This window comes from Mesorhizobium sp. M3A.F.Ca.ET.175.01.1.1, assembly GCF_004791945.1.
Taxonomy (GTDB): Bacteria; Pseudomonadota; Alphaproteobacteria; order Rhizobiales; family Rhizobiaceae; genus Mesorhizobium.
Window position 1 is genome coordinate 112,163 of the sequence record NZ_SRTP01000002.1, and the last position, 102,838, is coordinate 215,000.

General features: G+C 62.7%; 81 protein-coding genes, 1 tRNA gene and 2 rRNA genes (2 of these 84 cut by a window edge). 26 read left to right on the forward strand and 58 right to left on the reverse strand.

From position 1 onward, the window contains the following. Positions 1-1,362, reverse strand: partial view of a transglycosylase domain-containing protein gene (locus tag EN818_RS05230; RefSeq protein WP_095804357.1) — the 5' portion only. 888 nt of this gene lie to the left of the window's left edge; only the first 1,362 of its 2,250 coding nucleotides appear in the window; the start codon lies at positions 1,360-1,362; its stop codon lies off the left edge, out of view. 186 nt (positions 1,363-1,548) lie between these two features. On the opposite strand from EN818_RS05230, the gene EN818_RS05235 reads away from it, so the two are divergent. The 4 genes from EN818_RS05235 (at position 1,549) to EN818_RS05250 (ending at position 10,024) form a co-directional block, all read left to right on the forward strand. After that, positions 1,549-2,994 carry an adenylate/guanylate cyclase domain-containing protein gene (locus EN818_RS05235; RefSeq protein ID WP_095804358.1) on the forward strand — a complete coding sequence of 482 codons (1,446 nt, stop codon included), beginning with the start codon at positions 1,549-1,551 and terminating at the stop codon, positions 2,992-2,994. 172 nt (positions 2,995-3,166) lie between these two features. After that, positions 3,167-4,261: a branched-chain amino acid ABC transporter substrate-binding protein gene (locus EN818_RS05240; protein ID WP_095804359.1), complete on the forward strand. Its 1,095-nt coding sequence runs from the start codon at positions 3,167-3,169 to the stop codon at positions 4,259-4,261. An 81-nt stretch (positions 4,262-4,342) separates the two neighbouring features. Then, the gene (locus EN818_RS05245; RefSeq protein ID WP_095804360.1) at positions 4,343-6,814 is read left to right on the forward strand and encodes an adenylate/guanylate cyclase domain-containing protein; all 2,472 of its coding nucleotides are present in this window, start codon (positions 4,343-4,345) and stop codon (positions 6,812-6,814) included. Between the two features lie 285 nt (positions 6,815-7,099). Next, positions 7,100-10,024: a glycosyltransferase gene (locus tag EN818_RS05250; RefSeq protein WP_129553789.1), complete on the forward strand. Its 2,925-nt coding sequence runs from the start codon at positions 7,100-7,102 to the stop codon at positions 10,022-10,024. Positions 10,025-10,085: 61 nt separating this feature from the next. Here EN818_RS05250 and EN818_RS05255 read toward each other — a convergent pair whose 3' ends face one another. Then, positions 10,086-10,766 (reverse strand): redoxin family protein, encoded by a 681-nt coding sequence (locus tag EN818_RS05255; RefSeq protein WP_095804362.1) that lies wholly within the window; start codon positions 10,764-10,766, stop codon positions 10,086-10,088. An 18-nt stretch (positions 10,767-10,784) separates the two neighbouring features. Further along, the gene (locus tag EN818_RS05260) at positions 10,785-14,081 is read right to left on the reverse strand and encodes an adenylate/guanylate cyclase domain-containing protein (protein ID WP_129554082.1); all 3,297 of its coding nucleotides are present in this window, start codon (positions 14,079-14,081) and stop codon (positions 10,785-10,787) included. 240 nt (positions 14,082-14,321) lie between these two features. Between EN818_RS05260 and EN818_RS05265 the strand changes: the two genes are divergently transcribed. Then, complete coding sequence (locus EN818_RS05265) at positions 14,322-16,091, forward strand: adenylate/guanylate cyclase domain-containing protein (protein WP_095804364.1); 1,770 nt, start codon at positions 14,322-14,324, stop codon at positions 16,089-16,091. A 54-nt stretch (positions 16,092-16,145) separates the two neighbouring features. Here EN818_RS05265 and EN818_RS05270 read toward each other — a convergent pair whose 3' ends face one another. The 3 genes from EN818_RS05270 to EN818_RS05280 form a co-directional block, all read right to left on the reverse strand. Further along, positions 16,146-17,531: a hypothetical protein gene (locus EN818_RS05270; protein ID WP_095804365.1), complete on the reverse strand. Its 1,386-nt coding sequence runs from the start codon at positions 17,529-17,531 to the stop codon at positions 16,146-16,148. Positions 17,532-17,605: 74 nt separating this feature from the next. Continuing rightward, positions 17,606-18,130 (reverse strand): GNAT family N-acetyltransferase, encoded by a 525-nt coding sequence (locus EN818_RS05275; RefSeq protein ID WP_095804366.1) that lies wholly within the window; start codon positions 18,128-18,130, stop codon positions 17,606-17,608. 154 nt (positions 18,131-18,284) lie between these two features. Then, the gene (locus EN818_RS05280; RefSeq protein WP_245420268.1) at positions 18,285-19,298 is read right to left on the reverse strand and encodes a hypothetical protein; all 1,014 of its coding nucleotides are present in this window, start codon (positions 19,296-19,298) and stop codon (positions 18,285-18,287) included. 34 nt (positions 19,299-19,332) lie between these two features. Here EN818_RS05280 and EN818_RS05285 point away from each other — a divergent pair, with 34 nt between their 5' ends. Next, positions 19,333-20,751: an adenylate/guanylate cyclase domain-containing protein gene (locus EN818_RS05285; protein ID WP_095804368.1), complete on the forward strand. Its 1,419-nt coding sequence runs from the start codon at positions 19,333-19,335 to the stop codon at positions 20,749-20,751. A gap of 21 nt (positions 20,752-20,772) precedes the next feature. On the opposite strand, the gene EN818_RS05290 is transcribed toward EN818_RS05285, so the two are convergent. The 8 genes from EN818_RS05290 to EN818_RS05325 form a co-directional block, all read right to left on the reverse strand. Continuing rightward, a complete protein-coding gene (locus EN818_RS05290) occupies positions 20,773-21,252 on the reverse strand; it encodes a class I SAM-dependent methyltransferase (RefSeq protein ID WP_095804369.1) in 480 nt (159 codons plus the stop codon). 202 nt (positions 21,253-21,454) lie between these two features. Continuing rightward, positions 21,455-22,636 carry an ABC transporter permease gene (locus EN818_RS05295; RefSeq protein WP_095804370.1) on the reverse strand — a complete coding sequence of 394 codons (1,182 nt, stop codon included), beginning with the start codon at positions 22,634-22,636 and terminating at the stop codon, positions 21,455-21,457. After that, on the reverse strand, positions 22,633-23,631 hold the full coding sequence (locus EN818_RS05300) for an ABC transporter permease (protein ID WP_095804371.1): 999 nt from the start codon (positions 23,629-23,631) through the stop codon (positions 22,633-22,635). Before EN818_RS05300 ends, EN818_RS05295 begins: the two co-directional genes overlap by 4 nt. Before the next feature lie 2 nt (positions 23,632-23,633). After that, a complete protein-coding gene (locus tag EN818_RS05305; RefSeq protein WP_095804372.1) occupies positions 23,634-25,532 on the reverse strand; it encodes an ABC transporter substrate-binding protein in 1,899 nt (632 codons plus the stop codon). Further along, a complete protein-coding gene (locus tag EN818_RS05310; protein ID WP_095804373.1) occupies positions 25,529-27,424 on the reverse strand; it encodes an ABC transporter ATP-binding protein in 1,896 nt (631 codons plus the stop codon). Before EN818_RS05310 ends, EN818_RS05305 begins: the two co-directional genes overlap by 4 nt. Before the next feature lie 140 nt (positions 27,425-27,564). Continuing rightward, the gene (locus tag EN818_RS05315; RefSeq protein WP_095804374.1) at positions 27,565-28,905 is read right to left on the reverse strand and encodes an adenylate/guanylate cyclase domain-containing protein; all 1,341 of its coding nucleotides are present in this window, start codon (positions 28,903-28,905) and stop codon (positions 27,565-27,567) included. Between the two features lie 264 nt (positions 28,906-29,169). Beyond that, positions 29,170-30,513, reverse strand: coding sequence for a nucleotide sugar dehydrogenase (locus EN818_RS05320; protein WP_095804908.1), 1,344 nt, complete (start codon positions 30,511-30,513; stop codon positions 29,170-29,172). 63 nt (positions 30,514-30,576) lie between these two features. Next, positions 30,577-31,755 carry a DUF3095 domain-containing protein gene (locus tag EN818_RS05325; protein ID WP_095804375.1) on the reverse strand — a complete coding sequence of 393 codons (1,179 nt, stop codon included), beginning with the start codon at positions 31,753-31,755 and terminating at the stop codon, positions 30,577-30,579. Positions 31,756-31,830: 75 nt separating this feature from the next. Between EN818_RS05325 and EN818_RS05330 the strand changes: the two genes are divergently transcribed. Then, positions 31,831-32,919 carry a glycosyltransferase family 4 protein gene (locus EN818_RS05330; RefSeq protein WP_129553788.1) on the forward strand — a complete coding sequence of 363 codons (1,089 nt, stop codon included), beginning with the start codon at positions 31,831-31,833 and terminating at the stop codon, positions 32,917-32,919. Then, positions 32,916-33,692, forward strand: a complete 777-nt coding sequence (locus tag EN818_RS05335) for a polysaccharide deacetylase family protein (RefSeq protein ID WP_135904109.1) — start codon at positions 32,916-32,918, stop codon at positions 33,690-33,692. Before EN818_RS05330 ends, EN818_RS05335 begins: the two co-directional genes overlap by 4 nt. A 50-nt stretch (positions 33,693-33,742) precedes the next feature. Here EN818_RS05335 and EN818_RS05340 read toward each other — a convergent pair whose 3' ends face one another. From EN818_RS05340 to EN818_RS34275, 4 genes are all read right to left on the reverse strand, one after another. Next, positions 33,743-34,588 carry an MBL fold metallo-hydrolase gene (locus tag EN818_RS05340; RefSeq protein ID WP_129553786.1) on the reverse strand — a complete coding sequence of 282 codons (846 nt, stop codon included), beginning with the start codon at positions 34,586-34,588 and terminating at the stop codon, positions 33,743-33,745. 38 nt (positions 34,589-34,626) lie between these two features. Continuing rightward, positions 34,627-35,073 carry a cyclic nucleotide-binding domain-containing protein gene (locus EN818_RS05345; RefSeq protein ID WP_095804379.1) on the reverse strand — a complete coding sequence of 149 codons (447 nt, stop codon included), beginning with the start codon at positions 35,071-35,073 and terminating at the stop codon, positions 34,627-34,629. 297 nt (positions 35,074-35,370) lie between these two features. After that, positions 35,371-38,085 (reverse strand): ABC transporter ATP-binding protein, encoded by a 2,715-nt coding sequence (locus tag EN818_RS05350; protein ID WP_129553785.1) that lies wholly within the window; start codon positions 38,083-38,085, stop codon positions 35,371-35,373. A gap of 17 nt (positions 38,086-38,102) precedes the next feature. Then, positions 38,103-38,234: a hypothetical protein gene (locus EN818_RS34275; protein WP_281036002.1), complete on the reverse strand. Its 132-nt coding sequence runs from the start codon at positions 38,232-38,234 to the stop codon at positions 38,103-38,105. A gap of 246 nt (positions 38,235-38,480) precedes the next feature. On the opposite strand from EN818_RS34275, the gene EN818_RS05355 reads away from it, so the two are divergent. Then, the gene (locus EN818_RS05355) at positions 38,481-39,152 is read left to right on the forward strand and encodes a class I SAM-dependent methyltransferase (protein ID WP_129554081.1); all 672 of its coding nucleotides are present in this window, start codon (positions 38,481-38,483) and stop codon (positions 39,150-39,152) included. A gap of 125 nt (positions 39,153-39,277) precedes the next feature. Here the strand turns inward: EN818_RS05355 and EN818_RS05360 are convergent, their stop codons facing one another. Genes EN818_RS05360 through EN818_RS05370 form a run of 3 tightly spaced genes read right to left on the reverse strand, consistent with a single transcriptional unit; the run spans position 39,278 to position 42,910 of the window. After that, complete coding sequence (locus tag EN818_RS05360; protein ID WP_129553784.1) at positions 39,278-40,453, reverse strand: glycosyltransferase family protein; 1,176 nt, start codon at positions 40,451-40,453, stop codon at positions 39,278-39,280. Then, positions 40,450-41,694: a glycosyltransferase family 4 protein gene (locus EN818_RS05365; protein WP_129553783.1), complete on the reverse strand. Its 1,245-nt coding sequence runs from the start codon at positions 41,692-41,694 to the stop codon at positions 40,450-40,452. Before EN818_RS05365 ends, EN818_RS05360 begins: the two co-directional genes overlap by 4 nt. Position 41,695: 1 nt before the next feature. Continuing rightward, positions 41,696-42,910 carry a glycosyltransferase family protein gene (locus tag EN818_RS05370; protein WP_095804383.1) on the reverse strand — a complete coding sequence of 405 codons (1,215 nt, stop codon included), beginning with the start codon at positions 42,908-42,910 and terminating at the stop codon, positions 41,696-41,698. A gap of 1,261 nt (positions 42,911-44,171) precedes the next feature. Here EN818_RS05370 and EN818_RS33510 point away from each other — a divergent pair. Both EN818_RS33510 and EN818_RS05380 read left to right on the forward strand, forming a co-directional pair. Beyond that, positions 44,172-45,539, forward strand: coding sequence for a mechanosensitive ion channel family protein (locus tag EN818_RS33510; RefSeq protein WP_245518797.1), 1,368 nt, complete (start codon positions 44,172-44,174; stop codon positions 45,537-45,539). Between the two features lie 477 nt (positions 45,540-46,016). Beyond that, positions 46,017-46,907 carry a sulfotransferase gene (locus EN818_RS05380; protein WP_165349996.1) on the forward strand — a complete coding sequence of 297 codons (891 nt, stop codon included), beginning with the start codon at positions 46,017-46,019 and terminating at the stop codon, positions 46,905-46,907. Between the two features lie 95 nt (positions 46,908-47,002). Here the strand turns inward: EN818_RS05380 and EN818_RS05385 are convergent, their stop codons facing one another. From EN818_RS05385 to EN818_RS05405, 5 genes are all read right to left on the reverse strand, one after another. Next, entirely contained in the window at positions 47,003-47,149 is a 147-nt protein-coding gene (locus tag EN818_RS05385) for a hypothetical protein (protein WP_095804386.1), read from the reverse strand. Positions 47,150-47,177: 28 nt separating this feature from the next. Further along, the gene (locus tag EN818_RS05390) at positions 47,178-47,432 is read right to left on the reverse strand and encodes a GlsB/YeaQ/YmgE family stress response membrane protein (protein ID WP_129553780.1); all 255 of its coding nucleotides are present in this window, start codon (positions 47,430-47,432) and stop codon (positions 47,178-47,180) included. Positions 47,433-47,740: 308 nt separating this feature from the next. Then, the gene (locus tag EN818_RS05395) at positions 47,741-47,935 is read right to left on the reverse strand and encodes a hypothetical protein (protein ID WP_095804388.1); all 195 of its coding nucleotides are present in this window, start codon (positions 47,933-47,935) and stop codon (positions 47,741-47,743) included. 51 nt (positions 47,936-47,986) lie between these two features. After that, a complete protein-coding gene (locus EN818_RS05400) occupies positions 47,987-48,607 on the reverse strand; it encodes a ribonuclease D (protein WP_129553779.1) in 621 nt (206 codons plus the stop codon). 136 nt (positions 48,608-48,743) lie between these two features. Then, positions 48,744-50,129: a M20/M25/M40 family metallo-hydrolase gene (locus tag EN818_RS05405; protein WP_095804390.1), complete on the reverse strand. Its 1,386-nt coding sequence runs from the start codon at positions 50,127-50,129 to the stop codon at positions 48,744-48,746. A gap of 423 nt (positions 50,130-50,552) precedes the next feature. On the opposite strand from EN818_RS05405, the gene polA reads away from it, so the two are divergent. Further along, positions 50,553-53,519, forward strand: coding sequence for a DNA polymerase I (gene polA / locus EN818_RS05410; protein WP_189523767.1), 2,967 nt, complete (start codon positions 50,553-50,555; stop codon positions 53,517-53,519). A 156-nt stretch (positions 53,520-53,675) separates the two neighbouring features. Here polA and EN818_RS05415 read toward each other — a convergent pair whose 3' ends face one another. From EN818_RS05415 to EN818_RS05450, 8 genes are all read right to left on the reverse strand, one after another. Then, the gene (locus EN818_RS05415) at positions 53,676-54,080 is read right to left on the reverse strand and encodes a Fur family transcriptional regulator (RefSeq protein ID WP_129554080.1); all 405 of its coding nucleotides are present in this window, start codon (positions 54,078-54,080) and stop codon (positions 53,676-53,678) included. A 134-nt stretch (positions 54,081-54,214) separates the two neighbouring features. Continuing rightward, complete coding sequence (mgrA, locus tag EN818_RS05420; RefSeq protein WP_129553777.1) at positions 54,215-55,261, reverse strand: L-glyceraldehyde 3-phosphate reductase; 1,047 nt, start codon at positions 55,259-55,261, stop codon at positions 54,215-54,217. A gap of 131 nt (positions 55,262-55,392) precedes the next feature. Further along, positions 55,393-56,535, reverse strand: coding sequence for a Gfo/Idh/MocA family oxidoreductase (locus tag EN818_RS05425; RefSeq protein ID WP_129553776.1), 1,143 nt, complete (start codon positions 56,533-56,535; stop codon positions 55,393-55,395). Positions 56,536-56,546: 11 nt separating this feature from the next. After that, positions 56,547-57,293: a sugar phosphate isomerase/epimerase gene (locus EN818_RS05430; RefSeq protein ID WP_129553775.1), complete on the reverse strand. Its 747-nt coding sequence runs from the start codon at positions 57,291-57,293 to the stop codon at positions 56,547-56,549. Positions 57,294-57,328: 35 nt separating this feature from the next. Then, positions 57,329-58,426 carry a sn-glycerol-3-phosphate ABC transporter ATP-binding protein UgpC gene (gene ugpC / locus EN818_RS05435; RefSeq protein WP_129554079.1) on the reverse strand — a complete coding sequence of 366 codons (1,098 nt, stop codon included), beginning with the start codon at positions 58,424-58,426 and terminating at the stop codon, positions 57,329-57,331. A 2-nt stretch (positions 58,427-58,428) separates the two neighbouring features. Continuing rightward, positions 58,429-59,358: a carbohydrate ABC transporter permease gene (locus EN818_RS05440; RefSeq protein WP_129553774.1), complete on the reverse strand. Its 930-nt coding sequence runs from the start codon at positions 59,356-59,358 to the stop codon at positions 58,429-58,431. Next, positions 59,351-60,244: a sugar ABC transporter permease gene (locus EN818_RS05445; RefSeq protein WP_095804397.1), complete on the reverse strand. Its 894-nt coding sequence runs from the start codon at positions 60,242-60,244 to the stop codon at positions 59,351-59,353. The genes EN818_RS05440 and EN818_RS05445 overlap by 8 nt, the downstream gene beginning before the upstream one ends. 82 nt (positions 60,245-60,326) lie before the next feature. Continuing rightward, positions 60,327-61,565 (reverse strand): ABC transporter substrate-binding protein, encoded by a 1,239-nt coding sequence (locus tag EN818_RS05450; protein WP_129553773.1) that lies wholly within the window; start codon positions 61,563-61,565, stop codon positions 60,327-60,329. Between the two features lie 380 nt (positions 61,566-61,945). On the opposite strand from EN818_RS05450, the gene EN818_RS05455 reads away from it, so the two are divergent. Further along, positions 61,946-62,989 (forward strand): LacI family transcriptional regulator, encoded by a 1,044-nt coding sequence (locus EN818_RS05455; RefSeq protein ID WP_129553772.1) that lies wholly within the window; start codon positions 61,946-61,948, stop codon positions 62,987-62,989. 102 nt (positions 62,990-63,091) lie between these two features. Here EN818_RS05455 and gndA read toward each other — a convergent pair whose 3' ends face one another. The 6 genes from gndA to EN818_RS05485 form a co-directional block, all read right to left on the reverse strand. Then, positions 63,092-64,516 (reverse strand): NADP-dependent phosphogluconate dehydrogenase, encoded by a 1,425-nt coding sequence (gndA, locus tag EN818_RS05460; RefSeq protein ID WP_129553771.1) that lies wholly within the window; start codon positions 64,514-64,516, stop codon positions 63,092-63,094. Between the two features lie 127 nt (positions 64,517-64,643). Then, positions 64,644-66,200: a copper resistance CopC/CopD family protein gene (locus EN818_RS05465; RefSeq protein ID WP_245518800.1), complete on the reverse strand. Its 1,557-nt coding sequence runs from the start codon at positions 66,198-66,200 to the stop codon at positions 64,644-64,646. Positions 66,201-66,330: 130 nt separating this feature from the next. Then, positions 66,331-66,849: a YcnI family protein gene (locus EN818_RS05470; RefSeq protein WP_129553769.1), complete on the reverse strand. Its 519-nt coding sequence runs from the start codon at positions 66,847-66,849 to the stop codon at positions 66,331-66,333. Between the two features lie 40 nt (positions 66,850-66,889). After that, on the reverse strand, positions 66,890-67,345 hold the full coding sequence (locus EN818_RS05475; RefSeq protein ID WP_245454885.1) for a copper chaperone PCu(A)C: 456 nt from the start codon (positions 67,343-67,345) through the stop codon (positions 66,890-66,892). A gap of 176 nt (positions 67,346-67,521) precedes the next feature. Further along, a complete protein-coding gene (locus tag EN818_RS05480) occupies positions 67,522-67,869 on the reverse strand; it encodes a hypothetical protein (protein WP_095804404.1) in 348 nt (115 codons plus the stop codon). Between the two features lie 139 nt (positions 67,870-68,008). Then, positions 68,009-68,911: a GntR family transcriptional regulator gene (locus tag EN818_RS05485; protein WP_095804912.1), complete on the reverse strand. Its 903-nt coding sequence runs from the start codon at positions 68,909-68,911 to the stop codon at positions 68,009-68,011. Between the two features lie 251 nt (positions 68,912-69,162). Between EN818_RS05485 and EN818_RS05490 the strand changes: the two genes are divergently transcribed. The 3 genes from EN818_RS05490 to EN818_RS05500 all read left to right on the forward strand — a co-directional run bounded on the left by EN818_RS05490 (position 69,163) and on the right by EN818_RS05500 (position 72,801). Then, the gene (locus tag EN818_RS05490; RefSeq protein ID WP_129553767.1) at positions 69,163-70,668 is read left to right on the forward strand and encodes an altronate dehydratase family protein; all 1,506 of its coding nucleotides are present in this window, start codon (positions 69,163-69,165) and stop codon (positions 70,666-70,668) included. 159 nt (positions 70,669-70,827) lie between these two features. Then, positions 70,828-71,823 carry an aldo/keto reductase gene (locus EN818_RS05495; protein ID WP_129553766.1) on the forward strand — a complete coding sequence of 332 codons (996 nt, stop codon included), beginning with the start codon at positions 70,828-70,830 and terminating at the stop codon, positions 71,821-71,823. Between the two features lie 147 nt (positions 71,824-71,970). Beyond that, positions 71,971-72,801: an amidohydrolase family protein gene (locus EN818_RS05500; protein ID WP_129553765.1), complete on the forward strand. Its 831-nt coding sequence runs from the start codon at positions 71,971-71,973 to the stop codon at positions 72,799-72,801. Positions 72,802-72,971: 170 nt separating this feature from the next. On the opposite strand, the gene EN818_RS05505 is transcribed toward EN818_RS05500, so the two are convergent. The 3 genes from EN818_RS05505 to EN818_RS05515 form a co-directional block, all read right to left on the reverse strand. Next, a complete protein-coding gene (locus EN818_RS05505) occupies positions 72,972-73,829 on the reverse strand; it encodes a sugar phosphate isomerase/epimerase (protein WP_135904117.1) in 858 nt (285 codons plus the stop codon). A 164-nt stretch (positions 73,830-73,993) separates the two neighbouring features. Then, positions 73,994-75,181, reverse strand: coding sequence for a Gfo/Idh/MocA family oxidoreductase (locus EN818_RS05510; protein ID WP_095804412.1), 1,188 nt, complete (start codon positions 75,179-75,181; stop codon positions 73,994-73,996). A gap of 154 nt (positions 75,182-75,335) precedes the next feature. Further along, on the reverse strand, positions 75,336-76,391 hold the full coding sequence (locus EN818_RS05515; protein WP_129553763.1) for a sugar phosphate isomerase/epimerase: 1,056 nt from the start codon (positions 76,389-76,391) through the stop codon (positions 75,336-75,338). A gap of 400 nt (positions 76,392-76,791) precedes the next feature. Between EN818_RS05515 and EN818_RS05520 the strand changes: the two genes are divergently transcribed. From EN818_RS05520 to EN818_RS05535, 4 genes are all read left to right on the forward strand, one after another. Beyond that, a complete protein-coding gene (locus EN818_RS05520; protein WP_095804414.1) occupies positions 76,792-77,679 on the forward strand; it encodes a sugar phosphate isomerase/epimerase in 888 nt (295 codons plus the stop codon). Positions 77,680-77,732: 53 nt separating this feature from the next. Beyond that, entirely contained in the window at positions 77,733-78,902 is a 1,170-nt protein-coding gene (locus tag EN818_RS05525; RefSeq protein ID WP_129553762.1) for a mandelate racemase/muconate lactonizing enzyme family protein, read from the forward strand. 2 nt (positions 78,903-78,904) lie between these two features. Next, entirely contained in the window at positions 78,905-79,621 is a 717-nt protein-coding gene (locus tag EN818_RS05530) for a FadR/GntR family transcriptional regulator (RefSeq protein WP_129553761.1), read from the forward strand. Between the two features lie 64 nt (positions 79,622-79,685). Then, entirely contained in the window at positions 79,686-80,666 is a 981-nt protein-coding gene (locus tag EN818_RS05535) for a hydroxyacid dehydrogenase (RefSeq protein WP_129553760.1), read from the forward strand. Positions 80,667-80,783: 117 nt separating this feature from the next. Here the strand turns inward: EN818_RS05535 and EN818_RS05540 are convergent, their stop codons facing one another. After that, entirely contained in the window at positions 80,784-82,079 is a 1,296-nt protein-coding gene (locus tag EN818_RS05540) for an amidase (protein ID WP_129554078.1), read from the reverse strand. A gap of 102 nt (positions 82,080-82,181) precedes the next feature. Here EN818_RS05540 and EN818_RS05545 point away from each other — a divergent pair, with 102 nt between their 5' ends. After that, positions 82,182-82,529 (forward strand): GFA family protein, encoded by a 348-nt coding sequence (locus EN818_RS05545; protein ID WP_095804417.1) that lies wholly within the window; start codon positions 82,182-82,184, stop codon positions 82,527-82,529. A 74-nt stretch (positions 82,530-82,603) separates the two neighbouring features. On the opposite strand, the gene EN818_RS05550 is transcribed toward EN818_RS05545, so the two are convergent. Next, entirely contained in the window at positions 82,604-83,818 is a 1,215-nt protein-coding gene (locus tag EN818_RS05550; RefSeq protein ID WP_129553759.1) for an MFS transporter, read from the reverse strand. Positions 83,819-83,990: 172 nt separating this feature from the next. On the opposite strand from EN818_RS05550, the gene EN818_RS05555 reads away from it, so the two are divergent. Continuing rightward, on the forward strand, positions 83,991-84,959 hold the full coding sequence (locus EN818_RS05555) for an AraC family transcriptional regulator (RefSeq protein ID WP_135904120.1): 969 nt from the start codon (positions 83,991-83,993) through the stop codon (positions 84,957-84,959). Between the two features lie 57 nt (positions 84,960-85,016). Here EN818_RS05555 and EN818_RS05560 read toward each other — a convergent pair whose 3' ends face one another. The 7 genes from EN818_RS05560 to EN818_RS05590 form a co-directional block, all read right to left on the reverse strand. Next, entirely contained in the window at positions 85,017-86,102 is a 1,086-nt protein-coding gene (locus EN818_RS05560) for an ABC transporter ATP-binding protein (protein ID WP_129553758.1), read from the reverse strand. A 110-nt stretch (positions 86,103-86,212) separates the two neighbouring features. Further along, on the reverse strand, positions 86,213-87,319 hold the full coding sequence (locus tag EN818_RS05565; protein WP_129553757.1) for an ABC transporter ATP-binding protein: 1,107 nt from the start codon (positions 87,317-87,319) through the stop codon (positions 86,213-86,215). Continuing rightward, positions 87,316-87,537: a hypothetical protein gene (locus tag EN818_RS05570; protein ID WP_129553756.1), complete on the reverse strand. Its 222-nt coding sequence runs from the start codon at positions 87,535-87,537 to the stop codon at positions 87,316-87,318. The genes EN818_RS05565 and EN818_RS05570 overlap by 4 nt, the downstream gene beginning before the upstream one ends. Continuing rightward, on the reverse strand, positions 87,534-88,490 hold the full coding sequence (locus tag EN818_RS05575) for a carbohydrate ABC transporter permease (RefSeq protein WP_129553755.1): 957 nt from the start codon (positions 88,488-88,490) through the stop codon (positions 87,534-87,536). The genes EN818_RS05570 and EN818_RS05575 overlap by 4 nt, the downstream gene beginning before the upstream one ends. Before the next feature lies 1 nt (position 88,491). Then, the gene (locus EN818_RS05580) at positions 88,492-89,397 is read right to left on the reverse strand and encodes a sugar ABC transporter permease (protein ID WP_129553754.1); all 906 of its coding nucleotides are present in this window, start codon (positions 89,395-89,397) and stop codon (positions 88,492-88,494) included. A 67-nt stretch (positions 89,398-89,464) separates the two neighbouring features. Then, entirely contained in the window at positions 89,465-90,781 is a 1,317-nt protein-coding gene (locus EN818_RS05585) for an extracellular solute-binding protein (protein WP_095804424.1), read from the reverse strand. A 355-nt stretch (positions 90,782-91,136) separates the two neighbouring features. Then, positions 91,137-91,826: a TetR/AcrR family transcriptional regulator gene (locus EN818_RS05590; protein ID WP_129553753.1), complete on the reverse strand. Its 690-nt coding sequence runs from the start codon at positions 91,824-91,826 to the stop codon at positions 91,137-91,139. A 303-nt stretch (positions 91,827-92,129) separates the two neighbouring features. Here EN818_RS05590 and EN818_RS05595 point away from each other — a divergent pair, with 303 nt between their 5' ends. From EN818_RS05595 to EN818_RS05605, 3 genes are read left to right on the forward strand one after another with little or no spacing between them, the layout of a single operon-like run. Beyond that, positions 92,130-93,326, forward strand: coding sequence for a Tm-1-like ATP-binding domain-containing protein (locus tag EN818_RS05595; RefSeq protein WP_129553752.1), 1,197 nt, complete (start codon positions 92,130-92,132; stop codon positions 93,324-93,326). An 11-nt stretch (positions 93,327-93,337) separates the two neighbouring features. Then, positions 93,338-94,177: a phosphoenolpyruvate hydrolase family protein gene (locus EN818_RS05600; protein WP_129553751.1), complete on the forward strand. Its 840-nt coding sequence runs from the start codon at positions 93,338-93,340 to the stop codon at positions 94,175-94,177. Between the two features lie 4 nt (positions 94,178-94,181). Then, on the forward strand, positions 94,182-94,595 hold the full coding sequence (locus EN818_RS05605; RefSeq protein WP_129553750.1) for a cupin domain-containing protein: 414 nt from the start codon (positions 94,182-94,184) through the stop codon (positions 94,593-94,595). A 24-nt stretch (positions 94,596-94,619) separates the two neighbouring features. Here the strand turns inward: EN818_RS05605 and EN818_RS05610 are convergent, their stop codons facing one another. The 3 genes from EN818_RS05610 to EN818_RS05620 form a co-directional block, all read right to left on the reverse strand. Continuing rightward, entirely contained in the window at positions 94,620-95,807 is a 1,188-nt protein-coding gene (locus EN818_RS05610) for a Xaa-Pro peptidase family protein (protein ID WP_129553749.1), read from the reverse strand. Between the two features lie 491 nt (positions 95,808-96,298). After that, entirely contained in the window at positions 96,299-97,498 is a 1,200-nt protein-coding gene (gene uxuA, locus EN818_RS05615; RefSeq protein ID WP_129553748.1) for a mannonate dehydratase, read from the reverse strand. Between the two features lie 219 nt (positions 97,499-97,717). Beyond that, entirely contained in the window at positions 97,718-98,608 is an 891-nt protein-coding gene (locus EN818_RS05620) for an ankyrin repeat domain-containing protein (protein WP_129553747.1), read from the reverse strand. Positions 98,609-98,962: 354 nt separating this feature from the next. Between EN818_RS05620 and EN818_RS05625 the strand changes: the two genes are divergently transcribed. Then, the gene (locus EN818_RS05625) at positions 98,963-99,745 is read left to right on the forward strand and encodes a glucose 1-dehydrogenase (protein WP_129553746.1); all 783 of its coding nucleotides are present in this window, start codon (positions 98,963-98,965) and stop codon (positions 99,743-99,745) included. 218 nt (positions 99,746-99,963) lie between these two features. Here the strand turns inward: EN818_RS05625 and EN818_RS05630 are convergent. The 3 genes from EN818_RS05630 to EN818_RS05640 all read right to left on the reverse strand — a co-directional run. After that, positions 99,964-100,040: transfer RNA gene (locus EN818_RS05630), tRNA-Met, on the reverse strand. 165 nt (positions 100,041-100,205) lie between these two features. Then, positions 100,206-100,320: ribosomal RNA gene (gene rrf, locus EN818_RS05635) — 5S ribosomal RNA — on the reverse strand. A 90-nt stretch (positions 100,321-100,410) separates the two neighbouring features. After that, positions 100,411-102,838, reverse strand: a 23S ribosomal RNA gene (locus EN818_RS05640); it runs 428 nt beyond the window's last position.

The window sequence follows — 102,838 nt, forward strand, 5'->3', positions numbered from 1 at the left end:
ATACTTGCCGCCGTAATTCTCGGGCGTCCATTTGCCGATTTTGATCGGGGCGTCGTTGCGTACGCTGTCCGGCGTGCGGCCGGCTTCCAGCGCCGCCATGTAGACGAACGGCTTGAAGGCCGAGCCAGGCTGGCGGCGCGCCTCCGAGGCGCGGTCGAACTGGCTGGTCGAATAGTCGTAGCCGCCGACCATGGCCCGCACCGCGCCGGAGTCGTCGATCGAGACCAGCGCGCCTTGCGTGACGTTGAGCTTCTTGCCGCTTTCGTCGATCAGCCGGCGGATCGACTGTTCGGCGAGCTTCTGCAGCGTCAGGTCGACGGTCGTATCGATGACGATGTCGCCGCGCACGTCGCCGATCAGGTCGGGCAGTTCCTCCATGACCGTGTCGGCGACATAGTTCTCCGAGCCGGTCCAGTAGGAAGGCGCGCGCGTCGCCGGCGCGCTCAGCGCCATCTTGTATTCCTTGTCGCCGATCTTGCCCTCCTGGCGCATGGCGGCGAGCACGAGCTGCGCGCGCTCTTCGGCCGCCTTCGGATCGCGCGCCGGCGACAGACGCGACGGCGCCTTGAGCAGGCCGGCGAGAAGCGCCGCCTCGGACAGCGTCACATCGCGCGCGCTCTTGCCGAAATAGCGCCGCGAAGCCGCTTCGACGCCATAGGCGCCGGAGCCGAAATAGACCCGATTCAGGTACATTTCGAGGATCTGGTCCTTGCTGTGCTTGTGCTCCAGCCACAGCGCCAGGAGCACCTCCTGCACCTTGCGCTCCAGCGTGCGGTCCGGCGTCAGGAACAGGTTCTTGGCCAGTTGCTGCGTCAGTGTCGATCCGCCCTGCGCGAAATGCCCGCCGAGGACGTTCGTCACCATGGCGCGCGACAGGCCGATCGGATCGATGCCGAAATGCGAATAGAAGCGGCGGTCCTCGATGGCGACGACAGCCTCGGGGATATAGGGCGACATCTCATTCAGCCCGACCGCCTCGCCGCCACTCATGCCGCGATTGGCGATCAGCTCGCCATCGACCGAAACGATCTTGATGTTGGGCGCGCGGTCGGGAATCGACCATGTCGTGGCCGCCGGCATCTTGGCGCCGTAGTAAACGACGATGCCGGCTGCAGCGATGCCGCCCCAGATGCAGAACACGAAGCACCAGTAGAGCAGGCGGGCGAAAATGGAAACCAGACCGCGGCGGTTCCGATCGCGGCCGCGCCGCGATTTCGCCTTGGCGGACCTGCGCCCCGCAGCGGATTTGCGATTGCCCGGCACGACGCGATCCTCCTCGCTCACCGAAAAACCGTCGGAGGAATTCGCCCGTGGCGAACCCTCGAAGCTCGGTTCGATGCGACTGTCTCTGCGGTTCGCCATGCGCTTTTCTTGATATCCGGTGCCGATGGCGCTCGGGGTGCAGAGTAGATGCGGCGGTTTAAAGGCGCGTTAAATTGATGACCGCACAGCCATTTGAAACGCTCTGTCGTACGACAAGGAATGCAATCCATTCGCATCGCGCGGGTTTTTTAGTAGGCTGTCGCGAGGCAAGCTTGAGGATCCGGCGTGACGGCAGTCGACGATCGTCTTCTCGAAAGCAAGATGACCAAGGTGGAGCAGGCGCGAGCCTGGAGCCCACGCGTGATCTCGAAATTCGAGACGCTGATCAGGAGCGCCGACGACCACTCACTCTATCGCGTTAACCCCCTGTCGTTCGCACGCGATCGCGCAATCGCCGAGCCTGAGGCAATCGACCTCTTCCTTCATGCCGCCCGCTGTGGCTTGTTCGACATGAGCTGGGATGTGCTCTGTCCCCAGTCCGGGATGGTGCTCGACAGTTTCGGCGCCCTGCGCACGCTGAAGACGCACTACGTCTGCGGCCTGTGCGACGTCTCGGGCGACACCAGCCTCGACGACTTCATCGAGGTCACCTTCTCCGTATCGCCGAAGTTGCGGCGCCTGCCCCACCACAATCCCGAGACGCTCCCTGTCGAGGATTTTCACTGGAAGCTCCACTTCGGGCATGACGGGCGGCTGCCGGGGCAAAATATTCGCTTTCTTGACGTTCTGCGCGGCCTGGTTCGCGGCATGACGTTTCTGCCGCCCGGCACCACCACAGTGCTCCGCGCCGAGCTGGGACCGGGCGCCCTTGCGGGCGTCAACGTGCAGACGCAGGCCGCATTCGCTGTGCCGATATCAGGCGAGCCGGTGCTGGCGCCGACACTTCTGAAGGTCGATTATGACGGCAAACGCTTCTTGCCGGCATTGCCCGCTGTGCCGCCTGGTCCGATTGTCGTTGAGGTATCGAATAAAGGGCCGGTGCGAGGTTCGTTGCTTCTCATCAACTGGCCGCCCGAGCTTGTCGCGCTCACTAACAAGCCGGCGCTCGATTTCGACCCTTATGTTTCCGGTGGAGCGCTGCTTGCGCGGCAAACCTTCCGCCAGCTCTTCCGATCCGAACGTGTCGACGAGAAGGAAGGACTAGGCATCCGGCAGATCACGTTCCTCTTCACGGACCTCAAGGGGTCGACCGCCATGTATGAGCGCCTGGGCGACCTCAACGCCTATGCTTTGGTCCGCGAGCATTTTGCTCTGGTCAACGCGGCGGTTCGGCAACATTCCGGAGCGGTGGTCAAGACGATTGGGGATGCGGTGATGGCTGCGTTCTCGCAGCCGTCGGATGCGATCTCGGCAGCACTCCACATCTTTGAAGAAATCGATCGCTTCAATGACGAGCATGACGGGCCGGGCATCATCCTCAAGATCGGTGCCCATTGTGGCCCGTCGATCGCCGTGACGCTCAACGACAACCTCGACTATTTCGGCCAGACCGTAAATGTCGCCGCGCGCGTGCAATCCCTGGCAGAGGCCGGGCAGGTCTGCATTTCCGAGGCGCTCCATTCCGCGCCCGGGGTTAGCGAAATGCTTGCCGGCCATCGTGTCGTGTCTTTCGACGCGCCTCTTCGAGGCGTGGAGGGCGATGCAACCGTCTATCGCATCATGCCGAAATAGACCGATTGCGTGCCAACTCCAATTTGCGCTGCCTTGAACCGTCCCTCTTATGGCGTCCATGAGGATCGCTTCGCCAATTGAAAGTAACAACCTCCGAGAAACTCGCGCTTGCCGAAGGGGCTGTCGGGTCTGACGGGATTAGCGTAAGCTAATGTCCACAGGGGGTGCAAGCATGCACCGGATCATCGCCCTAGCGATCGTAGTTCTGGCGGCCGTGTTAAGTTCCGCGCGGGCTGAAGTGCTGATCGGGGTCTCGTCCGCGATGACAGGACGGCTGGCCTGGATCGGCGAGCAGGGACAGCGCGGCGCGGAGATGGCGGTCGCCGACGTCAATGCGGCGGGCGGTGTGCTCGGCCAGAAGGTGAGGCTCATCTCGGTCGACGATTTCTGCGATGCCGAGCAAGCGGTCGCGGCCGCCAAGAAGCTGGTGGCTGACGGGGTGGTGTTCGTCGTCGGGCATTATTGCTCCGGGGCCTCGATCCCCGCATCAAAAGTGTACGAGGAGGCGGGCGTCGTCGAGATATCCCCAGGCTCGACCAATCCGCAGCTGACCGAACAGGGCCGTGCCAATGTCTTCCGCACGATTGGCCGCGACGACGCGCAGGGTCTCATCGCCGGCAACTACCTTGCCGATCACTGGGCCGACAAGAAGATTGCAATCCTTCACGACAATTCGACCTATGGGAAGGGTCTCGCCGACGAGACCAGGAAGCAGCTGAACAAACGGGGCGTGACCGAAGCTGTCTACGACGCATACACGCCCGGGAAGGATGACTATTCAGCCGAGGTGGCTGCGTTGCAGACCGCCGGCGTCTCAGCCTTGTACGTTGGTGGGTATCATGCCGACGTTGCGCTGATCGCTCGCGCTGCACACGACCGTGGCTACACGGTTCAGCTCATATCGGGGGATGCCTTGGCTACCGAGGAATTCGCCCTGATCGCAGGCTCAGCAGCGGAGGGAACCCTGTTCACCTTCTCGGCGGACCCGCGGCGAAATGCCGGCGCGGCCGCGATCGTGCAGCAGTTCCGTGCCGAGAACTTCGAGCCCGCGGGCTACACGCTGTTGAGCTACTGCGCGGTCCAGGTCTGGGCCCAGGCGGTCGCGAAGGCAGGTTCGCTGGAGCCAAAGGCGGTCATAGCGACACTGCACGAACAGCAATTCGACACCATCATTGGCCGGATCGATTTCGACGACAAGGGCGACCTCACGAAGCAGAGCTGGGTTTGGTACGTCTGGCGGGGCGGGGAGTACGTGCCGGTTGAATAAGGTTCGCCGAACGCCGGCGTGCCGTCTGAGACGTCTAGTCTGATGCAGACCAGTGTGGCTGGATTGTTCCGACTGACCGCGATGCTTGAACGCCTCGGCATACGCGGTCGACTGTTGCTCGCCTTCTTCGGGATCAGCGCCCTTGCGGTGCTGGCAACCGCTGCCGCTCTGTATGCCTTCCTCCAAGTCGGCGAGGTCGTCGACCGAATTACCACGGATCGGGTGCCGTCGGCGCTGGCCTCCCTCCAGCTGTCGCGCCAGGCCGAACGGGTGGCTGCTGCCGCGCCATCGGTGCTGGCGGCGACAAGCAGGGCTCAGCACAGCGAGGTCTCGGCTGCCGTGGCGCTCGAGATGTCTCGCCTCGAGGCCCTGCGCACCGAGCTTAGGGATGCCACGCTGGGCACTGTGCCTTTGGCTGAGATCGAGGAGGCCGCGGTTGTTCTGAGGCGCAACCTGAAGGAGCTCGACTCTCTGGTTGTCGCCCGGCTCGACGTGGTCGCCCGCAAGGAGGAACTCCTGAACCGCCTCGCCGCGACGACGACCGGAAGCCATCGCCTTCTTGCCACCGGCATCTTGGTGATGGATTCCAGGCTCCCGCAATGGCGGGCGATCGCCGCCGATACGTCACTGTCGCCCGATAGACGCGCAGCGGCAACGGCCGACATGGTCCAGGCGATTGCGGCTTACATCCCCCAGCAGAAGGCGCTGCTCGATATCTCGGCAGTCAACGACGCGCTGGTGAAAGCCGCGACCGCGCCCACGCCGGGCGACCTGGCGTTGATCCTGTTTCCGCTGCGCCGCTCGCTTGCCGCTCTGGAAGCGGCCTCCTCGGAGATCGACAAAAAGCTGCAGACCCGTTTCCGGCAGCGGGTGGACGAGTTCAAGGCACTGACCGATGGTGAGAACAGCATTCCGAAGGCACGGGAGGAGGAGCTTGCGGTCCTCGAGCAGGGCGAAAAGCTTCTGGCCGAAAACAATCGGCTGTCGCGCAGTCTCACCACTGCCGTCGACCGTCTTGTCGCAGCTGCGGACCGCGAGATAGCTGCCTCCGGTCGCGAAGCCGCGCTCGTCCAGCGCTACGGCACTGGTGTTGTCCTCGGCTCCGCCTTTCTCAGCTTATTGAGCTCGGTTTTGGTCGTCTGGTTCTATGTCGACCGCAGCCTTCTCGCCCGTCTGGGAGCCGTGAGCCAGGGCATGCTCGCGATCGCGGGCGGCGATCTTCGCGCGCGGCTGCCGGCCGCGGGCAGCGACGAAATCGGGCGTATGGCTGAGGCGCTGAGGCTCTTCCGGGATACCGCTGTCGAGGTGGAGGAAAAGAACCTGCGCGACGTCGCAGAAGCGCGTCAGCGGCTAGTCGATGCCATCGAAAGCATTTCCGAAGGTTTCGCTCTCTATGACAGAGAGGACCGGCTGGTCCTTAGCAACAGCCGCTACCGAGAACTGCTATATGCCGGTCTGGAGGCCGAGCTAACCCCTGGCACGGCATTCGAGGAGATCATTCGCCGATCCGCCGAGCGTGGCTACATCAGGGATGCCGAGGGGCGGGTCGATGAGTGGGTTGCCGAGCGCCTGCGGCGGCACCGCAACCCTGGCGAACCATGGGTGCAGCGGCGGGGCGACGGACGATGGATCATGATAAGCGAGCGGCGGATCAGCGCCGGCGGCACGGTCGCCGTCTATTCGGACATCACCGAGCTGAAGCAAAGGGAGGAGAACCTTGCCGAGAAGTCCACGGCCCTGGAGGCGCTTTCCAGCAAGCTGGCCAAATATCTGGCGCCCCAAGTGTACAGCTCGATATTCACCGGGCGCCAGGACGTTAGAATCGCCAGCCAGCGCAAGAAGCTGACCATATGCTTCTCCGACATCGCCGGCTTTACCGAGACCACCGACAAGATGGAGTCCGAGGACCTTACCCAGCTCCTCAATCACTACCTGACGGAAATGTCGAAAATCGCATCGGATCATGGTGCCACGATCGACAAATACGTCGGCGACGCGATCCTGATGTTTTTCGGCGACCCTGAGACGCGCGGCGTCAAGGAGGATGCGCTGGCTTGTGTACAGATGGCGCTTGCCATGCAAAAGCGGATCAGCGAGCTTACCGAAGTCTGGCGGGACATGGGGATCGAAACACCGCTGCGCTGCCGCATCGGCATCCATACCGACTACTGCACCGTCGGCAACTTCGGCAGCGAAGACCGGATGGACTACACGATAATCGGCGGCGCCGTGAATCTCGCCTCGCGCCTGGAACAGGAGGCGGCACCGGGAGCCATCCTCATTTCCTACGAGACGTTTGCGCAAGTGAAAGACACGATCGAATGTGAGGAGATGGGGCACGTCCAGGTCAAGGGGATCGCCTATCCCGTCGCCACTTACCGCGTCATTGATCTGAAGGCCAATCTAGCGGGCGCTTGTCGCGCTGTTCGGACCGAGCAGCCTCACTTCAGGCTGGAACTTGAGCCGGACCTGATGTCCGCCGACGAACGCAGCGGTGCCGCCACTGCGCTTCGAGATGCGCTGGATCGGCTTTCTCACAAGCCCGGACAGTAGGGCTTGGCTCACCACGACCCCTTCCCAAAGGAGGCAAGGAGTAGGAGGTTGGACGCCGCTTATTGGCACTGTCGATGCGAAGGCCGCAGCACGCTCGCGATTAGAATGGTTCAACATTCATTCCATGTCCGGTGCGCCTTCCTTGTTGGCAATGGATGACCGTGACGGATATGAATGGCATGCTGAACTTGCCGAAAAACGGCGGTGGTCGCACGCCGCCACTTTCCCAATGGTCTCTTTATGGCTGCTTTTGTTCTACCACGGACCGGGCGCGGGTGAGACGGCGTGGCGCATAATCCCTTGGTTTCGATCGTGGTTCCTGCGCACAACGCCGAAGCAACGCTGGCGCGCGCGCTCGATTGCCTTCTCGATCAGGAATTGGTGGATTGGGAGGCGATCATCGTCGACGACGCCTCCACTGACCGAACCGCCAAGATCATCGCCGGTTATCTGGAGCGCGATGCCCGATTTCGGACGTTGAGTTCTTGCGCGCATGGCGCCGCCGGCGCGCGCAATACCGGGATTTCGACAGCGCGCGGCCAATGGCTCATGTTTCTGGACGCGCACGATTGGGTGGATCCCAGCTTCCTTGCCAAAATGCTGGCGGCACTGCAAACCGCCCCCGATGCAGTAGCCGCCTATTGCGGTTCTCGGCGCGTGCTGCCCGATGGCGAACTCACCCCTTCGAGCAGCGCAACGCAGGTTGCGGTCCAGCCCTTCGAGACATTCGCCCGCAGATGCGCCACCCCCATTCACGCGCTGCTGGTGGATCGGAAGAAAATTGTCGAGCTTGGCGGTTTCGATGTGTCGCTGCGCACCTGCGAGGACTGGGATCTGTGGCAACGCCTCGCACGTCTCGGCAAACCTTGGGTGATGGTCGACGAGCCGCTCGCTTTCTGTCGAGCCAGCCCCAACGCGCTCAGCCGCAATTCCACGCAGATGCTGGTCGATGCGGAGATCGTGATCGCCCGCGGCTTTTCTCCTGATCCGAGGGTCAAACACCCAGCACCGGCTCACGCCAATGGGGCCAATGATGCGAACGGCACCGCTTCCGAGGCACTCGCGTGGTTCGCGCTGTGGAACGCCGCCTCGGACTGGGGGCGCGGCTCCCGCTTCAGCCCACAAGCCCTGCGCGCGCTCCCAGCAGGACGTAAGTGGGCGCGCGAGATCGCCAAGGTGGTCTTCGATGGCCTTATGGCAAGCACCCAATCGGCGCCGGCGCAGTTGGCCGCCGGGTGGGACAGGTTCGGTGGCCCCCTCACCGAGTTGATCGTCGAACTCGGCAGGATCTGGGACGATCCTGTAGCGGCTCGCCGCGTCGAGTATCAGCTTGATCAAATGCTTCTCGACTTCGACGATCTCGCCGCGCCGCGCAGACTGGCGCGGACACTCGGGATCCGCGTCGATGCTCGAAATCCGACCTCGATCGAGCTGCCGGAAGGAATCGATCAGATCTATGCCCATCTGATGTTGGACAGCCAGATCGAGGCTCGCGTGCAGTTCGGCGCGCTCGGGAAAGTGACAAGGCGCCATTGGATGGAGCTGGCCATGGATCTCGTGCCTCCTGAGCGGCTCGCATCTCAAAGGCGCGCCGGTGCCGACAAGTCGAACATCCTTGCGAGCAAGCCACCGATGTCCATGGCGGAATCCGGGTCTGATCGGGACAGCCACTTCGGCAAGCTCGCGCGATTGGCCGCCGAAGCGCAGCGACTGGTCCGGTCGAGCGCCGAAATTTCAGAGCCTCTTCCAGCGCCGCGCCGTCCACGGGCCGCGCAGGGGCGCGACAACGACCGCACGTCGTTCTGGAACCGCTATTTCGCGACGGAGGACCCCTGGAACTACGGTTCGTCTTATGAGCAGGAAAAATATGAGCGCCAGCTCGAAATTCTGCCTGCTGGTCGCATCGCACGGGCGCTCGAGTTGGCCTGCGCGGAGGGCCACTTCACGCGGCAGCTGGCGCCGCGAGTGGGCCATTTGACCGCAACCGACATCTCCAGCGTAGCCATCGGGCGGGCGCGAGCGCGCTGCAGCGATCAGCCGAATGTTGAGTTCGGGGTGCTGGATTTCTCTGCGGACACGCTTCCGGGTGAGATGGATCTGATCGTCTGTTCGGAAGTGCTCTACTACCTGGATGATCTGGCCGAGTTGCGGCGCATCGCCAGGAAATTTGTCGAGGCTTTGGCGCCTGGCGGCAGTTTCATCAGTGCCCACGCATTCGTGCTCCGTGACAATGTTGAAAGGACGGGCTTCGACTGGAACACATTCGGTGCACAAGCGATCTCGGAAACGTTGGCGATGACCGAAGGCCTCGTCCTCGAGCATTCGATCCAGACCGAACTCTATCGCATTGACCGTTTCCGGCGCCTGTCAGCAGACGAGCTAGCGGCGGAACCGGTAATTGAGAATCTGCCAATCTGTGCGCCCATCGGTGTTGGGATCGCGCGAAATATCGTCTGGGGCGGAGCGCGGGCCTTGCGCCGCGACGTCGCACGTAGCGAGCGGCGGCAGCGTATCCCGGTTCTCATGTATCACGGCGTCTCCGATGAAGGTCCGGCAGCCCTCGCCCGTTTTCGGCTCACGCCCGCCGCATTCGACAGCCAGATGCGATGGCTGCGCGCCAATGGCTTTCACGCGATTGCGTCCGAGCAGCTGGAATGGTTCATCGCCAACCGTCGGCCTTTCGTCGGCCGCCCAGTGGTCATCACCTTCGATGACGGCTTCCAGAACTTTGCCGACCACGCCTGGCCGATCTTGCGCAGGAACGACCTGACCGCCGAAGTGTTCCTGGTCACGGACTTGGTGGGTGAAAGTGCGCGCTGGGACGCCGACAGCGGTCCGCCGACGCAGCTAATGAACGCCGCGACGGTGCGACGCCTCGCCGGCGAAGGTGCGTTCTTCGGAAGCCATCTGGCCACGCATCGCGCGATCGATGGTCTGTCGAGCTCTGACTTGGCCGCCGAGCTCCTGCGCTCTCGTATGTTCATCGAACGGTGGACCGGTCGGCCGACCACGGCGTTCGCGGCACCCTTCTCTGTGACCGACCGACGGCTTGGCCGGCTGGCCAAGGAGTGCGGGTATCGGATCGGCTTCGGCGGCAGACATGGGCCGGCGGATCTCGATTGCGATCCCATCGACCTTCCGCGCATCGAGGTTCGCGGGGATCGCTCGCTCGATGACTTCGTTGCCCGTGTCGAGGCTGTGCTCGAATGATGAACTTGTCAGCACCCTACGTGCTGCCATGAGCATGCCGCCCTTGACCTTGTTTGCCAGTCTATTGGGCGACTTGCGACACGGCTGACATCAGCTCCTGCGGGTTTGGCACCCCGAACATGTATCGCCCACCTTCTGGAACCTCGGTGAAGCTCCAGCGGACGACCCCCTGCCGGTCGAGCAGGAATTGGCCGATCAGTTGGCCATGTCCGGTTGCCATCATCTGCTCGTCGGCTTCGGTGACTTCGTAATGATCCTTCTTATCGAGGAATTTGCTGGCCGAAAAAGGATCCATTGGGCCGGGCAACTCGCCTGGTACGTCGACCCGCATCTCCTTTGCCGCCGCCATCGACACCTTGTACGGCCACTCCGTCTCATCTTGGGTGAATTCGAGATTAGGCAGTCCAAAGGCCCGATGCGATGCGCGTTCAGGGTCGGAGGCCGCAAGCAGATTCGGCATCGGGTGATAGCGGAAATAGAGACGTGCCCGCTCGATCGGCGTGTTGACAACGGTCAAGCTCCCCACGCCCTTTTCGCGCAGCTCCGGATCAAGCCGTGCCTGGGCTGCGATATGGCGCCGGCAAAACGCGCAATGCAGACCTCGAAAAAGGCCGACCAGCACCGGCTTTTGTCCGCGAAAGTCGTCGAGGGCGATCTTGCCTTCCTGTGTGATAGCGTCGAGTACCACGTTGGGCGCACGATCACCCGGTTGAAGCGGTACCAAGTCACTACGCGGCGACATTTTCAACCTCCCGCCCGGCTAGTCGAGAAAAGGCAGCACCACAAGCGTTTCCGGGTCGAGCCCGTGCTGGGCGCATATGCCCTGCGCCAGGGAAAAATATCGCTCGGCCTCGACCAGGTTGTCGAGGTCGAGATTAAGCGTTGCGAGACCATCATAGCACGGAAACAGCAGTTGGGGTTCGTCCGTTTCGCGGGCTACGTCCAGTGCTTCCTCGAACAAGCCAACCGCCAGTTCCGGACGGCCGCTGCACTGGTGGATCTGCCCCAGCACGATCAACGGCACCGGCAGATGCTCGCGCTGGTCGAGCGCCTTGTCGATCTCGATGGCTTTCTCGGCAGCAGGCACGCCCTCCGTTGGACAGCGATCCGTGAAAGTACAACAAGCGACCGCCAGATTGGCGAGGAGGCGGGCCTGGAACCCGGAATCACCAATACGACGCGCCACTTCAAGACCGCGCCGGCAGACCTCGATCGCCTTCGCCGGATTGATGGTCGTGTAAAGCACGCCGAGATTGGTGTAGCCGCGGCAGGCGGCGCCCAGCAGACCGGCGGCTTCGGCCAATTCGATGCTACGCTCCACCTGACGCACCGCTTCAAGGTTACGCCCGAGCCGCGCCAGCGCAACAGCCTTGGTGTTGAGTGCCTCGGCGGTCACGAGAGTGGCTTCTCGCCCTCCCTCCGAGACATGCTCCGTTGTCAGAGTGCGCACGCTGTCCAGCGCCGCGTCTGCCCATGTGGCCGCAAGAGCGTGATCTCCGCTCCGGCACGCGTGTCGGCCGCGCTCCTGCCACAGATGCGCCTGCTCGATCGGGGCATCCGCTCCATCGAGGAGCGCTGCCGCTTCAGCATAGCGGGATTCTGCGTTCTCCCGCTTGCCGACGTCCCAGAGCAGCCGACCGATCTTACGCAAAACGCGCGCCGAAGCGACACGATCGCCTGACTCGCGATATGCCTGCAGCACCGTTTCGTAGTGCTGGTGCGCGACCTCGCGGCGGCCCGCCGGGCCGCTCAGATCGGCAATGCGCTCTGCAACAGCCAATTTGAGCGGTGTTTGCCCGATCGTGCCCAGCGCAGTCAGCGCCCGCTCGTAGAAACGAAGGGCGTCGTCGTTGGCGTATATCATGCGAGCGCGATCGCCCGCCGCCTGCAAGTACTGCGCGCCTTTCTCGCGCTCGGCGCTTTGCGCGAAATGGTGACCGAGCACGGTCAAATCCTCGAGCCGTTCCGGCTTGTCGCCGCACAGTCGCTCCAAGGCAGCTCCCACCCGCCCATGAATGTCGGTCCGGCGCTGCAGGAGCAGATTCTGGTAGATCACGTCCTGCAGCAACGTCTGCGTAAAGCGGTAGCTTTGCGACGAGATCGAGCCTGATCCGGCAACCTCCTCGATGATTTCCGCGTCGCAAAGCAGTTCGCAGCCGGCTTCCAGGCGGCCGGGATCGGCCGTCACGGATTTCAGAAGGGTCGCGTCGAAGCGCGGGCCGATCACCGCGGCTTCCTGGGCCAGCCGGCGCACCTCTTGGGGCAGCCGGTCGACACGGGCAAGCAACATTGCCTGGATGGTGGCGGGAATGCCGGTTGCGACTTCGCCTGCCACGGTCCGCCATCGATGGCCTTCGCGCATCAGCACACCGCGATCGATAAGGCCGCGAACGATCTCCTCTACGAAAAGCGGGTTGCCGCCGGCGCGCTCGAGGATCTGGTCGACAAGCTCTCCTGCCGAGTTTACCCAACCCTCGCCGAAAACCGCCGCCAGCAGTCTGCGTCCGTCATCGCTGTTGAGCGGCGAAAGCCTGAGTGCTGTGTGACTGACCCGACTTGAGTCGAGCTGGTCGTTGTCCGGCGCCGGACGATGCGTCACCAGCAACATCAACCGCGTGCGTTCCAGCCTGTCCATCACGAAGCGTAGTGCCTCGAGCGACACAGCATCGGCCCAGTGCAGATCTTCGACGACGATCAACAGCGGCGACAACGCAAGCCGCCGTTCGATGATCGTGCGGACTGCGTAGAGAATTTGCCGCCGCAACTGCTCGGGCTCGACATGCTGCAAGGTGGCATCGGGGTCGCCAAGGCCAAGCACATGGTAGAGCAAAGGCATGAGCCGCTTCGCCTCCTCGTCCTGCAGGCCGAGTTCGGTGAGCAAGCCTGCGAGCTTCGCCCGCATTTCATCCCCATTGTCGCTTTGCATCATCCCGGCAGCGCTGCGCACCACGGCGCCCAGCGCGCCAAATGATTGTTCGCCCAGCGGTGAGCACGTGGCCTGCCGCACGGCGACGTTGCGAAAACGATCCTCGTCGCCGACGCGGGCGATGAACTCCTTCACCAGCCGCGATTTCCCGATACCGGCTTCTCCGACGAGGCGCACAAGCTGGGCCGAGCCGCCGCACGCCTGGTCGAGGCTCGCCAGCATTCTGTGGAGCTCCGCACCACGACCTATGATCGGCGCGCTGAGGCCGAGCGCCTCGAGCCCACGCGCTGCACGCGGCGCCGCAAGTGGTGCATCCAGCCGATGGACGAGCACACTTCCGGCCTTGCCGCGAAGCACGACATCGCCCAGCGGCTCATATGAGAAGGCATGCCGGGTCAGCCTGTGGGTGAGCTCGCCCACCAGCACCTCACCCGGTGCGGCCAGCGATTGCAGGCGTTGCGCCGTATTCACTGTATCGCCGGTCACCGAATAGGATTTGGCGGTGCCGATGCCCAATCCGCCGGTGACGACCGGACCAGTGTTTATGCCGATGTGCAGCAGCAGAGGCGAGCCGGAGTGGGGGGCGCTTTCGCCGAGCCGCGCCGTTCGCGCCATCATGTCGAGTGCGGCGCGAAGCGCACGTTCCGGATCGTCCTCATGGGCAACCGGCGCACCGAACAAAGCGAGCAGCGCATCGCCGATGAATTTGTCGACGAAACCGCCGAAGTTTCGCACAGCCGCCGTCAATTCCTTGAACAGCTCGTTCTGCAGCGCCTGCATCACCTCTGGGTCGAGTTGCTCGCTGAGTGTCGTGAAGCCGCAAAGGTCAGCGAACAGGACCGTCACCGTCCGGCGATCGGCGTCGGAGTCGGGATGCGGCCTGTCGCCTTCGATGTTGGGAAGCAGCGACGGAGTACGGGACGGCGGCACGATGGTCCGGCTTGGTGTCGGAGCAGGCCGTTCGACGGCTTTTGCGGGCGCACCGATGCTTGCCCCACATTTCGGGCAGAACTCGAAATCAGGTGCACACAGGTAGCCGCAACTTGCGCATGGCACGGGCTGACGCCTGCCACACTTCGGACAGAAAGCGTAACCGGATTCAACCTCGAAACCGCAGCCTGAGCAGTCCATCGAACAAGACCTCACTAGGGGCCATGACGGCGTGACCTCGCTACGCACTTCACGGCCGAGCGTTCACCCAAGGATGAACCGATAGCGGTCGACCAGCAAGCGGCAGCGCAAGTGGCAATCGAGCGCCAGTGTGGTCTGGTGGCAAAACCCTGCCGATTCCCGCTGTTGCGCGGCCGTCGTTTGCGAAAGTTCCCTCTTACCTTGCGTCTCCTGCTATCGTGGAGATTGGGAGATGGACCGATGAGCGAGAATCGGAAGCTAGCCGCAATCCTGGCTGCGGATGTGGTCGGATACAGCCGGCTCGCGAGCGCGGACGAAGATCGTACCTTGGCGAGGCTGCGGGCATTGCGCAGCGACCTGATCGATCCGATCATCGCAGTGCACAACGGGCGGGTGATCAAGCGCACCGGGGATGGAGCGCTGGTCGAGTTTCGCAGTGTGGTGGATGCCGTGCGCTGCGCGGTCGAGATTCAGAATGGCATGGTTGAGCGCAATGCCGGCGTGCCGCACGACCGCCGCATCGAGTTCAGGATCGGTATCCATTTGGGGGATGTGGTCGAAGAGAGCGACGGCGACCTGATGGGCGACGGCGTCAACATCGCCTCGCGTTTGGAGGGCGTCGCAGCGCCCGGCGCCATTTGCCTATCCGAGGACGCCTATCGCCAGGTGAAGGCGAGGCTCGACCTCTCCGTCAGCGATCTCGGCAGCACGCAGCTCAAGAACATCGCCGAGCCGATTCGGGTCTACTCGCTGCAAGTCGGCAGCGCTGCGACCAGGGCCGCAACATCGGAAACCGTGACGAGCCGGCCAGCCACGGCAGCGCCCCCGGAGCTGTCGATCGCCGTTCTGCCGTTCGCCAACATGAGCGGTGACATCGAACAGGACTACTTCGCCGACGGCATCTCCGAAGACATCATCACCGCGCTGTCCAAACTGTCGCAGCTCTTCGTCATCGCACGCAATTCGTCGTTCACCTTCAAGGGCCAGAACGTCCAGGTGCAGGAGGTGGGCAGGAAGCTCGGCGTGCGGTATGTGCTTGAGGGCAGCGTACGGAAATCGGGGAACAGGGTGCGCATCACCGCGCAGCTCATCGATGCAACCTCCGGCGGGCATATTTGGGCGGAGCGGTTCGATCGCGACCTGACCGACATATTCGCCGTGCAGGACGACGTGACGCAGCAGATCGTCGGTGCGCTGGCGCTCAATCTGGCCGAGGGTGACCTTCAGCGGCGGGCGCCCGAGCAGTCGCGCAACACGCAGGCGTATGATTGTTTCCTGCGTGGCCGGGAGCTGTGGCACCGGCTGACGGAAGAAACGAATGTCGCAGCCCGAGACCTCTTGCAACGTGCCATCGAACTGGACCCGAAATTTGCCTCTGCCCACGCTTTCCTCGCCCTCACGCACGCACTCGATTACTTGAACCGGTGGAGTGCGTCGCCGCCGGAATCGATGGCGCAAGCGGAACAGGCCGCAACACAGGCGGTAGCGCTGGATGGCAGCGATCCCTGGGCGCACTGGGCGCTGGGTATCGTCAAGCTGTACACACGACGGCACGATGAGGCCATCAGCGAGGCCGAGCGCGCGATAGTCCTCAATCCGAACTTCGCCGAAGGGTACGTCATTCTCGGCGAGGCGCTGCACTATTCGGGCAGATCCGAAGAGGCCCTGGAAAGTTTCGCCCGGGGGAAGAGCTTGAATCCATACTTCCCGGATGTGCTTCTGCACTTCCAGGCTTTGGCCTTGTTTCAACTGGGAAGGTACGAAGAGGCCGTTGACCTCTTGATGCAACGGCTGGCTCGCAACGCTGTCACCGACGTCTCGCGCGCGCTTCTGGCCGCCACCTACGGCCACCTGGGCCGTTTCGCCGAGGCCCGCGCGGCATGGCAGGAGGTGCTTCGCCTCAACCCCGACTATTCGCTGGAATACCGTCGCAAAGTCTTGCCCTACAAATACCCTGCCGATTTCGAACGCGTGGTAGACGGGCTGCGCAAGGCCGGTGTCGTACAATGAAGTGAGGCCATGTCAGGTCTGAACCGGAGCCACCAACAAGGCCCGAAGCGAGAGTCAGGTTGCCTTGATCTCTGCCCGGCCGAGCTTGCGCCATCGGGCGTCTTCGCGCACCAGTCTCAGGTCGTCGGTCGTCTCGGCAAATGTCCGCAAGCGATATTGCCGCAGTAGTTCCGGGAAGACTGCCCTTTCCGGCAGGCCGGCAAGCTGTTCGCGGACCGAGATCTTTTCGTCGATGACCCGCATGCCCCAGGCACTTTCCCGAACCTGCAGCTCTGCAATCAGATCGCGCTCATCCGGCGCGTTCTCGTCTAGCCCAGCCAGCAGGATCGAGTGGAAAAGCGCCATATAGCCAATCTGTCTCAGCCCGCCCACAACCCGCACGCGCGGCAATATGGCCAGAACGAGGAACATCAGGAACAAATTCGGCAGCAGCACGCCGTCCAGCAGCCCCTGCTTGAGATGCGTCCGCTCGAACGGGACGGAAAGACCATGCGGTCTGTCAGGCTCGATCAGTCGTCCGTTCTCGAGCACGAGCTTGCGCACGCGCTCCTCGCGGATGCCCCAGAAATAGGCCGTGGAGTTGGGCAGGAACCTGCCGAAAGGGCTCGATGCGGCCTCTTGCAGGGCATGTTCGAGACGCTGGCGCCTTGCGGGCTCAAAGAGCAGCCTGGATAGAAGGCTCCCTTCATATTCCAGATGCCGAGCCATGGCAGCCGCGGCGAGCCGATCATCGATGAAAACCGGCAGGGCCGTGCCGGAACAGTCCCAACGGGCGACCAGATCTTCGTTGAGGGCTGTCAGCGCGTCGGCGGCGGTTCCAAACACCCTGTCCTGGCTGGCAAGCAGGGTGCCGAGCCAGCGGCTGGTATCCGTTTCATCGCCCACCGCTTCCAGCGCGCGCCTGTTGAGGGCGACGGGCCCGGCCACGCACGCGCTTTTGCGGCACAGTTTGTGGCGCGCCATGCCAAACAGGTTGACCTTGTCGTCGCCGACATCGAGCCAGCCCGGCCCCTCCCGGCCAATTGTCTCCATGGTCATCGTCGTTCCCATGAAGCAGATGAAGGCCGACAGCCCGTTTTCGACCGCGCCGAGCCAAGCAAGCAGGAGCGCATCGAAGGTGATCCGGTCCATCAGAAGCAGGCAGTGCAGTCCGGACTGAACCACCGGTCTGTGCTCGAACTCTTCGAGGGCCTTGCCGATCTGTTCGGGCTGCATGATCACACCAAGGCGCTGATGCAGAACTTCGCGCACAATCGAGCGGGCAGCGATCGCCGGGCCCGATGCAGGCCTCGCCACCGGTCGCCACAGATGGCGGGCATAGTCGGAAACCGCTGCATTCCAGTTCTGCTCGATATCACACGCGACTTCCGGGCAGAGCAGCGACAGCACCGCCAGAATTTCCGCCGGAGGCGTTCGGCTTGGGTCAACACCGGCCGTCATTGGTCCCATTCCTGTTCGCCGTCTCCGCATGAATTGTTAGGTTGGCTAGAGAGTTAAGGCCAAACAGCGCATCTTCAGAATCGCAGCCGGGCCATGCTCAGGAGGTCGTGGTACTGTCCGTCGGTGAAACCGGCCTTCACATGCCGGCCTTCGATTTCGAAGCCGTGGCTTGTGTAGAGACGGATGGCCGGTTTGTTGTCGGCATAGACGGTCAATTCGACCCGCTTCAGGGCGCGCCAGTTGTCGGCCACGTCAAGCAGCGCGCCAAGGATGGCAGAGCCGATGCCCTTGCCGACAAAGCTGTCGTCAAGGCCGATATTGATCTCGCCGATATGAGAACGGCGAGGCGAATCCTGCACGATCAGGCTGCCATGACCGACGACCTTGCCGTCCAATTCCGCAACGATCCAGGTGGTCTCCTGGCCGGACTTGGCGATGCGCCGTTCCACCTGCTCGACCCTTTCGAAGGGCATCCTTAGCGTGCCCCAGCGGAACCCCGGCATGTTGAAGATGGCGCAAAGCGCCTCAGCATCGCCTGGCCGGACGGGCCGGAGCTGCGGCTGGATCTTCTCGGAGAAGGACGAAGTGGTGCTGGTCATGGCGTTTCGGCCTTAGCAATCGGCCCGGCACGATGACCGGACGTCCCCTGAAAATCCAGCCGACTCTCCAACCTGCGACGCCGATTGCGAGCTACTGCATGTCGCGCAAAAGTGTGCAGCGGTTTTGCGAAAGCGACATGCATAAAATAAAGCCCTAAAGCGTATCGCCTGGATCCGTTTCAGCGCGACGCGCTTTGAAATACCGGGAGGCGGCAACGAGTTTGAAGACACCGCTGATGCCGATCCAGCCGAAAAGGGCGAGCCAGCACAATGTCCGGGCCGCCCTCCAGTCGATCCGGTGCACCGCAGCGTCGGTGATGACGAGGCCAAGAATGGCAAACAGGCCAACCAGCACCTGCGCCAAGCCGAGCACCAGCAATTCCTCGCGCGGGGCGCTTCGCCAGACAAGATATACGCCGCCCGCGCCGGCAAGGAAGATGGCGCTGTAGACTTGGGCGTGGAAGACATCGATCGGCCATGGCCAGATGCTGCTGAATAGCAGGGGAAACAGCAACAGCCCGACGCCATAGACCCCAAGGACCGCCCATTCCACCGGCATGTAGCTGCGCAATGCGGGGGTTAGAGCCACGCCCTTTGCAGAAGGACGGCCCCTGGCCCGCCACAGGAACCACCCGGATACCGCGACCGAACCAAGATAGACCAAGAACCAGAGCCAGGGCGCTTTGCGCTCGAAGTTGAAATAGCCCAGATTGATGAACGAAGCCAACGAGACGATGACGGTGAATATGAACGCCATGACGAGCACGAGCCTGCCGGGCGACCAGCGATTCCAGAACAGCAGCGCCGCCATCACGACCATTTCGGCGGTGTAGAAGCCGCCCAGGAAGCGGGCGTTGAATGGGGTGACGGCCCAGGGCCACCGCGGCTTCACCAGCACAGGCGCGAAAAACAGGCCCGCGCCTATGATCAGGACGATGATCACGGCCGCAGAGAAAAGGCGCAGCGCCGCGGGAAATGGCGGGTTGTTCGATGTCGGCATGGGAGAGAGTCCCAAAGATGAATGCCCAAGGACATCATAGTGCCGCTTGTGGCCGGTGAAAATCGGCCGAATGGAAATTGGATTATCACCAGGTTTATCTATCGAATGGCCGCGCGGTCCGTTTCGAAGTAAAATGCAGCACTCGGACCAAGGAAGCGGTCCGGTCAACACGTCACGAGGCGCATTTTCCGGAGCCTGCACGATGAACGAAGCTCAGGATCTGTTCTCGCTTCTGCGGCAATCGACTGATGTCGATCCACTGGCAATCGACGCGATCAAGCAAACCATCGCGGAAGGCGAGGACCGCGAACTGTGCCGCATCAATGCGCCTGCCTTCGCCGGCAAGCATGGCCTCGACGAGGAGCGCACCATAGGCGCCTTTCTCCATGCGGCGCGGGTGGGCATCTTCGACATTTCCTGGAATGTTCTATGCCCCGGCTGTGGGGGCGTGCTCGACACCAACGCCACGCTGAAAACCCTGCAGAAGGACGAATACACCTGCGCGCTGTGCTCCCAGGGCTACTCGCCGACCCTCGACGAGATGGTCGAGGTGACTTTCACCGTCAGTCCCCGCATGCGCAGGATTGCCGCCCACAACCCACACGAACTGCCGTTGGTGGAATATTTTCGCCAGATCTACTGGGCGTCCGGCGTCGATCTGCCGGCGGATGAGGATTTCGCCAAAACCATGGAAGCGTTCTCGCTGGACGATATCGAGCTTGCGCCCGGTGAAAGGGCGGTTCTGACCGTGCAGCTTCCGTCCGAATTCATCATTGTCTTCGAGCCGGTCACCCATTCAGTGCAGTTCATCGACGTGAAGGGCGAACCGACAAAGGAGCGGCGAAGCCTCTCTTTGGTCTTCGACCGCGACCATGTCCAGAGCCAGACGCTGGAGATGCAGCCTGGCCCGTTGCGCATTTCTCTGGAAAACAGGACCGACACCCGCGTGCTGCCGGCGGTCTTTATCGCCGGCGAGGCATTGCATGATCTTCTGCGCAAACGCCGGCCCTTTCTGACCGCCAAGCGCCTGCTCACCAACCAGACGTTCCGCGATCTCTATCGCACGGATACGGTCGACATCAACCAGCGCCTGAAGATCACCAGCCTGAGCTTCCTGTTCACCGACCTGCGCGGATCGACCGCGCTTTACGAGCGGGTGGGCGACCTTTCGGCCTTCGATCTCGTGCGCGCGCATTTCCAGGTTCTGCACGAGATCGTCGCGGCGGAGTCGGGCGCGGTGGTGAAGACGATCGGTGATGCGGTGATGGCGACCTTCGCGACGCCCGATCGTGCGGTTGCTGCGGCTCTGAGGATGCGCGATGCCATGCGTGCGCTCAACGACAAGAGCGGGCGCGAGGACCTGCTGCTCAAGATCGGCGTCCATACCGGCCCCTGCATCGCCGTGTCTATGAACGAGCGGCAGGACTATTTCGGCCAGACGGTCAACATTGCTTCGCGCGTCCAGAACCTTGCCAAAGCGCAGGCGATCTTCGCCACTAGTGCGGTGGTCGACGACAATCTCACCGCCGATCTGTTGCACAGGAATGCGCTGACGCCCGTGCCCCACGAGGTCTCGTTGCGCGGCATTGAGCGAGAGATAGCAGTATACAGGATCCCCTGAGGGCTTGGCCGTCTCGGCCTCTCACACCCGCCTGCAGATAAAATAACGATCGGCGGGCACCGAGGGCGGCGGAGGGATGCGTTGCAAGCGCGGGTGATCGATCGGCGTGCCGCTGACCGCGATGCCGCCGACGCGAAGCAGGCGCGCGATCAGATCGGGAAGCCAGGTAGCAGTCACCGCATCGCGATCTTCATAGCCGGTACCGATGTCGGCATGAACAAGAGCGGCGTCGATACCGATGAACCTGCTCGCAGTCTCGCGTATTTCGCCGAGCACGAGGTTTTCAGCTTCGGGAATCGAGCTGGCGTGTGCGGCCAGTGCGCGGTCGAACGCCACGATCCGGCGTCCGGGCAGGCGCTCGCGCAGATGGTGGAACGTCCGCCCATTGCCGAGGCCGAGTTCGATCACCGGCCCCTCCATTTGTGCCACCTCGGCGCAGATATGATCGAGAATATCGCGCTGTGCCGTCATCCTGCGGATGAAACTGTCGAGGCGACTCATATGCGATCACATGTCCTGAACCAGCTCAAGAGACGGCAATACCCGCGACGAGAAGGGCTCACGGGGCGATGCCCGAGACGTCGTATTACACCGATCGAGCTCGCCGCATAGAGGCGAACGATGAAGACTGCAACGACCGAACAGGCTGCCGACAAGGATCATCTTGGGTGCAGTCGGTCGACGGCGCGCCGGATTTGCGACCTCACTTGTAGGGATCTGCGGCATCCCGCAAGCCGTCGCCGAGGAAGTTGAACGCCAGGATGACGAGAATGACGGGCAGGATCGGCAAAAGCAGCCATGGATAGAACGCGATCACGCTGACGCTGCGCGCCTCGGTCAGCAGGATGCCCCAACTGGTTATCGGCGCCCTCAGGCCGAGGCCAAGAAAGCTCAGCGCCGTCTCGCCCAGGATCATGCCGGGTATGGAGATCGTCGCCGTCGCGATCAGATGCGACATGAAACCGGGAATGAGGTGCCGGCGGATGATGCGGCTGCTGCTGGCGCCCATCAATTGCGCGGCCAGAACGTAATCCTCCTCGCGCAAGGCCAGAAGCTTTGAACGCACGGCGCGCGCCAGTCCGGTCCAGTCGAGCAGCCCGAGGATGACGGTGATGCCGAAATAGATCAGGATCGGGCTCCAGGTCATCGGCATGATCGCCGCCAGAGCCAGCCATAGCGGAATGCTGGGGATCGATTGCAGAACTTCGATTACCCGTTGGACGATCAGGTCGAAGATACCGCCGTGATAGCCGGCCAGTCCGCCGATGACTATGCCGAGCAGGAAGCTGAAAGCGATCCCGACGAGGCCGATCGTCAATGAAATGCGTGCGCCATAGATGATGCGCGAAAACACATCGCGTCCCAGCCTGTCGGTGCCGGCCAGAAAGAGCTGGCCGTTTTCGGCAGGGCAGACAAGATGCCTGTCACCTTCGATGAGGCCCCAGAACCGGTAACTGTCGCCCTTGCAGAAGAAACGGATCCGCTGAACGTCATCCTGTTTCTCGATGTAGTTCCGCTTGAGCGTCTCCATGTCCAGCGTCATCTGGCGGCCGTAGACGAACGGCCCGACGAACTGGCCGTTGTGGAACAGGTGCACCCGCTGCGGCGGCGAATAGATGTAGTCCATGTTGCGCGTATGCAGATTGTAGGGCGCCAGGAACTCGCAGATCAGTATCCCGAAATAAAGCGCTGCCAGAAATATGCCGGATATGAGGGCAAGCCGGTGGCGCCGGAATTTCCACCACATCAGCCGCAACTGCGACGCCTGGAAGACCTTCGACTGCTCAGGCGTCATCGCCTCGACCGACTGGAGGTCGAAGGGCGCGATGGAAACATAGTGTTGCAGTGGAGCACCCGGAGCGGGCAGCGGCGATTGCGTGTTCATTTGGTGCTGCCGCCCTGCAAACGAATTCGCGGATCAAGCAGCGCCAGCGCCAGGTCGGATATCAGGACGCCGATGACCGTCAGAAAGGCCAGGAACATCAGAAACGACCCTGCCAGATACATGTCCTGGCTTTGCAGCGCCTTGATCAGCATCGGACCGGTCGTTTCCAAAGACAGCACGATCGCCGTGATTTCGGCACCGGAGATGATGGCCGGCAGGATGGAGCCGATGTCTGAAATAAAGAAATTGAGCGCCATGCGCAGCGGATATTTGACCAGCGCCTTGAAGGGATGAAGGCCTTTTGCGCGCGCGGTCACGACATATTGCTTGTGAAGCTCATCGAGCAGATTGGCGCGCAGCCGCCGGATCATGCTTGCCGTGCCCCCGGTGCCGATGATCAGGACCGGGATCCAGAGATGGGCGAGGATCGATTTCACCTTGGCCCAGCTCATCGGCTCGCCGAGATATTGCTGGTCCATGAGATGGCCGATGGACGTGCCGAACCAGATGTTGGCGAAATACATCAGGATCAGCGCCAGCATGAAATTCGGGATGGCAAGGCCAAGAAGACCCAAGAAGGTCAGGCCGTAATCGCCCCAGCTGTATTGATGCGTGGCCGAGTACATGCCGATTGGAAAGGCGATGAGCCAGGTGAAGACGATCGTGACGAAGGAAACCAGCACGGTCAGCCACATTCGGTCCCCGACGACGTCGCGAACCGGCAGCTCATATTCGAAGGAATAGCCGAAATCGCCGTGCAGCATCCCGCCGACCCAGTAGAAGTAGCGGATGACCGGCGGCTTGTCGAAACCATAGTCCTTGCGCATCATCTCGATGCGATCGGAGTCGACCGCTTCGCCCTGAGCCCGAAGCTCGGCAACATAGCTGTCGAAATAGTCGCCTGGGGGAAGTTCGATGATCGTGAACACCAGTGCCGATATGATCAGCAGCGTTGGAACCATCACGGCGATGCGCCAGACAATATATCGCAGCACGCTCAGGACTCTCCAAGCCAGAATGTATCCGGCATGTAGACACCGAAATAGGCGGTCGGGTCGTAGCCGTAGAGCGCCTTGTCAGGCAGATTGCGCAGCCGCGCGGATGCCAGAACCGGCTGATATGTTCCGTTGACCGTGCCGATCGAAAACACCTGATCGGTGTAGATCGACAGCATTGAATTCCAGATTTCGGCGCGCTCGGTGGGTTCGGTCGACGCGTTCCAGCGTTTGAGCAAAGCCATCAGCTCGACCACAGGCGGAAGATCGGGCGCCTCGCCGAGCGTGCCGTGAGACAAGTAGTGAGCACCCCAGAGCGGCCATTGCAGCTGGTCGTCCATGGTGGGGGCCAGCTGGTACGGGTTCATGTCTGCGGTCGCCACGCCATTGTCGATGCCCGACCACATCGACATCATGATCTGGCCGCCAAGCGCGCGGCTGCGGAAGATGTCGCGCTGGGAAGTGCGGATGAACAGCGCGATGCCGATCTTGCGCCAGTGATCGGTAATGAGTTCAAGCGCGTCGGTTTCCAGCGTGCTTTCGCCGGCCGTTTCCACCAGGATCTGCGCCGGGCGTCCATCGGGAAGTATCCGCAGGCCGTCATCGTCACGCGCCTGGAGCCCGACCTCGTCGAGCAGGGCATTGGCTTGGTCAGGATCGTGGGCGACCCAGGCTTTCGCGAATTCCGGCCGGTAGAGCGGGCTCTCCGGCAGGACCGTATCGGCACTTTCCTGCGCCAATCCGTAGAACACGGCCAAATTGATCTCGCGCCTGTTCACAGCGAGCGAAAGTGCGCGGCGCACCCGCACGTCGCGAAGAAGGCCACGCCACACCTGGTCGGCACAATTCAGATTGGGCAGCAGCGCCAGCCGCGAACCCTGTGTGCGTTTCCACAGATGCATCTTCACCGGGTAGCGCTTCTCCGCGTCCTTCAGGAAGGCGTAATCGGAAAAGTCGATTCCCATGCATTGCAGGTCGCTCTCGCCCGCACCGGTCTTGGCGGAAATGATCGCCGACGAGCTCACATTCAATACGATCCGGTCAACATAGGGCAGTTGCCGCCCGTTCTCGTCTATCCGATGAAAGAACGGGTTCCGCTCGAAGATGAACTGCTCGGCCGGCGGCTTGGTCCGGTTCTGCCAGGGATCGAGCGTCGGCAGATCCGGGTTTTCCGGGCGATACTGACGCGACATGCGGATATGCAGGAGCGTCCATTTCTGGGCCCGGTTCTCCTTCATCAGGCCGGCGAGCCGGAATGGATCCTGGTACTTCTTGTGGAACTGCTTGAGATAGGCGGCCGGCAGAACAAGCGACAGCGGCGAAGCAGCAGCGAGCTTGGGCAGGAAGTCGGGATTGGGCGCATCCCAACTATAGCGGACCGTCAGCGGATCGACGATCTCGAAGCGGGGCGCCTTGCCGTCCGCCAGCAAGGCCGGAGCGAGCCCGCCTTGCGAAAGCTCATCGTTCAGCCAGACATCTTCCCAGCAATAGCGAAAATCCTCAGGCGTCAGCAGGCTGCCGTCAGACCATTTATGTCCTTCCCGGATCTTGAAAGTGAAGATGCGATCATCCGCGACGTCGAAGCTTTCGAGAATGTCGGGTTGCATGTTGAGCTTTTCGTCGTAGCCGACCAGGCGAGCATACCCGTAGATGGTCATCATCCGGATATCTTTCTGGCTGCCGATGATCGTGCGCAGCGTGCCGCCATACTGGCCGGGCTGCCGGCCCATCGCAGCGAGATTCAACGCGCGCGGGCTCTTGGGCAGGCGTTCGGCGAGTGCCGGCAGCGCCTTGGCCTTCAACTGCGCCTGAAGAAATTCCGGTTCCAGATCGCCGGCGCGCAACGTGCCCGGCAGAAATGCCGAAGCCATCAGCCCAAGGACTGTGCGCCGGCTGATCAATGGCGTAGCTCGCTGACATTGGCCGAACGTCGAGCCAGCACGAGGTGGCCGCCGCCAAGATCGAGGGGTGACAGCGTATCCGCGTCGCCCTCGTCCCGGAATTGCGGTCCCCATGCGCTGGTGTCGGAAGCGCCGCTGAGCTTCAGCGTCTTGAAATCCATCGGCCGGTCGAGATCCGGGAAGGGTACTGCGGCGACCAGTGAGCGCGTGTAGGGGTGGATCGGTTTCCTGAGCAGAATTTCGCGCGGGGCAAGCTCGACGATACGCCCGCCGCACATGACCGCGATGCGGTCAGCCATGTAGTCCACCACCGCGAGATTGTGGGATATGAACAGGTAGGTCAGGCCCAATTCCTTCTGCAGGTCTTTCAGAAGGTTCAGGATCTGCGCCTGGACAGAGACATCGAGCGCCGAAACCGGCTCGTCGCAGATCAGCAGTTCGGGTCCCAGCGCCAAGGCGCGTGCGATGCCGATACGCTGACGCTGCCCGCCGGAGAAACTGTGCGGATAGCGCTTGATAAAGCGCGGATCGAGTCCGATTGCCTGCATCAGGCTTTTGACCGTGGCCAGCCGGGACGCGGCATCGCCACGTTGATGGATTTCCAGCGGCTCGCTCAAGATGTTCTCCACCGTCATGCGAGGCGAAAGCGACGAAACCGGATCTTGGAAGACCATCTGGATTTTGGCGCGCAGCATGCGCAGGGTGTCTCCCTCGCCTGCCAAGACGTCGATCGGTCCGTCGCGACCGTTGAAGGTCACAGAGCCGCCGCTTGGGGTGACAGCCCGCATGAGGATTTTGCTGACAGTGGTCTTGCCGGAACCGCTTTCGCCGACCAGGCCCAGGCACTCACCCCGCCTGATATCGAAGCTCACGCCGTCCACGGCACGCACGGAGGTTTGATGATCGCCGCCGAACCATCCGGACTTGCGGATGGTGAAGACCTTTTTCAGATCCCTGACCGACAGCAGGATGTCGTCCGGCCCCGTCGATGCCGGTGCCGTTTGCTTGCCGAGCAGGTTCCCGACATTCACCGGCACCTCGCGGAGCGCCTTTAGCCGTTCGCCCGGCTTCAGGTCGAAATGCGGAACGGCCGCCATCAGGCCCTTCAGGTAAGGGTGACCTGGCCGGCGGAATATCGCCTCGACAGGTCCCGCTTCCATGATCTCGCCATGGTACATGACCACCACCTCGTCGGCGACATTGGCGACCACGCCGAGGTCGTGGGTGATCAGCAGCATCGCCATATTGAGCTTGGTCTGAAGCCCGCGCAGCAATTGCAGGATCTGCGCCTGGATGGTGACGTCCAATGCCGTCGTCGGCTCGTCGGCGATCAACAGGGCGGGCCGGCAGATAAGCGCCATCGCGATCATTGCGCGCTGACGCAATCCTCCCGAAAGCTCAAAGGGATACATGTCATAGGCGCGCTTGGGATTGGGAAAGCCGACAAGGCCGAGCATTTCCTCGGTCCGTGCCTTGCGCTCCGCCCGAGACATGGGTGTATGAATCTGCAAGGACTCGCTGACCTGGTTGCCGATCGTGTGCAGCGGCGACAGCGATGTCATCGGCTCCTGAAAGATCTTGCCGATGCGGCTGCCTCTAAACGCCCGTATCTCGGGTCCATCGCGCGGCATCTTCAGTATATCCTGCGTCGTGCCGGGCCGTTCAGGATCGGAAAACAGGATACGGCCGCGAACATGGGCTGATGCCGGCAAAATGCCCATCACTGCCTGGCTGAGAACCGATTTTCCGGAGCCGGACTCGCCCACAAGCGCGGTAACCTTGCCGGGCAGGACGCGAAGGTTTGCGCGCCTGACGGCATGCAACGGTCCCCCGATGATGGCAAAGGAGATGCCAACATCCTCGATCCGCAGCAGATCAACACCCGAATTCATTCCACACCAGCCCCACTCTGGCAGGTCCGAGGTGAGACTAACGCATTGCCAGCCTAGAGCAACTTGGATTCGAAGCGGTCGCCTGAGGCGGAACCGGCAACCGGACTGGCTTTGGAGCCATTCGGAACAGGTTTGCCAGTTTACTGGAGCTTTCTGGGGTCACCTGCCGACAGCCGCGCGGTATCGCGATGAAGCAGCATGACCTGCTCGGCGTCCGATCTCCGGCCGTAAATCGGCTCCAGCGCAGCGTCTTCATCGACTGCGAGAGCACCCGAGAGATCGGGTGAAAGCACCGTCAGCTTCTGCTTGATGCCGGGCAGTTCTTCCTTGCCGAGCGTCAGCCATTTGCTGGCGCCGCAATAGCTGGCGAAGTGTTCGCTGGCCAGGACGCTGTGAGGATATTTCTTAGTGAAGATCTGGAGGCGCTGGACCTCGTTCACAGCCGCGCCGAAGACGGAGAATGTCAGCCGGTCGGTAAGCCCGACATTGCCGAACATCACATTGCCGACATGCAGGCCGATGCCAAACTTTATCTCCGACAGTCCCTTTTCTTTTCTATGCAAATTGAGATCCATCACGCGCGCCGTGGCCTTGTGCGCTGCTGCAAGAGCAGCTTGGCAGGCGATCTCGGACTGCGAGCGGTGCCTTTCGCAAGGATAGACCGCAATAAAGCCATCACCTATGAAACTCATGATCTGCCCGCCATTGCGATTGAACGGTGCAGCTACGGCGTCGAAAAACTGGTTCAGCGTGTCGATATAGATTTCGCGGCCGGAGGTTTCGGCGAGCCTTGACGACCCGCGCATATCGGCCATGACCAGTGCGGCCCGGATGGTATCGCCCTCGCCGCGCTTGATCTGGCCGTCAAGCACGCGCCTGCCGGCGTCGCCGCCGAGATAGGTGGTCATCATGTTGTCGGCGAGCTTGGTGAGCACCGCCATCTTGGTTGCGATAGCGAGATGGTTCTGGATGCGCAGCAGCGCCGAAATCATGCTGTCGCTGAAGCCTGCGGCGCTGTCGGTGGACCAGGAGCCCATCATGCCCTGACTGGTGCTGCCGCCGAAGGGATGGACGAAAGCCATGTAGTCGGTGATGCCCATAAGCCTGAGTTCATCGAAAACAGGAAACTCCGACGGCACGGACGTGTCCAACCGGCGCCGCAGATGGTCGAGCTTGTTGCTGAGCAGATGGAAGTATGGACTGGTCAGGAACCTGTCGGACGGCACGCCGCCCTTATTGCGGAAGCCTTCCACTTCCATGCCATGGCCGCGAAGCCAGGTGAAGCCAAGCGCGTCATAAAGCGGATGAAGCATCGAAAAGCTCAGATGCACCCGCTTCAGCGGCAGGCCGGCAGCAGCTAGCCGTTCGCAAAAGCCCTTTACCAACGTTTCCAGGTCGTTGCCCGCCAGCGCCGATTGGGTCAGCCAATCGGCAACCTTGTCCATGAGAATGGTGGAAATCTCTGCTTGCGCTGTGCTCATGCGATCTCGAAACCCGTCGAAGACGGAGCCATTATCGTTTGATCCGTCCATAAAACAGTTCGCCAACGACTTAGATACAGGACCCTCGAAGTCAATGAAGCCGGCTTCAGCTGCAAAGCCGGCGAAGAATTTCTCGAACGCTGTCCTTGCAGGCAAGGAGCAGGCGCAACTGCTTCTACCTTCCGGGGCATTATGTGTTGAGCCCGTCGGCGGAATGCAACCACGATCCTGACAGCGGGTGAAAGATTCGCCGGCTCACACGCCTCAGGCCTTCACCACCGTGTCTCGGGCCAGCCCGAGGCGACCAAAAACATTGCGTGTGTCGACGACCAGAAGAGCGTGATCAGCGATCGCCTGATAGTCGATCGCGTCGTGGTCGGTTGCCACGACGACAGCATCGAAATCCTTCAAGGCGGCCTCGGTCAATTCGATCGAGCGGCGCCCCTTGAGCGCCATATGCTCCCGTGTGGTCGGTATCTCGGCAACATGCGGATCGTGGAATTCTGCCCTGCCGCCCCATTCCTCGATGAGCTCAATGAGCCGTAATGAAGGACTTTCCCGGATGTCGGGCACGTTCTTCTTGTAGGCGAGCCCGATGATGAGAATTCGCGAGCGGCTGAGTGCCTTGCCGCAACGCCGATCCAGCGCTTTCGCCAGTTCATCGACCACATGACGCGGCATAGCCGTGTTGATCTCTGCCGCCAGTTCGATGAAGCGGGTCGGCAGTTCGTATTCGCGCGCCTTCCACGTCAGGTAGAAGGGATCGATCGGAACGCAGTGCCCGCCAAGACCGGGGCCGGGATAGAAAGGCATGTAGCCGAAGGGCTTGCTCTTTGCCGCCTCGATAACCTCCCAGATGTCGATGCCCATCGCGCCGAGCACGACCTTCAACTCGTTGACCAGGGCTATATTGACCGAGCGGAAGATGTTTTCCGTCAGCTTGACGGCTTCGGCTGTCGCCGTGCTGGTAACCGGAACGACGGTCTCGACCACGCCCTGGTAGAAAGCCTGCACCAGCGTTGCCGCTTCAATGCCGTCGCCTGCCACGACCTTGGGGATCGTCGCGACTTCAAAGCTGCGGTTGCCGGGATCCTCGCGTTCGGGCGAGAAGCCGAGGTAGAAATCTTTCTTCGACTGCAAGCCGGTTTCTTCCAGTATGGGCTTGATCACGTCGTCGGTGGTGCCGGGATAGGTGGTCGATTCCAGCACGATCAGTTGGCCGGGAAGCAGATGCTTCGCGATGGTGCCTGCCGTGTTCCTGACAAAGGAGAGGTCCGGTTCACGGTTTTTCGTCAGCGGTGTCGGAACGCAGATGATGACGACATCGCAGACGGCCAGTTCGGCAAAATCCGCAGTGGCGCGGAACCGTCCGCTCGCCACCTGGCCGGCAAGGGCTGTCGACGTCACAGCCTCAATGTAGGATTGGCCGTTGTTCAGGCTCTCGACCTTCTGGGCTTCGATGTCGAAGCCGTAAACCGGGAAGCCGGCGCGTGCGATCGCAACCGCAAGCGGCAACCCGACATAGCCCAGTCCGATCACGCCGACTTGCGCGGCGCGCGTCGAAATCCGCTTCAGAAGACGGTCATATATCGATTGTGAGGCGTCCAAAAATCTGCCTTCCGTCACCCAAGACCTCGAGGCATATTGCGGAAAATGCACCTCCGCAAGCCGTCAGACCGACACCTTCGCCTTCAGGCTCGCGGCAGCCATCGCGTAGCCGCCAGCGGCGCCATCGATGAAATGAACGTGGTCGCGCTGCAGCGGCGAGGCGACGAGACAGGTCATCAAGGCCGATTGCTGGCGGTGCAGGCCATAGCTGCAAATGCCCGCCTCTTCCGCCTGTTTCAGCCGGTTCTCGATCCGTTGCAACACATCCGCGTCCACGTCGATGGTCATCTTCAAGCCGTCGTCGAACTTCCGGAAATCCGAATTGCTGGCCACGTCGCGTTTGTAGATCCTTGGATCGAAACGGCCGATCGTCCAGCCATACCGATCGGTGACAGCCGCAAGCGACAGCAGGAACAGTATCCACAGCTTCGACAGCCACCGCCGTCCCGCCGGCGCGACGGCCCGCGCCTCCAGATCGAGGCCGGCGGGCGAAAAACTGTAGGCCGGCCCATCGGCCGGCACCGGATGGCCACCGCGTTCCTGTCCGCCGGCAAGGCCGATGATGTCGGAAGTCAGGACCTGAAAACCGCGCAAATCGCGCGAGGCACCCGGTACGGCTATGATCGAGACGATTTCGCCATGCCGGGCGTCGATCGGGCTCCAGCGGCACGAGAGACCGGTCAGATCCGGCCGCGCGTCGGCCGGCGCAGGACCGATGCGGTAGCGCCCCGCTTTCATCTGGGCCTCCGCCCAACTGCCGCCACCGCCGGCGAACATGGCATAGAAAACCGCTTCGGAGGCTTGGAACCTCGCCACGCGAACGTCGAGCCCTTGCGCTCTTATATCCGCTATCGGCACGATTGCGGCACGCAAGGTCAGGTCCAGTTCGTCCGCCGCCCATCTCTGGACAGCCGCCAGCGCCTTGCTGGTGATCTCCAGCGCCGAGCCGGGAAACGCCACGAGCGCGCCGTCGCCGCCGAAGACAAAGGGAAGATCTTGCCGACCCAGCGCGTTGAGCAACGCCGAAATGACGCTGGCGCCAGCCATGTTGACGGTTTTATAACGCCCGGCCTCGATCGCCTTGGTCGAGCCGACGATATCGGCGGTGGCCAGCGCCCAACCATCGGGGAGAGGCCGATAGTTGTCGATATCGGCAACGCTTTCGAATTTTGCGAAGACCGGCAAAGAAGCGACAAACGGGTCGGACGCCGCAGCTGTTCCCATGAGCATCAGATAGCACATTCCACTGCTTGATGGTGAAAGTCGATCATGCTTCCAAATTGACTTGCACAGGCTTTCCAATGATAGGGTCCAGCGATGCGAATTGCCTTCTACGCGCCGCTAAAGTCGCCCAATCATGCCGTTGCCTCCGGCGACCGCCAGATGGCACGGATGCTGGTCAAGGCGCTGGAGCATGAAGGACATCGCGTCGAACTGGCATCCGAATTGCGTTTTTATCTACGCGAACCGGACTCGAAAAGTTTCGATGCGCTCAAGGCCGAGGCCCGAGAGGAAGTCGCGCGGCTGACAGAGCTTTGGGATCGTGACGGCAAGCCCGATCTCTGGTTCTCCTATCATCCCTATTACAAGGCGCCCGACCTGATCGGCCCTGAGCTGGCTTCGGCCTTTGCCCTCCCCTACGTGACTGCGGAAGCCTCCTATTCGAGGCGGCGCAGCACCGGTTTGTGGGCCGAGGCGCAAGCGTTGGTGGTGGGAGCCGTCGAACGGGCAGCGCTGAACATCTGCTTCACGCAGAGGGACCGTCGGGGACTGATCGACGCGATTCCCGACGCCGCTTTCGGCATGCTTTCGCCCTTCATCGACACATCGCTATTCCGGGAAACACCGGCAAGCACTTGTCCGACACGCCTGGTCACCATTGCCATGATGCGCCCGGGCGACAAAGTCGAAAGCTATCGCATGCTGGCGCAAGCGCTCGGTCCGATCCGCCACCTGCCCTGGACCATGTCGGTCGTCGGGGACGGCCCTGCCCGAGACGAGGTCAAAGCGCAGTTCGCCGGCTTGCCCGCCGACCGTGTCGAATGGCTTGGCGCGATCGAGCCGGCCGCCGTGCCGGATGTCCTCTACAATGGAGGAATTTACGTCTGGCCGGGTTGTGGCGAGGCCTATGGCCTTGCCTATCTTGAAGCACAGGCCGCCGGCCTTCCAGTGGTGGCTCAGGACATCGCCGGCGTTCCGGAGGTGGTGCGGGATGGCCAGACCGGGCTTCTCACCCCGCCGGGCGATGTGGCGGCGTTCAGTTCTGCCATTGAAAGGCTTCTGGTCCGTGACGACGAAAGGGCGCTCATGTCCGGCGAAGCCAGACGTTTCATCCTCGAAGAACGATCCCTCGATACTGCAGCGGCGCGTCTGGCCGAACTTCTTGCGAAGATCCCCGTTGCATGACATCCGATCAGATCTGGCAGCCCTTGGTGGAAGAACTGGCGCGCTGGCAACGGGCGGACCGTAAGGCGGAGTTCTGGCTGCGCGACGATGACGCCGTGGATCCGACGCCTGCGCTTGATCGGCTGCTGGACCTCACCCGTGAATTCGCGGTTGCGCTCACTCTGGCCGTCATTCCGGCGCTGACCGATGAGAAGCTTGTCGTCCGGCTCGACGAGGCGCCGCATGTCACGGTCGCCATCCACGGCTGGGCGCATCGGAATCATGCGCCCGAGGGCCAGAAAAAGCAGGAGCTCGGCCGGCATCGGCCGCGCGAGGCGGTGCTCGATGAGCTGGCTAGCGGGCTGTCGCGCGTAAGCGGGCTGCACGGCGCTCGTGCCGTTCCGATGCTGGTGCCGCCCTGGAACAGGATCGACCCCGGCCTGGTATCCGAGCTTGGATCGATAGGATTTGCGGCGTTATCCGCCTTTGGTCCGTCGAAGCCGGCTTCAGTGGCGGTCGTCAACAGCAATGTCGACATCATGGATTGGCATGGCACGCGCGGCTGTCGCGATCATGGCCTATTGGTTCAGGCCATCGTTGCGCAATTGCAGCATGCGTTCGACGGTGGCGAACCGGTCGGCCTGCTCACCCACCATCTCGTACATGATGAATCGGCCTGGCTTTTCCTCGAACGGCTGTTCACAGTCGCCGCACAGACCGAAGCCTGCGCCTGGCTTCCGATCAGGGCATTGATCGGGCGCAGCGCCGGTACAGCAAATCCAGGAAAAATGTGAGCGGTTTTCTGTCCGGAACCGCGTCAAACAACAAGATAGAGCAAAATAACTCAGCGCTTCTTGTGCAATGAAACTGGAAACGTGAGCGTCTGGCCGTCCCGCGCGGCAAAGGCGCCGGCAAACCTGTCTTTGGCCAGTTTCTCCATCGCGTCCAGTTCCTCATCGGTGCGTGCCGGATCGTGGTGAAACAGCGCAAGCCCCCGCGCACCGGCAGCCTCACAGAGCTTGACGCCCTGTTGCCATGTCGAGTGCCCGTTGCCGCGGCGATGTTCCATTTCCTCCTCGGTGTAGGTGCAATCGTAAATGACGAGGTCGGCATCTTCGATCAAGCCGAGCACCGCCTGGTCGAGTTTGCCCGGCTCGTGCTCAGTATCCGTGATCACCGCCACGACGCGTCCGCCCCATTCGACCCGGTAGCCTATGCAGCCGCCCGGATGAAGAAGGCTGGCGGTTCGCACCACAACCCCCTCGCGCGGCCGAAGCACGTCTCCGGAAGCAAAATCGTGACAGTCGAGCCTTGCCTTGCAGATATCCAGTTTCACCGGGAACCATGGCGGCCGCATGAACTCATCGATCATCTGCCGGGTCGTCATGCGCCCTGCAAGATGCCCGGACCAAAGCGCAACCTTAACGCTGCGGTCATAGATCGGCGCAAAAGCCGGCAGCCCGATAATGTGATCGTAGTGGCAATGGGTGAAAAGCAGATCGAAATCGGTCACGCCTGACGCCCGAAGCGCTCTCCCGGCAGGCCGTAGTCCAGAGCCCGCGTCGAACAGAAGCGTATGCTTGCCGCATCGCATCTCAATGCAGATTGTATTGCCGCCGTAGCGAGCGAATTCTGGTCCCGATACCGAGATGCTGCCGCGCACGCCCCAAAACCTGACCAGGAAATCCATGCTGCTCCTTCGGCCCGTCGTAGCCAAACAAACTGCTGCTAGGCGTTTCGTGCGTCGATCAGATCCGCGGTCGTATGGCTTAGCCGATCGGCAAGAACCCGCAATATCTCGATGGTCATCTCCGGGAACTCCTTCATAAGCCTCAGGAAATGATCCTTGTTGATTTTCAAGGCTTCCAGCGGACTTGCCGCCCTGACGGTCGCAGTGCGGGAGCTGTTGCACAATATCGCGATCTCGCCAACAATCGAATTCGGCGCCAGTTCTGCAACTTTTATTGGTCCGCTATCGGAATCGACCAGAATATCCGCCGTGCCTGAAAGGATAACATAGGCGGCGTCTCCCTCGTCGCCCTGCCGGAAAAGGATTTGGCCGGCGCTGTAGCTCACCCGATCGGACGTAAATGCAAGCAGCTTGAGCTTTGTCGCTTCGATGCCGGAGAACAAGGGAACGCGCTGCAGCATTCCAACTTCATCCTTGAGCAGCATTGTCGCAACCCTTCTCAAATTCGCGTTTGCCAGATGAGAGCAACCGACGCCCAGACAGAGTGAATTCTGTTTCCGCAATGGCGGGTCGAACCATGCGAAAGATGGCGAGCCCGCAGTCGAGCCAGCGGCCCGACAAAATGGGCGTCCGCCAGCCGGCAACGCGGAGAGCCGGGTGATTTGCGCAAAATCCTTCGGGTTTTCGGCGCAGATGTGGTCCCGCTGCGCTTTTCGCCGAATTCCTTGATCTTGCAGCAAATTCCCAGCGGCAGAATTTTCCCATCCGAATGACCGTTGCTTCTACGACAGCAGTTCCTTGAAGATACTCTTCCCTGCCAAAAGTGTCTCGTGCGTTCCGTCTTCCACCAATTGGCCCGAGTCGAAGACGATAACGCGATCGAACATCATCCCCATTGCCGGATTCGTCACGACCCACACGATTGCCGGCGAATGGCCGTCGCACCTGGCTTCCTCGAGCACGTTCCGCAGCACCTTGTCCTGCACACGCTGGTCGAGCGCCGACAGCGGCCGGTTGAGAATGAGAAAATCAGGACGCTTGAGCAGGGCCCGGGCAACATCGAGCTTCTGTCGCTGTCCAGCGGTCAGCCGCCTGCCGCCGGCGCCGACGTTGAAGTCCAGGCCGACATCCAGAAGTTCGGAATAAAGCCCCAGTTCGTCAAGAATGTCATAGACGATGGAGCGTATGCGGTCCGGCGCGTCGGGATGGTTGTTGCCCACGCGCCCGAACAGGACGTTATCCATGACGGTGGCCGCGGCAATGTATTTGTCGGGATCGTACCGTTCGATCGCATTTTGCAGCTCGGGCGGCAGGTTCTCATAGAACCGGTTGCGTGCAGCGACGATCTTGCTCATCAGCTCGTCGCTCAGCAGGCCGAATCGATGCCGGGGCTCGATATAGGCAAAGCTCAAGGTGACGATCATGGCACGGTCGCTCTCCGAGACCGCCTCGTAGGGGCGGTTCTTGAGCCGTTGCAGCAAGCTTTCGTAGGCGGGTATCTCCTCGGCGCTCATGAAGGCGAGCTGCTGGAAGAAGTGATGATCGGGCGGCAAGTCGGCGAACAACTCGATCGCCTGTTCTGCGATCTCCATGCCCATTTCGTAGAGGATGCGATCGAGGCCGGCTTCCCTCAGCACAGAAGCGAAATAGGAATTGCCCGCTAGAGCCTTGTCGGCCAGTTCCGGGCCGGCGGCAGCACCGAAGAGCAGGTTTTGGCCGATGCTTGCTTCCTTGTTGTAGGCACCCGGTTCGAAAGGAACCACCAGTCCGCTCAGCCCTTCCTGTTCCAGCCGGGTTCGCAGTGCCGTACGCAGTTCGACGATCCGGCTGGCGAGTTCCGTGTGACGCGTGAGGTCAGCCGATGAGCGCAAGCCAAGATCCAGAATGTCGCGCGACAGAACAACCGCGTCGAGCACCCGGCGCACCGCTTCAAAGAGGTCCTGCTGGCCGGTGGCGCCGGCGGCAGCATAGTCGATCCAGTCGCTGTTGATGTCGATATCCGGATTACCCGACCGGCGCGCCTCGTGCATGTTCCAGCGGTGCTGGTCTGCCGCAGAACCGTCATACGACACCGGTTTGAGCGGCGCATGCTTCAACCCGTAGAGCAGATTATCGCGCAGGCTTGCATGGAACAGGAAAACGTCGGATGAGGCATAGGACATGCGCCGGCCGGTCACCGCTTCGGGGAGTTCAAGCAGGTCGTCGGCGCCCGAAGCGACCTTTCCGCTGTCCGGCCAGCTCAGCCGCGCGAAGGCTTCTGCAAGCGCCTCCGCTCCACCCGTTCCGGTACTGACCAGCGCCACCGTCTCACCCGGCTTGACCTGGAGGGAGATACGGTCGAGGAGCATTGCACCGCCATCGTCTGCGATGGACAGATTGATCGCCGACAGGGGGTTGGTCATCGGAGCGGGAGCGTCGATCGTCAATGCCCCAATTGTCGGCGCGATGAGATCCTCGACGGTGAATTGTTCAACGACCTGCTGATATTTGACTTGGACGTCCTGCCGGGCCTGATCCCAGTCGATCAGTTCCTTCATCGGTCCGGGCAGGTCCTTGTAGGCGCTGATCACGGCCACGAGCTGGCCGACGTCCAGCCGCCCCTGGATGACCAGGTAGCCGCCGATCATGTAGAATAAAAAGGGCGTGACCTGCGCGAGAAAATTGTTGAGGAACTTTACCATGAATTTCCACTGGTAAAGATCGAAGCGGATCTTGAAGATGAGCCCGAGCCGGGCAGCAATGTCGGCGCGTTCGTAATTTGAAGTATCGTGGACGTGAACCGCGCCGATGCCGTCGACGATTTCCCCAACCCGGCCCGAGAGCGCGCGCGCCGTCAGCTGCCGTTCGCGCCCCAGCACGATCAGCCGCCGCCGCATTCGCGGGATGAGCACGATCTGAATCACAACGATCACGCCCGCTATCATCCCGAGCCAGACGTTCTGGACCATGATGAACAGCATGGCCGTCAGCGCCTGGCCGCCGAGCAGCACCGGCTGCAGGAAGGCATCGCCGATGAAGCCGCCCAGCGGCTCCACCTCGTCCTTCACCATGGTCGCCACTTCGGCGGATTTCACCCGTTTGAAGTAAATCGGCGGAAACCGCAGCACACGATCGACCAGATCGAAGCGGATGCGCCGGAGCATGCGTTCGCCGAGCCGGCCCTTGTAGGTGTTGATGTAGAGTTTGAACAGGCCGTTGATGACGACCAGCAAGAGGAACACAACGCTCAGGGCAAACAGCGTCTGCGTGCGGTCGAGCTGAAAACCGGAGAAGAACTGGACCTCTCCAACCAACGGCAGGTCATAGTGTAGCCTCATGAATGCCTGGGTCGCGCCCGGCTGCTCGAAGCCCTTGCCCTGAATTGGGCCGTTGACGATCAGCTTCGGCAGGTCGAAGGATATGAAATACGGGATCATCGAAAGCAGGACGATCATCAATATCCAGACCTGCTGCTTTTTGGTGTGCGTCCAGATATAGCGGGCTAGGCTTGGTTCCATATGCGACCGTGGATCCTTCATTTGGAAGGTTGCCGGGTGTAAAAGCAGCTGTCCGCGAATGGCCTATCGGCAATTTCCGCGTCGCCGCCGACAAGATCCGGCGCATGGTCGACGACAGCGACATGGGTATCGTTGATCAGCGAAGTCATCGGCTGGCCAAACGGTCCGCGGCTTCCGCGAGGTTTGGGCGAATAGCCGGGCGGCACGGGGCCGCGGCTGCGCGGCTGGTGCCGGCGGATGGACGCCAATGGTCCGGACAGACGCAACAGGCTCTCTCCCGCACGGGCAATGGCGAAGCGACTTGCCGCAAAATCACGTCCGCGAAATCAAACAGCCTCGCGCGAGGGCAAGATTGCGTTGTGCCGCCCGAAATCCCAACATACAAGACGAATATGATGGATGTCGCGCAACCACGCAATGCCGGCATGGACTGGCACGAGCAAGCCTTGGACCTCACGCGTGGAATTGCTGCCTATGTCAGCTGCCCTCTCGTGGCAGGACTGGCGCGCGTCATCGCCAAGCACCCGCAGGCCGACATCGCCAACGCCTTCAACCACAAGCAGGTCGCCTGCAAGATGTGGGCGCTCGACGGGCTGTTCGACAGTTGCGGCGGCCGGTTCGGGCGCATATGGGTTCTGGGTGGATGGTACGGCGTATTGCCGGCAATGCTTTTCAACGACACCCGCTTCGACATCGCGGCGATCGATAGCATCGACATCGATCCCGAAGTCGCTCCGGTCGCCCGGACCCTCAACCGGGAAGCCGGCGACCGGTTCCAGGCGCTGACGGCCGACATGTACGCGCTCGATTATGCGACCGGACGGCCCGACCTGGCAGTCAATACCAGCTGCGAACACATAGCCGATCTGCGTGCCTGGCTTGCCCTGCTTCCGCAGGGCACGAATGTGCTGCTGCAATCGAACGACTATTTCAGCGAGCCGACGCACATCAACTGCGTCGCTTCGCTTGCAGCCTTCGAAGCAATGGCGGCGCTACGGGAGGTGCGGTTTTCCGGCGAACTGCCGACAAAGAATTATACGCGCTTCATGCTGATTGGAGCCGTTTGATGCATTAATGCATGTCGCTCAGAAGTGTGCGCGGTCCTGAGACAACGACATGCGTGAAGACAAGGAGTTGAAGCGCGCCGCATGAATCTCACCAGACCGCGACGCGCGCTAACACCTTGTCGCGATCACTGAACTTTTCCGAAACCAAGCCCCTCCTTCCGGGACCATCTTCGATATTGCTCGCGCAGGATTTGCGCCGAACGAGGCCCGCCTTCCAGGTCGAGGCGATGCGCGGCTGGCGCAGGTCCCAGAAGCGCCTGTGCGATCGTTTGGGCCAAACCTTCAGGCGTCAGATCCTTTTCCATCAGCACGGTTGCAAGACCGAGTTCTTCAAGCATCAGCGCGCGAACCGTCTGTTCGGTTTCGGCGCCGGCTGCAAACGGAACGAGCAGGGAGCGACAACCGGCGCGCAGGATATCGCAAACGGTGTTGTAGCCCGCCTGCGAGACTGACAGGCGGGCGCCGGTCAGCAGGCTGGCGAAATCGGCGCGGAAGCGGAAGATGGACAGACCCGGCGTGGCATTGCGCGCGATCACGTCAAACTCGTCTTTCGGCAGGTTTGGGCCGGTGATCAAACACCATTTCCAGGCATTGTTGGCATTGTGCGCCGCCGCGATGGTGGACGTGACAAGGCTTTTCCCCGCAGCCCCGCCGCCAACCGACACCAGGACGTCGAAGCGCTCGGAGGCCGCGGACGGTGGCGGCGCAGCAACGAGCCCTGTGTAGGCAACCTCGGCCCTGATCGCCCCAGCCAGTGGAAACGTCCTGTCGATGGTTGCGAAAGCCGGATCGCCGTGGACCATGACAAGGTCGAAATGCCTGTTGATGAGATCGACCGTTTCCTCGTTTCGGCCCGGCTTGACGCGGTCCTGAAGGATATCACGGACGGACGTCGCCAGCAGCGGCTTGGGCAACGTCGCGTCGATGGCCTCGATCAGCGGCAAGAGTTCGAAATGCATCTGCCGGCGTCCAAATGGAAACGCTTCGACAATGACGATATCGGGCCTGCAATCCCGAAATGCCTGCAGCAGCATCTCTGAGCGGCATTTCTTGAAAGCTTCGTCGATGGGTTTGCCCTGGAGATCGACAAGTCCGGAAAAGCCCTCATCACCGGAGGTGACAGGCGGCAGGGCTACAGATTTCACACCCGATCCCGGAAACCCCGCGATCGGCGCTCCGCCGGTCACGACGGTGACGTCAAATCCGTCATCGACCAGAGCCGCCGCAATTCGGCTGGCGCGCGCCAGATGGCCGATACCGAGGAGGTGCTGGACGTAGAAGAAAACGCGAAGTCGCTTCATTCGGCGGGCCGCCACTCGCGCTCGAACAGTTCCTTGAGCTGTCCAATGCTTGCCATATGATCGAAATTGCCGCGCACGCGCCGCTCTGCGGCGTCGCCCAGGCGGGCGCGCAACACGGGATCACGGATCAGATGCTCCAGCGCCTGTGCCAGGGCAATCGGGTCTTCCGTCGGAACCAGCAGCCCAGTTTCATTCGCCGACAAAAGCTCCGGCACGCCGGAAATGTCGGTCGACACGCAGGCCAGCCGCTGGCTGGCCGCCTCCACCAGAACGTTCGGCAGGCCGTCCCGGTCACCGTTCGCGGTGATCCTGCAGGCCAGGGCGAAGATGTCGGCGCGGCGGTAGTGCTGAAGCACCTCCTCCTGCGCCAGCGCCCCCTTCCACGAGACGCGACCATCCAGGCCGAGCTTCTGCGCCAACGCCTTGAGCCGCTCCATCTGCTCGCCGCCGCCGATATGCTCGAAACGCCACGCCAAATCGCCAGGCAAGAGAGCAAGGGCCTCCAGCAGGGTATCGTAACCTTTCTTTTCAACGGCGCGCCCGACACTCAGAACGACAACCGGTTCGTTCGGCGCCGAGCCGTCATGCTGTTTGCGCGCTTCGCTGAAACTGCCGAAGCGATCGAGATCCAACCCATGATAGCTCAGATGCACAGGCGACTTGCCGTTGGCGAGCTCTTTCAGGCGCTCGAAGCCGGTTTTCGTGCAAGTGACCGTCCAGCGCGCCGACGAAAGCTTGCCGGCCAGATCCCAATCCGCCGAAGTCCAGATGTCCTTGGCATGGGCCGAGCAACTCCAGGGCAGGCCACGAAGCTGGCTGGCATAGCGTGTCACCGACGCCGGTGTGTGCGCGAAATGTGCATGCAGCCAGGCCCCGTCTTCCGGCCATTCGGCCGCCAGCACCAGCGCCTGTCCGAAGCGGCGCACGCGGTTGCGGGTAAAGTCACGGGGGACATCGATAGCCAGCGATCCGAGCGCGCGCCAGAATCCCGGCCTCAGCAGACAAGCACACAGCGAGCGAAGCACGCGCAGCGGCTCTTCATGCAGATATTCCGGCAGATAGTGGACGGGCGCTTTGATCTCGTCATGCACAGGGTGGCGTTTTGTGTCGGTCGGCCGCCTGAGCGCGACAAGCACCAGATCGAATCCGGCGCGCTCCAGTCCGAGCAGCTCCTGCGCGATGAAGGTTTCAGACAGACGCGGGTAGCCCTTCAGAACCACGACTATCTTGCGACGTTGCAACTCAGTTCATGCCTTCAATGACCGAAAGGTGATGGCCGGCGCGCCGGTCGAGCAGATCCGCGACGATTTCGGAAATGTGAGGCAGCCCTTCCAGCGTCAGGTGCGGATTGCTCTGCGATGGGCGGCGCCGGTCTGGCAGCACCTTCAGTGTATCGGCAAATCGCTGGTAATCCGCGGCTTCCTCCGGCAAAAGCATCTCGATGAGGCCGAGTTCGGCTGCGCGCCGCGCACGGATCAGTTGTTCCTCGCGGGGCTCGACGCGCGGCACGATCAGCGCCGGCTTGTCGAAGGACAGTATCTCGCAATAGGTGTTGTAACCGCCCATCGCCACTACCGCCCGGGCGCCGGCGATCAGCTCTTCCATGCGGTTGTCGAAGTCGATGATCTTGATATAGGGGATCTTGGCCCCCTTCTTGCGCAGCTTGTTGCGCTTGCGCGCCGGCATGTAGGGCCCAAGCACGATCAACGCCCTGTGCTGCAATTGCGAATCCTGCTGGTAGGCGTCGATGACGTTGTGGATCAGTTCGGCGCCGTCACCGCCGCCACCCGTGGTGACGAGGATATAGTCGCCCTCGGGCCGGTGGCCGGGCAATTCGTTCTGCGGCAGGCTCCGTTGCAGGAAACCGACGAACTTCATCTTTGCCCTGACAGCCGGCGGCACATCCAGGCCGACCAGCGGATCATAGAAATCCGGTGGGCCATAGACCCACACCTTATCGTAGAACAGGCCTATCTTGCGCATCACGTCCCTGCGTTCCCACTCTGCTTCGAGCAGATGCGGCGCGTCCATCACCTCGCGCAGTCCAAGCACGAGCGTGGTACCCCGCGTCTTGAGGTAGGACAGCGTGTCCTCGATCTCACCGCGCAGGCCGAGCGGTTCCTTGTCGACGATGAAGATATCGGGCCGAAAGGTCTCGGCTGTGTGGCGGATGATCGACTGGCGCATCCTTAGCGTCTCATGCAGATCGATATCCTTTTCGAGCGAGGTGTATTCGCCGTTGCGCAACTTGATGACGCTGGGGATCTTCACGAAGTCGACGCGGGCGCGGTAGTCGAAGGCGCCCGCGATGGTCGCACCCGAAATGATAAGCACCTGAAGTCCGTGGAAATCCTCGACCAGCGAATGCGCGATCGTCCGGCAGCGCTGCAAATGGCCGAGCCCGAACGTGTCGTGGCTGTACATGAGAATTCGAGCGTCTTGGACGTGCTGGGTCATTGTTGAACGTCTTTCCGAACTCTCGCCTGACACCATGCTCGCTGGTCTACCGCCTGTTGTGAAACATGAGGGCGCATTTTTCAAATTGTATTACCGAAGAGGTTCATGGCGGACGTCGTGAGGATGCCTCTGCTGGGCTGCCTGCTTGCCGGTCGGTCGGGAAGAACCTGGAGGCCTAGGGCGGGGTCGGAGTGCCGCCCTGCCCCCGGCGGCTAATCGAACCCGGCCCAGACTCGGAACAAAGAGGACTTGCGCGGCAACACCGGTTTCTTCAAGGTGAAGCAACAATGGACATAGATGTCGTTGCTTGCCGATTGACCGGAAGGCTAACAGCACGATGCCGCTCATGATTCAACGATGGGCAGTCACGAGCCTGGCACGAGGTCCCGGACGTCTGGCGGCGATGTTGGTCCTGATTGCCAGGCTGCTCATCATAGGCATCGCCCTCTTGTTGGCCGGTCCGGCAAAGGCGCAAGCGCCGGCGCCGGTCCCACCCGAAAGGGTCAAGCAGCTATTCGACCTTCTCGACGATCGGTCGGTGAAGGCCTGGGTGGCTGAACAACGAGACCGGGCCGCCGGGACAACGGGGGCCAAGGCAGCAGCTTCGCCGGCCGGCGCATCGTCCGATGCAGTCGCCCCAGGCCAGATGAATACGATGGCATCCTCGACGCTCGATCGGATCAGGCATCATATCGAAAGGATCGTGCGAACCTTGCCCTTGCTGCCCGACCAGTTCGCGCGCGTTCGGGCGGAGACCATGCAGGATATGTCCGGCAGACGGCCTGCCGGCGTATTGATGGTGATTGCGATCTTCATCGCCGCCGGTCTGGCCCTCACTTGGGCAACATACAAGTTCACCGATCCATTTCGTCTTTGGGTCAGCGCGCAACCGAAGGATACGCCCATTGGGCGAGCCAAGAAGATTGGCGGTCGCACGCTTTATTCCAGCTTGCTGATCGTCTCCTTCGCATTGGGCAGCGCCGGCGCGTTCATGTTGTTCGACTGGCCAATGCTGATCCGCGAGATTGTGCTGACATTTCTGATCGCTGCAGTCGTGACATGGGGTGTGCGCATGTATCTGACGGCCCTACTCGTCCCTTCCTTCCTAAAGGTCGAGAACGCCGTCGAGGTTCGTGCCTTGCCGATCACCAACGACGCGGCTGACCATTGGACCTATTGGCTATCCTGGATCGTCGGCGTCTTCGCCTTCTTCGCCGCCGCGTTTATCCTCTTGCCGGGTCTCGGCATCGATCAGGACGGAATGCTGGTCCTGTCGGTGGGCGCCGATCTCGCCCTGCTGTTGCTCTTTCTGCTTGCCGTTTGGCGCCGGCCGAGAACACGGCGGGACGGTGCGCGCCAAAGCGGTCATACGGGAGCGACATGGCTATTGACTGCCTATTTCGTCGTCCTGTTCCTGCTGCGCATCGGCGGCCTTCATATATTGTTCTGGTTTGCTTTGGCCGCACTCTTCCTGCCGTTGGCAATCGTGCTGACGCAGCGCGGGGTTAATTTCGTCCTGCGGCCGGGTTCGGAAGATGTTGGCCGGCCTACGATCCCGGCGGTGACGATCGCTGTCATCGATCGCGGAATCCGGATGGTCTTGATCCTGGCGGCGGCCTACCTTCTCGCGCGCGTCTGGGGTCTGAACATGCAGTCCATGCAGGACAGCAACACGACGACCACGCTCATATTGCGCGGCTTGATCAATGTCGTGGTCATTGCCCTCGCGGCCGATTTCGGCTGGTCGATCATCAAAGCTTTGATCGAAAGAAAGCTGGGCATCGAGACGCCGCACGCGGTGATCGGCGACGAGGAGATGCCGATTGTCGATCCGCAGCAGGCGCGTCTGCACACGCTCTTGCCGATCATCCAAAACATTCTGCTCGCATTGATCGTCGTGATGGCGGTGCTGATGATGCTCGCCTCAATGGGTATCCAGATCGGCCCTCTGATCGCCGGCGCCGGCGTCGTTGGCGTCGCTGTGGGATTTGGGGCGCAAACCATAGTCAAGGACGTCATCTCGGGCATATTTTTTCTGCTCGATGATGCGTTTCGTGTTGGCGAATACATCTCGTCGGGCCGTTATGTGGGCACCGTGGAGAGCTTTTCGCTGCGCTCCGTGAAGCTGCGGCACCATCGTGGCTCGCTGTTCACCATCCCTTTCGGTGAACTCGGGGCAGTCCAGAACCAGAGCCGTGACTGGGTTACCGACAAATTCAACATCACCGTCGGCTATGACACCGATATCGACTTCGCTCGCAGGCTGATCAAGCGAATTGGCCTCGAACTGGCGGAAGATCCCGAGTTCAAACACTGGGTGCTCGAACCGATCAAGATGCAGGGCGTGCAGGAGTTCGGTGAGTACGGCATCGTATTGCGGGTCAAGGTCAAAACCATACCGGGAGGCGCCTTCGGTATGAAACGCAAATTCTATGTACGCCTCCGCCAGGTCTTCAAGGAGCAGGGCATCGAACTCCCATTCCCAACCGTCCAGATCCAGGGGCCGCTGAACCCGGCCGGGGCAGAGACTGCGTCCCCGGCGATCACGCCCGAATTGGTCGCCGTCGCGCAGTCGCACACCAATCGGCGCAGAAGAAGAGCCAGCACGACCGGAGTAGGAAAACCGTGACGGCTGCCGGTCACGGCCGCCTTGGCGCGCACAGCTTCAAACGTTAAGACGCCCTCTGACGCTGACGGTGTCTGAAAATTCGGCCGGCAGCATCCGGAGGTCCGTGACTTTCAAGCGGCGTTGGTCAAACACTCCGCGCCGATAGCCCACCGGCTGAAAAGTATCAGACGCCGCATATTCCCGCAGCGCGAACGAACGACAGCCAATGCCAACGGCACGTAGGCGCCGAGAGCAGTCATAAGCAGGAAGCCGCATGCCGACCTTGTCGCGCTGCCGATATCGCCGGATCGCACTGGCGAGCATCAAGCACTTGGCAATTCGCCCGGCGCTGCTTTCCCGAGGTTCCAACGGATTTGGCCCTTCCAGGGCGCCAGATCTGGGCATGATCTGAGCTTAGATCTGGTTTTAAGCTGGATAGTATATTACTCTTTTGAGTGGGGCTTGATTCAATTGAAATTCCAGGTGGATTGAATCAATTTGAAGTTGCAAACGATAGATAATGCCGGCCCCCATCTGGCTTCCGCGCTTCCACCGCCGATTGTCGTCATCAACACCGCTCACTCGGGCAGCCGACTTCTTGCTCGGGTGCTGATGGACGCTGGCGTATACATGGGCACGAACCTGAACGAGTCGCTCGATTGCCTGGAAATCCAGCCATTGGTGGAGCACGCGGTTCTCGCGTCACGAAACGGCGTGCCAGCCGGCCGCGAGCTCGACGACCCTCAAAGCCGTCGCTTGGCCGAACGCCATTTCGGCAATCACCTTCGTGACTTGGGTGCCGCGACCCGGTGGGGCTGGAAGCTGTGCGAAACGCTGCTGATCGTCCCCTTGATACGAAGGTATTTTCCGAAGGCGATTTTCATCCATCTGGTGCGGGACGGCCGCGATGTCGCGCTGAGCCCTTTTGTGGCGCCCAAAGCCGCGTTCTGGCGGAAGGTCTATTTCGGCAGTTCCGATCTCGACTCCTGGCACGGATATCCCATGACGCAGCGGGCCTATCGGGCTCGCGGCATGCTGTTTAACGCGCATCGGTGGCAATACCACGTCGATCTTGCCAGGGAGTTTTCTCAAACGCTCGGCGAACGCTATATCGAGGTCAAATACGAGGACTTGGTCCTGGACTATGAGGCTACCGTAAGTCGCCTGTTTGGCAGGCTTTCACTGTCTATGGCCCAGACCGGCAAGAAGCCCAGGCTGCCCACGTCTTCGATCGGCAAATGGCGCCAGCTCCCGCAGCGCGACCTCGATGCGCTGTGTGCCATCATGGAGCCAACGCTCTCCGAGGTCGGATACACGCAAGTCGGAGATATCCCGCCGGCTCGTCATGCAACGCTGCTGGAGAAGCTTGCCTACCGCCGGTATTTTTAGGCGTGTGAAACGGTTTTCCGTCCGGATTTGGCTTGAGACAAACAAGCCACCGCCCTGGGCGCCTGGCGAATGGCGACAGTTCTCCCGGCGCTCGATCAGTTCTGCTGGATGGAAATGCCCTTGTCGTCGATCTTGAGCTCGACGCCTTTCGGCCTTGTCTGCTCGCGATAGATGTAGACGCCAAGCGCGATGACCACGACCACGAGCGCGCCGATGATCAGGTAGAGTGCGTTCTGCTTCATGGCGCGTCTCCGATGTCCCTTTGCAAGGTCAGGCCTGCTTCACCAGTTTGATCAGCACCAGCAGGATCACCGCGCCGATCGTGGCGTGGACGATCGCGGCAAGGATGCCGCCGCCCACCGCAAAACCCAGCCTCGGGAACAGCCAGCCGGCGATCAGGGCGCCGACGATGCCGACCACGATGTTCCCGACCAGTCCAAAACCGAAACCCTTGACGATCAGGCCCGCAAGCCAGCCCGCGATCGCGCCGACGATGATGAAGAGGAGCAGACTTTCGACACCCATGCATGTCCCTCCGGTGAACGGCGACGGCGGAGACAAGCTCCGAATCAGCCATCGATTACAAGGGCTTCAGGCTAAAGCATGTCTCCCGAAAGTGGAAACCGGTTTCCGGACAAAGGGATTAGCAGATCAAAACCCAAGGCGCATCGAGCAATCGCGGCGTGCTCGGTGCATGTCGCCCGGAAGTGTGCAGCGGTTCTGGGGCAGCGACATGCATCAAAACAAGGACTTAAAGCGCGTCGCCGGAATCCCTTTCAGCGCGACGCGCTTTGGGCGAAAGTTGCGCGCCGGCGACGTCGTTCTTTTGGTCGTCACTCGTCGCCTGAAGCCGGCCGCCAGCTGGTCGGAACGACCTTCTTTTGGGTGTCGCTGTCGATGTAGACCCACCATCCGCCGTCGCGATACTGCGCGATCGATTCGTTGACCACGCCGTCGCTGTCCTTCCACAGGACGGTGACCTTCGAGCCGTCCTTCGGCGCGCTTTCGATCGGTTTGCGCTCTGCCATCTCGACTCTCCCTTGGACCGGCAGGAACGCCCCTCGACGCGCCCGGTTCCGTCAGCTGTGCGCGAAGATGTCTTCTTCCGCCCAGCCCATCAGGTCGAGCTTGGCCCGTGTCGGCAGGAAACGGAAGCAGGCGTCGGCCTCTTCGGTGCGGCCCTCGCGCGCCAGCCGTGCGGCCAGCGCCTCGCGCAGCCGGTGCAGGTAGAGCACGTCCGAGGCGGCATATTCGAGCTGTTCCGGCGACAGCGTTTCCGCCGCCCAGTCCGAGGACTGCTGCGCCTTCGACAGCCCGATGCCGAGCAACTCGTTGCAGATATCCTTCAACCCATGCCGGTCGGTATAGGTGCGCGTCAGACGCGACGCGATCTTGGTGCAGAACACCGGCTCGGCCATGACGCCGAAGCTCTGGTAGAGCACGGCGATATCGAAGCGGCCATAGTGGAACAGCTTGGTGATGGCATGGTTGCGGAGCAGGCTGACGAGATTGGGCGCCTCGCGCTGCCCCGGCGCGATCTGGATGACATCGGCGCTGCTGTCGCCGGGTGAGATCTGCACCACGCAGAGCCGGTCGCGATGCGGGTTGAGACCCAAGGTTTCCGTGTCGATGGCCACCGCCCCGACATCGTAGCGGGACAGATCCGGCAGATCATTCTTGTGGAAACGGATATCGGTCATCTTTCTCTCCGGTCCGCAACCGCAACGCCAGACATCCGTGGGATGCGCAAGCGGCGTTGCGCTGATAATCCGTCCTTGCCGTGATCAGCGCAAAAATCAACAGAAAGTTGCTTCTGAGCTTCGCGTGGTGATGAGGTCAGCGGGTCAGCGCATCGAGAATACGGGCCCAGGAGCGCTGCCCCTTGTGGAAGGAGGTCAGCTCGTATTTCTCGTTCGGCGAATGGATACGGTCGTCGTCGAGGCCGAAGCCGACCAGCAGCGATTCCATGCCCAGATAGGTCTGGAAGTCGCCGACCACCGGGATCGACCCGCCGCCGCCGGTGGTCACCGCCTGCTTCTCCCATTCGTCGGACAGCGCGTCCTTGGCCTTGGCCAGGAACGGTGAGTCGTAGGAGAGCTGAATCGCCGGCGAGCCGCCATGCGGATGGAATTCGACCGAGCAATCGGCCGGGATGCGTTCGCGCACGAAAGTCTGGAACGCGGCACGGATTTTCTTCGGATCCTGCTTGTGGACAAGCCGGAACGACACCTTGGCCGAGGCTTCCGCCGCGATCACCGTCTTGAATCCCTTGCCGGTGTAGCCGCCGATGATGCCGTTGAACTCCGCCGTCGGCCGCGCCCAGGTGAGTTCCAGCACCGAACGGCCCTTTTCACCGGCGGGAATGGAAAGCCCGACCGGTCCAAGGAAGGTCTCGGCGGTTTCGCCCAGCCCCTCCCAGGACTTCAGCACCTGCGAAGGCGTCTCCTCGACGCCGTCATAGAAGCCGGGGATGGTGACGCGGCCGTCCTCGTCGTGGACCTCGGCGAGAATCCTGGCGAGGATGCGGATCGGATTGGCGGCCGGGCCGCCATAGAGACCGGAATGCAGGTCGCGGCTGGCCGCCTTGACGGTGATCTCCTCGCCGACCATGCCGCGCAGCGAGACACAAATGGAAGGCGTCTCGCGGTCCCACATGCTGGTGTCGCAGACCAGCGCGAAATCAGCCTTGAGCTCGGCGGCGTTCGCTGCGAGGAACGGTTTCAGCGACGGCGAACCGGATTCCTCCTCGCCTTCGAAAAGGATGGTGACGCGACAAGGCAGATCGCCATGCACCTGCTTCCAGGCGCGGCAGGCCTCGACGAAGGTCATCAGCTGCCCCTTGTCGTCGGCGGAGCCGCGCCCGGCGATCACCTTGCGGCCGGGCTCGATCTCCTTGATCGACGGCGCGAACGGATCGCTCTCCCAAAGCTCGATCGGATCGACCGGCTGCACGTCGTAGTGGCCGTAGAACAGCACATGCGGCGCCCCCGCGGGTCCCTCGTGATGCGCAACCACCATCGGATGTCCGGGCGTGTCGCGAACGCTGGCGTCGAAGCCGATCGCCTTCAGTTCTGCGACCAGCCAATCGGCGGCCTTGCGGCAATCGGCGCTATAGGCGGGATCGGTGGAGATCGACCTGATGCCGAGCAGGCCGAGAAGCCGCGCCAAGCTCTGGTCGAGATTCTGGTCGAGGCGATCGAGGACGGGGGAGATTCTGGACATGCCGAAGCCTTTCGATTTTTGGGCGAACCCTAAAGGGCCGCGCCGAAAAGGCAAAGCCGCGATCGTTGGACCAAGGGACGGAATTCCTGCCGACGGGCAAAAAAGAACCGCCGTGGTGGAGGGGGAACCACGGCGGTCTTTACTCGAAACGTTGCGGCAGCCCGGAGAGGGGGGATAGGCTGCCGCAGTTTGCCCGGTATAGGCGGGGGACGGGCCTTGCTCCGGACTTCGGCGAAAACTGCCGATGACGTGTATTTGGGTCTGTGAACATGGCGATTCAAGGGCACGAAGATTACACTTTTGTAACATACCCGTGAGCGGCCGATTCCACCTGCCGGGGCGATGTCAGGGTGTTGCTGGAACCGGTGGGTTGCACCGCCTTTGGCATGGACCGCGAAGCTGTGCCGCGCTATCCCTGCCGGCATGAAAAAAGGCGATCATCTCTTCCTCGTCGACGGCTCCGGCTACATCTTCCGCGCCTACCACGCCCTGCCGCCGCTCAACCGCAAGTCGGACGGCCTGCCGACCAGCGCCGTCCTCGGCTTCTGCAACATGGTGTGGAAGCTGATGCAGGATGCCCGCAATACCAATGTAGGCATCGTGCCGACCCACTTCGCCGTCATCTTCGACTATTCGGCGAAGACCTTCCGCAGCGATCTGTATCCCGAATACAAGGCCAACCGCTCGGCGCCGCCGGAGGACCTCATTCCGCAATTCGGTCTGATCCGGCAAGCCACCGCGGCATTCAACCTGCCCTGCATCGAGATGGAGGGTTTCGAGGCCGACGACATCATCGCCACCTATTGCCGGCTGGCCTGCGAAGCCGAGGCTGACACCACCATCATCTCCTCCGACAAGGACCTGATGCAGCTCGTCGGCCCGACGGTCGGCATGTACGACCCGATGAAGGACCGTCAGATCGGCATTCCCGAGGTGATCGAGAAATGGGGCGTGCCGCCGGAGAAGATGATCGACCTGCAGGCGCTGACCGGCGACTCCGTCGACAATGTTCCGGGCGTGCCCGGCATCGGGCCGAAAACGGCCGCGCAGCTCCTGGAGCAGTTCGGCGACCTCGACGGCCTGCTCGCGCGGGCCTCGGAGATCAAGCAGGAGAAGCGACGCGAGACCATCATCGCCAATGCCGACAAGGCGCGCATCTCGCGGCAGCTGGTGACACTGAAGAACGACGTGCCGCTGAAAGAGGGCCTCGACGAGTTGGTGCTCCATGCGCCGGACGGGCCGAAGCTGATCGGCTTTCTCAAAACCATGGAGTTCACCACGCTGACCCGCCGCGTCGGGGAAGCGACCGCAACCGAGATCGGTGACGTGCAGGCTTCGGCTGTGACCATCGAGCGCGCGGATACCGCGCACGGCCCCGATGTCGGGGCGGGTGCGCCGCCGGCAAGACCAGCCGCGCCCGGCTCGAACGGCACTGGAACAACTGCAAGACCCGCCGTCAGGGGTGAGGATGCGCCGCCGCAGGGCGATACCCCTTCCCTGCTCTCGGCGCTGCGGCTGGAGGCGGCGTCGGCCCATAAGATCGACTCCTCCACCTATGTCGCCATCCGGGATACGGACACGCTGAAGGCCTGGATAGCCGAGGCAAGAGAGGGCGGCCTGCTTGCCTTCGACGCCGAGACCTCCTCCTTCGACCCGATGCAGGCCGAGTTGATCGGTCTCTCCATGGCGACTGCACCCGGCCGCGCCGCCTACCTGCCGCTAACCCATGGCAGCGGCAGCGGCGACCTGCTTGGCGGCGGCCTGATGGCCGATCAGATCCCGGTCCGGGAAGCGCTGGCGCTGCTCAAGCCGCTGCTCGAGGACAGGTCTGTTCTCAAGATCGTGCAGGACATGAAATACGACATCGTCGTGATGAGCCGGCACGGTATCGAGGTCGCACCTTTCGACGACACGATGCTGATCTCCTATGTGCTCGATGCCGGCACCTCCGGCGGCCACGACCTCGCCTCGCTGTCGGAGAAGTGGCTGGGCCATGCCCCCGCCTCGAAGAAGGAGCTTGCCGGCTCGGGCAAGAACGCCGTCGGCTTCGACCAGGTCGATATAGGGCGGGCGACCGCCTATGCCGCCGAGCAGGCCGACATCACGCTGAGGCTCTGGCAGGTGCTGAAGCCGAGGCTCGCCGCCAAGGGACTGGTTTCGGTCTATGAGCGGCTGGAGCGGCCGCTGGTGCCCGTACTCGCCCGCATGGAGCAGCGCGGCATTTCGGTCGACAGGCAGATCCTGTCCAGGCTGTCGGGCGAGCTGGCGCAAGGGGCAGCGCGCGCCGAGGAGGAAATCTACGGCATCGTCGGCGAGCGCATCAACATCGGCTCGCCGAAGCAGCTCGGCGACATCCTGTTCGGCAAGATGGGTCTGCCGGGCGGCTCCAAGACCAAGACCGGCCAGTGGTCGACCTCGGCGCAGCTCCTGGAGGACCTCGCCGCCGAAGGCCACGAGCTGCCGCGCAAGATCGTCGATTGGCGCCAGCTCACGAAGCTGAAATCGACCTACACCGACGCGCTGCCCGGCTTCATCAATCCCGGCACCAATCGCGTGCACACCTCATACGCGCTCGCCGCGACGACAACGGGACGATTGTCGTCCTCCGATCCAAACCTGCAGAACATCCCGGTGCGCACCGCCGAGGGGCGCAAGATCAGGACCGCCTTCATCGCCGAAAGGGGCCACAAGCTGGTCTCGGCCGATTACAGCCAGATCGAGCTGCGCGTGCTGGCGCACGTTGCCGAGATCCCGCAGCTCAAGCAGGCCTTCGCCGACGGCGCCGACATCCATGCGATCACCGCCTCCGAGATGTTCAGCGTTCCGGTCGAAGGCATGCCTTCGGAGGTGCGCCGGCGCGCCAAGGCAATCAATTTCGGGATCATCTACGGCATCTCGGCCTTCGGCCTCGCCAACCAACTATCGATCCCGCGCGAGGAGGCAGGCGCCTACATCAAACGCTATTTCGAGCGCTTCCCGGGCATTCGCGACTATATCGAGGAAACCAAGGCCTATGCGCGCGAGCATGGCTTCGTCGAGACGATCTTCGGCCGCCGCATCCACTATCCGGAGATACGAGCCTCCAACCCGTCGATCCGCGCCTTCACCGAGCGCGCCTCGATCAACGCCCGGCTCCAGGGCACCGCCGCCGACATCATCCGCCGCGCCATGGTCCACATGGAGGAGGCGCTGGAAAAGGCGAAGCTCTCGGCCCGCATGCTCCTGCAGGTGCATGACGAACTGATCTTCGAGACGGTGGAGGCGGAGGTCGACGCGACGATTCCCGTTGTGCGCCGCGTGATGGAGAACGCGCCGATGCCGGCGGTCTCGATGTCGGTGCCGCTGCACGTCGATGCCCGCGCCGCCGACAATTGGGACGAGGCGCATTAGCCGGCATCCACGCCGGTAAGTGCGGCGAGATTCAGGTCAGGCCGAGTCGAAAAAGGCGGATTCCGAGACCGGAGCGGAGCGTACTTTTCGTACGTGAGCACCGGAAGCGCAGGAAGCCACCTTTTGCAGGCCGGCCTCACCTGAATATCGGCGTACTTATGCCGCTTCCGACCTGCACTTCGCGCAGACACCCCGAAACTCGATCACCGCCTTCTTGGCGGCAAATCCCGTCGAGCGCACCCACTCGTCCAGCCGGTGGTCGACGTCGTGGTCCGACATCTCCGTCACCTGGCCGCAGCTGTCGCAGATGGCGAAGGCGGTCATCGAATGGCTGTGGTCGTGCGGCTCGGCGCAGGCGACGAAGGAGTTGAGGCTTTCGAGCCGGTGCACGAAGCCCGACTTCACCAGCGTGTCTAAAGCGCGATAGACCTGCAGCGGCGCGCGGAAGCCCCGTTCGCGCAGCTGGTCGAGCAGCGTATAGGCGCTGAGCGGCCCGCTGGCCGCCTCGAGCTTCTCGAGCACGCACAGCTGGTTCTTGGTCAGCGCATCCCTTGCCGTCATCATCCCGTTCCGGTCATGGCGTCGTCCCGCGCGTCGATTGCGCACGCGAACGGTCTCGACTCCATGAGATAACGACGAACCGGCGTTTTTGCCACTGTTTCCGCAGCGCTCGCCGCCCTGGCGTCGGCCAGGCCCTACTTGCGCGGCGGCCCTTTGCGCTCGGCCGAAGCCGCCCACAGGTTGATATCGGCCTCGTGCGCATAGGTGTCGATCTCGGCGAGCTCGGCATCGCTGAAGTCGAGTGCCTTGAGCGCGCCGACGCAATCCTCGACCTGCTCCGGCTGGCTGGCGCCGATCAGCGCCGTAGTCACCCTGCCCCTGCGCAGCACCCAGGCCAGCGCCATCTGCGCCAGCGTCTGGCCGCGCCGGCCGGCGATGGCGTTGAGCGCCTCGATGTTGGCGATCGACTTGTCGTTGATGAAGGCCGGCCTGAGCGACTTGCCCTGGCTGGCGCGGCTGCCCTCGGGAATGCCACCGAGATATTTGTCGGTCAGCATGCCCTGCGCCAGCGGCGAGAAGACGATCGAGCCGATGCCGAGACCCTCCAGCGTGTCGAGCAGCCCGTCCTCCTCGACCCAGCGGTTGAGCAGGGAATAGCTCGGCTGGTGGATGAGGCAGGGCGTGCCGAGCTGCCTCAGAATGTCGGCCGCCTCGCGCGTACGCTGTGAATTGTAGGAGGATATGCCGGCATAGAGCGCCTTGCCGGAGCGCACGGCATGGTCGAGCGCGCCCATTGTTTCTTCCAGCGGCGTCTCGGGATCGAAGCGGTGGGAATAGAAGATGTCGACATAATCGAGCCCTATCCGCTTCAGGCTCTGGTCGAGGCTCGACAGCACATATTTGCGGCTGCCCCATTCGCCGTAAGGTCCGGCCCACATTTCATAGCCGGCCTTGGTGGAGATTATCAGCTCGTCGCGATAAGCGGCAAAGTCGGTGCGCATGATCTCGCCGAAGGCGATCTCGGCCGAGCCGGGCGGCGGGCCGTAATTATTGGCCAGGTCGAAATGCGTGATGCCGAGATCGAAGGCCTTGCGCACGATTGCCTGCTTGGTCTTGTGCGGCGTGTCGTTGCCGAAATTGTGCCAGAGCCCGAGCGAGATCGCCGGCAGCTTCAGACCGGACCGGCCGCAACGGTTATAGATCATCTTCTCGTAGCGGTTTTCGGCGGCGACATAGGGCATAGGGAATCCTCAGATCTGAACGGAGCGGGCCCAGCCGCGAAAGTTGCGCGCATAAACCACGCCCCACCCTTTACCTTCTCCCCGGCGGAAGGAGGAGAGGCAATCGGCAAATTATCGATAATCGCAGGAGGCTACTTCCCCGTGGCCATGAGCGCCTTTGCTTCCTTGATGCCAAGCGCTGCCGGCCGCTCGCATGTCGTCTGCATGGCGACGAACTTGCCGCTTTCGCCCGAGCGCAGGATGCCGGTCATCACGTCGACGGCGTGCAGCGCCAGTTCCATCGAGCAGCGATGCGGCCGCCCTTGCGCGATCGCGATCGCCATGTCGGCGAGGCCGGCGGTGCGGTAGTTGGCCAACATGCCCTGCGAATGCATGTCGTTCGGCACGGCGAAAGGGTGCTCCCATCTCGGTAGCTTCTTGACCGGCTTGGTGCCGTTTGTGAACCGCACCTCGCCGCCGAAGAAGTTCGGGTCCGGCACGAACACGGTGCCGAGCTCGCCATAGAGTTCCATCGGCGCATGGCCGTGGCTCCAGACGTCCCAGCTGGTGTTGAGCGTGATCACCGCGCCGTTCTCGAACTCGAGCAGGCCGTGGATGGTGGTCGGTGTGTTGACTGGGATCTTTTCACCCGCCCGCGGCTTGGAGCCGATGGTTCGCTCCTTGGCCGGCGTCGCCGCGAAGGCCGCCACTCGGCTGACCGGCCCGATCAGTTGGATCAGGTTGGTGATATAGTACGGGCCGATGTCGAGCACCGGACCGGCGCCCGGCTGGAAGAAGAAATCCGGATTGGGATGCCAGTGCTCCATGCCATGGCCCATCACGTGGCAGGTGCCGCTGGTGATCCTGCCGAGCTTGCCGTCATCGATGAGGCTGCGCACCAGCTGATGCGCTCCGCCGAGAAAGGTGTCGGGCGCCGAGCCGATGCGCAGGCCTTTCTTTTGCGCCCGCTTCTTCAGGTCGAGTCCTTCCTTGACCGACAACACGAAGGGCTTTTCGGAATAGACATGCTTGCCGGCGTCGAGCACCTGCTTCGACACCTCGTAATGCACCGCCGGGATCGTCAGATTGACGATGATGTCGATGTCGTCTGCCCTGAGCAGTTGGTCGACTGTCTCGGCGCGCAGCTTGAATTCCTTCGCGCGCGCCTTCGCTGCATCCATGTTGATGTCCGCGCAGGCGCGCATCTCGATACCGCGAAACAGCGGCGCCAGCGAGAAATACGCTCTTGAGATGTTGCCGCAGCCGATCACGCCGACGCCAAGTTTCCTTGCCATGTGTGGTGCTCCTAGTGGGTCTTGGCGGCTGCGATCGAGCGGCGGGCGAAACGCTCGATGTCGTTGGGGTTGTCCTGTTCCATCACGTAGTAGCTTGCGGCGCTCTTGGCGCGGAATGCCTTGATCAGGCCGGGCCAATCGATCGTGCCGTGGCCGACATCCGACCAGCCGTCCTCATCCAGTCCCTCGCCGGGCTTGGCGATGTCCTTGACATGGACGGCGACGATGCGCTTGCCGTGTTTTTCGATCCAGGGCAGCGGGTCGGCGCCGCCGCGCACCACCCAGGCGACATCCATCTCCCAGCCGATGTCCGGAGCGGCCGCCAGGATATGATCCTGTGGCAGCGAGCCATCGGCGAGCGCCTTGAATTCGAAATCGTGATTGTGCCAGGCAAATCCGTAGCCCGCCTTCTTGGCGGTCTCGCCGACCTTGGCCAGACGCTCGCCGAAGCCGCGCCAGCCGGCGGCATCGCTCGGCCGCGCATCAGGCATCAGATAAGGGCAGATCAAAAGGGTTATGCCGAGCGCGTCGGCTGTTCTGCGCACACCGTTGAAATCCTTCTCCAGCGCATCGATCGAGAAATGGCCGGTCGGCATGGCCAGCCCGTTCTTGTCGAGTTCGGCGCGGAAGCCCTTCGGGTCGTCATAGACGCCGCCGAAGCCTTCGACTTCCTTGTAGCCGAGCTCGCCGAGCATTTTCAGCACGTCCGTCCATGGTTGGAAGTTTCGGGCGCTGTAGAGTTGGAATGACCAGTTCATCTGTCTGTCCGTTCTGCTTGGGGTGGTTTGGAAGATCAAAGGCGGTTGCCGGTTTGAGCATCGAAGAGAGAGGCACGCATAGGATCGAAGCCGATGCTGGCCGTGTCCGCATTCTTGGGCGTGCGCTCGGAAGTCACGCGAACGGTGAAATTCTGCTTGGCCAGCTTCAGCCAGACCAGCGTGTCGGACCCCATCGGCTCGACGACCTCGACAGTCGCCGTCGCGGCGAACGGCCACCCAGTGCCGCTATTGAAAGCGACATGTTCGGGGCGGATGCCGAACACCGCCGGTCCCGGCGTCGGCTCCTTCTCGAAAACATAGGTTGCCAGCGGAATACGCACGTCCTCGACCGCGAAGGACCAGCCATCGCCGCTTTTTTCGAGCCTGCCATCGACGAAATTCATCGCCGGCGAGCCGAGAAAGCCGGCGACGAAGCGATTGACCGGGCGGTTGTAGATGGTCTGCGGCGCGTCGAGTTGCTGGATGACGCCGCCTTTCATCAGCGCGATGCGGTCGGCAAGCGTCATCGCTTCGATCTGGTCATGGGTGACGTAGATCATGGTGTTCTCGAGCTTGCGGTGCAGCAGCTTGATCTCGACGCGCAGCTCCGAGCGCAGCTTGGCGTCGAGGTTGGAGAGCGGCTCGTCGAACAGGAAGACGTCGACATCGCGCACCAGCGCCCGCCCGATGGCCACCCGCTGGCGCTGACCGCCGGAAAGCGCGGCCGGCTTGCGCTGCAGCAGCGGCTCGATCTGCAGGATCTCGGCCGCGCGCGCGATGCGTTTGGCGATCTCGTCCTTGGGCACGCCCGCGACGCGCAGGCCGAAGGAGAGGTTCTTCTCGACCGTCATTTGCGGGTAGAGCGCATAGGACTGGAACACCATGCCGATGCCGCGATCCTTCGGCTCTTCCCAGGTGACGTTCTTGCCCTTGATGAAGATGCGGCCCTCGGAGATGTCGAGCAGGCCGGCGATGCAGTTGAGCAAGGTGGACTTGCCGCAGCCGGACGGCCCGAGCAGCACGATGAACTCGCCCTCCGCGACATCCAAGTCGAGCGTTTGCAAAACGGTGACCGCGCCGAAATTGAGCGACAGATTCTGGATCGAAACGCTAGGATTGGCGATCGCTGCCATCGTCATCCTTTCACCGCGCCGGCGGCGATGCCGCGCACGAACAGCTTGCCGGAAATGAAGTAGACGATGAGGGGCACAAGGCCGGTCAGGATGGTGGCGGCCATGTTGACGTTGTACTCCTTCACGCCCTGCACGGAGTTGACGATGTTGTTGAGCTGCACCGTCATCGGATAGGTGTCGGGGCGGGTGTAGACGACGCCGAACAGGAAATCGTTCCAGATGCCGGTCACCTGCAGGATGATGGCGACGACGAAGATCGGCAGCGACATCGGCAGCATGATGCGCAGATAGATGCCCCAGAAGCCGGCGCCGTCGACGCGCGCCGCCCGGAACAGTTCCTCCGGCATCGACGTGAAGTAGTTGCGGAAGAGCAGCGTCAGGATCGGCATGCCGAAGATCGAATGCACGATCACCAGACCGGTCAGTGTCCCGTAGATGCCGATCTCGCGCAGGATGATGACGATCGGATAGATCATCACCTGATAGGGGATGAAGGCGCCGACGATGAGGATGATGAAGAAGGCATCGGCGCCCTTGAAGCGCCAGTTGGCCAAAGCGTAGCCGTTGACCGAGGCGATCGCGATCGACAGCAGCACCGACGGCACCGTAATGCGGACCGAGTTCCAGAAGCCGCGCGAAAGTCCGTCGCAATTGAGACCGGTGCAGGCCTGCGACCAAGCCTTCACCCAAGGCTCGAAGGTGATCTCCAGCGGCGGCGAAAAGATGTTGCCGAGGCGGATTTCGGGCATGCCCTTCAGCGAGGTGACGACCATCACGTAGAGCGGCAGAAGATAGTAGAGCGCCACGACGATGAGGGTGCCGTAGAGTAAGATGTTGCGCCGCGAGAGCACATGCCGCGGCTTTGGTCCGCTCGGCCCGACGGCTTGGCGCCCCAGCGCGTCCGCGTCCCTGGAGACAGCTACGTCAGCCACGTTTCCTGCCTCCGAACTCGAGATAGGCCCACGGCACGATGACGATGACCACGGATAGCAGCATCATGGTCGAGGCGGCAAAACCCTGCCCGAGGTTCTGAGCAAAGAACATGTAATCGTAAACGTATTTCGCCGGCACCTCGGAGGCGATGCCCGGGCCGCCGCTGGTCTGGGCCACGACGAGGTCATAGACCTTGACGATGCCGGCGGCGATGATCACCAGCGTCGTGATGAAGACCGGCCGCATCATCGGGATGACGATAAAGAGGTATGTCTTCCACATCGGTATGCCGTCCACCCGCGCCGCCTTCCAGATGTCCTCGTCGATTCCGCGCAGGCCGGCGAGCATCAGGCACATGATCAGCCCCGTGCCTTGCCAGAGTGCCGCGATCGAAATGCCGTAGATGACGATGCTGGAGTTGTAGAGCGGATCGAAGCTGAAGCTCGTCCAGCCGAGGTCTCGCACCACGCCCTGGATGCCGAAGTCCGGATTGAGCAGCCACTGCCAGACCAGGCCGGTGACGATGAAGGAGAGCGCGAACGGATAGAGGAAGATGGTGCGGAAGGTGTCCTCGAAGCGGATCTTTTGGTCGAGCAGGGCCGCCAGGATAAAGCCGATGACCAGCGAGAACACCAGCGAGATGACGCCGTAGATCAACAGGTTCTCGATCGAGACCAGCCAGCGCGGCGTCGCCCACAGCCGGTAATACTGGTCGAGCCCGACGAAGTTCAGCCGCGGCAGAAGCTTCGAATTGGTGAAGGAGTAGAGCACCGTCCAGGCCGTGCCGCCGACGAAGACCACGAGCGCGGTCAGGATCATCGGGATCGATGCGACTTTGGCATTGAGGTTGCGCAAAAGCTGGTTGGGGCGTTCGCTGTTGCTCATTCGGCAGCCGGGCTGAAACAATGAGGACATCATGCTCCCGACCCCGATTGGCAGGGCCGGGAGCCGGCGGGGGCGCCCGTGATCAGTCGGCCGAAGCGATGATGTCGGCGAAGCGCTTCTGCGCCTCCTCGAGCGTCATGTCGGGCTTGGCGAAGAATTCGGAGAACAGATCCTCCTTCTGCTTCTGGCTGTCCTGCGAGAGCAGCTGGTCCGTCCACGGGATCACCGCGCCTTTGGCGAGAATGGCCAGACCCTTCTTCATGCAGTCGTTCGCCGCGTTGACGTCGACGTCGCCGCGCACCGGCAGCGAGCCCTTCTTGAGGTTGAAGGCGACCTGCGTCTTCGGATCGAGCAGCGTCTCGGCCAGCACTTCCTGCGCCTTCGACTTCTCCGCGTCCTTGAGCAGCGGGAAGTAGAACGCATCGCCGCCGGTGGCGATGACCTCATTCAGGCCAAGGCCGGGCAGGCAGGTGTAGTCCTTGCCGGCGGCCTTGCCGGCGACCTGGAACTCGCCCTGCGCCCAGTCGCCCATGATCTGTCCACCGGCCTTGCCGGTGATGACCAGATTGGTCGCCTGGTTCCAATCCTGCACATTGGTGTTCTTGGCCATCTTGCGCGCATCGTCGGCTGCCTTGAACACTTTGGCGATCTCTGGGCCGGCCGCGAATTTGGCGTCCTTTTGCTGGTACACCTTCAGGAAGGCGTCGGTGCCGCCGACCGCGGCGAGCAGCACGTCGAATGCGCCCGATGCCTGCCAGGGCTGCCCGCCGACGGCGAGCGGGATGATGCCGGCCTTTTCCAGCGCCGGCGCGGCGGCGACGAATTCATTCCAGTCCTTCGGCATCGGCACGCCGGCCTTCTGGAAGGCATCGTTCGACAGCCAGAGCCATTGCCAGGAATGGATATTGACCGGCACGCAATAGATCTTGCCGCCGATCGTGCACGAGTCGAGCAGGCTCTTCGGCCGCACGACCTCCGTCCACTTGCCTTTCGTCGCGATGTCGGTGAGGTCGCGCATCAGCCCGGCCTGGACGAGTTCCTCCGCCTGACGGCCATGGTTGAACTGGGTGGCGCCCATTGGATCGCCGCCGGTGATACGGCTGATCATGATCGGCCGCGCCGTGCCGCCGGAACCGGCGATGGCGCCGTCGACCCAGTGATTGCCGGTCGCATCGAACGCCTTGGCGAGTTCCGCGACCGCCGCCGCTTCGCCGCCAGAAGTCCACCAGTGGGTGACTTCGAGATCGGTCGCGGCCGCCGGTCCGGCGACGTTTAGCGCGACCGTCGCGGCAAACGCGGCGGCCAGGAATTTGTATCGCATTTCGGTTCCTCCCAGAATCTGAAACGTTACAGATTTTCGATACGGCAAATGGTTGAGATAGGCAACCCTCGAATGAAACGGACATACGATTTTTTCGCGTTGCGAAGAAAATTCTTCCTCCAGGATGGCCCAGCTCTGCTCGAGTTAGCTCATTTGTGTCAAAATCCACCAGGAAGGAGACCGTCCTTGTGAATCCAGTGGGTTTCGCCGTGTTTCCAGCCTCTTGTCGCGACGATCAAGGCTGACCCTTCAGTCACGAGCGTTGGCAATCTGTAACGTTTCAGTATATTAAACCGTGGCGCGGGTTGAAGACCGCGATTGTCGGCTTGCGCGATTGCAGCTTGGCCTCGCGGCTGCTATGCGCCTGATGGGCGGGACAAATGGATAGACGGGCGACGAAGACGGACGGCGAGACGTCGGCCAAGGAACGGCCGACGCTGAAGACGCTTGCCTTCATGACGGGCCTCGGCGTCACCACAGTGTCGCGCGCGCTGAAGGACGCGCCCGAGATCGGCGCCGAAACCAGGCGTCGCGTGCAGCTCGTCGCCAAGCAGATCGGCTACCGGCCGAACCGCGCCGGCGTGCGGCTCAGAACCGGCAAGACCAACGTCATCAGCCTGGTGCTCAACACCGAGCACGAAATCATGAGCTTCGTCTCGGATATCATCTACGGCGTCTCCGAGGTGATCGCCGACACGCCCTATCATTTGATCGTCACGCCCTACTCGCGCTCGCAGGATCCGCTGGATCCGGTGCGCTATCTGGTCGAGACGGGTTCCGCCGACGGCGTCATCATTTCCCGCGCGCAGCCCAATGATCCGCGGGCCCGCTACATGCTGGAGCGCGGCATTCCCTTTGCCACGCATGGGCGCACCGATATGGGCCTCGTGCACCCCTATCACGACTTCGACAACTATGCGTTCGCCGGCGAAGCGGTGCGCCACCTAGCCGGCATCGGCCGGCGCCGCCTTGCTCTGGTGACGCCGCCGGTCGGGCTCACCTATTACGGTCACACGCTGAACGGTTTTGCCGATGCCTTGAGCGAGGTCGGCGCCAGCGAGGTTCCGTTCAACAGCGTTTCCATCGATCACTCGATCGATCAGATCAGGATGCGAACCGCGCAATTGATGCGCCGCAACGACCGTCCGGACGGCATTGTCAGCAGCGCCGCCGCCGCTACGCTTGCCGTTGTCGCCGGCATCGAGGACGCGGGCTTGAAGCTGGGCAGGGATGTCGACGTGGTGTCCAAACAATCGTCGGAATTGCTGCACCTTTTCCGGCGCGAGCTGCTCGTCGTCAACGAGAATTTCAGGCTCGCCGGCTCAGAACTTGCGCGCGCCGTGCTCGGCTGGATCGCCGGCGCCGACCCCGGCTCGCTGCAGTCGCTCAGCATCCCGAGCGAGGTGCTGTCGTATCGCGGTTAGTTTTGGTTTCCTTCGTCATCCACGGGCGGAGCGGGAGCGAAGCGGACGCGGAGACCCGTGGATGACGAGTAAGGTGCTTGACGACGCCATGCGGAGCCAAGCCTACGCCGCCCCACTCCCCCACGGTCCGTGAAACGCCCCCTGCTCGCCGATCCGTTCGAAGCCGTGCGCGCCGAAGAAATCGCGTTGCGCCTGGATCAGGTTCGAGGTGCCGCGTCCCTGGCGATAGCTGTCGAAATAGGCGAGCGCCGAGGCCAGCGCCGGCACCGGCGAGCCGGCCTCCGATGCCTTCGCCACGATCCGCCTGAGCGAGGGATGCGCTTCCTTCATCATGTCAATGAACGCCGGCGCCATCAGGAGATTGGTGGAAGCCCCGCCCGAACCGAAGGCTTCGGCCATCGTGTCCAGCATCTGCGAGCGGATGATGCAGCCGGCGCGCCAGATCTGGGCGATGGTCGGCATCGGCAGGTTCCAGTTGAACTCCCTCGAAGCGCCGCTCATCACCGCGAAACCTTGCGCATAGGCGGCGATCTTGCCGGCGAACAAGGCAAGCTCCAGATCCTTCAGTAGGACCGCCTCGTCGCCCGAAATCTTCTCGACGCCGATATTGCCATAGGCCTTTTCGGCGGCTTGGCGCTCGTCCTTGATCGAGGACAGCACCCGCGCCGCGACCGCCGCTTCGATGGCCGTTGCCGGAATGCCGAGCTGCTGCGCCTCGATCACCGACCATTTGCCGGTGCCTTTCTGCCCGGCGCGGTCGAGGATGATGTCGACCACTGGCTTGCCCGTCTTCGGGTCGTCGGCGGCGAGGACCTTGGCGGTGATCTCGATCAGGTAGGAGTTGAGCCGGCCCTTGTTCCAGTCGGCAAAGACGGCGCCGATCTCCTTCGGCCCCATGCTCAAGCCGTCGCGCAGGATGCCGTAGATCTCGGCGATCATCTGCATGTCGGCATATTCGATGCCGTTATGGATCGTCTTGACGAAATGGCCCGCGCCGTCGGTGCCGAGCCAGGCGGCGCATGGCTCGTCCTTGAACTTGGCCGAGATCGCCGTCAGCACCTTCTCGACCCGCTTCCACGACTCTTCGGTGCCCCCGACCATGATCGACGGCCCATGGCGCGCGCCCTCCTCGCCGCCGGACACGCCCATGCCGATGAAGGTCAGGCCCGAGCCGGACAGCTCTGAGAAGCGCCGCATCGTGTCGCGGAAATTGGCGTTGCCGGCATCGATGACGATGTCGTTGTTGGAAAGCACGCCGCGCAGCGCAGTGATCTGCTCGTCGACCGGCTTGCCGGCCAGCACCATGATGATGATCGGCCGCGGCGGCCGGATCGCGGCGGCAAGCTCCTCCAGGCTGTAGCAGGGAACGACCATGTCCTTCAGCGCCCCGGCACTCTCGACAAAGGCATCGGTGCGCGACGCGGTGCGGTTGAAGACGGCGATGCGGTGCCCATGCTCGGCGATGTTGAGCGCCAGGTTGGAGCCCATCGTGCCGAGGCCGATCAGCCCGATTTCGGCTTTTTCCATCGTTTCTTCCCTGCTTTCGGATCTTCTTGTTGATGCCGCTTTGGGGCACTCTTGCGAAAATGAATGCCGGGCCTTCGCAGCGGCGTCAACCGCCTCGCCGAATTCTTGTCCTTCCGCGATGATCGGCCTATTCCGATCGGATGTCGATCGGCGCTTCGATCTTCACCTGTTCGAAATCCGAGACGAGGATATCGAGCCGGGCTGTCCAGCGGCCGGATATCGGAATGACGAGGTTGTCGACACGCCAGGTGCCGTTGCCGGGCTTGGTCGCCGGCCGCTTGATCGGTTCGATGCCGGAGTCCGGCTTCGAAAGAACCAGCGTCACCGCCTTGGCGTCGAGCGGGCCGAAATCGCCGGTCATGATCACGATCGAGGCGGCGACCTGGCCGGCATGGCCGGGCGTGATGCTGAGATCGGCCATTGCCTTCAGCGTGTGGATGTGGACAGAAGCCGGCTGGGCGGCGGCAATCGCCAGCGCACGTGGTGGCGGCGTGAAGCGCCAGCCGGCGACGACGCCGAGGATGGCGAGCACGATCAGCGTCTCGATGCCGATCGAGCGCACCAGCCGCCTCTGCACTTCCGTGTCGCCCGCCTCCGCCGGCTTGGTCAGCGTCCAGCGGTTCACGGAGGCCAGGGTGAACAGGAACAGCAGCAATGCCAGTTTCAGCAGCAGCAGACGCCCGTAAGCGGTGCCGATCAGAGCACCCGGCTCCTGCACCTGGATAATCGCAAGCCCGATGCCGCTTGCCGCCAGCACGGCAACGATGGGCAGGATCGTGCGCGAGAACCGGCGAAGGAAAATCTTCGCCTCGGCCGGCTGGTGCCTCAACGCCAGGCCCAGCGGTGCCAGCGCGCCTGTCCAGAAGGCGACGGCCGAAGCGTGCAGGAAAACCAGCGGCCGCGTCAGCCATTGCGGCTCGGCGGCGCTCGCATGGCCGCTGGCGGCGAGAGCCGCGCCGACACCGGCAAGCCCGGCCAGGGCAAGCAGCTTGCGGGAGACGGGCGGACCCAGCAGCGACAGCAATGCCAATCCGAACGCGATCAAGCCGACGAGCACAGTCCAGCTGAAGCTGGTCGCAAGCGCGGCCTTCCAGACCGCCGGCTGCGCGATCCGGGCGAGCGGTGCGCCGAGCGCGTCGAGGCCCTGCAGGCCAAGCGAGATCGGTGCCGCGACCAGTCCGCAGAGCACCGCGCCAATGACGAAGCGCTGGCCGCAATGCCTCGCGCCGTCCAGCCAGCCAAAGGCGAAAGCGCCGCCGACACCGAGAAACAGGCCGGCATAAAGAAACAGCTTGCCGGCCCAGATCGCAATTCGCAGCGACCAATCGACGGTCTCGCTCACCACGGGCGCGGCGCCGGGCGCGCCGATGGAAAACAGCACGGAGCCGCCGACCGGATGGCCATCTTCCGAGACCACCCGCCAGCTCAGCACATGCGTTCCCGATTTGAGCGTTTCGGGGTTGTCGATCGCAAGCGTCTGGCCGTCGAGGCGGAAGGAGGTCAGCGCGAATTGCGTACCGTCGGGCCGCACGAGGGTCAGCACAAGCGGCGAGACCGGTTCGCTGAAGGTCAGCGAGAATTGGGTGGGACTCTGCGCCAGCACCGCTCCGTCGGCTGGGTCGGTCGAAAGCAGCGCCGCATGGGCGAAGGCGAGGCCAGGCAGGACCAGCAGCGCCATCAGCATGGAGGCGGCGAGCAGGCTGGCAAATGGCCTGATGCGGAAGCCGCCCGAGGCAGCAGTCGATGGCAAGGGAGCTGGTTTCATACTGTCATGACGAAGTGGTGGCGCGCTGTGGGAGCGCGCCACCAAGAGACTATTTCTTGGGCAGCAGTTTGATGCCGGGCGCCGGATTTTCCAGTGCGTCCTCATCCTGGCCGGCGGCGGGAATCTCGATCCAGCGATCGGCGGCGTCGCCGCATTCCTGCACGACCGGGAAGTAGAGCATCTGGCCGGCCGGCAGATCGGTGGCGAGCGAGGCACGGAAGACGAACTCGTCATAGAATTCGTCCGGTAGATCGCCGCCGCTCCAGTCGACTTCCTTGACCCCGGTGGTCAGCGTCTCGCCATAGAGCTGGTACGACTTTTCGTATCTGCCCTTCTTGGTCTGAAGCGTCCAGCCGGGCTTCGGCATCGGCTTGACCGAGATCACGCCCTCCGGAATCTGCACCCGCACAGCCGTGGTCGCCTTGCCCTCGCAGCCATGCGGCACCCGCAGCACCGCCTTGTAGGTCGAGCCGACGGCCGCCTCCTGCGTTTCCAGCGTGATGTGAGCAAGCGCGGCATTGGTGCCAAGCGCCAAAACCGTGCCCGCCGCCAATAGATATCTCTTCATGCAATGTCCCTCTGATTTCGTGTTGTGGCGAATGGCCGGATCAGTCGTCGTGGTCCATGTCGGCCGTCTCACCCATGCCTTCGACGGCAAAGTCGACCGTGACGCTGCCGGCCTTTTCAAAGGTCAGAGTGGCCTGGAATTTCTCGCCCTGCTTGGGCTGACGCTTGAGGCCGACGAACATCAGGTGATAGCCGCCGGGCTTCAGCGCGACCTTGCCGCCCGCCGGAATTTCCAACCCCCCGCCGACCGGCCGCATGGTCATCACGCCGTCCTTGACCCCCATTTCATGCAGTTCGGCCTTTTCGCAGATGTCGGAGGAGACCGACACCAGCCGGTCCGGCGCTGCACCCTTGTTGGTCACCGAGAAATAGCCGCCGGCCACCTTGGCGCCGGGCGGCGTCGCCCGCGACCATGGATGGCCGATCTCCAGATCGCCGAGCTTGAAACCGTGTGCCGAAGCTTCCGGAATGCAAGCCAACAGAAGGAGGATGAACATGGCAAGGCCGAGATATTCGCGCCCCCGCCCTAGCGGACCGCGATGAGCGTGTGCGCGCGCCGCAGGAAGAAAAACGGACATGGTTGCTCCATGGATATGACATCGCGCCGTCGTCCGGTCGCGAGCAGTCTGAACTTGGATGAATACACCCGCCAAAAGTTCCGCGGGCCGTCTCGTTAGACCGTTGCCGGCGGCGCGCGTGGATTGGCCGGCGACCGGCAACGGGCGAAATCGAGATGCAGGAACGCCCGAGCCGGGAAAGCCACGGTCTCGGACGCCAAGATCCTGGCAGTCGCTTCGATGTCCGGCGGCGGCAGATGCGCCGGTGAAACCATGCTGCAGCCGAGCGAACAGCAGGCCGGCATATGCTGCTGATGCCGCTCGCCGCCCGGAAGCTTGGCTGCCCCTTCATGGGTGCAGATGACGTTGCCGAAGGCATCGGTCTGTGGCGGCTCGCCAAAGGCGAAGGCGCCGAGCGCCGACTGAAGCAACAGCAGCAAGGCCGCGACGAACGCGGCCGGCATGCTCCATCGTCTCAGCCGGATCTCCAACAGACTGCCTCTTGCCAGCAACTGGCCGACCCTAGCACGTGCCCGGCGGCCGGAAAATCGGCAAAACCGTGCTGCGGCAACGGGGCGCGATGCGCCAGGGGATGCGCCGGCGTCAGGCTGGCTGCGCCTGTCGTCCTTCGGGGATAGAGCTCAGCAGCGTCTGCCGCGCGGATTTCAGATGCTTGCGGCAGGCCGCGTCGACCTTGGCGAGATCGCGCGATTTCAGCGCCGCGATATAGGCCAGATGCTCCTGGACAGCGACCTCGTTGCGCTGACGTTCCTCAGCCTTGTTCCATTGGTAGTGGTAATGGAAGATCATCGCGATCACGTCATAAAAGTCGACGATGAAGCGATTATGCGACGCGCGATGGATCAGCCTGTGAAGTCGCTCGTCGAGTTCGGAGAATTCGTTGAACCGCGTGGCGATCTCGCCGGCGAGCTGGCGATGCTCGATTTCCAGCCTCTCCAGATCGACCCAGACCGGGCTGTCCTCCGGCAGCGCGACGAAGGCGGCAGCCGAGCGCAACTCGAACATTTCGCGGATTTCGGTCAGTTCCAGCGCGAAGGCGCGGGTAAAACCCTTCAGCACCCAGTGGCTGTTGCGCCGCTTCTCGATCAGGCCGAAGCGCGAGAAGCGGATCAGGAACTCGCGCACGCTGGTGGTGCCGACGCCGATCTCGCGCGCCAATTCGAGCTCGTTGATCTGCATGCCGGCTTCGGCGCCGCCGGCCAGCAGCTTGCGCATGAACGAGCGCTCGATGATCTCGGCCAGCGTATCGGTCTCCTCGTCGGGGAAGAAGTCTTCCGGCCGCGGCCCGCGAAGCACGATCTTGGTGCGCTTGTTCCAGGCGATCAGGCCGGTCTCCTCCATGCGCGCCAGGATGCTGCGAACCGTGGTTCGGCTGACGCTGAGCAGCGTGCCGAGCTCGGGTTCCGACGGCAGGCTCTTGGTTTCGTCGAGCAGCCGCAGGCAGCGGTTGAAGGCGTCCTTGTAGACGTTGTTGCTCTTCGACATGCCCGTATCCCCTGCGCTTGCGGCGGCTGGCCGGACGCGCGATATGATCGGTGTTCCTAGCCTAAGCCTTGCGAAAGCGGAATCGGTTTTCGCCGGCTCGGCAGGCAGGCGAGGGCGCATCCGAACAGTCGCTGCGTCCCCGATGAAAAAACAATTGACGCAAAAATGTTTTTTCACGATAAAAGACATTATCTTCAAACGGGCGCGTGTCAATCCGCCCGCATTCCCAGGATTACCCAGGACCGCCGCCCGTGAACGCCTCAAACAGCATCCTTCTTTCCCCTGCCGACAACGTCGCGGTCGCCAATGGCCGCATCGAAATCGGTGCCCCGTTGCCGGGGGGCGCCGTCGCGGTGGCGGCGATCGATCCCGGGCACAAAGTGGCGGTCAAGCCGATCGCGGCCGGCGAGGCGGTGGTGAAATATGCCCAGGCGATCGGCCGCGCCACGCAGGATATCGCACCGGGCGAACACGTCCACTCGCACAATCTCGTATTCGAGAGCGGCCGCCTTCCCGTGGTGCCGCCAAGCGAGGCCGAGCACGCCACCGAGGCCGACCGCAAGCGCACCTTCATGGGCTATCGCCGCGCCGACGGTCGCGCCGGCACGCGCAACTTCATCGGCATCATCGCCAGCGTCAATTGCTCGTCCACCGTCTGCCACGCCATCGCCGACGAGGCCAACCGCACGTTGCTGCCCAAATACCCGGGCATCGACGGCTTTGTGCCGATCGTCCACGGCCAGGGCTGCGGCATGAGCGCCACCGGCGACGGCATGATGGTCCTCCACCGCACCCTCGCCGGCTATGCCCGCCACCCGAATTTCGGTGGCGTGCTGATGGTGGGCCTGGGCTGCGAGGTCAACCAGCTCACCCTCTACGGCCAGAAGGGTGCTGCCGCCGGCAAGCGCCACTTCAACATCCAGGAGGCCGGCGGCTCGCGCAAGTCGGTCGAGCGAGCGATGGGCGTGCTGGCCGAAATCGCCGAGGAAGTCGGCCAGTTGCAGCGCGAGCCGATCCCGGTCAGCGAGATCGTGGTCGGCCTGCAATGCGGTGGCTCGGACGGCATGTCCGGCATCACCGCCAATCCGGCGCTGGGTGCCGCCGTCGATATCCTGGCCGGCTGCGGCGGCGTCGGCATCCTGTCCGAAACGACCGAGATCTACGGCGCCGAGCACCTGCTCGCCTATCGCGCCGCGAGCCCTGAGATCGCCGCCAAGCTCGATGGTTTTGTGAAGTGGTGGGAGGATCATGTCGCCAAGCATGGCGCCTCGATCGACAACAATCCTTCGCCCGGCAACAAGCGCGGCGGCCTGACAACCATACTGGAGAAGTCGCTGGGCGCAGTGGCAAAGGGCGGCCGGACGCCGCTCAACGGCGTCTTCGGCTACGCCGAGAAGGTCACCGGGCACGGCCTGGTGTTCATGGACACGCCCGGCTACGACCCGGTCTCGGCCACCGGCCAGGTGGCCGGCGGCGCCAATGTCATCGTCTTCACCACCGGCCGCGGCTCCTGTTTCGGCTGCCGGCCGACGCCGTCGATCAAGATCGCCACCAACTCGACCATGTACCACCAGATGGAAGAGGACATGGACGTCAATTGCGGCGTCATCGCCTCGGGCGAGAAGACCATCGCGGGCATGGGCCGCGAGATCTTCGAACTCATCATCGAGACGGCGTCGGGCCGCAGGACCAAGAGCGAGGCGTTCGGCTACGGCGACAACGAGTTTGTCCCCTGGCATCTCGGCGCCACGCTCTAGAGCAATCCCAGGAAAAGTGCGTAGCGGTTTTCCGTCCGGAATTGCGTGAAAACAAGCACTTAGAGCGGATCAGCGATTCTGAGAAAAGCTGAACCGCTCTAGCACCCCAGCAGGAACATTGGCCTGGCGGACACGACAGACGGCACGGGGAGGGTTTGCATGAACAAGCGCCGGATCGGCACGACCGCGCTCGAGGTGACCGAGATCAGCTTCGGCGGCGCGGCGATCGGCGGGCTCTATCGCGCCTGCTCCCGGGACGCGGCGATGGCGACCCTGGAAACGGCGTGGAATTGCGGCCTGCGCTATTTCGACACCGCCCCCTTTTACGGCTTCGGCCTCTCCGAGCGGCGCACCGGCGACTTCCTGCGTGACAAGCCGCGCTCGTCCTACGTGCTGTCGACCAAGGTCGGCCGCTTGTTTCGGCCGGTGCCTGAGGATCAGGTTCCCGACCACTCCTATGTCGATCCACTGCCCTTCGCGCTCGACTACGATTACTCCTATGACGGCATCATGCGTTCGGTCGAGTTCTCCTACGCGCGGCTCGGATTGAACCGGATCGACATCCTCTTCGTGCACGACATCGGCACCTACACGCATGGCGCCGAGACGACGAAACTGCATTTGCGCCAGCTGATGGACAGCGGCATGAAGGCGCTGGAGGAACTGAAATCGTCCGGCACCATCTCGGCCTACGGCCTCGGCGTCAACGAGGTGCGGATTTGCCTCGACGTGCTGAAGCGCGCGCCGCTCGACTGCATCCTGCTTGCCAGCCGCTATTCGCTGCTCGACCGCAGCGCCGAGGCCGAACTGCTGCCGCTCTGCCGCGAGCGCCAGACCTCGCTGGTCATCGGCGGCGTTTTCAACTCGGGCATCCTGGCGACCGGACCGGTGGAAGGGGCGCATTTCGACTATCTGCCGGCCCCGCAGGACATCCTCGACCGCGTCGGTGCGATGCAGAAGATCGCCACCGCAGGTGGCTATCCGCTGGCCGCCGCCGCCTTCCAGTTTCCTCTGCACCAGCCCGTGGTCGCCTCGGTCCTGACCGGCACGGCCAAGCCCGCCAACCTGACGCGCAACCTCGAACTGCTCGACGTCAAGGTGCCGCCGGCGGAGTTCGCCAAGTACGATCCCTACAAGATCGTACAACAGCTTTGATGCCCTGCTTCAAGGCGCAATGGCGCGGCCCCGCTCGCTCAACTCGTCGCCATCGCACGATACTTGCCGGCACGCCACGCGATCTCGCAAGATGGGCGCATGAGAAATCCGGCCCGATCAGGGCCATCATCGAGATCGGATGAGACGATGCAGAAGATCGACGCGCACCAGCATTACTGGCGGATCGACCGCGGCGACTATTTCTGGATGGGTCCGCATGTCGCGGCCATCATGCGCGATGTCTTTCCGGCCGACCTCAAGCCGCATCTCGACGCTGCAGGCATTGGCCGCACCGTCGTCGTGCAGGCGGCGGCCACGGTCGCCGAAACGGACTTCATGCTCGATCTTGCCGAGAACGAGCCCAGCATCGCGGCGGTGGTCGGCTGGGTCGACCTCGAAGCCGACGACGTCGAAGCGACATTGCGCCGGCTGGCGGCGCGGCCGAAGTTCCGCGGCATCCGCCCCATGCTGCAGGACATCGACGACACGTTCGACATCCTTAAGCCGAAGCAACTCGCAGCGCTGAAGCTTCTGCCGAAGCTCGGCCTGCGCTTCGACGCGCTGGCCCAGCCGCGCCACCTGCCGGTGGTCGCAGCCATCGCCGACCACATTCCAGACCTGCCCATCGTCGTCGACCACGCGGCGAAACCCTTCATCGCCAGGGGCATCCTCGAACCCTGGGCGAGCGACATGGCGGCGCTGGCGAAGCGACCATCGGTGGTTTGCAAATTCTCCGGCCTGGTCACCGAGGCCGGCGCGAACTGGTCTGTTGCAGGCCTGAAACCCTATGCCGATCATCTGCTCGCCTGCTTCGGGCCGGAGCGCCTGATGTTCGGCAGCGACTGGCCGGTCTGCGAGTTGGCCGCAACCTACGAGAATTGGCTCGCCGCGGCGAAGGAGCTTCTGGCGGGGCTCAGTCCAGCCGAACTGGACGCCGTCTTCGGCGGCACCGCCGCACGCTTCTACGGCATCGATTAGTCGCTGGCGGCTAGTGAATGGTGAATGGTGAATGGTGAATGGTGAATGGTGGGCAACATAGGGCGCGGCGAAGGAAAGGATCTCAATCACTAATCACTAATCACTAATCACTAATCACTAATCACCATTCACCATTCACCATTTGACCGACAGCAGCCCAAACAGGGCGTTCAGTCCCGGCCTGCCGCCTTCCAGCCATCCCTGATGTGCTTATACCCCTCCCTATACACCGCCTCCGGGTTCTCCGCGAAATCGCGCCACACCTTGGTCGCGGCCGCCAGATCCTTCAGCGAGCGCCCGAAGGACTCGATGGTCAGCCAGTCGTCATAGCCGCTCTTGCGGATGGCGGCGAAGGTCTCCTTCCAGGGGACGTGGCCACGTCCCGGCACGCCGCGGTCGTTCTCCGAAATATGGATATGAACGACGTTCCGGCGGTTGCGCGTATAGGCGCCAATCGGATCGGCCTCCTCGATATTGGCATGAAAAGTGTCGTACATCGCCTTGATGTGCGGCCGGTCGATCGCGTCGATATGCTCCGACAGATCGTCCATCGTGTTCAGCAGATAGCATTCGAAGCGGTTGAGCGCTTCGAGCCCGATGGTGACGCCCTTCTTGCCGGCTTGGTCGCCTATCGCGCGCTGCGAGGCGATGGACCGCTTCTTCTCGGCCGCCGTCGGTCCGCTGCCGGAAAAGGCGCCGAGCGTCGAATGCAGCGGCCCACTCAGCCTGTCCGCGCCGAGCGCGGCGCTGCAGTCGATCGCCCATTTCATGTAGTCGATGCCGGCCCTGCGCGTCGCGCGGTCCGGCGAGATCAGGTTCATCGCTGGATCGCCCATGGCCGAGACCGCCGTGCGTTGCAGGCCGATACGGTCGAGCATCTCGCCAAGCTTTTTGTAGTCGTCAGGCATCCCACCGAAGACCGGTATCTCGACGCCGTCGAAGCCGGTCGCCTTGATGTCCTTCAGCACCGCCTCGTGCTTCTTCGAGACGCTCGTCGTCCACAAGAACATGCACATGCCGATTTTCATCGACACCCTCCCCTTGCAGAGCGCCTAGGGGTGGCGAGGTTCAGGTCAGGCCGAGCCGGAGCGGTGGATTCTGAGAACCGGAGCGGAGCGTATATCCGTACCTGAGCACCGGAAGCGCAGGAAGCCGCCGTTTGCAGGCCGGCCTCACCTGAAGATCGTCACCCCTACAGCTTTGTCCAGGCCCCATTCTTCTTCGACGACTTCACGCAGGCCTCGATGAAGGCCATGCCCTCGACGCCGTCGGCAATCGTCGGGAAGACGACATCCTTGGCCAGCTTGCCGCCCTTCCGGCGCGCCGCACGGATGGCGCGGGCGGCCTCCTGGTAGATGTTGGCAAAGCCTTCGAGATAGCCTTCAGGATGGCCGGACGGCACGCGCGTGACACGTCCCGCGACCGGCATTGCGCCGGCGCCGGCGCGGGTCAGCAACTGCTTCGGCTGGCCGAAAGGCGTGTACCAGAGATAATTCGGGTCGGCCTGCACCCATTCCAGCCCGCCTTTCGAACCGTAGATGCGCAGCTTCAGCCCATTCTCGTGACCGGGCGCCACCTGGCTTGCCCAGATCATGCCCTTGGCCGGATGCGCCTTGCCGACCGGCTTGAAGCGCAGCAGCACGTTGACGTTGTCGTCGAGTTGCCGGCCGGGCACGAAGGCGTCGAGGTCGGCCGACAAGGAATCCAGCTCAAGCCCCGAGACGAAGCGCGCAAGGTTGTAGGCATGCGTGCCGATGTCACCCAGCGCGCCGCCGGCTCCGGCCTGTTTTGGATCGGAGCGCCACGCTGCCTGCTTCTGGCCAGTCGCGGCAAGGTCTTCGGTCAGCCAGTCCTGCGGATATTCCGACTGCACGATGCGGATTTCGCCGAGCATGCCCTTGGCCACCATCTCGCGCGCCTGACGGATCATCGGATAGGCAGTGTAGTTGTGGGTGAGGACGAACACCTTGCCGGTCTTTTCGACCAGCGCCGCGAGCTTCTTGGCCTCGGCCAAACTCGTCGCCAGCGGCTTGTCGCAGATGACGTGGATGCCTGCCTCGAGGAAGGCCTTGGCCGCCGGCACATGCACATTGTTGGGCGTCACGATCGCCACCGCCTCGATGCCGTCGGGGCGCTTGGCTTCGGCCTTGGCCATCTCGGCGTAGGAGCCGTAGCTGCGCGACGGGTCGAGCCCGAGCTCTTCGGCCGAAGCCTTGGCTCGTTCCGGATTCGATGACAGCGCGCCGGCCACCAGCACGAAATCATTGTCCATGCGTGCCGCGATCCGGTGCACCGCGCCGATGAAGGCGCCCTGCCCGCCGCCGACCATGCCGTAGCGGATCGGGCCGCCTCCCGTTTCCGCCTTCGATGCGCCGACCATGTTTGTCTCCCTCGTGTGAAATACCCCTCCCCTTGAGGGGAGGGTGGCCCGAAGGGCCGGGAGGGGTCGGTTCATGCCGAGCTCTACACCCGGCGACCCCACCCCGATCCGCTACGCGGATCGACCCTCCCCTCGAGGGGGAGGGAAAGCAGTGCTAGATCCCCATCATCGCGCGCAGCAGCTTTTTGTCACTCGTGCCGCCGGCGAAATCGTCGAACGCCCGCTCCGTCACCCTGATGATGTGGTGCTGGATGAACGGCGCGCCTTCGGCGGCGCCGTCCTCGGGATGCTTCAGGCAGCATTCCCATTCCAGCACCGCCCAGGAATCGTAATTGTACTGGGTGAGTTTCGAGAAGATGCCGCTGAAATCCACCTGGCCGTCGCCGAGGGAACGGAAGCGGCCGGCCCGGTTTACCCAGCCCTGATAACCGGAATAGACGCCCTGCCGGCCCGTCGGGTTGAACTCGGCATCCTTGACATGAAAAGCCTTGATCCGCTCGTGATAGATGTCGATGAACTCGAGATAATCGAGCTGCTGCAGGAGGAAGTGCGACGGATCGTAGTTGATGTTGCAGCGCTTATGGCCGCCGACCGCGTCGAGGAACATCTCGAACGTCGCGCCGTCGAACACGTCCTCGCCCGGATGGATCTCGTAGCCGACGTCGACGCCGTTCTCGTCATAGGCATCGAGGATCGGTTTCCAGCGCTTGCCGAGCTCGGCGAACGCCTCCTCGATGAGGCCTGGCGGGCGTTGCGGCCACGGATAGAGATAGGGGAAGGCGAGCGCGCCGCTGAAGGTGACCGACGCCTTGAGGCCGAGATGCTTCGACGCCTTGGCGCCGAACTCCATCTGCTCGACCGCCCATTTCTGTCGCGCCTTTGGGTTGTTGTGCACCTCGGCCGGTGCGAAGCCGTCGAACTGCGCGTCATAGGCCGGGTGCACCGCCACGAGTTGGCCCTGCAGATGCGTCGACAGCTCCGTGATCTCGACGCCGGCATCGGCGCAAATGCCTTTCACCTCGTCGCAATAGGTCTTCGACGCCGCCGCTTTCTTGAGGTCGAACAGGCGTCCGTCCCAGGTCGGGATCTGGACGCCCTTGTAGCCGAGGCCGGCCGCCCATTTGGTGATCGAAGCCAGCGAATTGAACGGTGCGGCGTCGCCCGCGAACTGCGCCAGAAACAGGCCGGGACCCTTCATCGTCGTCGGCATTCGGCATCCTCCCTCTGTGTTCTCACGACCAAGCATAGCGCCGATTGGAAGGAGGGCCAGCCTGTTTGGTCATCTTCCGCGGACATGTGTCGGTCTCGCCATTCTGGTATGACCAAATATCGTTATCGGGTCAAGCGCCATGATGGTCGCTGGCGACGCGCGCCTCGGCATTCGGCAGCACCGTTTTTCCATATTAATCAGCACTGTAAAGGGAAAATCCAGGCTCGGCCTCCGGCTCCTTGCCGCGCCGGGCAAATTGCTGTAGACCTCGCATCAGGCCCAATTGGTCGAACCAGTTTGCCAATCTACTGGAACGCCGTGGGGAGGAGATCGCGCGGCGTGGCTTCGCCGGAAGAACGCCGCGGAAAACGTGACAGGCGAATTCTGGGAAGGATAGACCATGCATCTTTCGACGCACAACTGGATGCGGGCGGAGCCGTTGGAGGTGACGCTCAAGCGCATCAAGAAACTCGGCTATGAGTCGATCGAGATTTCCGGCGAGCCGGAACAGTACAAGACCAACGAGACACGCGCCCTGCTGAAGGAGCACGGCATCCGCTGCTGGGGTTCGGTGACGCTGATGCTTGGCGAGCGCAACCTTGCCGCCAAGGACCAGGGCCAGCGCGAGCGCTCGGTGAAATATGTCAAGGACGTGCTCACCATGGTGAGCGAGCTTGACGGCGAGATCATCACCCTGGTTCCCGCCACCGTCGGCAAGGTCGTGCCTGACGGCACCGAGGCGGAAGAATGGGGTTGGGTGGTGGACGCCACGCGCGAATGCTTCGCCCACGCCAAGAAGGTCGGCGTCAAGATCGCCGTCGAGCCGCTCAATCGCTTCGAGACATATCTCTTCAACCGCGGCGCCCAGGCGCTCGCGCTCGCCGATGCGGTCAGCCCGGAATGCGGCGTCTGCCTCGACGCCTATCACATCCACATGGAGGAATTTAACGTCTACGACGCCATCCGACAGGTGGGAAAGCGCCTGTTCGACTTCCACGTCGCCGACAACAACCGCTTCGCCGCCGGCCTCGGCCAGATCGACTGGCCGAAGATCGTCGGCACGCTGAAGGAGATCGGCTATGACGGCGCGCTGACCAACGAATTCGTCGCGCCCGTCGACCGCACGCCGGCGGCACCCTATCCCGAGATGGTGGAGCGCAACCCGGTCGATATCTCGCCCGAGCAGCTCAAATTCATCCAGGACCACGGCTCCAGCCTGCTGACCGAGAAGTTCTACACCGACCAGATGCGCATCACCGCCGAAACGCTGCTGCCGCTGATCAGATAGACGGTTCGATTGAAACCCTTCCGCCTCGCCGGGCGGCAGGGCCGGGGATGAAGATGCGCATCAGAAACGTCCAGGCCTGGTGGGTCCGCATACCGATCGCAGTCGCGAAGCAGCATCGCAGCGACTTCGGTCAGGTGACGACGTTCGACGCCGCCATATTGCGCATCGAGACAGAAGACGGCCTGGTAGGCTGGGGCGAGGGCAAGAACGCCGCCGGCAGCGCCGGCAGCTACGGCGCCCTCGTCCATATGCTCAACCACGAGATCGCGCCGCAGCTGATCGGCCGCGACCCGGCCGATATAGGCGTGGTCTGGGAGATGCTCTACAACGGCGTGCGCCACCAGACGGCGGCCCATGCCGGCCACGCCATGCCGCAGCTGGCGCGGCGCGGCATGAGCGTGGCCGCAATCAGCGCCGTCGACATCGCGCTCTGGGACATTCTCGGCAAGTCGCTGGGACAGCCGGTCTGGCGGCTGCTCGGCGGCCGCAAGGTCGAGCGCATGCAGGCCTATGCGTCCGGCGGCTGGGCCGCCGCCGATGCCATTGGCGACCAGCTGAAATCCTATATCGCCAAGGGCGGCTTCAGAGCGCTGAAGATGCGCATCGGCGCCATGGACGGCGCCCCGCATATTTCGGCCGCGCGCGTGCGCGCCGCCAGACAGGCAATCGGCCCGGATGTCCAGCTGATGGTCGACGCGCACGGCACCTACACCGTCGCCGAGGCGAAGCGCTTCATCAGCCTTACCGCCGATCTCGACCTCGCCTGGTTCGAGGAGCCGGTGATCGCCGACGATAAGCCGGGCATGGCCGAGGTACGCGCCTCAGGCTCGGTCCCGATCGCCACGGGCGAAAGCGAGGCGACACGCTATGCCTTCCGCGATCTGGCGGTGCTCAAATCGGCCGACATCTTCCAGCCCGACCCCGCCTTCTGCGGCGGCATCAGCGAGGCGATGAAGATCGGCACCATCGCCAGCGCCTTCAACCTGCGCCTGGCGCCGCATCTGTGGGCGGGAGCGCCGTGCTTCTTTGCCGGGCTGCATGTCTGCGCCGCTTCGCCGGCCAGCTTCACGATCGAATATTCGCTCGGCGCCAATCCGATGATCCACGATCTCGTCGAAGAGACTGTCGAAGCAAAGGACGGTATGATAGCGATCCCCGAAAAGCCTGGATTGGGTTTCACCATTTCCGAGCGGTTCCTGGAGGCGCACGCGCAACGCATTTGACGATGAAAGAAAAGAACCTTCTCGCCGAACTCGCCGCCTATCTGTTCTCCAACTCGGACAAGGAGACCGGCCGCACACCGTCGGAGCGCGAGCTGGCGGAGCATTTCGGCGTCAGCCGCGGCCAGATCCGCGAGGCGCTGGCGATCCTGGAAGCCATGCGCATCGTCGAGCGCCGCGCCAAATCCGGCATCTATGTCGATACCAAGCAGGCCAGCGTGGAAGCGTTAGCGCTTTTCGCTCGCGCGGGCCTGCCGCTCGACCCGGTGCAGATCTACGAGACCGTCGAATTGCGCAAGATCCACGAGATCAAGGCCGCCGAGCTTGCCTGCTCGCGCGCCACGGAGGAGAATTTCGAGCGGTTGCGCGAAATCCTGAAAGCTTCCGAGGAGCGCATCGCCGCCGGCGAAGGTCTCGCCAAGGAAGATCGCGAGTTTCACCTTGAGATCGTGCGGGCGACCAAGAACGGCGTCTTCCACAACATCTGCAGTGTCTATTATCTGATGGGCGAGCAGCGCTTGCCGATCTATTTCAACGATCCCGAGCGCAGCGTGCGCTCGCATGCCGAGCACATCCAGATCTACGAGGCGCTGCTGCGCCGCGACGGCAACCTTGCCCAGGCGCTGATGAGCGCTCATCTGCAGGGCGCCGAGAGCTACTGGAAGGGGCTGATAGAAGGCCGGGCAACGGAGCCGGATAGCGCGGTGCTCGAAAAGGCCTGAGCATTTTGCAGCCAAGCGGAATCGCTTGGCGTGGCAGAAATGCGGCTAAACAAACAGGGGCTCAATGCGAAAGATCCTGTCGACGCATCCGCTGCACCCACGCGCGACCGCCATGTTGGGGGGAGCAGGCCGGCTGGCTATCGCGACTGCCCTCGACGCCAGGACGTTGACCGCCGAAGCCACGGACGCCGACATCGTCATCGTTCGCGCGCCGCTGCCGCCGGATCTCTTTGCCGGCGCGGCGAACTTGCGCGCCGCGATCCGCCATGGCGCAGGGCTGGACATGATCCCGGTCGACGCGGCCACTGCCGCCGGTGTCCTGGTGGCGAACGTGCCGGCGGTCAACGCCCGCTCGGTCGCCGAGCATGTGATGTTCGTCGCGCTCGCGCTCTTGCGCCGTTTTCGCATGATGGATCGCGATCTGCGCGCCAAGGGCTGGCTCGCCGGTCGCGAGCACGCCAATTCGACCAGCGAGCTGGCCGGCAAGACCATGGGCATTGTAGGCCTTGGCGCCGTCGGCCAGGCCGTCGGTCATATCGCCGCGCACGGCTTCGACCTCAATGTCATAGCGACCACGCGCAGCCTGCGTCCGGCGCCCGAGCGCGTCGGCTTCCTGTCGATCGACGCGTTGGTCGAGCAGAGCGACATCATCGTTCTCTGCTGCCCGTTGACCGAGGAGACGCGCGGCCTGATCAGCCGCGAGCGCATCGCGCGCATGAAGCCCAATGCGCTGCTGATCAACGTTTCGCGCGGACCGGTGGTCGACGACGATGCGCTGATCGAAGCATTGCGGAACGGCCGCATCGGTGGCGCCGCGCTCGACGTTTTTGCGTCCCAGCCGCTGCCGCCCACCCATCCCTATTTCGGTTTCGACAATGTCATCGTCACCCCGCACATGGCAGGCATCACCGAGGAATCGATGATGCGCATGGGCGTCGGCGCTGCCGGCGAGGCGCTGCTGGTTCTCGCCAACAAGCTGCCGGTCAACCTGCGCAACCCGGAAGTGATCGAGCACTACCGGCGACGTTTCCCGAGCAGCGATTAGTTCCCCGGCGAGCACCGCGACAGTGCAGACATGAGAGGCCGGCAGGGCCAGAGGGGGCGCGACGGGATGCAACGGCATTTCCGTGATGTGCATCTTGCTTCGGTCGCGGCACCCATATTAACGGCCAAGCAAAGCCTCCACCGCCGCAGCAATGCTGAGAAGCTGACGGTCGTGGCCATGCCGCCCCACCAGCATCAGTCCGACCGGGAGTCTCATGCCCGGCATCGGCAGCGAAATCGCGCAGAGATCGAACTGGTTGGCAACCTGGGTGTTGCGCAGCAGCAGGCCTTCCGTCCGGTTTCGAAGCGCTTCGTCGCTGGCGATGACGGCGATCGACGGCGCTACCATCGGCGTGGTTGGAAAAGCCAGCACATCGACCCCACTCAGCCGTTCATCCATTGCCGCGACCAGTTCCGTTCGGCGTCGGATTGTCCGGATGTAGACGGAGGCGGTCACCGCCAGAGCCCGCGACAACGGCCCGCTGACATGCGCATCGACCGGCACCGAGGCACCCGTCGCCAGCCAGTCGGCATGAACCTCGGCGCCTTCTATTGCCGCGATCGAGGCCTGCTTGGTCGCCGCACGCATCTCTACGATGAGGTCGTCGATCGACCAGTCGGCGATTCGCGCGCCGGCCTGTCCGGCCCTGTCGACGCAAGTCCCGAAAGCTGCAGCGACGTCGGCCTGCGTGTCGCTGAACAGCATGCCGCGGGGAATGCCGATGCGCAGGCCGGCAAACGGGAGCGGCTGCGGAGCAGCCGGCTCCTCGCCGGCCATGACCGCATCGGCGATCGCGCAGTCGGCAACGCTGCGGGCGAGCGGCCCGATGGAATCCAGCGTCGTCGACAGCGGGAAGGCGCCCGCCAGCGGCACGCGCCGCGCCGTCGGCTTGAAGCCGACGACGCCGTTGAGCGAGGCCGGAATGCGCACCGAGCCGCCGGTGTCCGAGCCGATCGAGATGTCGCTGCTGCCCTCGCCCACAGCCACCCCGGCCCCGGACGACGAGCCGCCCGGGATCAGGCTGGCATCGGCGGCATTGCCGGGCGTGCCGTAATGCAGATTGTCACCGATCGCGGTGAAGGCGAATTCGGTCATGTTGGTCTTGCCGAGGATCACGGCGCCCGCCTGGCGCAGCCGGCGCAGGATCGTGGCATCCCGCGTTGCCGGCGGCGCGCCTGCAAGCATCAGCGAGCCCGCCCTGGTCGGCTCGCCGGCGACATCGAACAGATCCTTGATCGAGACGATCGCACCGTCGAGCGGCCCGAGGCTCATGCCGGCCTTTTGCCGGGCGTCCGCTGCATCCGCTGCCGCGCTCGCCGCCTCGCGATAGAGCTTCATGTAGACCTTCTCGTCGGCAACGCGGTCCGCAAGGCGCGACAGGATGGCTTCGAGGCGGTCGCGGGCGGCTTGCATGTCGATGTCGGACTCCGGCAGCATGAAACGTCTTTGAGGCACCGGCCAAGGGATAACCCGTCAAGGGCGCCTTTGCACTTACCGAAGCGAGAGGAAGAACCGATGCTCTACAAAGGCAGCTGCCACTGCGGCAAGGTGGCGTTGGAGGTCGAGGGCGAGCTTGGCGGCGCCGTGCGCTGCAACTGCTCGATCTGCGCGCGCAAGGGCGCGCTGCTCTGGGCAGTGCCGCATGCCAGCATGCGCCTTGTCGCCTGGGGCGACGACCTCGGCAGATACAGCTTCGGCAAGGCCTCGATCGCGCATCGCTTCTGCCGGACCTGCGGCATCCATCCGTTCGCCGAGGATGTCGGCCAGGGCAGCGAGCGCAGCGCCTATATCAACATCAATTGTCTCGAGGACGTCGACCTCGCCGCGGTGCAAGTGTTCGATTTCGACGGCCGCTCGGCGTGAGGGCCATCCCAACGGTATCGGCCCGAAACCCCCGAAGAGTCTGGGCCGATCCGAAAAGGGATACCGGCTTCTTGCTATTCAGCCTGTCTCGGTCCCACGGCAAAGGTCACCAGGGCCGCGAGCAGGGTTGCCGCGGCGCTATAGGCGAAGGCGCTGGCCACGCCGGCATGGTCGACCAGCAGGCCGCCGAAGACCGCGCCCAGCGCGATTGCCACCTGGAACGTGGCGACCATCAGCCCGCCGGCGCTCTCGGCCTGGTCGGGCGCGGCGCGCACCAGCCAGGTCTGCAGCCCGACCGGCACCGCGCCGAAGGCAAAGCCCCAGGCGGCGACCGCCGTTGCCGCGATCACCGGCGAGGCGCCGAGGGTCAGCATGGCAAGCGCCGACAGCGCGATCAGCAGCGGCGCCAGCGCGACGGCAAGCTTCAGGTTGCGCTCGGCCAGGAAGGCGCCGGCGAAATTGCCGAAGAAACCGCCTATGCCATAGGCGAGCAGCACCAGCGAGATGGTCGCTATCGGCATCGCCGGCACCGTCTCGAGGAAAGGCCGCACATAGGTGAAGCCGGCAAACTGTCCGGAGGCGACCAGCAGCACGACCAGGAGGGCGACGCGAATGGTCGACCGCTTCAGCACCTCGATCAGGGTGCGAAAGCTTGCCACCGCCATAGGCGGCAGGCTGGGAATGGTGGCGAGCTGCACCAGCAGCGCCAGCGCGCCGACGACTGCCGCGATCATGAAGGCGGTGCGCCAGCCCCAGATGTCGCCGACATAGGCGCCGACGGGCGCCGCGGTGACGGTCGCCACCGACACGCCGGTCAGGATGATCGACATGGCGCGCGGCATCAGCCGCATCGGCACCAGCCGCATCGCCGTGGCGGCCGACATCGACCAGAAGCCGCCGAGCGCGACGCCCAGGACCACCCGGGCTAGTAGCAGCATCGTGAGTGAGGATGCGAAGGCGGCAAGCAGGTTGGAGACGATCAGGAGCACGCTGAGCAGCCACATGACCAGCCGACGGTCGAGCCGCTTGGTGACGATGGCCATGGTGGGCGCGGCAATCGCGCCGACAACGGCCGTCGCCGTAACCGCCTGGCCCGCGGCACCCTCACTGACGCCGAGATCCTGCGCCAGCCGCGTCAGCAGGCTGGCGGGCAGGAATTCGGCGGTCACGAGGCCGAACACGCCGAGCGCCAGCGAGACCACCGCGCCCCACACGGGCTCGCTTCGTTCCTCGGGTTCGGTTCTGTCGAGGACAGCAGCGTCGATGGCGCCCGTGGCGGGTTCAGTCATGGCAAATTCTCCGATCTGTCTGCGGCGCCACGTCAGGGGATGACCGGCTCGGGCTCCACCTGTTCGATGCCTGGCGGGCGGCTTCGTCGGTCGATTTGGTTGCGCTGCAACATTGGCTTGCGGTGCAACATAGGGAGTGACTGCCTGGAGTTTCCATGCTAGAAACGCCGAAATGTCTTACAATTCGTCCAAAACCACAGGGCCCTCATCGGGCGATCCACTAACCGACATGCTGCGCGGCTTGCGGCTCGACGGCGTCGATTATGGCCGCTGCGTGCTGGGCGAGCCCTGGGCCGTTTCCTTCCCGGCGCAGAAGGCGGCGCGGTTCCATTTCATCGGCCAGCAGGGCTGCTGGCTATTCTCACCGGCCAAGGAATGGATCGAGCTCTCGGTCGGCGACGCGCTGTTGATCTCGCGCGGCGACGAGCATGTGCTGGCGAGCGCGCCCGGCGTCCCTCCGGTGCCGATCGGCCGCTACACCATCGAACCGGTCTGCGAGAACATCTACGACGTCTCCAACGGCTGCGACGGCCGTAAGACCTTGCTGTTTTGCGGCAGCATGCATTTCAACCTCGACCGTTCGCATCCTCTGCTCGACATGATGCCCGACCTGATGCAGGCGCATAAGCTGATGGCGAACGCGCCGGGCATCCAGCATCTGCTCGACGCGATGGCCGGCGAGGTGACGATGGACCGCGTCGGTTCCGGAGGTATTCTTGCCCGCCTGGCCGACGTGCTCGCCGCCACCATCATCCGCTCCTGGGTGGAGAACGGCTGCGGCGACGCCACCGGATGGATCGCCGCCGTCCGCAATCCGGATGTCGGCAAGGTGCTCGCCGCCATTCACCTGCAGCCCGACCGCGACTGGACGGTCGAGGCGCTGGCGCGGCTGATGGGAGCGTCGCGCTCCGCCTTCGCGCAGCGCTTCGCTGCCGTCGTGGGCGAGACGCCGGCCAAATACGTGTTGCGCGTGCGCATGCACCAGGCGCGGCAGTGGCTCGCGCGCGACGGCATGCGGGTATCGGTCGCGGCGGCGAAATTGGGCTACGATTCGGAAGCCTCCTTCAGCCGCGCCTTCAAGCGCGTGATGGGCCTGGCGCCGAGCCATGTGCGCAACAACGGCGTCGAAGGGCAACCCTGACGCTCGATCATCGACTGTCTGCGAGAGGCGCTTCTCTTCTGAGGAAGGACGCCGGCGCTATCCGGCGTGCCGCAGGCTCACCCCGCTACCCTTGTCGAACATCACCACCTTGTCCGGGTTCCAGGCGAAGCGGACGGGCTGCTCGATCTCGACGGCGGTCCTCGCCGGCACGGTGGCTCTCAGCATCGTTTCGCCGACCCTCAGCGTCACGATCTTCTCGACGCCATGGTTCTCGACATCGTGGACCTTGGCCTCGACCGGCGCGCCGCCTTCCAGATAGACGTCCTCCGGACGGATGCCGAAGACGAGCGGCCGACCGTCGGCCGCGCCGTCGGTTTTGACCGCGCCTGAAAGCGGCAGCTCGAAATTCATCGGCGCCATCACCGCGCGGTCGTTGACCAGTTTGCCGTCGATGAGATTCATCGGCGGCGACCCGACGAAGCTCGCGACGTAGGTGTCGCGCGGATTGTTGTAGATTTCCTGCGGCGTGCCGGTTTGGACGATGCGGCCGTGGTTGAGGACGCCGACCTTGTCGCCCATCGACATTGCCTCGATCTGGTCGTGGGTGACGAACAGGAAGGTTGCGCCGAGTTGCATCTGCAGGTTCTTCAATTCCGTGCGCAGCGCCTCGCGCAGCTTGGCGTCGAGCGCCGACAGCGGCTCGTCCATCAGGAACACGCGCGGCTTGCGCACGATCGCCCGGCCGATCGAGACGCGCTGCATCTCGCCGCCGGAAAGCCGGTCGGTCTTGCGGTCGAGCAGGTGCTCGATGCGCAGCGTGCGGGCGGCGCGCGCGACGCGGTCCTTGATCTCGGCGTCGGGCAGCCGACGGATCTTCGGCTTCAGCGGGAATTCGAGGTTCTCGCGCACCGTATAGCGCGGATAGAGCGAATATTGCTGCAGCACCAGCGCCACGTCGCGCTCGGCCGCGCCCCATCCGCCAACATCGACGCCGTCGATGAAGACCTGGCCCTCGGTCGGCTTCTCGAGCCCGGCAATCAGGCGCAGCGTCGTCGTCTTGCCGGCGCCGGTCTCGCCAAGCAGCACGAAGAACTCGCCATCGGCGATTTCGAGGTTGAGCCCGGTCAGCGCCGTGTGGCCGCCGAACTTCTTGGTGATGTTCTTCAGCTCGATATGGGCCATGTCTCTCTACTGTCTCGTTTCTATTCCGAGGGCGGCCAGCCCTCCGCTGCGGCTCCGGGCGTTCGATTGTTCGAAAGGCCAAATCGTTGGTCTTTCGTGTCCTTCGGCCATCACAATCTCACACCAAGCGACCTGCCGCTTGCCGTGTCGAAGAAATGCGCCTGCTCCGGATCGATGCGGGCATGGACCTTCACGCCGGGCCCTGAGACGTAACCGGCCTTTGTGCGGGCGCGCAGCATCTTCGAGCCCACCTTGAGGTCGACGATGTCGAAGGAGCCGAGCGGCTCGATGATCTGCGCCTCGACCGGCAGGTAGCCGGGCGCGGCGTCATGGCGGACGAGCACCCCCTCCGGACGGATGCCTAACGTCAGCCCGCCATTGGCAGCGTGGCCGTTGAGCTTGGACAGCAATTCGCGCGGGAACTCGAAACCCTTGGCCGCGCCGCCGATCGCGACGGCGGCGGTGCCGGCCGCATCGGCGACGCTGGCCTCGGCGATGTTCATCACCGGGCTGCCGACGAATTGCGCCACGAAAAGATTTGCCGGATGCGAATAGACCTCGTCCGGCGTGCCGACCTGCTGGATGAAACCCTCATGCATGATGACGATGCGGTCTGCGAGACTCATCGCTTCGATCTGGTCGTGGGTGACGTAGATCGTGGTCGAGCCTTGCTTGACGTGCAGCCGCTTGATCTCGGCCCGCATCTCCTCGCGCAGCTTGGCGTCCAGCGCGCCGATCGGCTCGTCCATCAGCATCGCCTTCGGGCGCCGCACCAAGGCACGGCCGATCGCAACGCGCTGCATGTCGCCGCCGGAGAGTGCGGATGGCCGCTTGTCGAGCAGGTCAGTGATGCGCAGCACCCGCGCGATCTCGCGCACCGACTTGTCGACCTCGCCGCTGCTCATGCGCGTTGCGCGCAGCGGAAAGGCGATGTTCTCGAACACCGTCATATGCGGATAGAGCGAGAAGGACTGGAACACCATGGCGATGTCGCGGTCGGCGGCCTTGAGATGCTGCACCGCCTTGCCGTCGATCAGTATGTCGCCCTTGTCGATCGTCTCGAGCCCCGCTACCGCGCGCAAAGTGGTCGTCTTGCCGCAGCCCGACTGACCGAGCAGCACGATGAACTCGTTGTCGGCGATGGCGAGGTTGAGATTGTGGATGACCTGAACGGCACCGAAGAATTTCTCGATGCCGCGAAGTTCGATCTGCGTCACTGCCGGGCTCCCTCATGCGTCGCGGCGCCGGTTTCCTCGCTGCGCTCCGGCGCAATCTTGGACGTGATGTTGAAGCCGATCAGCCCGGTCAGGATGATCGTCACGCCGTAGGAATGCAGGCCGAGGCTCCATGGCTGGCAGAGCGCGATGATGCCCAGCACCATCAGGATCTGCGATGCCGGCAGCAGGTATTTCTCGTTGACGGCGCGAAAGCTCATTTGCGGATCGCTCCGAACGTCACGCCGCGAAGCAGGTGATTGCGCAGCAGGAAGGTGAAGATCGCGACGGGCAGCAGGAACAGGAACGTGCCGGCGGCAATCGTCGTCCAGTCCGGCAGGCCGGAGCCGATCTGCGACGGGATGAAGGGCGGCGCCGTCTGGGCGCGCCGGTTGGTCATGATCAGCGCGAAGGCGTATTCGTTCCAGGCGGTGATGAAGCAGAACACCGCGGTGGCGGCGATGCCGGTCGCCGCCTCCGGCAGCACGATCTTGAAGAAGGCCTGCATGCGCGTGTAGCCGTCGACGAGCGCCGCCTCCTCATACTCCTTCGGGATCTCGTCCATGAAGCCCTTCATCAGCCAGACCGAGAAGGACAGGTTGAAGGCGACGTAGAGGATGATCAGTCCGATATGCGAGTCGTTGAGGCCGACCGCGCGGTACATCAGGAACATCGGGATGGCGACAACCACCGGCGGCAGCATGCGTGTCGAGAGGATGAAGAAGAGCAGGTCCGCCTCGCCTGCGATCTTGAAGCGCGAGAAGCCGTAGGCGGTGAATGTTCCCATGCCGACGGCAAGCACCGTGCTGATCACCGCCACGATCAGGCTGTTCATGAATCGGTCGGGATATTGCGAAAGCTGCACGTCCTTGCCGACCTTCAGCACCCGCTCGCCGCCGTCATAGATGCGCTTTTCCCACCAGGGCGCTGCCTCGTAGACTTGCGGGTCGACGGTCTTCTGCATCTGCACGCGCTTGGTGAAGAGCCGCACGAACGGCGTCACCTCGGGCTCGAACAGCACGGTCGGCGGCACGCTGACGGCCAGCTCCTTCGGCTTGAACGCCGTCGAGGCGATCCAGTAGATCGGCGCCAGGAAGATTAGCGTCGCGATCAGCACCGCGGCAATGGCGATGCGGTTGAGCGCAACCTCGGAAGAAGTGCGGACGGCGGCCATGTTAGCGCTCCTTCACCTTGTTGAGGTACTTCACGTAGAGGTTGGTGATGGCCAGCACCATGATCAGCACGATGTAGGCCAGCGCGCAGGATTTGCCGGTGTCCCACTGCTGAAAGGCCTGCTTGTAGAGCCGGATCGCGATGAGCTCGGCCGTCGGCTGGGTCGTCATCGTGTAGGCGATATCGAAGGTCTTGAAGGCTTCCATCGTGCGGAAGATCAACGCGATCAGCAGGATCGGCGAGACCAGCGGCAGCGTGATGCGGGTGAAGGTGTACCACCAGCTGGCGCGGTCGATCGCGGCGGCTTCGTAGAGATGCTGCGGCACGGCCGAGAGGCCGGCGAGCGAAAGCAGCATGACGAAGGGCGACCACATCCAGATGTCGGTGATCGCGACCGCATAGAGCGCGCTGTCGGGATTGGAGAGCCAGGCGAAGTCGCCCAAACCGAAGACGTAATTGATCGGGCCCCAGGACGGGCTGTAGAGCAATTGCCAGAACAGGCCGACGACCGCCGCCGACATCATCATCGGCAACAGCAGCAGCGTGGTGATCAAGCCCTTCATCGGGAAGCTGCGGTTGAGCAGCAGCGCGAGACCGAAACCTACGACCATCTGGCCCGCCACCGAAACGATGACGTATTTCGCCGTGATGACGAAGTTCGACCAGATGTGATCGTCGCTGAGCAGCTCGCGATAGTTCTGCAAGCCGACGAACTGCCAGGGCTCGCTGCGGTTCGCGGCGAAATTGGTGAAGGAATAGCCCAGCGAATAGATCAGCGGGAAAATATTGAAGACGATCAGGAAAACCAGCGTCGGAATGATGAACATGTTGCGGATGGTCAGATCCGACCAGCCGCGCGCGGCGGCCCTGGAGGCGGGATCAAGATTGGTGAGGGCTACCGAAGCCAACGATCGTTCTCCTGAGAAACAGGAATGCCGGAGGGGAAACCCTCCTCCGGCATTCTGATTGTGATGCTTACTTGTAGCGGTTGTACTTGGTGAACGTCGCCTTCCAGTCGGCGGCGGTCTTGTCGAGCGCTTCCTGGGCGGTGCCCTTGCCGCCGACGACGAACGGATAGATGTTCTGGTTCAGCTGATCGAGCACTTCCGCGTATTCAGGCGTCGCCCAGAAATCCTTGACCATGAACATGGTGTCGTAAAAGGCCTTGTTGTAGGGCGTGGCATTCTGGAACGCCTCCGACTTCAGCACGGCCTGGCTGCAGGTGTAGCCGCCGAGTTCGGCCCACTTCTTCTGGGTCTCGTCCTTGATGAACCACTCCAGGAATTTCATCGCCTCGTCCTGGTTCTTTGAATAGGAGACGATTGAAATTCCCTGGCCGCCGAGAGCGGCGAAGCGCTTGCCGTCCGGGCCGGCCGGATTGGCGAAGAAGCCGGTAACGTCGGCATAGGGGTTGGTTGCCTTGTTCACGAGCGGCGGGAAGAAGGCGAAGAAGTTCATGCTCATCGCGGCGAGGCCGCCGGTGATCGCCTGATTGTCTTCCACGAAGAAGGTCTTGCCCCAGCCGGGAGGCGTGAACTTGTAGAGCTCCTTGTACATGTCGAGGCCCGCGGCAGCCTCTTTCGAATTGGTGATGCCGTCGACCTTGTAGGTCGCGTAGTCGCCGAGATCGCCGCCATAGCTGAAGATGGCGCTTTCGACGCCCATTGCCATCGCGTCATAGGAATTGTCTGTATAGATGGCGATGCCGTAGCGCTTCTGGTCCGGACGGTGGAAGAACTCGGCGATGTCGCGCAGCTGCGCATAGGTCTTCGGCACGTCGAGATCGTAGCCGTACTTCGCCTTGAAGGCTTCCTTCTCCTTCGGGTCCTCGAACCAGTCCTTGCGGTAGGACCAGCCGATCGCGTCGCCTTCCAGCGGGATCGCCCAGTACTTGCCGGAACCGCCGGGATATTCGGCATAATATTTGATGGTCGCCGGCGCCATGACATCGCCGAGCTTGTGCTTGTTGAAGAAGTCAGTGAGGTCCACATAGTGGCCCTGCGTCGACCCGGCGCCTAGCCATTGCGAGTCACCGACCACCATGTCGTATGCGTCGCCATGCGCGTTGAACTCGGTGAAGGCCTTGGTCTGGAAATCCGGCCATGGCGTCGTCTGCACCGTGACCTTCACCCCGGTCTCGGCGGTATAGTCGTTAACGAGTTCCTGCAGATAGTTCGCCGGATCCCATTCCGCCCAGAAGATGGTGAGTTCCTTGTCCTGCGCGCGGACGGATGTCCCGCAGGCAAGCGCCAGCCCGATACCAGCAATCATGCTGGTCACTATCTTGCGCATAGTTTTCCTCCCTTGTGCGCATTCTACCTTTCATGAGCGCCGGCATCGTCGCCGGCCTGGTAGTTCCTCCGCAACGGCAGTTTGCCGGTTCCGAACCTCCTCGCCTTGCCGGAAAAATGGATCGCAATCCCTACTTGCGACCCGCTTTACGCCAACTGATCTGGTATTACCAATTTCGGATGTTCGTCAAGCTCTTTCTTGGACGCCGGGACGCGGCCCGACAGCCCATTCAGTGCCGCATCGGTCTGATTTACCTTAGTTTTTCTGCTCCTCTTTGGATAGAACACTTGTCTTCTTCCATCTGCTGTAGTCAATATTGCCAAGCGCTCTTCCGATCTGGTCCAACCAGATACTATCATTCGGCGCCGGGGGCCGAGAGTGCCCCATCCACTTTCGCCATTGATTCCGCCATGGCGGCACGCACCAGGGCGCCGGCCGCCCACTGCGTGACCTGCGCCACCCCCTGACTGTCCAGCCCCCACATGTCTTTCAGGACGATCAGCACCTCTACCCCGAACATCATGGACAGCGCCTGGGCCAGGCGCCTGAACTTGCGCGGCGGCAAGCGGTCCTTGAGCGGTGCGATCGCGTCCTTGAGGAGATCGACGCGATGACCGCGCGTGAATGCGGGCTCGGTCCCGAGCGTGCCCGCCTGCTGCCGCGCCCACTGGTCGAGCGAAAGCTTCAACGCCGCCTTGAACGTCGCTTCGAATGCCTCGATCCGCGGCATGGCCGAGCCAAACAGGTCTGCCACCCGACGCTCCGGATCGCTCGAAGCAGACTTCCAGGTGAGGATCGGACCAAGTCCCTCGTCGACGACCGCCTGCACCAGAACGGCCTGGCTCGGGAAATAGCGATAGGCGGTCGCGCGCGACACCTGCGCCGCCTCGGCGACTTCGCTGACGGACGGCGTGGCGCCGGATTGCATCAGCTTCGTCGCCGTCTCCAGCATCAACCGCCTGGTGCGCGCGCGCGGCCCCTTTTCGGCCATCGGCGTTTGCTCGGCGTCGTCGCTGGAAGCGGCTTGTTGACGTGAGACATCCATGTCAATATGATACGCGCGTCTCAAAAAATTGCAATGGCCTCCCCTCTCTGGAATGGCTTCGTTGACACTCTACGGCGCCCCCTTCTGTCCTGCCGGACATCTCCCCCACTTGGGGGGAGATCGGATTTCATCTTTGCTTTCGCCAATCACCAAGGTTGGAGGAGAGGCGTCAAGGCCGCGGCAAGCCAATCTCCCCCCTCGTAGGGGAGATGTCCGGCAGGACAGAGGGGGACGCCGTAGGGCACTAAATTTTTATGCCTTGAGAAGCGCCGCCTCCGCGCCAGCCGGCACGGGGAGGCGTCGATGAAGCGCATCTACGTGGTCGGCACGGCCGACACCAAGGGTGAGGAGCTCGCCTTCCTCGCCGATGCCGTCGCTGCTGCCGGCGGTGCGGTCGCCCGTGTCGACATCGGCACGCGCCGCGCCACCGTGCCGGTCGATATCGCGGCAAGCGACATTGCCGCGCATCATCCGGATGGAGCCGCGGCGGTGCTTGGCATCGACGACCGCGGCAGCGCCGTCGCCGCCATGGGCATTGCCTTTGCCCGCTTCATCCAATCGCGTCACGATATCGCCGGCGTGATCGGCATTGGCGGTGGCGGCGGCACTTCGATCATCACCGCCGGCATGCGCGCGCTGCCGCTCGGTCTGCCCAAAATCATGATCTCGACACTCGCCTCCGGCGATACTGCACCTTACGTCGATGTTTCCGACATCGTCATGATGCCGTCGGTCACCGACATGGCCGGCCTCAATCGGCTTTCGCGCGTCGTGCTGCACAATGCCGCTCAGGCGATAGCCGGCATGGCCGCAACGCCGGCGCCGTCCACCCTCGGCAAGCCGGCGCTTGGGCTGACCATGTTCGGCGTCACCACGCCATGTGTGACGGCAATCGTCGAGCATCTGCGTGCGCAATACGATTGCATGGTCTTCCACGCCACCGGCACCGGCGGCCGCTCGATGGAGAAGCTGGCCGATTCGGGCCTGCTTGCCGGCGTTATCGACATCACCACGACCGAGGTCTGCGATCTGCTGTTCGGCGGCGTGCTGCCGGCAACGGAGGATCGCTTCGGCGCCATAGCCCGCACCGAACTGCCCTATGTCGGCTCGGTCGGCGCGCTCGACATGGTGAACTTCTGGGCGCCGCCAACCATCCCCGAGCGCTATCGCGGCCGGCAGTTCTACGAGCACAATCCCAACGTGACACTGATGCGCACCACTGCCGAGGAATGCCGCAAGATCGGCGAATGGATCGGTAGACGCCTCGCCCGCTGCGAAGGCCCGGTCCGCTTCCTGATTCCGGAAAAGGGCGTCTCCGCTCTCGACGTCGAAGGCGGCGCCTTCTTCGATCCCGAAGCGGACGCAGCGCTCTTCGACGGCATCGAGCGCACCATCATGCCGGCGGAGACCCGCACCGTCACACGCCTGCCGCTGCACATCAACGATCCCGCCTTCGCCAAGGTCGCGGCCGAAGCCTTCCTCGACATTGCCCAGAAGTGAGACCGACAAGCATGGCCGCCATTCCGCGCAGAATGATTCTGGATAAGTTCCGCAAGATGATCGCCGAAGGCGTGCCGATTGTCGGCGGCGGCGCCGGCACCGGCCTGTCGGCCAAGGCCGAGGAAGCAGGCGGCATCGACCTCATCATCATCTACAATTCCGGCCGCTACCGGATGGCCGGACGCGGCTCAGCCGCCGGTCTGCTCGCCTATGGCAACGCCAACGAGATCGTCAAGGAAATGGCCTGTGAGGTGCTGCCGGTGGTCAAGAACACGCCGGTGCTGGCCGGCGTCAACGGCACCGATCCCTTCGTCATCATGCCGCTGTTTCTCGCCGAGCTGAAGACGATGGGCTTTTCCGGCGTGCAGAATTTTCCGACCATCGGCCTTTTCGACGGCACCATGCGGAAGAGCTTCGAGGAAACCGGCATGGGCTTCGGCCTCGAGGTCGACATGATCGCCGAGGCGCACAAGCTCGACCTGCTGACCACGCCTTACGTCTTCAATCCGGACGAGGCGCGCGCCATGAGCAGGGCCGGCGCCGACATCATCGTCGCCCACATGGGCGTGACGACGGGCGGATCGATCGGCGCCACGTCGGCCAAATCGCTCGATGACTGCGTCAAGCAGATCGACGCCATCGCCGAGGCCGCGCGCTCGGTGCGCCAGGATGTCATCCTGCTTTGCCACGGCGGGCCGATCTCGATGCCCGACGACGCGCGCTACATATTGGAGCGCTGCGAAAGGCTGCACGGCTTCTATGGCGCAAGCTCGATGGAACGGCTGCCGGCCGAGGCGGCGATCGCCAGGCAAACGGCGGATTTCAAGGCGGTCAAGATCGGGAAAGGATGACGTAATGGCCGACAAGGAAAAAGTGTTCGTCTATCCGAAGGACGTCAGCGCCTTCGGCTTCGACTGGGGCAAGCTCGCCCTCACCGTGGCGCCGGAAGTAAATGGCGCGGAGCGCTTTTCCGGCGGTGTCGTCGACCTCCCGCCCGGCAAGGGGCACACCCGTCACAACCATCCGGGCGCCGAAGAGATCATCTTCGTCATCTCCGGCAATGGCGAGCAGATGGTCGAGGACGAGAAGGGCAATCCGGTGGTTGCCAAGGTCGGCCCCGGCTGCACCATCTACGTGCCCGAAAGCCGGTTCCATTCCACGCTCAACACCGGCGATCAGCCGATGCAGCTTTTCGTCGTCTACTCGCCGGCCGGACCTGAACTCGCGTTGCGCGATCTGCCGGATTTCAGGCTGCTGCCGCCGGGTTAGTGAGTAGCGCCGACGCTAGGTCCATTAGATGCCGCCTCTGTTCCACCCCCGCCCGCGGTCGCCGAACATCACATAGCCGGTTTCGGTAACCGCGACCGTGTCTTCCAGCTTGATGAAGCCGCGCGTCGGGTGGAGCATGGTCGTCTCGACCGAGAGCACCATGTTTTTCTCCAGCGGTTTGGCCGCATAGGTGCCTTCATAAGCAACCGGGTGGTTGGTCATCAGGAATGGCGCCTCATGCGTGATCAGCCCCATGCCGTGGGCGAAGAAATCCGTGTAGGCCGCGACCTTCGAACGCTTCAGCACGCTTTCGGCATGCGTGATCATGTCGCCGCCCAGCGTGCCGGCCTTGACGTTGGAAAACGCCGCCTGCTGCACCGCCTCGACTTCGGCCAGGAGGTCTTCGAGTTCTCCGTCCGGCTCGCCCAGCACGCCCATGCGGCAGAGGTCGCCGATATAGCCGTGATAGTTGCCGCCGGAATCGATCGACAGCACATCGCCCTTTTGCCACGCCTGGCTTGAAGCGGCGCGGTTGTGGCTGGAGCCCAGCGTCAGCAGGCAATATTCGAAATGCGCGCCACGATTGGTTTCCTCGCGCCGCAACTGCTCGATGATGTCGGTCTTCGTCGTGCCCTCGCGCGCCCAGGCGATCGTCGCCAGCATCGAGTCGGTGATCAGTTCGGAGGCGATGCGCAGCTTTTCGAGCTCGGCTTCGGTCTTGATGGCGCGCATGCGTTCCAGCATGCCGGTCGCATCGATCAGCTTCGCATCCGGCAGCGTCTTGCGGATCAAGGCATAGGCATCCGACGGCAGGAAGGCCGGCTCGATGCCGATGCGAGCAGCGCTCTTGCCGATCTTATGCAGATGCTCAACAGCGAGGTTGGCGGCGTCGAGCGTGCCCCAGCACGCCGCATGCAGCGTCGGCGTCCAGAACGGATGGTTCTGATGCTCACCGCCTTCCATCTTGTTGCCGATATAGGCGGCGTGTTCCGGCCCGCCCTTCTCATAGAGGACAATCGGCAAATAGCGGCTATGGCCGATCGCATCCATGGCCGCGAAGAAGATGAACTTGTAGCCGCCGAGCAGATATTGCGTGTTGTGCTTGGAGGTGGCGAGGAGCACATCGATGCCGGCCTCGTCCATCAGCCGGTCCACCCGTCCCTGGTCGAAAGGGATGCCGCTGACGTTTGCCTTGTCCGCAGCGATGTTCATTTCGTCCTCCTTGGAGTAGTCAGTCCGATCGTCGGATCGCCGGCTGTCCTCATGCTTGCCCGTCTAGCTGCCGGCCAAATTTGCATCATCTCGGCCACTCTGGTCCAGCCAGAATTGATGACGTCGATCCGATATCGCCTTGCCCACCCGACCCTGGAAGAAATCCGACCAATTTGGTCTTACCAGACTGCGATGTGGTGCAGTGGACGGAAATCTCAAAGGCAAGGCAGCATGCGCCAAATCCGTCTCTGGCGAAACCTCTGCCAACGACCATAATCCCGTCCATCGATTGCGTCTGCGACCTGACGCGGGTGAAGAGCAACGCTCGAACTGACGATTTCACGCCGGTCTGCTGGCAGGTTCGCCGGCCGGTCGCCGAGAGCGGCGATGCACGCGCCCCGCAATCGGCGATCGGCAACGGCTGGTGCCAGCGACGCCGACTTTCGTCTCCTGGGCGCGCCGCAAATATTCGTGCCGGCAGCAGCGCATGACTAACGATGGTCCGTGGATGCCAGGTCGAACCGTTCCACGGCGCGCATGATGCCGCGCAGTTCGGCAAGGCCCTTGAGCCGCCCGATCAGCGAATAGCCCGGGTTGATCCTCGTCTTGCCGATGTCGTCGGCAAGCAGATGCCCATGGTCCGGCCGCATCGGGATGCGCCAATCGGAGCGGCCCTCCCTGCGGCGGTGCGCTTCCTCCTTCATCAGCGCCAGGACGACGTCGGCCATGTCGGTCGAGCCTTCCAGATGCTCCGCCTCGAAGAAGGAACCGTCCGCCTCGCGCGTCACATTGCGCAGATGCGCAAAATATATCCTTGGCGCGAATTCCTCGATCATGGCGACCAGATCATTGTCGGCCCGCACGCCATAGGAGCCGGTGCAGAAGGTCAGGCCGTTCGCCGGACTGTCGACGGTATCCAGGATGAAGCGTGCGTCATCGGCGGTGGAGACGACGCGCGGCAAGCCATAGAGCGAGAAGGGGGGATCGTCCGGATGGATGCACATGCGCGCCCCGACTTCCTCCGCGACGGGGATGATCTCGTTGAGGAACCAGGCGAGATTGGCGCGCAGTTCGGCCGGGCCGATCGCCGCGTACTCAGCAAGCGCCTCGCGCATCGTCTCGCGATTGTAGGTGCGCTCGGTTGCCGGCAGGCCGGCGATCAGGTTGCGTTCGATTTTGTCGATATCATCGCTACTCAAGGTCTTGAGCCGCTCTTCCGCCTGCTTGAGTCGTGCCGGACTGTAGCTCGCCTCGGCCTTCGGCCGTTTCAGCACGAAGACGTCATAGGCGGCGAAGTCGAGCGCGTCGAAGCGCAGGGCATAGCCGGTGGTCGGCAGCCGGTACATCAGATCGGTGCGGGTCCAGTCCACGACCGGCATGAAATTGTAGCAGATGGTGGAGACGCCGGCCGTGGCCAGCGCCCGGATCGTGTCCTTGTACCAGCCGGTATAGCGCTCCCGCTCGGGCGCCCCGATCTTGATCGAGTTGTGAACGGGAATGCTCTCCACCACCGACCAGGCCAGTCCCGCTGCCTCGACGATGCGCTTGCGCTCGAGAATGGCATCCAGCGGCCAGGCGCTGCCGTCATAGATGTTGTGCAGCGCCGTCACGATACCCGTGGCGCCGGCCTGCCTGACATGATCGAGCGTGACCGGATCGTTAGGGCCGTACCAGCGCCAGCACTGTTCCATGACTGCCTCTCCAAGGCTGCTTCCCGAAATTGGGTCGGTTTTCGGGACAAAGACATGCGCAAGATCAAAAACGAGCACACCTAGCGAATCTGGAGCATCGCGATGCGCTTTGGTGTGGTTGCGATCGACCATATTGTCGGATGACAAAGGCCGTCAAATCGGGTGATTGCAGCCAGCGTGCGGCTCCCGATGAAGCGGTCGCCGGCCAGGTCATCGATTTCAAGGTAGCGGCATCGGCTTGTCACTGAGAGTGCGCAAATAGGCGATCAGGTCGATCCGTTCGGTCTCGTCCGGAACACCAGGTGTCTCCATGTAAACGCCCGGCGTGGTGAGCATGGGCCCGAAGAGATATCTGTTCAGGTCCTCGAACGTCCACACACCCTCCCAGCCCAGCAGGGCTTCGGAATAACGTCTATCTTCCAGAGATGCCTTGTCGCGGCCGACGACACTCCACAAATTCGGTCCCACTTTGCTCCCGCCCTGCGGTTCGATACTGTGGCAACGGGTACACAAGCGGTCGAAGTGGGCTCGGCCTTTCTCGACATCGGCTGTCGCCAACTTCATCGAGATTGGGGCTGGCGTCGGCAAGACGACGCCGCGCGACATGAGATAGTCGGCAATTTCGCGTTGCCCCGCACGTTTTGCCAGATGGATCGGTGTCTTGCCGTCTTCTGCCTTCGCATTCACGTCTGCGCCGGCCTCGACCAGCGCCTTCACGCAGTCGAGACAACCGAGGGTGACGGCGACATGAAGGGCAGGTTCGCCGGCACGGCGGGAATTCGGATCTGCGTCCCGTTCCAGCAACAGATTCAACAGCTCGATCTTGCCTGTTCCTATGGCCGCCATCAGTGGGGGACCCCAAGTCGTCTGGGCGTTGACGTCCGCACCACGTTCTATGAGGAGTCTTGCCGCTTCGACGTGGCCCATCCAGACCGCAAAATAGAGCGGCGTCGCGTCTCCATCACTCTCATCTATGCCGGCACCCGCATCGAGCGCTGCTATGATCGCCGCGACGTCGCCGACTTGCGCGGCGTCGTGGATGTCGGCGGCATGCGATACGCTCGGGATGTGTGCAAGCAGCAGTGCAATGAAGAGCGAGGACGTGCGCATTTGGCATCTCCCAAGGCAAACCCCGGTATGCGTCACACTTGCAAGACGGCAGAATACCGCGAATGGCTGATCAGGCCAATCGGTGCCTAGTCCTATTCCACGAAGGCGCGATGAGCCGCGGATCCCACGGCAACTGTTTCGGGACGAAGACCTGCGCAAAGTCAAAGACCTGAAGCACACCCAGCGAAGCTGAACATCGGATGCGCTTTGGTGTGGTTGCGATCGAGCTTATTGTTGGATGACAATGGCAGTCAGATCGGTGATTTCGGCGGGCGTGAGCCTCCGATGAACGGCATCCAGCCTGGCTTGGCCTGGCGGGGCACAATTCTCGGACACTTTGCAGGAGTTCTGGTCATGAACGATTTCGACGGCAAGGTTGCGCTGGTCACGGGAACGACCGGGATCGGTCGGGCGACGGCCCGGCGTCTTGGCGAAGGTGGAGCTGCGATCATCGCCTTGGGCATCGATCTCGAGGCCAACGCGATGTTGCAGGCCGAACTCGAGCGTTCTGGCGTCGACACTCTGGTGCTGGCCGCGGACGTTTCCAAGCCGGATCAGGTCGAGACGGCAATCGCGGCGGGTGTCGAGCGTTTCGGTGGACTGGACGTCATCGTCAACTCGGCTGCGGTCCATCCTTACGGCACCGCGACCAGCACGGACTTCGAGACCTGGAACCGGGCGATGTCTGTCAATGTCGGCTCGATCTACCTCACCGCGCATTTCGGCATCCCGCAAATGATCAGGCGCGGCGGCGGCGCCATTGTCAACGTCGCCTCGGTGCAGGGCCATGCCTGCCAGCAGAACGTCGCCGCCTATGCCACCACCAAGGGCGCCATTCACACGCTGACCCGCTCGCTGGCGCTCGACTACGCCCGCCAGGGCATCCGCGTGAATTCAGTCAGCCCGGGATCGGTCCGCACGCCGATCCTTGAGAGGGCCGCGCGCGGCGATGATCCGAACGCCGACATCGAAGCCGCCTTCAGGCGCTTCGGCGAGGCGCATCCGATCGGCCGCATCGGCGAGCCGGAAGAGGTGGCGGAGCTCATCGCCTTTCTCTGCTCGTCCAAGGCAAGCTTCTGCACCGGCGCCGACTACAGGATAGATGGCGGTCTCCTGGCAGGTATCGGCGTGAGGTAAGGACCATCGCGTTGCTGGACCGGCTGGGGCTCGCACCCATCCATGGCCTGCCCAGCCGCCCACACGATCAGCGCTTGCCGCATTCTTTTGTCTGCATTGATGGGCCGGGGTGATTGGCGCGTCGCCTCGCATGGAAGGATCTTGGCGACGAGGGACAGGCGCGACAAGGCCGCAGCACAAACGAAAACGGCCCGCGCGAGGCGAGCCGTTTTCGGATTTGGTTGCGGGGGCAAGATTTGAACTTGCGACCTTCAGGTTATGAGCCTGACGAGCTACCGGGCTGCTCCACCCCGCGTCAACGATACAGGTAAGTTTGAGCTTACCGAATTCAAGAGGCCGCCAAATGAAAGGGCCGCTTGCGCGGCCCGAAATCCCGTTTGGCGGGCCTTATCGTAAGGAGAAGATTTGTTTCCATCCGGATCCTCTGGAGACGGATGTGAGATGAACGTGCGCTTGGCAGACCTGGCAGCGACCTACTCTCCCGCGTCTTGAGACGAAGTACCATCAGCGCTGGAGCGTTTCACGGCCGAGTTCGGAATGGGATCGGGTGCAGCCGCTCCGCCATAACCACCAGGTCGGCAAAACGCACGTTCAAATCGAGAAGCTGTCTATTCGTGCCGGCGTCAATCCCCTGGATTGCGCCTCAATGGGCATTAGGAATGAGAACGATCAAGCCGATCGAACTATTAGTACCGGTAAGCTTCAAGCGTTGCCGCTCTTCCACACCCGGCCTATCAACGTGGTCGTCTTCCACGGTTCTCAGGGAATACTCGTTTCAAGGTGGGTTTCCCGCTTAGATGCCTTCAGCGGTTATCCCGTCCGGATATAGCTACCCTGCTATGCGGCTGGCGCCACAACAGGTCCACCAGAGATCCGTCCATCCCGGTCCTCTCGTACTAGGGACAGATCCTTTCAATATTCCTACACCCACGGCAGATAGGGACCGAACTGTCTCACGACGTTCTGAACCCAACTCACGTACCGCTTTAAATGGCGAACAGCCATACCCTTGGGACCTGCTCCAGCCCCAGGATGCGATGAGTCGACATCGAGGTGCCAAACAACCCCGTCGATATGGACTCTTGGGGGTCATCAGCCTGTTATCCCCGGCGTACCTTTTATCCGTTGAGCGATGGCCCTTCCACACGGGACCACCGGATCACTATGACCGACTTTCGTCTCTGCTCGACTTGTCAGTCTCGCAGTCAGGCAGGCTTATGCCATTGCACTCAGCGAACGATTTCCGACCGTTCTGAGCCCACCATCGCGCGCCTCCGTTACTCTTTAGGAGGCGACCGCCCCAGTCAAACTACCCACCATACATTGTCCCGGACCCGGATAACGGGCCGCGGTTAGACATCCATAGTGATAAGGGTGGTATTTCAAGGGTGGCTCCACCTGAGCTGGCGCCCAGGCTTCAAAGCCTACCACCTATCCTACACATGCCACTACGAATGCCAATGTAAAGCTATAGTAAAGGTGCACGGGGTCTTTCCGTCTAACCGCAGGAACCCCGCATCTTCACGGGGAATTCAATTTCACTGAGTCTATGCTGGAGACAGCGGGGAAGTCGTTACGCCATTCGTGCAGGTCGGAACTTACCCGACAAGGAATTTCGCTACCTTAGGACCGTTATAGTTACGGCCGCCGTTTACTGGGGCTTCGATTCAGAGCTTGCACCCCTCCTCTTAACCTTCCAGCACCGGGCAGGCGTCAGACCCTATACGTCGTCTTGCGACTTCGCAGAGCCCTGTGTTTTTGATAAACAGTCGCTACCCCCTGGTCTGTGCCACCCTCCTCTGCTTGCGCAGAAAAGGGTCACGCTTCTTCCGAAGTTACGCGTGCAATTTGCCGAGTTCCTTCAGCATAGTTCTCTCAAGCGCCTTGGTATACTCTACCAGACCACCAGTGTCGGTTTCGGGTACGGTCTATAAGGAGGAGCTATTTCCTGGAACCACTCCGCTGCCCTTTCAATCCGATAAGATTGGACAACTTGTGTGATCCGTCACTACCTCCAGGCCCACGAATATTAACGTGGTTCCCATCGACTACGCGTTTCCGCCTCGTCTTAGGGGCCGGCTAACCCTGCTCAGATTAACTTTAAGCAGGAACCCTTGGTCTTTCGGCGGGGGAGTCTCTCACTCCCCTTACGTTACTCATGTCAGCATTCGCACTTCTGATACCTCCACCGCCCCTCACGGGTACGGCTTCATCAGCTTACAGAACGCTCCGCTACCGCTCGTATTGCTACGAACCCTAAGCTTCGGTGTATGGCTTTAGCCCCGTTACATTTTCGGCGCAAAGACCCTTATTTAGACCAGTGAGCTGTTACGCTTTCTTTAAATGATGGCTGCTTCTAAGCCAACATCCTGGTTGTTTTGGGATCCTCACATCCTTTCCCACTTAGCCATAACTTGGGGACCTTAGCTGTAGGTCAGGGTTGTTTCCCTTTTCACGACGGACGTTAGCACCCGCCGTGTGTCTGCCGACTAGTACTCCCAGGTATTCGGAGTTTGGTTAGGTTTGGTAATCCGGTGAGGACCCCTAGCCCATCCAGTGCTCTACCCCCTGGGGTATTCGGTCGACGCTCTACCTAAATAGATTTCGCGGAGAACCAGCTATTTCCGAGTTTGATTGGCCTTTCACCCCTAGCCACAAGTCATCCCGAACTATTGCAACAGTTATGGGTTCGGCCCTCCAGTAAGTGTTACCTTACCTTCAGCCTGCTCATGGCTAGATCACTCGGTTTCGGGTCTAATGCGACGAACTGAACGCCCTGTTCAGACTCGCTTTCGCTGCGCCTACACCTACCGGTTTAAGCTTGCTCGTCACACTAAGTCGCTGACCCATTATACAAAAGGTACGTGGTCACCCTTGCGGGCTCCCACTGTTTGTAGGCAATCGGTTTCAGGTACTCTTTCACTCCCCTTGTCGGGGTGCTTTTCACCTTTCCCTCACGGTACTAGTTCGCTATCGGTCATGCACGAGTACTTAGGCTTGGAAGGTGGTCCTCCCAATTTCAGACAGGATTTCACGTGTCCCGCCTTACTCGAGGACGATGACTTGCATTACGCGTACGGGGCTGTCACCCGC

Coding starts and splice junctions, on each gene's coding strand:
- EN818_RS05455 (WP_129553772.1), top strand. CDS start 61,946: ATGGATAGACGGGCGACGAAGACGGACGGCGAGACGTCGGCCAAGGAA.
- EN818_RS05355 (WP_129554081.1), top strand. CDS start 38,481: ATGGATGTCGCGCAACCACGCAATGCCGGCATGGACTGGCACGAGCAA.
- EN818_RS05395 (WP_095804388.1), bottom strand. CDS start 47,935: ATGGCAGAGCGCAAACCGATCGAAAGCGCGCCGAAGGACGGCTCGAAG.
- EN818_RS05425 (WP_129553776.1), bottom strand. CDS start 56,535: ATGGCAAGGAAACTTGGCGTCGGCGTGATCGGCTGCGGCAACATCTCA.
- EN818_RS05575 (WP_129553755.1), bottom strand. CDS start 88,490: ATGGCCGCCGTCCGCACTTCTTCCGAGGTTGCGCTCAACCGCATCGCC.
- EN818_RS05500 (WP_129553765.1), top strand. CDS start 71,971: ATGCAGAAGATCGACGCGCACCAGCATTACTGGCGGATCGACCGCGGC.
- EN818_RS05390 (WP_129553780.1), bottom strand. CDS start 47,432: ATGGGTGTCGAAAGTCTGCTCCTCTTCATCATCGTCGGCGCGATCGCG.
- EN818_RS05445 (WP_095804397.1), bottom strand. CDS start 60,244: ATGAGCAACAGCGAACGCCCCAACCAGCTTTTGCGCAACCTCAATGCC.
- ugpC (WP_129554079.1), bottom strand. CDS start 58,426: ATGGCAGCGATCGCCAATCCTAGCGTTTCGATCCAGAATCTGTCGCTC.
- EN818_RS05600 (WP_129553751.1), top strand. CDS start 93,338: ATGGCCGCCATTCCGCGCAGAATGATTCTGGATAAGTTCCGCAAGATG.
- EN818_RS05510 (WP_095804412.1), bottom strand. CDS start 75,181: ATGGTCGGCGCATCGAAGGCGGAAACGGGAGGCGGCCCGATCCGCTAC.
- EN818_RS05590 (WP_129553753.1), bottom strand. CDS start 91,826: ATGGATGTCTCACGTCAACAAGCCGCTTCCAGCGACGACGCCGAGCAA.
- uxuA (WP_129553748.1), bottom strand. CDS start 97,498: ATGGAACAGTGCTGGCGCTGGTACGGCCCTAACGATCCGGTCACGCTC.
- EN818_RS05545 (WP_095804417.1), top strand. CDS start 82,182: ATGCTCTACAAAGGCAGCTGCCACTGCGGCAAGGTGGCGTTGGAGGTC.
- EN818_RS05370 (WP_095804383.1), bottom strand. CDS start 42,910: ATGACCCAGCACGTCCAAGACGCTCGAATTCTCATGTACAGCCACGAC.
- gndA (WP_129553771.1), bottom strand. CDS start 64,516: ATGGAAAAAGCCGAAATCGGGCTGATCGGCCTCGGCACGATGGGCTCC.
- EN818_RS05475 (WP_245454885.1), bottom strand. CDS start 67,345: ATGTTCATCCTCCTTCTGTTGGCTTGCATTCCGGAAGCTTCGGCACAC.
- EN818_RS05550 (WP_129553759.1), bottom strand. CDS start 83,818: ATGACTGAACCCGCCACGGGCGCCATCGACGCTGCTGTCCTCGACAGA.
- EN818_RS05605 (WP_129553750.1), top strand. CDS start 94,182: ATGGCCGACAAGGAAAAAGTGTTCGTCTATCCGAAGGACGTCAGCGCC.
- EN818_RS05515 (WP_129553763.1), bottom strand. CDS start 76,391: ATGCCGACGACGATGAAGGGTCCCGGCCTGTTTCTGGCGCAGTTCGCG.
- EN818_RS05240 (WP_095804359.1), top strand. CDS start 3,167: ATGCACCGGATCATCGCCCTAGCGATCGTAGTTCTGGCGGCCGTGTTA.
- EN818_RS05335 (WP_135904109.1), top strand. CDS start 32,916: ATGACATCCGATCAGATCTGGCAGCCCTTGGTGGAAGAACTGGCGCGC.
- EN818_RS05585 (WP_095804424.1), bottom strand. CDS start 90,781: ATGCGCAAGATAGTGACCAGCATGATTGCTGGTATCGGGCTGGCGCTT.
- EN818_RS05430 (WP_129553775.1), bottom strand. CDS start 57,293: ATGAACTGGTCATTCCAACTCTACAGCGCCCGAAACTTCCAACCATGG.
- EN818_RS05495 (WP_129553766.1), top strand. CDS start 70,828: ATGAACAAGCGCCGGATCGGCACGACCGCGCTCGAGGTGACCGAGATC.
- EN818_RS05480 (WP_095804404.1), bottom strand. CDS start 67,869: ATGCCGGCCGCGTTCGTCGCGGCCTTGCTGCTGTTGCTTCAGTCGGCG.
- EN818_RS05415 (WP_129554080.1), bottom strand. CDS start 54,080: ATGACGGCAAGGGATGCGCTGACCAAGAACCAGCTGTGCGTGCTCGAG.
- EN818_RS05525 (WP_129553762.1), top strand. CDS start 77,733: ATGCGCATCAGAAACGTCCAGGCCTGGTGGGTCCGCATACCGATCGCA.
- EN818_RS05485 (WP_095804912.1), bottom strand. CDS start 68,911: ATGTCGAAGAGCAACAACGTCTACAAGGACGCCTTCAACCGCTGCCTG.
- EN818_RS05465 (WP_245518800.1), bottom strand. CDS start 66,200: ATGCTGATGGCGCTGCTGGTCCTGCCTGGCCTCGCCTTCGCCCATGCG.
- EN818_RS05255 (WP_095804362.1), bottom strand. CDS start 10,766: ATGTCGCCGCGTAGTGACTTGGTACCGCTTCAACCGGGTGATCGTGCG.
- EN818_RS05610 (WP_129553749.1), bottom strand. CDS start 95,807: ATGAACATCGCTGCGGACAAGGCAAACGTCAGCGGCATCCCTTTCGAC.
- EN818_RS05310 (WP_095804373.1), bottom strand. CDS start 27,424: ATGAATTCGGGTGTTGATCTGCTGCGGATCGAGGATGTTGGCATCTCC.
- polA (WP_189523767.1), top strand. CDS start 50,553: ATGAAAAAAGGCGATCATCTCTTCCTCGTCGACGGCTCCGGCTACATC.
- EN818_RS05450 (WP_129553773.1), bottom strand. CDS start 61,565: ATGCGATACAAATTCCTGGCCGCCGCGTTTGCCGCGACGGTCGCGCTA.
- EN818_RS05570 (WP_129553756.1), bottom strand. CDS start 87,537: ATGAGCTTTCGCGCCGTCAACGAGAAATACCTGCTGCCGGCATCGCAG.
- EN818_RS05340 (WP_129553786.1), bottom strand. CDS start 34,588: ATGGATTTCCTGGTCAGGTTTTGGGGCGTGCGCGGCAGCATCTCGGTA.
- EN818_RS05505 (WP_135904117.1), bottom strand. CDS start 73,829: ATGAAAATCGGCATGTGCATGTTCTTGTGGACGACGAGCGTCTCGAAG.
- EN818_RS33510 (WP_245518797.1), top strand. CDS start 44,172: ATGCTGGTCCTGTCGGTGGGCGCCGATCTCGCCCTGCTGTTGCTCTTT.
- EN818_RS05265 (WP_095804364.1), top strand. CDS start 14,322: ATGAGCGAGAATCGGAAGCTAGCCGCAATCCTGGCTGCGGATGTGGTC.
- EN818_RS05540 (WP_129554078.1), bottom strand. CDS start 82,079: ATGCAAGCCGCCCGCGACCGCCTCGAAGCCATCCTGTCGCGCCTTGCG.
- EN818_RS05350 (WP_129553785.1), bottom strand. CDS start 38,085: ATGGAACCAAGCCTAGCCCGCTATATCTGGACGCACACCAAAAAGCAG.
- EN818_RS34275 (WP_281036002.1), bottom strand. CDS start 38,234: ATGACTTCGCTGATCAACGATACCCATGTCGCTGTCGTCGACCATGCG.
- EN818_RS05555 (WP_135904120.1), top strand. CDS start 83,991: ATGTCTTACAATTCGTCCAAAACCACAGGGCCCTCATCGGGCGATCCA.
- EN818_RS05560 (WP_129553758.1), bottom strand. CDS start 86,102: ATGGCCCATATCGAGCTGAAGAACATCACCAAGAAGTTCGGCGGCCAC.
- EN818_RS05245 (WP_095804360.1), top strand. CDS start 4,343: ATGCTTGAACGCCTCGGCATACGCGGTCGACTGTTGCTCGCCTTCTTC.
- EN818_RS05345 (WP_095804379.1), bottom strand. CDS start 35,073: ATGCTGCTCAAGGATGAAGTTGGAATGCTGCAGCGCGTTCCCTTGTTC.
- EN818_RS05595 (WP_129553752.1), top strand. CDS start 92,130: ATGAAGCGCATCTACGTGGTCGGCACGGCCGACACCAAGGGTGAGGAG.
- EN818_RS05325 (WP_095804375.1), bottom strand. CDS start 31,755: ATGTGCTATCTGATGCTCATGGGAACAGCTGCGGCGTCCGACCCGTTT.
- EN818_RS05520 (WP_095804414.1), top strand. CDS start 76,792: ATGCATCTTTCGACGCACAACTGGATGCGGGCGGAGCCGTTGGAGGTG.
- EN818_RS05360 (WP_129553784.1), bottom strand. CDS start 40,453: ATGAAGCGACTTCGCGTTTTCTTCTACGTCCAGCACCTCCTCGGTATC.
- EN818_RS05315 (WP_095804374.1), bottom strand. CDS start 28,905: ATGAGCACAGCGCAAGCAGAGATTTCCACCATTCTCATGGACAAGGTT.
- EN818_RS05620 (WP_129553747.1), bottom strand. CDS start 98,608: ATGCGCACGTCCTCGCTCTTCATTGCACTGCTGCTTGCACACATCCCG.
- EN818_RS05275 (WP_095804366.1), bottom strand. CDS start 18,130: ATGACCAGCACCACTTCGTCCTTCTCCGAGAAGATCCAGCCGCAGCTC.
- EN818_RS05530 (WP_129553761.1), top strand. CDS start 78,905: ATGAAAGAAAAGAACCTTCTCGCCGAACTCGCCGCCTATCTGTTCTCC.
- EN818_RS05270 (WP_095804365.1), bottom strand. CDS start 17,531: ATGACGGCCGGTGTTGACCCAAGCCGAACGCCTCCGGCGGAAATTCTG.
- EN818_RS05295 (WP_095804370.1), bottom strand. CDS start 22,636: ATGAACACGCAATCGCCGCTGCCCGCTCCGGGTGCTCCACTGCAACAC.
- EN818_RS05535 (WP_129553760.1), top strand. CDS start 79,686: ATGCGAAAGATCCTGTCGACGCATCCGCTGCACCCACGCGCGACCGCC.
- EN818_RS05405 (WP_095804390.1), bottom strand. CDS start 50,129: ATGTCCAGAATCTCCCCCGTCCTCGATCGCCTCGACCAGAATCTCGAC.
- EN818_RS05285 (WP_095804368.1), top strand. CDS start 19,333: ATGAACGAAGCTCAGGATCTGTTCTCGCTTCTGCGGCAATCGACTGAT.
- EN818_RS05625 (WP_129553746.1), top strand. CDS start 98,963: ATGAACGATTTCGACGGCAAGGTTGCGCTGGTCACGGGAACGACCGGG.
- EN818_RS05400 (WP_129553779.1), bottom strand. CDS start 48,607: ATGACCGATATCCGTTTCCACAAGAATGATCTGCCGGATCTGTCCCGC.
- EN818_RS05290 (WP_095804369.1), bottom strand. CDS start 21,252: ATGAGTCGCCTCGACAGTTTCATCCGCAGGATGACGGCACAGCGCGAT.
- EN818_RS05260 (WP_129554082.1), bottom strand. CDS start 14,081: ATGGACTGCTCAGGCTGCGGTTTCGAGGTTGAATCCGGTTACGCTTTC.
- EN818_RS05470 (WP_129553769.1), bottom strand. CDS start 66,849: ATGAAGAGATATCTATTGGCGGCGGGCACGGTTTTGGCGCTTGGCACC.
- EN818_RS05385 (WP_095804386.1), bottom strand. CDS start 47,149: ATGAAGCAGAACGCACTCTACCTGATCATCGGCGCGCTCGTGGTCGTG.
- mgrA (WP_129553777.1), bottom strand. CDS start 55,261: ATGCCCTATGTCGCCGCCGAAAACCGCTACGAGAAGATGATCTATAAC.
- EN818_RS05330 (WP_129553788.1), top strand. CDS start 31,831: ATGCGAATTGCCTTCTACGCGCCGCTAAAGTCGCCCAATCATGCCGTT.